We start from the raw sequence: 113,834 nt of genomic DNA, 5'->3' as shown, positions 1-113,834 counted from the left end.
AACGACCGGTGATCAGGCCTCCCATTTCCGCCCAGACGGTGCGAATGGCGCCGGCGGTATAGTCGGCGGCGGGCATGAGCGACAGGTACTTCGTGGTCCGGCAGCCACGAGGCAGTTTGCCGGTGACCTTGACCGTAACGGTGCCGTCCTCATGGAATATCGGCGCCCAATCGAAGTTGTGCCGTGAGCGACAGGGGCCTTCAGGCAGCGCCTTGACCTGATTGTCGATAATCACGGCATTCAGGGCGGGCGTCGCCCAGGCCGTCGTGCCGCGTGCATCGGCCCGAACCTGGAAATGAATCAGGTTGAAATTGGTCAGGTACGCCGAGGGCTCCACCAGGAACGGCGCGTAGTCGTTATCGCCGTTGTCGTCGAACCGGGGCAGGCCGTTGGGGAGGTTGAACACGCTACCGTCAAGGATCAGGTCACCCTCGATGGTGTCGATGCCCATACCCCGCAATTCCGACAAGCTGGACCACAACCGTTCCAGACTGAGGTTGGGGTCACCGGACAGTTTGACGTAGAGATTGCCCTGGAGGGTGCGGCCGACCGGCTCACCATCGGTATAGAAATTGGTTTGCCAATGATAATTGGGCCCAAGAATTTCCAACGCAGCATAGGTGGTCACCAGCTTCATGATGGAGCCGGGACTCATCTGCGCGTCGGCATTGATAAACTGGGGCAGGCCGGGACCATTCAGCGGAACGGCGGCGACGCTCATGGCGTCCTCGGTCTGCATCGCCTTCATCGTGGCGTCAACGATATTTTCTGACCAGGGGGACGGTAAACGGCCCTCTGCATGAACCACTGCCGTCCCAATCAGGACGAGCAGCGACAACGCGACACGCAAGGGGACTACCGGACCACATTTCCGTCGGAAAGCGGCGGATAGCATTTATTTTTTCCTTCTTGGCGAACGTCGAGAACACAGCGCAACAGTCCTTCTAAAATAGCGCAAAATGTAGGGTGGCGCCTATGACCGAATTTTATACATAGCGTTAAGAAGGAGTACTAACTTCATCTTTTGTGGCGATTTGGCGTTGGAATGTAATCAGGGTGCTGCCGGGGCGACATGTACGGTCAGTTTGGCCATGGTTCGAGGGTCTCTAATGCATTGAAATGTCTACTGATCGGAATACTGCCCAGCAGGCAGTTGTTTAAGCTGACGGATTCAGATTTACAGGAAACTACAAAATGGCAAACGCGCTCACATTCAATCTCGAGATCCTGGGTTCCGCGGCCAGTTCAACGCTGACCGCGTGGCGCGGTTGCATGGTCGTCAAACCGGCGCAGCAGCCGGAGAAGCCACTGATCCTATACGACATCGAAGCCTGTCCATATTGCCGCAAGGTGCGCGAGGCACTGACAGCCCTGCACATGGATGCCGACATCCGGCCGCGCCCGAGGGGAGGCCGGCGCTTCCGGTCCGAAGCCAAGCTGGTCGGCGGCAAGCAGCAGTTCCCGCTGCTGGTCGACCAGAGCAATGGCCAGGTTCTGTACGAATCCAAGGTGATCGTCGAATACCTGTTTAGGACCTACGGCAACCGACCGGTACCGGGCTATTACCGTTTCAGGCCCTATCAGCCGGTGTTGGGTAGCCTGGCGTCTGCCCTCCGGGGGCTGAAAGGCTTGCGCGCTTCCCCGGCTCGGGCGCCTGAGAAGCCGCTGCATCTGTGGAGCTTCGAGGGCAGCCCCTATTCCCGACTGGTACGGGAGCGCCTGTGTGAGCTGGAGATTCCCTATCGCCTGCATAACCTGGGCAAGGAACACTGGTCCGAGATCGGCCCGGCGAAGCAACGCATCAAACCGGGACCTTACGTGCCGCGGGAAGGCGGCAAGCGGCACGCGTTCTATCAGCAGCACCAGCGGGTGCAGGTACCTTATCTGGAAGACCCCAATACCGGCGAGGCACTGTTCGAATCGGCGGCTATCCTGGAGTACCTGGATAGGCAGTATGCGACCCGCTAGACACACGATCCGATGACAGTAAACGGCGTATAAACGGGTTGTGGTAGGAACTGTGCTGGCGGTAGCTGTCCCAGCTTACTAGTGATCAGGGAGATACGAACCACGGAGCGAACCCTATGCAGCCCATCACCCGGCGCCGTTTCCTCACGGGCCTGGCCGCCATTGGCCTGGCCTCCAGAGTCCCTCCGCTGTTCGCCCGGGGCGGTGGAGAACCCATCACCCGGCCCATTCCCTCAAGTGGCGAAGCGCTGCCAGTCATCGGTATGGGCACCTGGCGCACATTCAATGTCGGTACCGATCCCGTGCTATTGGATGAACGGGCACGCATCCTCGAGGTCTTCTTTGACCAGGGCGGCTCAGTAGTCGATTCGTCCCCCATGTATGGCTCTGCGGAAGCCGTGATGGGGCAACTGACAGAGCGGCTGGACCGGTACGATGACCTGTTTGCCGCCACCAAGGTCTGGACCAGCGACGGTGATGCCACCCGCGAGGCCGTGGGGCAATCGGAAGATCTTTGGGGTGTCGAGCACTTCGACCTCATGCAGATACACAACCTGCTAGCATGGCAGGAGCATCTGGAGGCGCTCAAGGCCATGAGAGACGAAGGTCGCGTCCGCTACATCGGTATCACCACCTCACACGGCCGTCGCCATGGCGAACTTGAGAGGATTATGGAGAACGAGCCCCTCGATTTCGTGCAGTTGACGTACAACATCGTCGACCGGGAAGCGGAGGAGCGTCTGCTACCCCTGGCGCTGGAGCGCGGCATCGCGGTCATCGCCAACCGCCCCTACCAGGGTGGCCGACTGTTCGGTCGATTCCAATCCGAACCCCTGCCGGATTGGGCCGACGAGGTCGGGGCAAAGAACTGGGCAGAGTTCTTCCTCAAGTTTGTCGTGTCCCACCCGGCTATGACCTGCGCGATACCGGCCACCACGCAGGTCGAGCATATGCGGGAAAACATGGGCGCACTCTACGGCATCCTGCCGGATCAGGAGCAGCGTCAACGCATGGTGGATTATGTCGAGGCGCTCTGATCGATGATGGACGCCTATTGAGTTATCTCCGATGAGCTACGACCTGCGAGACTTCCTGATGTTCACACCGGAGGTCTACCTCCGCCTGTTTGAGCGTCTCAACGATACGCTGGGACCTTGGTTCTGGCCGGTGGTGCTCGCCATCCTGGCTATCCCGGCCATGCTCTGTTGGCGTGCGCTCTGGGTCCGCCGTCTGGCCGTCGTTATGGTATCGCTGGGCTGGGGTGTGACGGCTACACTCTTCATGCATCGCTACTATGCGCCCATCAACTGGCCAGTCAGCTATTTTGCGTGGGCATTTGCGGTCGAAGCCTTAGTGCTCCTCGCCATGGGGTGGGGGACGCCACCACGACCCGTCCGCTTTGGACGGATGTTGGTCAGCGTTGGTCTCTTGCTGGGGATGTCGCTGCTGACCGCCTGGTCCGCAGCGGATTGGGGTGCGATCGCCTTGCCGGGATTGACGCCGGATATGACAGCGCTGGCGACTCTGGTCCTGCTGGCCGGGGTGACACGAACATGGCGGGTGCTCCTGCTGTTCGTCCCGCTGATCTGGTGCCTGTTCAGTGTACTGACCCATTGGGCATTGGGCCTGCTGCTGCCGATGGTCGTTCCCGCCGCCGGAGCCCTGCTGGCGATCGTGCTCGCATTCTGGCCGGGGCCTCGACATTGACCCCGGCGTAGCATTTACACCGCGACGTGCGGAGCGCCTGTGCTTATTCGTCCCACTCCGGCGCAAAGCTCGGATTGGCCACGCGCTCGTTGCGGTTGAGATGGTCGATGGCGTCGATCTCGTCGATGGTGAGTTCGATGTCAAGGGCGGCCAGGTTCTCTTTCTGGTGACTGGGTCGCGTCGAGGATGGAATCGCCACGATGCCCTGGGAGGCCAGCCAGGCAATGGAAACCTGGGCCGGCGTGGCGTTATGGGCGCGACCGATGCGGACCAGGGTTTCATCGTCCATCACGCGACCAACGGCCAGTGGCATGTAGCCGGTAACCTTGATGCCCAATTCCTGCATGTGGCTCACCACCTTGCGATTGCTCAGGAAGGGGTGCACTTCCACCTGGTTGGTCATGATCGGGGTATCGCCAAGGAGGACGCGTGCATTATCCACTTGGTCGTTGGTGAAGTTGGAGAGACCCACAAACCGGGTCAGACCTTCCCGCTGGGCATCACGCAGGGCGCCGAGGTACTCCTCCATCGGGACTTCGTCGTCCGGTGAGGGCCAGTGGATCAGGGTCAGGTCCACGTGGTCGGTTTTTAGCCGTTGCAGGCTGTCCGTAAGGCTGTTCATCAGGTCGCTGGCTCGCAGGTTTTCGAACCAGACCTTGGTGGTGAGGAAAATATCCCGGCGCGGAATGCCGCTGGAGGTAATGCCGTCGCCCACCTGTGATTCGTTTTCGTAGATCTGGGCGGTATCGATATGTCGGTAACCCAGGGACAGGGCACTCCGCACCGCATCCCGGCAAACGTCGCCCTTAAGGCGGTAGGTCCCCATCCCGATGGGTGGCAGGGTATCCAGAGCCATTGTCAGTTCCCCCTCTGCGTAGTCATGGATGTGAAGCAGCACCTCGGCGGACGAGACCGGCTGGCTCAGAACTACACTGCCCCTGGGCGGCTGGCGGACTTGGATTGTAATCCGCAGCGCGCGTCGGCGTCGTATCTGGTGGGCATCCGCTCAGGAGGTTCCCGCTTTTGCGATTGGAAGCCTCGGAATACGCCCTGGTTGCCGGCTGATTGCGGCAGGACGCATTCCGAGTCTTCTACTACGTTGGGGCGAATCGGGTAGTTCTTCAAGTACTTTTTACAAGTACTTTTGCTGCGGTCATCTACGACACGTCATCGTGGGGCAAGCGAGGTCAATATGGCCGGACTCACCGGCGAAATGTCGGATTTCCCCCTATCAACGCCGACAGTGGCTACCTATGCTGTCTTAATCAGAAAAGTGATTAATGCCAAGGAGAACAGACATGCTACAGGCAAAATATGAAAAGCGCGGGCCCGTCCCGCAGGATGTGATCGGGGCTGTGGAGGTCGAAACGCCGGATCCCGGTCCGGGCCAGGCGCTGGTCAAGGTCGTTGCCGCACCGATCAACCCTTCGGATGTCCTGACCCTGACTGGCGAGTACGGCATGCTGCCGTCTCTACCGGCAATTGGGGGCAACGAGGGGGTCGGCAAGCTTGTCGCGCTAGGACCCGATACCGAAGGCCCGGAGCAGGGCCAGTTGGTGTTGCTGCCGGTGGGAGTCGGAACCTGGGCCAGCCATGTTCTGGTCGACGCCCGCAAACTCATACCGCTGCCGGGCGAGGCTGACGCAAAGCAACTGGCGATGATGACGATTAACCCGCCCACGGCGCTGTTGATGCTCAACGAGTTCGTCGATCTGCAGGAAGGCGACTGGGTGATCCAGAACGCGGCCAATTCCGGCGTGGGTGGATACCTGATCCAGTTGGCGAAGATGAAGGGTATCAAGACCGTCAACGTGGTGCGCCGTGAATCCGCCGTCGAGGGTGTGAAAGAGCAGGGCGCCGATGTGGTGCTGGTGGACGGTCCCGACCTGCACAAGCGGGTACGCGAGGCCGTGGGCGAAGGCAAGGTGCGCCTGGCCATCGACGCCGTTGGCGGGGCCGCGACCGACCATATCGCCAATTGCCTTGCCGAGGGTGGCACCCTGGTGAACTACGGCATGATGAGTGGGGAGCCCTGTCAGGTCTCGCCCGCCAACATCGTGTTTCGGGGCGTTACCGTGAAAGGCTTCTGGTTGGCCAAATGGTTCGAAAACGCCTCGCCGGAACAGCAGCGCAACATCTTCGGACAGCTCACCAAGCTGATCGCCACCGGCAAGCTTCAGGCGAAGATCGCGGGCGAGTATGATGTCCTGCAGATCAAGGAGGCGGTCGCTGCCGCGGCCTCCGGTGAGCGCGACGGCAAAATCCTGATCGTTCCCGTGTAGACACGCTGTAAGGCGCCGCCTCCGCAGACCCTCGACTGAATAGGGGAACGGATGATTACCGGTCAATGTCTGTGCGGCGGCGTCCGCTTTGAGTACTCGGGGCGTCTTGGTCCCATCGCCCTGTGCCACTGCAGCCAGTGCAGGAAAGCCCATGGCAGCGCCTTCGGCGCCAGCAGCCCGGTGCAGAAGGTGCATTTCAGTTTCGTCGAAGGCGATCACCTGGTTCGTGAGTTCGAATCCCGTCCGGGCAAGTACAGGGCCTTCTGTGCCCAATGCGGCAGTCCACTCTACAGTCGGGTCGACGCGATACCCGGCATCCTTCGCCTGCGTGTGGGCGTCATCGATGGTCCGGTTAGCCAGTCACCGGCGTACCATGTGTTCGTGGGTTCCAAGTCGGACTGGTACGAGATCACCGACGATTTGCCGCAATACGAGAAGCTGGAACGCACCAACGATCCCCATTAGCAACGGACCCCAGGGAGATTGCGTGACCGGGACTGTCGTTCGCGTCGGAAACCTGCACAAACACTTTCGCTCTGGCGGCGAGACCGTCGCCGTGTTCGACGGGCTGGACCTGATGCTCGAGTCTGGTGCGTCCCTGGCGCTCATGGGCCGCTCCGGTTCGGGCAAGAGCACGCTGCTGAACGTGCTGAGTGGGCTCGAAAACTGGGATCAGGGCGATCTGCAGCTGTTTGGTGAATCCATGAGCGTCGGCGATGCCCGGCGTTGGAGCGATCTACGACGCCAGCGGATTGCCACCGTGTTCCAGGAAGCCAACCTGATGCCCGCCATGACCCTGATAGAAAACGTGCAGCTGCGAGCGGGACTGGCAGGCCGATCTGAGATCGATGCCCAGGGCTGGTTGCAGCGCCTGGGCGTGGGTGACCTGGCTAACCGCTATCCCGACCAGGTCTCCGGTGGTCAGCGGCAACGGGCTGCCCTGGCTATGGCCTTCGCGATGCAACCCGAGCTGCTGCTTGCGGACGAGCCTACCGGAAGCCTGGACAGCCACACCGCTGATGACGTGGCTGATGTGCTGTTCGAGTTCCAGCGCGAGCAGGGCTGTCCGATGATCCTGGCCACCCACGATCCCCGGCTGGCCGAACGCTGTGACCGGATCTTCCGGCTGGGAGGCGAGGCGTGACAAGGGGGATGCTCCTGCGTGCCTTCCTGAGTCACTACCGCCGTCATCCCCTGCAACTGCTTGCCCTGGTCTTGATCATTGTCCTCGCTACCGGCCTTTGGAGCGGTGTCTGGGATCTCACCCGCCAGGCACGCGGCAGTCTGGAGCAGGGTAGTCAGTTGATCTCCGGCTTTGACGAAATCACCCGCGCCGATGGCCAGCCGGTCAACGTTACGGATTTCGTCCGTTTGCGGCGGGTCGGTGTGTGCGTCTTACCCTGGCTCGAAGTCGCCACTGCGGGTAACCGTGGCCAGGTGATTGGTATCGATAGCCTGTCTCTAGGATGCTTTGCCGGCGAGTCACAGTCGTCGGGTAATCTCGAGCGTTTCCAGGGTGAGCCTTTTGTCGATATCCGTGAAGCCTCGCAGCTGGCGGAAGCGGAATCTGCCGATGCCCGTCTGCGTTTGATGGCGCCCCGGGGCCCCCGCGCCTTACCGGAGGGCTACGACGCAATTCCGGCGGAGCGCAGGCTCGATACTGGTGAATTGGCGGACAGTTTCCTGCTCAACCTGGATGCCCTCTGCGTCTTGGTCCTGCTGATTACCGGGCTGCTGGTGCGCAGCGTCTATCTGCTGGGCCTGTCACAACGGCGCGCAGGCTTCCTGCTACTACGGCGCTTCGGGGTCCGCGAGGCGCGTATTCGACGCTATCAGGTCATTGAACTCGGCGTGGTCAGTCTCCTGGCGGCCATTCCGGGCACGTTACTGGGGTTGCTCCTCTCCCGACTGTTTTCCGAAGGCTTCGAACGTGCCCTCGGCGGCCTGTTCGATGTCACCCTGTACAGCCAGTCGTTCACCTGGATGACCCTGGCGCCGGTACTGGTGATGACCGCCCTGGTGCTGGCCTGGTGCCTGATCGCCCCTGGCGATGCAGACGACCCCCATCGCCGGCTACCGATTCGCATCCCCGCCGTTGGCTTGCTCGTCGTGGCTGCCGGATGGCTCGTTCTCGCAGGCTCCCTGGCTCAGGTCTTCGTCGCCCTGGCGCTGCTGTTCCTGTCGGTTGGCGTTCTGACTCCCATACTGCTGTCAGGGGTGCTGGAGACGCGCTCACGACGGACTGATAGACCCCTGCGTCGCTGGACCCTGCGGGAACTGGCGGTGATGCTCCGTCGCCTGGGATTGCCGGTAGTAGCCTTGCAGTTCGCGGCGGCGACCGTACTGGCGATCCAGGCCTTGGTGACCACGTTCGAGACGACATTCTATGACTGGCTCGACCAACGCCTGCAGGGGGATATCTATGTGGAGTGGCCCGTGGCTGAGACCATCGATCGTGTTGCGCCCGAACTCGACAGCCTGGACACCATTGAAACCTGGTACCCGGTGCGCCGCGGTGACGCCCATTCAGCTGCAGATGCAGGGCGACGTATTGATCTGTTGGCGCTGGAACCCACATCGCCTTTGCTTCGTGACTGGGATTTTATCGAGTCGGTAGCCGCGCCCTGGGACGCCCTGGACGACGGCCAGGTGATGGTCAACGAGCAGTTGGCGCGTCGGCTCGAACTAGCGATGGGTGACAGTCTTGGATTTACCATCGCGGGCAAAAAGTACGAGCGTCAGGTTGCCGCCATCTACGCGGATTATGGCCGTCCCAGCGGCGAGATCCTCATTTCAGCGCAGGAATTGCCAGCGGACTTCCGGCCGGCCTTTGTCAGCCTCACTCTCGATTTGCGCTCCAGTGACGCGATCCGTGCAGTGCGCGAGACGTTGCGTAAGGTAATGCCAGGCGTGTCCCTGCAGATCCGCGATAACGCGTCCGTACGCGGCCTGGCTACGCGTGTGTTCGAGCAAACATTCCTGCTCACCCGTGCGATCAGTCTACTGACCCTGGTATTGGCCGGCGTCGCCCTGCTGGTGCTGGGGTGGGTCTTCTTTGGCACTCGCCGCTGGTACTTCCACCTGCTTCGGGTTTGGGGGCTTTCCTCGCGTGCCCTGCGGGTGCGGATCTCGAGTCTTTCTGTCGGATTGACGCTGCTGGCCGCGCTGGCGGCGTTGCCGCTGGGCGTTCTGCTGACTTGGGTGTTGGTGGCCCGCATCAATCCCCTGGCGTTCGGCTGGTCGCTGCCAATGGCGGTGTATCCCGTTTTCTGGCTGCAATTGCTCGCGGTAGCCGTCGGCATCGGACTGGTGATCGCTTGGCTGATCCAGCGACAGCTGTCCGACCAGGCCCCCGAGCCTGTCACCGTGGGGCACGTGGAGGGGGCGGAGCGATGAAAGCATCGGCGTGGTGGTTATGCTGCGGATTGAGTCTGCTGGTGCTGGCGGGTTGTTCCGACGAGGCCTCCGAGCCGCAAAGCTTTGCCGGTCTCGGCGCCTCGCTGGATACCGGCGCCCAGGCGAAGGATTTCGCCCAGCCACGACCAGGCGATCGTATCCACTTGCCCGCCGATCTTGGGCCTCATCCCGGGCACAGGATCGAATGGTGGTACCTGACCGCCAATTTGACCACTGCTGAAGGCGAGCCCGTAGGCTTGCAGTGGACCCAGTTCCGCCAGGCACTGGAGCCCCGTTCGCCCTCCGATGTGCCGCCCCCACCAGAGGACTGGCCCCTGCAGTCGGTCTGGATGGCCCACGCAGCGCTATCGACCGGGGAGCAGCACTTTTTCCACGAGCGGGTGGCGCGCGGCGACATTGGTCATGCGAGTGCCCATGCCCAGCCTTTCGAGGTGTGGCTGGACGACTGGCAATTGCGGGAAACGAATGAGGGTGCCTGGCGATTGCAGGTCCAGGGCAATGACTGGGCCTACGACGTGAGCCTGGAACCCCGGCGACCGGCGGTACGCCATGGAGAAGACGGTTTCAGTGCCAAATCGGCCAGTGGCGAGGGCTCCCTATATTTCAGTTATGTGGACCTGGCGATTGAAGGCACGGTTACGATCGAGGGTGTGCGTCATCAGGTCTCTGGCAGTGGCTGGTTCGATCGCGAGTGGAGCAGCCAATTCCTGCGCTCGGACCAGACCGGCTGGGATTGGATGGCCCTGCAACTGGATTCGGGGGGGCGGATCATGGCGTTCCGCCTGCGCGAGACCGGGCAGGCTTATACGGCTGGCACCTGGATTGGGCCGAATGGGGAGGCCCAATCGCTCAAGTCCCGGGATTTCAGCCTGGACGTGCTGGATCAGCGAGAAACGCCGCGGGGGCCTGTGCCCACAAACTGGCGATTGATCATTCCCGACCATGATGTCGACATTGAGGTTACTACCTGGGATGGGAACTTCTGGAACGAAGGGCTTTATCCATACTGGGAAGGGCCCGTGCGAGTGACCGGAACACATACCGGAAAAGGCTATCTCGAACTAACCGGCTATGATGAACGACAGAGATGAAGAGTGGACCAGGCGCGGTAACGGGCCTGCTTGTTGCTACGCATTCCTTAGAACAATTGCCTTACATCCTAACCTGAGGAGATGCCGTGACCCATATCCTGATTGCCCCCGATTCGTTCAAGGAGAGTCTGTCCGCTGCCGAGGTGGCCGTCGCGATTCGTGAAGGGCTCAGCGAGGCGCTGCCCAATGCGACCTTCACGGAGCTACCCCTGGCGGACGGCGGCGAAGGCACCCTGGAGGCCCTGGTCATCGCGGCCGGTGGACGCTACGAGACCACGGATGTCACCGGACCGGACGGCAATACCCTCAGGGCACGCTTCGGCCTTATTCACGATGACCGCACCGCCGTGATCGAAATGGCCGAAGCAAGTGGTCTCCAGCGCCTGCCCGAGGCGCGGCGCAACCCGATGAAAACCACCTCGCGGGGTACCGGCGAACTGATCCTGGCAGCCCTGGATCTGGGCGTGGAGCAGGTCATCCTAACGCTGGGGGGTAGCGCGACCAATGACGGCGGACTGGGTATGGCCCAGGCGCTGGGGGTCAAGGCACTGGATGCATCGGGCGACCCTGTTGCGCCGGGCGGGCAGGGTTTGCTGGACCTGGCGTCGCTCAATCTCCACGAACTGGATACCCGGGTGCCCGCCACGCGTTTCCGCGTAATCTGCGACGTCAACAACCCGCTGACCGGCCCCGATGGCGCAACCTATGTGTTTGGGCCCCAAAAAGGTGCGACGCCGGAGATGCTGGTCAAGCTGGACCAGGGCATGGAACGCTACGGCGTGTTACTCGAGCAGGTGGTGGGCAGGAAGCTGGCTGATAGGCCTGGAGCCGGTGCTGCCGGCGGGGTAGGGGCCGCGGCCTGCGGATTCCTCGGCGGCCGCCTGGAGCCGGGTATCGATGTAGTCATGGATGCTGTTGGCTTGCGCGACCAACTACGTGACGCCGATCTGGTGGTCACCGGCGAGGGTCGCATCGACGCCCAGACGGCCCGCGGCAAGACCCTGGCAGGCCTGGCGCGGGAAGCGGCCGGGGCCAACGTGCCGGTAATTGCGCTGGCAGGCAGCCTCGGTGACGACTACACCGAGGCATTAGCTTGTGGAATAACGGCAATTTTCGGGGTTACACCGGCGCCGATGCCCCTGGCGGAGGCCCTGGAGCGAACTTCTGACAGTCTGAGGCGTGCTGCCCGCAACATCGGCGCACTGTATGCGGTTCGTCCCGGCGTCGAGTGAGTCAGGGCGCAATCATCTTCATAACGCGGCCATCCGACGAGTCGGTCAGCAACCAGATGGCGCCGTCGGGCCCCTGGGTTACCGCGCGGATGCGGTGATCCATATCCGTCAGCAAGTCCTCTTCCTCTGCGATTTCATTTCCACTGCCGATCCGCAGACGGACAACCTTCTGGAACTTGAGGGCGCCGACGAACAGGTCGCCCTGCCATTCCGGAAACATATCACCGGTATAGAAGGCCATGCCTGAAGGAGCAATGGATGGATCCCAGTAGTGCAGTAGCTGGGCCATGCCCGGTGCCTGGGTGCGGTCGGTTATGGGCAGGCCGCTATAACCGATGCCGTAGGTAATTTCCGGCCAGCCGTAGTTGGTGCCAGCCTCGATGATATTGATTTCGTCGCCTCCACGCGGGCCATGTTCGTGGCTCCAGATTTCCCCGGTCTCAGGATGGCGATCCATACCCTGGATGTTGCGGTTGCCATAGGTGAAGAAGGTATCCCGGGCGTTGGGATCATCCAGGAATGGATTACCCGGCGCGGGTTCGCCTTCGATGGTGATACGGTGCACGCCACCGGCATCGTCACTGAGATCCTGGGCACGATCCTTCTCGCCGCGATCACCGACGGGCACATAGAGGTAGCCCTCCCGGTCGAAGGCCATGCGTCCGGCAAAATGGCGGGTGGTATTGGAGCGTGGCAGGGCTTCGAAGATGACGTCTACTTCACCCAAGGCGCCGTCCTGGTATCGGGCACGGGCTACGCGTGTGGTTACCCCGTCGGCATTCTCGTGGGCGTAGCTGATAAACAGCAGTTGGTTATCGGCAAAATCCGGGTGCAGGATGATATCCATAAGCCCGCCCTGGCCGGCGGCTTTCACGTCGGGTACGCCGCTTACCGGCTGTTCCAGGATCTGGCCGTCGCGCAAGATGCGCAGGCGCCCGGCACGTTCGGTCACCAAGGCGTCGCCGTCGGGCAGGAAGGCAATGGCCCAGGGGTACTCCAGGCCTGTGGCGACGGTCTCGACCGTATAGTCGTGATATTGCGAAGTAAACGTTTCGGCCTGAGCCTGATGAGTGACCAACAGCGAACTGAGAACCACCCCGGTGATCGCGGGCAAAGCCTTCCGGGAAAATCGCGAGCTCAACATCAGTTGCCTCCTGCGGTTGATGGACTTTCGTGGGCGTATCACGCTTTTTTCCGAAGCTTCTTAGATATACCCGGAGCGTATTGGTTCAGATTTTCTTTTCAGTAACGGTTAGCAGGACACTCATAAGTATTTGAAACCGGAGCCGTTGTGTGTGCCATACTCACGGGTAGGCTCGTTTGGGTTCACCCGCTGTACGAGTTTGCGAACACGTTTAAACACTTTCAACACTCTCTAAAACTTTCAGCGTAAGGAGAACGCGATGTCTGATCATCACGTCTACAAGAAGGTTGAAGTGGTGGGTTCCTCCCGCAACAGCATCGACGATGCCATCAACAACGCTATCACCGAATGCAGCAAGAGCATCAAGAATGTGGAATGGTTCGAAGTGGTCGAGACCCGCGGCCATGTGGAAGATGGGAAAGTCGGCCACTACCAGGTGGTCCTTAAAGTCGGGTTCCGGATCGAAGGCAGTTGAAACTGATAGTTCTGGCTGCGGGCGTTAGCACGAGGATGATCATTCAGTGACATCGATCTGGACCACTGTCGTCCTGGCCACCCTGGCTGGGGCGGCCATGCCCGCGGGAGCCCTGCTCGGGCGCATCGAGCACTTGGGCCCCAACTGGCTCGACAACGAACTGCGTCATAGTGTCATCGCCTTCGGTGGCGGTGCGCTACTCTCAGCCGTTGCCCTGGTACTCGTGCCTGAGGCGCTTCCGGCGAGTAACGCCCTGATGATTGCGCTGGCGATGATCCTGGGCGGACTCTTCTTTGGCTACCTGGACGCCATCCTGTCCCGCTCCCGTGGCTCGGTGTCGCAGTTGATTGCGATGCTGGCGGATTTCATTCCCGAGTCCCTGGCGCTGGGCGCCATGTTCGCCATCGACGGTGAGGGGGGTGTACTGCTGGCTATCCTGATCGCACTGCAGAACGTGCCGGAAGGATTCAATGCGTTCCGCGAGATGACGGCCTCGGAAGATCCAGACAAGATCCGGCGTGGTCGCGTTGCCCAGAACATGAGGGGCAAGACGGTATTGCTTCTCTTCTGCTTGCTGGTGCCGCTCGGCCCTGCGGCGGGCTTGGTAGGACATTACTGGCTGGCAGAGCATGATGCGGTGCTCGCGTTCATCATGCTCTTTGCGTCTGGCGGTATCCTCTACCTGGTCTTCCAGGACATCGCTCCCCAGGCCCGATTGGAGAGGCATTGGGCACCCTCACTGGGTGCCGTTGTGGGTTTCCTGTTCGGGGTGCTGGGTCACTTGGCGACGACCTGATCCCCTTCCTTCATCGCACCGGTCTGTACGCGCCACTGGGCGGCATAGCTTCCGTCCCGGTCGATCAGTTCTTCGTGGGTGCCGCGCTCGCGAACCTCGCCATCCTCGATCACCGCAATCTGGTCCGCGTGGACAATCGTCGACAGGCGGTGGGCGATCATGATCACCGTACGGTTGTGGCCGATGCGACGCAGGGAGCGCTGGATAGCGGCCTCGGTTTCGTTGTCCACGGCACTGGTGGCTTCGTCCAGCACCAGGATGGGCGGATCCTTCAGCAGGGCGCGGGCCAGGGACAGCCGCTGGCGCTGGCCGCCGGAGAGGCGCACGCCGCGTTCGCCGACCGGCGTATCCAGGCCGTCCGCCAGGTTCTCGATAAAGGACCAGGCTTCAGCGGTCTTGGCCGCCTCGATGATTTCCGCATCGGTGGCATCCGGCCGGCCATAGGCGATGTTGTCGCGTATGGTCCCCTCGAACAGATAGACGTCCTGGCTGACCAGGCCGATGGCTTCCCGCACGGACTTGAGGCTGACATCCTGGATCGGCTTGCCATCGATCAGGATGCGGCCGCCCTGGACATCGTAGAAGCGCAGTAGCAGTTTGATCAGCGTCGATTTGCCTGAGCCGGTGGCGCCAACCAGGGCCAGGGTATGGCCGGCGGTGATATCCAGGCTGATGCCGCGTACGCCGGACTCACTGTTGGCGTAGCGGAACTGGACGTTCTCGAAGGTCACAGCACCTTGAACGGGCTGGGCAAGGGGCTGGTTTGCCTGGTCGCGCACATGGACCGGCTCGGCGATCAGGTCGAGGATTCGGCGGGTACTGGCCATGGCGCGTTCGAACAGGTCGATAACCTGGGCCATGCCGGTCAGCGGCCACAGCAGACGTTGAGTCAGGAATACCAGTACGCCGTAAGCGCCCACGTTGAGGTCTCCGTTCAGCGCCATCATCCCGCCAACCGTGAAGGTGCCCAGGAAACCGACCAGAACGGCCATGCGAATCAGCGGTATGAAGGCAGAGCTGATGCGGATGGCGTGTTGGTTGGCTGCCACGTAGGCGTCGCTGGACTCGCGCAGGCGCTCAGCCTCACGCTTCTCGGCGGTAAAACTCTTGATGGTGGCAATGCCGCCCAGATTGTTGGCTAGACGGCTCGATAGATCACCCACCTTATCCCGAACGTCCGCGTATAGCGGGCCGGCCTTGCGCTGGAAGTAGAAAGCGCCCCAGATGATGACCGGGATCGGGGTGAAGGCGAGGGCGGCGACGGTTGGCGATATGACGAAGAACACCGCGCCAACGGCGAGGATGGTTACCGCGACCTGGATAATTGCATTGGCGCCACCGTCCAGGAAGCGCTCGAGCTGGTTGACGTCGTCGTTCATGGTCGCGACCAACTGGCCGGAGCTGCGGGATTCGAAGAAATGCATGTCCAGGCGCTGGGCGTGTTCGTAGGCATCCTGGCGCAGGTCGGCCTGCAGTCGCTGGGCCAGGTTACGCCAGGCGACCTGGAACAGGTATTCGAACAGGGATTCGCCAGCCCAGATAAAGAAGGTCAGCACACCCAGTACGACGATTTGTTCTTCAGCCGAGGTAAAGCCAATTGCGGCAACGAAGCTTTCTTCCTTGTTGACCACCACATCGATGGCCACGCCGATCAGCAGCTCGGGGGCAATATCAAACAGCTTGTTGATAATCGAGAAGGTTGTGGCCGCGATGATCTGGCGACGGTAACCCCGGGCGTAGCGAAGCAGACGGCCGAGGGCCTGGAAACTGCTGGTATTGCTGGACATGGATAATCTCCGACTTGGACGCCCTGACCGCCGAAAGGAAGAGATGGGACAAGGCCTGGAAAGGCGCACAGACTAGCGGAAATTGGCTTGGCTTAAAAGAAATAGCTATCAGTTGCAGGTGACAATAAGTGCTTTCGAGAAAGAGAGGCTGTTAGCCCCGTGAGGGGAGCGAGGCCCTCGCTGCCGCTGCCATGGATGGCCGTGCTGGCAGCCTTGACGACCGGAACGTCCCCGTCCCTTCTTTATCGAGGGGCTCCTTTACCTTCCGGTAAATCTCGGGATGGACTCGTAAATAATGAATTCAGGGGTGATCTGGATCGTTCGTCGATTTGTTTCACTAGCGCGCGTGCTTCTGTAGCCACCGATCCAACTGATCGGCAAACGCCTTGCGGTCTGTCTGTGAGAAGCTGGATGGGCCACCGGTGACCTGGCCGGCGTTGCGCAATTCTTCCATAAAGTTGCGCATGGCCAGGCGCTGGCGGATGTTGTCCGGTGTAAACGGTTGACCGCGTGGGCTCAGGGCGGCGGCGCCCTTTTCGATGGCCTCTGCGGCCAGGGGAATATCCTGGGTGACGACCAGATCGCCGCTGCTGAGCTGATCGACGATTTCGCGATCGGCGACGTCGAATCCCCGGGCCACCTGGCGCGTGCGGATGAAGGGCGAGGGCGGTACCCGCACGCTCTGGTTGGCCACGAAGGTTGTGTCCACTTTCCAGCGGTTGGCTGCGCGGCACAGGATTTCGCGGATGGGGACCGGGCAGGCATCGGCGTCGACCCAGATTGGCATAGTCGGTTCTCCTCGATGAATGCCGCTGAGGATACTCCGATTTGCCCACGAGAACACCGTGCGGAGTGAGCAAATTGGCGGGTTTGGTCGTAGCTTAAACCAAGGAGGCGCCCGCTTGGAGGAGAGGCCATGTTTCGTCATTTTCGCGTTCTGTTGCCGGTTCTTGCCTTGCTCTGCCTGTTCAATGCTCCGTTCGCCACAGCGGACGATGCCGCGGCATGGCAGGCGCTGCGGGATGGCGAGGCGGTACTGATCCTGCGTCACGCGCTGGCGCCGGGTGTCGGCGATCCTGACCATTTTGAGGTCAATGACTGTAATACCCAGCGCAACCTGAACGATGTCGGGCGCCAACAGGCTCGGGACTGGGGCGAATTCCTGGAAAGTCACGGCATCAATGAGGCCCAGGTTTTCTCCAGCGCCTGGTGCCGGTGCAAGGAAACCGCCGAACTGATGAATATCGGCGAAGTGGCGATTATGAGTTCGCTCAACTCCTTCTTCGGCGGTCAGGGCGATCGCGCCGCCCAAACCCGGCAGACGGTGAAGAATGTCAACGAACTGCCCTCCGGTCAGCCTATCGTTCTGGTATCGCATCAGGTGAATATCTCTGCATTGGCGGATGCCTATACCCGCTCCGGCGAAGGTGTGATCCTGGCGCTGCCACTCGACGAGGATAATGACGTGCTCGCGCGGGTCATGCCGGAAACGACGCAGTAGGGGAAGGCGCTCCATCGATATTGCGGCTAGGGCGTATTGAAGGGGGCCGGTTCAACATGGACACTGGCGCTCCATTCCGTTCGTAAACCATCAACAACGTCTGTCCCGCTGGGACGGGCAGGGAGACTCATGATTTCCGAACAACCGATTGCACCCGCACAGTGTTCCGTATGCCAGGAAGCTGCCCTGCGCCTGCTCGAGGTTGTCAGCGACGTGCCGTATTGGCGTTGCGGTCGCTGTGAAGCCACGCTCATGGCGCCTGAGCACTGGCTGGACAGGGATGCGGAAAAACAGATCTACGACCTGCACGATAACAACCCGGACGATTCGGGTTACCAGCGTTTCCTGTCAAAGCTTGTGGACCCGATCCTGACCCGGGCGCCTGATGAAGCCCATGGCCTGGATTTCGGCTGTGGCCCAGGGCCTGCGCTGGCCAAGATGTTGGCCGCCAAGGGGATGGAGGTATCGCTCTATGACCCGTTTTACGCGCCGAACCCGGAAACCCTGGCGCGGCGTTACGATTTCATCACCTGTACAGAGGTGATCGAGCATCTGCATAACCCCCACCAGGTCTTCCAGCAACTGGACGCATTGCTCAAGCCCGGCGGCTGGCTGGGTGTGATGACCTGCTTCCAGACGGACGATGCCCGTTTTGCCAACTGGCACTATCGGCGCGACCCGACCCATGTGGTGTTCTACCGCGAGACTACGCTGCAATGGTTGGCCCGTGCCATGGGGTGGGAGCTGGAGGTTCCAGCGAAGGATGTGGCGCTGTTCCACAAGCCGCTGACCCATTGATACTGCCGCAATGGCGTTCCTGGACCCCAGCCATGATTCATGTCTGGGGTTCTTTATTTAAAGAAACGGCTTACAACGACGACGAGCATTCGGACTGCTCACTGGAACAGTAGACCCATGACAACCGATATCGTCACGAACGAAGACAGGGTCGCCACTACCAGGATGCTCGAACACAGGTTCCGGAAGCCGTAACTGCTGCCGATAATCGGATAGACACTCATCATCGGCATGGCGGCCATCAGGATCGCGGCTTTCTGAAGGTCTGGATCGAAGTCCGGCAGTAGCCAGACCAGTAGGACCATCATGAGTGGGTGTACCGTCAGCTTGCCGATGGCCACCATGCCGATCTCGCCGATGTTCCCCCGCACCGAATTGCCTACCAGCGATGCCCCAACCACGAACAGCGCAACCGCTGCTGACGTGCGTCCCAGCATATCCAGGCTCTTGTTGATAACGTCGGGAATACCGAGCCCGGCCGCAGAAATGGCGATACCGCTGACGATGGCGATTACCAGTGGATTGCGTGCGACTCGTGTGGCCATCGAGCGGAGAGCGGTGACAAGGCCTGTCCCATGACGTCGCCCCTCGCTGTATTCGATAGCCATAAGCGCCAGCGGCAGGATAACCACGTTTTCGATCATCACGCACATCGCAAACGCATTGGTCGGTGGATGGTCGAATGTCAGGAGCAAAACGGGATAGCCGAAGAACGCACTGTTGGAAACAGCCATGCCGATGCCCTTGATGCCGCCGCGGGCCAGGGAATCCGAGAGGACGAACTTGCTGAAACTGAGCCCTGTCAGGAACGACAGGATGGAGCCAAGACCATAAACCGTCAGGTAAGACGGATCGACCACCTCGCTGAACTTCATCTGGGTGATCGTGGTGAAGATCAGCGCGGGCAGGGCGAAATACAGCACGAAGCGACCGAGGCCGTGAACACCTTCGGCTGGGAACAGTCGGCTGCGCACTGCAACGTAGCCCAGCGCGATCAGCATGAATATGGGCGCCGTGGTGGACAGAATGCCGAGCAATTGAGCTCCTTTCCGGTGTGTTCCAGCGTTGAGGACAGAAGTATGGCGCCGCAGCCGCAGGCTCAACCACTGGCCGAGTGTACTACTTCACCAAAGATCGTAGGGTTGAGTAAGGTGACTTTAGTTGGTGAAGGGCGCCCACGGACAACAGGGCAACGTGCTTACGGCACGAACCGGAGGAGCTGGCTAGCGCCCCGAGGAGGGGGCGGGGTGTTCCCGCCCATCCATAGCTGCTCTCTGGTCTACTCGAGGCTCACGGAAGGTCAGGCCAGTTTTGGAACTTTTTTCATACCGCGGCGAATGGCCTGTTCCAGGCCGACACTGATCACCTTCCCGCTGAACGGAATGAGATCATCGAAGCGGATGGTGTAGTTGACGACCGTCCTGCCGTTGAGTTCGTCGAACCGGATCCGACCCAAATGATTGCGGATCGGGCTCATGCTGGTCACGGTGTATTCGATCAGCGCGTCCGGTTCGAAGGCGATAACGGTTTCTTCAAGGCTGATGGGACCCATGCCCACCTTGCGTACGGAGCCGACACCGTTGGGGTCTGCCTGATCACTGTCCTTGATCCGCTTGACCGGCGCGCCGAGGATATCGCCTATCTGATTGTGATCGGCAAACAGCTGGAATACCCGCTCCCGTGGAAGGTCGTATTGTTCCTGTATTTCAATGGTATAGCTCGCCATGTGGTGGTCCGTTATTGTTATGGAATGGTCAGACTAAACAGTTTTGCACAGGAACAAAAGTGGCCGGTTTGCCGCAATGATGATCTGGCCTTTTTGACACCGAGCGGCCCACTCAGTGCCGCCGCGTGTGCCGGTAATCTCGGGGCGATATCCCCATCACCTTCTTGAACAGCCGCGAGAAATAGTAGCTGTCCTCATAACCGAGGCTGTCGCTGATGGTCCGGAAGGACAGGTCCGAGTTATCCAGCAACTGACAGGCGCGCTCCACCTTCAGATGCAGGAAGTGCTGGATGGGGGCCACGCCGGTGATCGAGCGGTAACGGGTGGCGAAGTGGGCCGGCGACAGCCCGCTGAGTTCCGCCAAATGTTCCAGGGACAGGCGCTTGTCCAGGTGTTCCTTCATGAAACCGTGGATGCTGTCCAGGTCCAGTGGCTGGCGGTGGGCCAGGGGTTCGGTGCATAGCGTGACGGCTGACAACAGCTGGCGCAGGCGATTGGCGGCATGGATCAGCCCGGCGGGGCGAAAGCCGGTCTGTTGCACTGAAAGCAGGCCGTTGAAATCCACCAGCAGGCGCGGCTGTTGGCCGACATGGCGCACCAGTGCCTGCGCCGAAAAACCCATATGCTCGCAGAATGCCGGCGCCAGTCCACCAGCGAAATGAACCCAGTGCAGGCTCCAGGGTTTTTCGTTATCCGCCGTATACCGATGGCTGGCGCCCCTGGGCAGCAGGAGCAGGTCGCCGGCCTCGATCCGGTAGCTTTCCCCTTCCACGTTCAGGTGCGCCAGGCCGTCGGTGCAGTAGATCAGCAGGTCGTCATCGTGATGCTGGCGGTGCATGTGGTGGCCATAGGCCTGCCGATAGTGGCCGAAGGCCAGGGGGTAGAGATCCCGGGTCAACGGATGGCTGGCAAGCATGGCAATCATCCGGGAGGGGATCACGTAGCGGATGCTGTCCTGTGGCAGCGGCCATTGCGAGGTGCGGGTCATTATCGTTGGCGGCCTTCACGCTGTTCTTGTAGGTAATCGAAAAATAGTCCATCACGGACGAAATTTAGTCAATCTTTCCCGTCAGAATGCTGTGCTAGGATCATTTCAAATGGGCCGTCCAGCTGCCCCGGCGGCATGGTCGGCAACTCCTTGCTTACAAAAACAACTGGGGAATGATCATGAAAAAAGTGCCACTCTTCATCGAAGGCGAGTTCTGCCAGAGCGCCACCAACGACTGGATCGATGTCACCAACCCTGCCACCAACGAAGTGATTGCCCAGGTACCCTGCGCCACAGAAGACGAGATGCAGCGTGCCATCGCCAACGCTGGCGAGGTGTTCAAGAGCTGGAAGGAAACACCGGTTTCCGAGCGGGCGCGCCTGATGATGCGCTACCAGGCGCTGCTGAAGGAACACCACGACGAGATTGCCGAAATCCTGTCCCAGGAAACCGGCAAGACCTTCGAGGATGCCAAGGGCGATGTGTGGCGCGGTATCGAAGTGGTCGAACATGCGGCCAACATTCCGTCCCTGATGATGGGTGAAACTGTCGAGAACGTGGCCCGCGAGATCGATACCTATTCCTACACCCAGCCGCTGGGCGTTTGTGCCGGTATTACGCCGTTCAATTTCCCAGCGATGATCCCGCTGTGGATGTTCCCCATGGCTATTGCGGCCGGTAACACCTTTATCCTCAAGCCGTCCGAGCAGGATCCTCTGACACCGACCCGTCTGGCGGAACTGTTCGAGGAAGCCGGCGCACCCAAGGGCGTGCTGCAGGTGATCCATGGTGCCAAGCCTCAGGTAGACAAGCTGCTGACTGACCCGGCGATCAAGGCGGTCTCTTTCGTCGGTTCCGTGCCGGTTGGCCGCTATATCTATGAAACGGGCACCAGGAACATGAAGCGTGTCCAGAGCTTTGCCGGTGCCAAGAACCATATGGTGATCATGCCGGATGCCGACAAGCAGCAGGTGATCAGTGCTCTTGTGGGCGCCTCCGTTGGGGCGGCAGGTCAGCGCTGCATGGCGATTTCCGTGGCCGTGTTCGTCGGTGAGGCCCAGGAGTGGATTCCGGAATTGAAAGAAGCCATGGCCAAGGTTCGCCCGGGTGCCTGGAATGACTCCGGTGCCAGCTACGGGCCAGTGATCAGCGGCAAGGCCAAGGATCGCATCGAACAGTTGATCGGCCAGGGCGAGCAGGAAGGCGCACGCCTTCTCCTGGATGGCCGTGGGTGCACCGTGGACGGATTGCCGGATGGCAACTGGGTGGGGCCGACACTGTTCGCCGGCGTCAAGCCTGAGATGAGCATCTACAAGGAAGAAATCTTTGGGCCGGTCCTGAGCTGCATGGAGGTGGATTCCCTGGGTGAAGCGATCGATCTGGTCAACCAGAGCCCCTACGGCAACGGAACCTCCCTCTTTACCAGCTCAGGCGGAGCCGCCCGTCGCTTCCAGCACGATATCGACGTGGGCCAGGTCGGGATCAATATTCCCATCCCGGTACCCCTGCCGTTCTTCTCCTTCACCGGCTGGAAGGGCTCGTTCTACGGCGACCAGCATGCCTACGGCAAGCAGGCGGTGAAGTTCTATACCGAAACCAAGACCATCACCGCCCGCTGGTTCTCCAGTGAAGCGGTCTCCGGACCGAACTTCTCCATCCAGATGCGGTAAGGGTGGCCGGTATGGATTTCGCGCTGAACGAAGACCAACTGGCATACCGTGATGCGGCCCGGGCCTTCGCCGAGAAGGCCATGGCGCCCCATGCCGCCGGCTGGGACATCGACCATACGTTTCCGGTGGAGGTGATCCGAGAAGCGGGCGAGCTCGGCTTCTGCGGCATCTACACACCTGAAACCTGCGGTGGCATGGGCCTGTCGCGGCTGGATACCTCGATCATCGTCGAGGAACTGGCCGCCGCCTGTCCGTCCACTGCCGCCTACATCACGATCCATAACATGGCCACCTGGATGGTGGCCCAATTCGGCTCCGAGGCGGTCAAGGATGCCATCGCCCCGCGCATGGCCAGTGGCGAGTACCTGGGGTCTTACTGCCTGACCGAACCGGGCGCGGGCTCGGATGCGGCCAACCTGCAGACCAAGGCGGTCCGGGACGATAACGGCTACCGGCTGACCGGCTCCAAGGTGTTCATCTCCGGCGCCGGTGCGACGCAGATGCTGGTGGTCATGGCACGGACCGGTGTGCCGGACAGCGGCGCCAAGGGCATTTCCGCCTTTGTGGTGCCGGCCAACGCCGAAGGCATTCACTACGGTAAGTCCGAAGAGAAGATGGGGTGGCATAGTCAGCCGACCCGTCAGGTCAGTTTCGATAATGTTTACGTACCGGCAGAAAACCGCCTGGGCGAGGAAGGTGAAGGCTTCCGTATCGCCATGAAAGGCCTGGATGGTGGCCGACTCAACATCGCGACCTGTTCCCTCGGCGGCGCCCAGGCGGCGCTGACCCGCTCCCGGGACTATCTCCACGAGCGCAGTCAGTTTGGTCAGCCATTGGCCGATTTCCAGGCGTTGCAGTTCAAGCTGGCGGACATGGCGACCGATCTGGTCGCGTCACGCCAGATGGTACGGTTGGCGGCCTGGAAACTGGATCACGCCGATCCCGAAGCCCGCCTCTACTGTGCCATGGCCAAGCGCTTCGCCACGGACGCCTGTTTCGACGTCTGTAACCAGGCGCTGCAGCTGCATGGTGGCTACGGTTATATCCGCGAGTATCCGCTGGAGCGTTACCTGCGTGACCTGCGGGTACACCAGATTCTTGAAGGCACCAACGAAATCATGCGACTGATCATCGCGCGCCGGGTCCTTGAGGCCGGCGTTGCGGAGGCAATTCGATAAGGAGCATCTGGTTCACCCAGATGTTCCCAAAAGGAGAATAACGAATGAGCGACCTGATCCAGCTCGAGAACCGCGGCCATGTGGCGATCCTGACCATCGCCAATCCGCCGGCCAATACCTGGACCGAACAGTCCCTGGGCCAACTGACGGAAATCATCGAATCCCTCAATGCCGACCGCAATATCTATGCGTTGGTGATCACCGGCGAGGGTGAGAAGTTCTTCTCCGCCGGCGCCGACCTGAAGATCTTCGCAGATGGCGACGAAGGCCGCGCCAACCGCATGGCCCAGGCTTTTGGCCAGGCTTTTGAAACCCTGAGCGGTTTCCGCGGCGTATCCATCGCAGCGGTCAACGGCTATGCCATGGGCGGTGGTCTGGAATGCGCCATGGCCTGTGATATCCGCATCGCCGAAGAGCACGCCCAGATGGCGTTGCCGGAAGCCGGTGTTGGTTTGCTGCCTTGCGCTGGCGGTACCCAGAACCTGCCGTGGCTGGTGGGCGAGGGCTGGGCCAAACGGATGATCCTTTGCGGCGAACGGGTGAAGGCAGACAAGGCACTGGCCATCGGTCTGGTGGAAGAAGTCGTGCCTGCCGGCCAGTCCCTGGACAAGGCCATCGAACTGGCGGAAGGGGCCTGCAAGCAAAGTCCTTCTTCCATTGCCCGTTGCAAGACGTTGGTCATGAGCGCCCGCGATGGTCGCTCCCACGCAGACGGCTGGCGTATGGAGCGTGAACTGTTCGTCGAGCTGTTCTCGACCGAAGACCAGAGCGAAGGGGTCAATGCGTTTCTGGAAAAGCGCACACCCGAATGGAAGAACCGTTAATCAGGAGCAAGCATGCCTGAACAACCAATCATTTTTGAGGAGAAGGCGGCCGCCGGTGGCAAGCGCATTGGTGTCGCCATTCTCAATCAGCCCAAGGCGCTGAATTCGATTTCGCTGCCCATGATTCGTGATTTGGAGCGTCAGCTCGACGAGTGGGCGAAGGATGATGGTATCGCCGCCGTCTGGCTGGAAGGTGCTGGCGACAAGGCCTTTTGCGCGGGTGGCGACATCGTTGCGCTCTACCGCTCGATGACCGAGGGCAGCGCGGGGCCGGACGAGGGGGTGGCGTTCTTTACCGAGGAATATGCCCTCGACTACCAGATTCACACCTATCCCAAGCCTGTCGTCGCCTGGGGCCATGGTTTCGTCATGGGCGGCGGCGTGGGCCTTCTGGCCGGCGCCTCGCACCGGGTTGTCACCGAAAAATCCCGGGTGGCCATGCCGGAAGTGACCATCGGCCTCTATCCGGATGTGGGCGCAAGCTGGTTCCTGAATCACATGCCCGGGAAGTTGGGTCTCTTCATTGGTGTGACCGGTGTGCACCTCAACGCCGCGGATGCCTGCTACCTGGGTATGGCGGACCGAATGATCCGTAACGATCAGCGGGAGGCTGTTCTTGAGGGCTTGCTGGCTTCGACTGAATTGGCAACCAACGCCCACGCGGGGGTAACCCAGGTGTTGCGGACGTTCGAACGGGAGTCGGTGAGCGCGATGCCGTCGTCTGCCGTGCGGGAACGTCGCGACGCGATCCAGCAGTTGATGGATGCCGACGACCTGGCGACCCAGGTGGAGCGCATCGCCGCCTACGACGGCGATGACGAATGGTTCCAGCGCGCGTCGCAGACCGCGAAAACCGGTTCGCCCACCACCATGGCGATCCTCGAACGGCAGCTCCGTGAAACCCGGCTTGACGGCCTGAGAGCCGTCTTCGACAAGGAGCTGAACCTGTCGATTCGCTGCCTGCAGAAAGGTGAATTTGCCGAAGGCATCCGGGCATTGCTGATCGACAAGGACAAGAACCCTCGCTGGCGCTATCCGTCGCTGCGGGCGATGGATCCGGCGTGGGTGGAGAGCTTCTTCGAGTAGCTTTGTTAGAAAGAGCGATCGGGCACCTTTGGTGCCTCAGAAGCTGAAGCTTCTGCTACATACTCGAGTTTGCCGGGAAGTGTAGCCGACGCTTCAGCTTCGGAGCAGGCCGAAAGGCTGCCTAAAAAATACTCAAAGTACCGGGCAACCAACAAGAACAAGGAGAACGAAAAATGGCCAACATCACCTTTATCGGCCTGGGCAACATGGGCGGCCCTATGGCCCTCAACCTGCTCAAGGCCGGTCACACCGTCACCGTCTTCGACCTGTCCGAAGACGCCATGAAAACCCTGGAAGAGGCCGGCGCCAAGACGGCCCCGAATATCCACGATGCGGCCAAAGGCGCTGAGTGCCTGATCACCATGTTGCCGGCAGGGGAGCACGTCGAGGCGGTCTACCTGGGCGATGATGGTTTGTTGAACAGCCTGCCGTCTTCCACCCTGGTGATCGACTCGTCGACCATCGCACCCGAAACGGCGCGTGTCGTGGCCGAGCGTGCGGTCAAGCAGGACATTGCTTTCCTGGATGCGCCGGTATCCGGCGGTGTCGGTGGTGCCAAAGCGGGTACGCTGACGTTTATCTGCGGTGGCGAAGAAGCGGCCTTCGAGCGCGCCAAACCGATCCTGCAGGACATGGGCAAGAACATCTTCCACGCCGGTCCGCACGGCGCAGGGCAGGTGGCCAAGCTCTGCAACAACATGCTGCTGGCGATCCTGATGAACGGCACTTGCGAAGCTTTGGCCCTGGGCGCGAAGAACGGCCTGGATCCTGCCGTTCTGTCTGAAATCATGCGCCAGAGCTCCGGCGGCAACTGGGCGCTCAACGTCTATAACCCCTGGCCCGGTGTGATGGAAGGCGTACCTGCATCCAACGACTATCAGGGCGGTTTCCTTGTGGATCTGATGAACAAGGACCTGGGGCTGGCTTTCGACAATGCTGTGAAGAACAAGGCGCCCATTCCCATGGGTTCCCTTGCGCGCAACCTCTATGCGCTGCATGGGCAGCAGGGGAACGGTCGACTGGACTTTTCCAGTATCCAGCGTTTCTACCGGGGGGAGTGATGCCATGGTGGGCCGGTATTCCTCGCGCGGGATGCCGGTCTGCGAATTCGAGCCCACATTAACCTGGTTATCTGGACATCCATAACAAGGACCCCATAGAGTAACCGATTGACCGGGACGGCCTATTGCCGTCCGGATGGCAATAGGCCGCAGAGGGAGCCCTGGATGACGGAAACGCCGGATAATAATACTGACGACTACAACGGCAATAACAGTAAGGAACAGAAAGGCAGAAAACTGCTCCGGCAGTTGGCATCCAGCGGTGATCTGGCGACACCTCTATACGGCATCTTTATCCTCGGTGTGCTCTACACCTTATACGTAGCGCACCAGATTATCCTGCCGATTACCCTTGCTGTACTCACCAGTCTCCTGATGGCTCCGGCGGTTCGTGGTGCGCGCCGTCGCTGGCGCATTCCGCGGGGCGTGACGGCGCTTGTTCTGATCCTTGGGCTGCTGGCCGGAATGGCCGGAATCGGCTGGGCCGTCTCCAAACCCGTGATGAAATGGATCGAGAAGGCCCCGGAAAGTATGTCCCGCTTGCTGGTTGGAGGCGGCGGCGGTATTACCGCAAGTCTGGAACAGGTCACCAAATCAGCCCGAAAAGTACAGGAGCAGATGGAAAGCCTCTCGGAAGGCGATGAGCCGACCAAGGTAGTGGTGCAATCCAACTCGTGGCAGCAGACCCTGTTCACTAAAGTCCGTAATGGCTTGACCGGTCTGGCACTGGCGTTGGCCCTAAGCTATTTCCTGTTGGTTAGCGGCGACAGTCTGATACGTAATTTCGTCAGGCAGCTTCCCCGCAATGATCAGCGCATGGTTTTGCGCGTTGTACGTGATTCCCAGAGCCAGATCGCCCAGTACCTGGCCGTGATCAGCACCAGCAACTTCCTGGTTGGCTTGCTGACCGGTTTGATGTGCTGGGCCGTGGGGCTGCCATCGCCGGCGGTTTGGGGGCTGATTGCCGGTCTCGCCCGCTTCGTACCCTATCTTGGCGTGATCGGCACTATTGGCTTACTGGCCGTAATTTCGGCGACCACCCTCGACGAGCTCTGGATGATGGCCGTTGCGCCATTGGGCTACCTGGCGCTCACATCGTTAGTGGGGTTCTTTATCGAGCCCTATATCCACGGCTTCCGTATGTCCATCAATCCTGTGGTGATTTTCCTGTCGATCTTCTTCTGGGGCTGGCTCTGGGGCGCTATCGGTGTGCTCATGGCGGTGCCGCTGATGACTGTTATCCAGGTGGTGCTGCGCCAGATTCCTACCTTAAGGCCGATCTATCGCGTTATCGCACGATAACGCCACGTCCGCTCCGGCAAGCTTATGTCCGGAGCGGACCTTGCTCCCTCCTCTCTCAGCCGCTCCCTCGTCGTTGAGTATGCCCACTTCGGATATTACGACCTTCTTCTGCGCCTGATGGACTATGATTGTGGTTGCCAGATGCCCTAACCTATGTTGTGCACGATGAGCTCGATGGTTGGGCTGCCGGGGTTCCACGGCTGGTTCGCGGTTCTGCGCCGGGTGTTACGTTAGGTCGGCGACGGCAGCGACCAGGCTCGATCGCATCGGACGTACGGGCCGTCCCGCTTCATGAGACCGGAAGGCCTCGGCGTCCCAAATCCATTGGTAACCCCGTTGTGGTTCCGGACAGTAAGCGTGAAGAGGTAGGTGCAGCCTATGCTAGATAAACCCGGCAACTCCAAGCACCGGATGCGTACCATCGGCTTGGTGGACATGCAGTCCGGCGGCGATGTCAGTCGCATTATCACTCGTGGTGTTGGGCATCTTCCCGGCGGCTCGGTACTGGAGAAAATGCGTTATATTCAGGAGCACGGCGACGGTTTCCGCCGTTTGCTACTGTCAGAACCCTACGGCGATCCCTATATGTCGCTGGACCTGATCGTCGAGCCGGCCCACCCCAAGGCACAGGCTGGCTACATCATTATGGAAGCGATGGGGTATCCGTTGTATTCCGGTTCCAATACGATCTGCACGGCGGCTGCCGTATTGCAGAGCGGCATCGTGCCGATGGAAGAAGGTGAGCAGACGCTGGTTCTCGAATCACCCGCCGGTTTGGCGCATGTGACCGCTCACAACCATAACGGGCGCACGCACTCGGTCACGACACGTTGCGAGCCTGCCTATGTTGCGGCGCGCAACGAGGTGGTGGATGTCCCGCACTACGGCAAGGTGCGTTACGACCTGGTCTGGAGTGGCGCCTATTTTGTCCTGGTGGACGCGACCGAGCAGGGTTTTAAGATAACCGCGGATGAGATGCCGGCCATGGCTGCGTTCGGCCATGCCCTGGTTACCGCGGCCCGCCCCCAGGTGACCCAGGAACATCCGGAGCTGGGCGCGGTGGGGCCGCTGCCCTTTGCGCACTTCATGGGCCCGGTGGATAAAGTGGACGACAACGGCTTCCGTTCGAGGTCGGCCACCTACGTGCACCCCGGCGTAATCTGCCGCAGTCCGACGGGCACCGGGACATCGGCGCGGATGGCGCTGATGTATGAAGATGGCGAGATCAAGGACGGCCAGTGGCTGGAAACCGTCTCCCCCCGGGGCAGTTCGTTTGTCGGCACGGTTCTCGGCCCCGATACGGTTGCCGGATACCGGGCGATGAACAGCACGATCACCGGCAAGGCCTGGACTCTCGCACGTTCTGAGATCGTAGTGGATCTGGATGATCCGCTGGTGGATGCTACCGATCTTGAGGATGTCCTGGATACCGAGCCGGGTTAGCCCGCCCAGCCTGCCTGAAAACGGGGCCCCGGTCAGGTTATGGGCCCCAGATTCCTCCCGCCTCTGCGCGAGCCTGATGGTGGCGCACGTCTTGCACCATTCCCCTCCATGCAGATCTCGTTGGCCGGCAAGCCCCTGCTTTGCCGGCATTGATGCGCCATTACGGTGCGCGTGACTCAGAAAGGGGATAGGTTATGGATAAAGAAATGATGACTGCCAAGATCCTGGAGGCGAAATCTACCAAGGGCATGACCTGGGAGGCGTTGGCCAGCGCGATTGGCCTGTCGCCGGTATTCACGACCTCAGCCTGCTTTGGTTCCAACAGCATGACGGAGGACAAGGCCATGGCCGTGTGCGAGACCCTTGGGCTTGATAAAGAGGTCGCCGATGCGTTGCAGGACTGTCCATACAAGAGCTGGGACTGGAGCGTGCCGCAGGACCCGTTGATCTATCGTTTCTATGAAGTCACCGGGGTGTATGGCGATACCCTGAAGGCGTTGATTCACGAGAAATTTGGCGACGGCATCATGAGCGCGATCGATTTCACCATGGCGGTGGATAAAGAAGAGAATCCGGCGGGGGATCGGGTGGTGGTGACCATGAGTGGAAAGTTCTTGCCTTACAAGAAATGGTGAGGCGGAGACCACTTGTTTCGGCTTGAGGTTTGCTATTGGATGAGTCGGAGCGTGGCGTCGACAGATTGATGCGGTTCGCTTTTTGCCCACGACACCCTACGGTTGCTTCGTAGGGTGCCGGTGAGCATGCGAACCGCTCCACCGTGGTATGGGATCAATAGTCTGCCGTATAGGTCAGCGTGTAGGTCCGTCCACGACCCTTGTAATCGAACATTTCTTCCGGCCCGTAGGAGGAATAGAAGATCACCGAGCGCTGGCCCCAGATGGTGGAGTAGTCTTCGTCCAGCAGATTGCTGATACCGAGTGACAGGCGGCCGAAGGGCAATTCGCGCGTTCCAGTGAGATCGAACAGGGTGTAGCCGTCGATCTGCTGGCCGGCATCGTCATCCAGGGGGATCACGCGTGTGCCTTGCAGGCGCGCCTGGTTGAGTCGGTCCTGCCAGCCGACATGCCCGGTCACCTTGGAGAGGCTGGCGGCGGTCACTGCTCGGTCTTGCCAGTCGCCGTCCACCTTCTGTTGGGATCGTGTCAGATGGGTGGTACCGCCCACCTCCCAGTACTCGGCAAACCGGTAGACTGCGCTGGCCTCGACGCCGTAGTCACGGGTTTTCTGTTCGTTTACCTGAACGGAGAGGGTGTCACGGTCATAGCTTAGCGCCTTGTCCGACCAGGCGTAGTAGAGTGCCACCTGGGCATCCCAGGCCTCGCTGGAATTGCGCCAGCCCAGCTCCACCTGATCCGTCTTGATGGCCTGGAGCGGCGAGTCCTCGACGTTAACGCTATCGACCAACACCGCTTCTCCTCCTGTCATAGCGTATTTGCCCTGGCCGTAGAATTTCGCCGGGTCCGGCAGTTCGAAGCCTTGGCTGTAGTTGGCCCAGACCTGCTGGCCGCCCCCAAGGTCGTAGACGGTTCCCAGGTTGAACAGGGCCTCTTCGTAGTCGTTCTTGCCGCCCGGCACCGCCTCGGCGCTGCCGATAAGGCCCTGAGAAGCCATTACCTGATAGTCGCTGTCGACGAAGTCATCGACTTCGACCCAGGTGCGCTCGTAGCGTACGCCACCGCTTATCCGCCAATTGGCCGTCAGTTCTTTCTCCGCCTGGAAGTAAGGTGCGAAGGTATCGATGGTGATGCCTGGATAACGTCCAACCCTGTCGGCTTCCTGCGCCACCAGACCACCGGTTTCCGCAGCGGTGTCGAAGTCGAACAGCATTTGCGTGGCGTCGAAGGTCTCATGAGAATAGTCGGCACCGTAGCTGAACCGCCATGTGTCCTGCTCGCGCTCCAGCAGCAGCTTCATACCGCTGAGATCGGTATTCTGTTTGGAAGCGGAGTAGTAGGAGCCGGTCCGGATCGCGCCGCTGTCATTGAGCTTCACGTACGGGAACGGATGGAAGCTGAATTCTTCGCTACGGGTATAGGCCTGCGCGTAGAAGGTGTGCCCCAGTACATCGAAGGCCTGGTAGTTCAGGTTGACCTGGTAGCGCTCGGTAGCGGGCTCCTGGTCGAAATCCACACCGTCGCGAATGGCAAAGGCATTGCGATCGACGCCGGTCACCGCATCGAAATCCTCACCCAGGTACAGCCCCCGATCGCCATCGTACCGTGAGTCGTAATACTGAGCCGTAATGTCCAGGCGCTGGTCGGAAGTCAGTTCGATGCCGAGATTCCCGGTGACATCCACCGACCGGTTGTATTGCAGGTCGGTCTGGGTGATATCTGGTTTGATCTGGTCGCCGTCCGCATCGAACTGGCCACCCTTCTTTTCGAGCGCCACGCCCAGCCGACCCTGGATGCGGTCGGTGCCGCCGCTGACAGACTGCGCCACCCGCGTGTCCAGGTCGTCGCTGTCGTTGAAGCCACTGGTTGCCCCCACCTGTGACGTAAAGTGCGGACCACCGCTTTCGCCCTTCCTGGTGATGATGTTGATGATGCCACCGGTGCTGCCACCGCCATAAAGGGAGGTGGCGCCGGAGAGCACTTCGATACGCTCGATATTGAACGGATCGATGCTGTCGAACTGGCGGCTGACCGAGCGCGACGAATTCAGGGAAACACCGTCGATCATTACCAGCACACTGCGACCACGCATATTCTGGCCGTAGTTGGTGCGCCCCTGCGGCCCGACGTCGAGGCCGGGGATGAGCTGCCCCAGGGCCTGCTTCAGGGTCTTGCCGGCCTGCACCTGTTCGACAAGCTGTTCCTGCTCGACGACCCATACGGTACCCGGCACCTCACTGATTTGGGTGGGGGTACGGGTGCCGACGACTACCAGTTCATCCAGTTTTGCTGCACCTGACTCCATCGCTTCGACCGGCGGAAGCGTGCTCATGAGCGATAGGCCCAGGACGGCCTTAATACCCCTGGACAGCGGATGACGGGAACCGAAATTCATCTGTAACTCCTCGTGGCATCACAAAATTGGGAAAACCGTGCGCTGTTGTTGTAGGTGTTATCCGAAATGCGACGGGTGGGGCATGGTAATCAAGGAGATAGTGATTATCAATAACTCTGGCTTTGGATTTCTACTTGTAAATAAGAATTGTTCGCATATAGTGTATGGCTATGTGATCGATTAATGGCTGTGCGTCAGGCACGCCGGCATCGACCCATTCAACGTCGAGAGGGGGGGATAGGGATGAAGCTCCAGTCGCACACAGCTCTGGTAATGATGGACGAGGCGGAACCTCGGGATATGGAGATCATGGAGGGGTTGAAGCTGGCGGGAATTGCGTTGGGGATCGCTGTACTCGCAGGCTTGTTATCCGCCGGAAGTGCCCTTATCGGCTGAAGGGAAACGTTCTGGTTCGCCTAAGAATCAACAATGGCACCCAGGGCGATGCGCCGCGCAACGCCCTGGATGTTCTGGCTCAGGTCCGAATCCGGCCAGCCAGCCGGTTGGCTTCCTTCGCCATGGCTTCCAGTTTGGGAACGGTGGCAAGGTTCTCCTGCGCCGCCCGGCTCATAGCTTCAGAGATATCCGCCACGCCTGAGACATTGCGGTTGATATCCTCGCAGACACTGGTCTGCTCTTCGGCTGCGGTTGCTACCTGGGTAGTCGCATCGTTGACCTGCGACATACGCGCCTGGATGTCGCCCAGGCTGTGGCGTACCGTACTTACCGCTTCACTGCTCTCCTGACCGACGATCTCGCTGGCCTTCATGAATTCCACCGCATCCTGCGAGCCACTTCGGATCGTCTCGATGATCCGGTCGATATCGACGGTGGCTTCCTGTGTCTTGGAGGCGAGGTTGCGTACTTCATCGGCCACTACAGCGAATCCGCGTCCCGCTTCACCGGCGCGTGCCGCTTCGATGGCGGCGTTCAGGGCCAGCAGGTTGGTCTGGTCGGCGATCTCGCGGATGACTTCCATCACCTTGCTAACCTTCTGGCTGTCTCCGGCGAGGCGCGAGACTGTTTCGCTCGAACTGCGAATCTGCGAAACCAGCCGCTCCATGCTGTCGACGGCGGACTGAATTTGTCCGTCTGCTGTATTCGTCTGCCTTGAGGTTTCCTGCACTTCGCTAGCCACGGTCGCCGCGTGACGTGCCACATCCTGCGCCGTTGCAGACATCTCGTTCATGGCCGTGGCGATCTGGTCGATACGCTGGTGTGCATCGTCGGCGCGATTGGAGACCTGATCCGCGTTGTCGCGGATGGTGATCCGGGTGGCATCGAGCTGGTTTGCATTGTCCGAAAGCTGTTCGCTGGTGGTCACAAGGAACTGGTGAAGCTTGCGTGCAGCGTCGGCCAGGCGGCCAAGTTCGTCCTGGCGCCTGAGGGTCACCGCTTCGCTTGCGTCGCCGTCGCCTAATTGCTGGATATTCTGGATCAGGGACTGGGTCGGCCTTATCACGGATTTGATCAGCACAACCACGCAGGCGATGGTTCCTGCCAGGATTATCAGCATCAATATAGTACCTAACGATGTCGCCTTGCTGGTGACTTCGCTGTTCAAGGTGTCAAGTTGCTGCCATGCGTCGGCGCGGATTTGGGCCGCGGCCTGCTCGATCAGCTCACTTGGTTCGCGGTCGATTCCCCGCACAGCCTCGTCTCCGGCCTGGTGATCGAGTCCAGCATCGACGAAGGATTCGAAGCCTTCGCGATAGGCCTCGCCCATCTGGCGATGGGAGTTACGGAAGCGTTCGAGCAGGGCTTTGGCTTCCGGCTCTTCGATACGGGGGATCAACGCATCCAGGGATTGCTGGATCGTCTTTTCCTGCTGTTGGAAACGCGCCCAATACTTGTTGCGGTCTTCGTTATCGGTACCGCGCAGAAGGACATTCTTCCATTCCTGAACCTGCGTCTTGAAGGCACTCAGGATATCTTGCGCTTCCATTGCCTGGCCCAGGTCCTCAGTGCTGAGGCGGGCATAGTCTTCCTTGACCTGGAGGGAGTAGTTGAAGTAGGTGCCGGCGACGGCGGCAACTACCAGATTCACCCCAATAATGATCGTTAGCACCCGATTAAGAATGCTCCGGGTATACCACTGCATCGACTATCCTCACAACGTGTCAAGGGGTACCCAGGGAGGGCACCTACTACGAGGCAGGATAATATGAAAACCAGGTTACAGATTTATGACAATGTATCGATTTTGTTCGCACAAGAACCGGTTGCCTATGCGAACTTTTTGGCGCGGCCTCTTGGCTGATCGGCAGCGCTACGGCCGGGACTGAGGCGGCAAGCGGCGAGGCGTTCGCAGGTCTGACTGGATTCCATATGACGGGCGAATTCGCCAATATAGTCGGCGACCACGCCCGGTTGGCTCAGTGGCAACCAGTGCCCGCGCTGAATTTCACGCTGGTAGAGGGCGGGCACCCAGTCTTCCAATCCTTCGAACAACTGGCTACCCACATAACGGTCGTCCGTGGGCACGATCAGCTGGACCGGGCAGCGGGCATAGCGGACTCGCGGGAATAGCAGGTGCTGGAATATATTCGCGCGATAGAGGCGAATGCCGTCGCGACCGTCCTGGCCCTGGTAGGGATTGGCCTCGACATTGGCGATGCCCTCGCTGGATTTGAGATAACCACTCCAGCGTGCCCCGAGGAGTCGATTCCACAGCATCGGCGCCAGCCAGGGCAAGTGGAAGGCGCCAATGTACCAGGAGCTGGCCAACTGACCGGCAAGCTGACGGAAGTGGCGCGGGCTGGGATGCCGCAGACGTGTACGCAGCCAATGGCCTATATGATCCAGACACGGGCCGGAAATCGTGGTGTAGGACAGGATTCGCGATTGTATTGGACCGCCAGTGACCGATTCCCAGCTCTGGATCGAGCCCCAGTCGTGCCCGACAAGATGGAATGTGCGATCCGGGAGTACTGCGTTGACGACGGCTTCGAGGTCAGTGGCCAGCAGCGACATTCGATAGTCCCGGGAGTGCACCGGGCGATCAGAGAGCCCGGCGCCGCGCACGTCGTAGGTGACCACGAACCAGTCCCCAGCCAAACGCTCGGCAACGGCTTTCCATACCTGTTGGTTATCCGGGTAGCCGTGCACGAGTACGATGGCGCTGTTTGCCGGATTACCGCGAGTACTCACGTTAAGTTGGACGCCGTGGCTCTGGATATGTTGCTGTGTAGGCATGGAAAGCTCCTCGACTGCGCAGGGGATCGAACGCCGAAAGATCCACCTTAGCCATGTCGAGCAGCCTTGGGCATGGCCACACAGGCCGTACGGTTGATTGGCAGGGCCACCTTCACAGTAGGTCCTGAGGATAGGGAATAGTTGAGAGCGATGGATAACGCCAGCCAGACCAGCACCCGCCAATCCCCGAAACAGGCGCCCGTCATCCTGTTCGATGGCACCTGCGCGTTCTGCAATTTCTGGAGTCGCTTCGTGCTGGAGTACGACCACCAACGGCATTTCCGCCTCGGCCGGCTGCAATCGGACCAGGGGCGTCAGCTATGCGAGCATCATGGCTTATCGCCGGATGCCATGGATAGTGTGGTCCTGATCGACGGTGGGCAGGCATACCTGCGTAGTGCGGCCATGGTCCGGATCCTCGCCCGGTTACCGCGTCCCTGGCGCTGGCTCGCACTCATCCGCTGGCTGCCTCTTAAACTCCGCGACGGGGTGTACGACTTTATTGGCCGTCACCGTTACCAATGGTTTGGCCGCTACGATCATTGCCCGATGCCAAAGCCGGAGCAACGGGACCGGTTTATCGATTAGAAGCGTTAACGGTGCTTCAGCGCCACAGCTCCCGCAAGGGCGTATCCGGCTGGAACCGGTGCTGGAGTTGCGCCTGAAGCAGTTCTGCTGTGGCCAGGGCATCGGTCAGGGCATGGTGCGGGGCGTAGTAGGGCAGGCCGTAGCGGGTACGGCTGTCGGCCAGCCGGATCGATTCCGGTTTGCGGCCGCGCACGCGATCCCAGAATCCCGGGCGTTTCTGGCGATGCCAGCGTGCTTCGAGTTCCATGGTATCGATGGTCGGGAACTCGATACCTTCCTCCAGGCGCCAGCGAAAGGCGGCGTCGAGGAATTCCCGCTCGATAGTCCGGTAATGGACCACCACAATCCGACCGGCGAGGGCCTCCAGCAGTTCGCCGATGATATCGTTGAGGTCCGGCGCCTGGCGGATCTCCGAATGGGTTATCCCGTGAAAGGTTACCGATTCCCGGTGCAGCGGTAGCACCGGGCGGACAACCCAGTGCTTTGCCTGTCGGCAGTAGATGCGATGACTGTCCATGGGCACCAAACCGATGCTGACGATCGAGTGGGTTCCCGAATCCAATCCTGTCGTCTCGAAGTCCATGGCTACCATCGGCACTTCAGCCATGGGCGTTTCTCCCGAGGGCAGGGCTTGTTCGTAGTAGGCTTTCAACTGGGGATGTCTGGCGCTGCTGGCCAGTTCTGCAAAACGAGCCGGCCAATCCAACGCATTAGTTTGTGGCGAGGCCATGGGGGGTCGAACCATTGATTGTCTCCGCTCAGCCAATCCTGCCGCCGCCACTGGCGTGGTACCGGTGGCGAAGGAATTTCTGGGCGTTGCTGATAACCTGGAAGGCATCCTTCAAATTACGCCGCTCGAAGGAAGAAAGGTGCTCCGGATTGATGTTGTTGTCCGGTTCGCGCCCTTGCTCGATATCCTGGGACTGGTGACGGATGCGCACGATAGAGATGAACTCCAGGGCGTCCCTCAGATTGCCTGCCACACCATCGGCGAGCAGTTGGGTTTCGCTGATCGCACGCAGACGATTGAAGGTATTCTGGGCGCGGGATCCGCAGGCCAACGAGTGGACACGGATCAGGTCGGATAGTGGCGCGGTACCCCGGCGTTTGAGATTGATGGAGTTGCGGTGCATGCCGTCGCTCTCCATGACGAAATCCCGGAAGAAGCCCAGTGGTGGCGTGCGATTCAGCGCCGCGTGGGCCAGGTAGGCGAGGAACCGGGGATTATTCTGCGCCTTTTCCGCCACCAGCGTCTTGAGCTGTTCAGTGAACTCGGTGTGCCCGGCAATGCCGTCCAGGTCGAAGAAGATGGCACTGTTGAGCAGAGCCTTGGCGCTGGGGTTCTCGATCCAGTCGGTGAAGTAGTCTTTCCACACCCGTAGGGGCTGCCGCCACTGGTCGTTGGTGGCCATAATGCCGCCGGTGCAGTAGGCGTAGCCACACTCGGCCAGGCCGTCGCTGACGAACTTGGCCAGCTCCCTGAAGTAGGCGTCGTGCTGATCCGGGTCGAAGCTGTCGTCCAGTACCAGGGCGTTGTCCTGATCGGTGACGATCAACTGCTCGTCCCGGGCCATGGAACCCAGGGCCATAAGGCAATAGGGAATGGGCGGTGGTCCCAGCTTCTCCTCGGCCAGCTCCAGCAGCCGCTGCGAGAAGGCCCGGCCGATGCCCGCCATGGCACTGCCGATCATGTGGGAATTGGCGTCCTCGTTGACCATTCGCACGAAGGTGGCGCGCGCGTCCCGGGTCAAGCGCTTGAGGCCGCGCACGTCCTGCTGGTGGTGGATGTTGCTGACCAGATAGAGACCACTCTGGGATTCGTACTTGACGATATCCGACAGCGCCAGCACGCCGATGGGGCGATGACGGTCCAGTACCGGGAGATGATGAACGTTGTGACGCAGCATGGCCAGCATCGCCTCGAACACGTAGAGATCCGCCTGGATGTAGACGAGATCCGGCGACATGATCTCGCTAACCGGGGTATCCAGTGGCAAGCCTGCTGCCAGGGCGCGGGTGCGAAGATCACGGTCGGTGATAATGCCTGCCACGATGGGGCTGTCGCCGGGTTTCCAGTCCTGATCTATGCGCACACCGGGATGGGTCAGCACCAGCGCTGAGACGCCTTCCTCGGTCATCAGTTGCGCGGCCTCCTGGATCGTCGCCGAGGCCGACGCAGTCACTGGCTCGCGGGACAGCAGTTTGCGCACCCGCGACGTCATCAATGGGTTGGATTTTTCCTGGCGCTCGACGACCGCGCGGAGTCGCGACCGATCTTCGATCTCGACGAAATCGGCGAAATGTTCGTCGCTCTCCCAGAGTTCCTGGAAAATTTCGTCCGGGATCAGGTAGACCAGGGTGTCCTCGATCGCGGTAGCTGGGAAGCGCACTTTCTTGTGCATCATCAGTCCCATCTGACCGAAGATGTCGCCTTCGCTCAAACGATTGTAGAGTTCGCCGTTACGCCGGTAGACTTCCACCGCGCCGCTGCGGATGAAATACAGATCCCCGATTGGCTGGCCGAAGGTGAGGATGGTTGATCCGGCCCGGTAATAGGCGACTTCCACCTGGGTGGCGAGCCGGTTGAGGGTTTCTTCGGGCAAGTCGTCAAACGGTGCGAAGCGTTTGACGTGATCCCTGATCTCGATTTGCTCGACTTCCATCGGTCCCTGGTCCCCAAGTTGCGGTATGCCGTTATTCTGGCAAAATTTCCGGTGATCACTCAAAAGTTTCCGGTAATCAATTAAAAAGGCGTTTTCGTCAGGAGGCTTCCTGTTCGCCCAGTCGCGTATTGGATTGCCAGGTTTCCCATCGACAGGTCCCACACGTGTCTTCCGTTCCCAAGCCCCACAATCCCCTGGCCCTGGTCTATCAGGACGACGACCTGCTGGCGGTGCACAAGCCGGCGGGCCTGCTGGTTCACCGGAGTCCCATCGACCGCCACGAAACGGAATTCGCCCTACAGTATGCCCGCGCGCTGAATGGCGGCCGGCATGTCTACCCGGTTCATCGCCTGGACCGGCCCACTTCCGGACTGCTGCTGTTCGCGCGCAAGCCGGAGGTGGCAAAGGTACTGGGCGAGCAGATGATGGCCCACCGGGTGCGCAAGACCTATCTCGCGATCGTCCGCGGCTGGCCGCAGGAGCAGGGGCGTATCGACCATGCCCTGCGGGAGGAGCCGGATGACCGGCGACTGAAAGGGCAGACGATGATCGCCCGGGAGGCGGTGACGGAGTACGTGCGACTGGGAACCACCGAGATCCCCTACGCGGTGGAAGGCTACCCGACCAGCCGCTACGCGCTGATGGAACTCGCTCCCGTGACTGGACGCCGGCATCAGTTGCGTCGGCACATGAAGCACATCAGTCATCCCATCATCGGCGACGCCAACCACGGACGGGGCAGGCACAATCGCTTTTTTGCCGAGCATTTCGGGGAGGCGCGGCTGTTCCTTGCTTCCGTTGGTATGCGTTTCTCCCACCCGGTGACTGACGAACCCCTAAACCTGACGGCAAAACCGGAAGCGGGGTTCGGGATCGTCGCCGAGCAGCTTGGTTGGGGCGAACTATTAAGGTGCCGGTTCGGACCCTGAAAAAATCGTCATTGCCGGCACTGTTCGCGCGGCGGACCGCCCGCTATGGTTAGGGAAACGATAATTCTGTCAGAGGTGAAGACAGTTGCAGTCGCCCCGTGACCCATCAGTTGCACCCGATCAACCGGTTCTCGTCGGTCCACTATTACGTCGGGCCAGTACCGAACGTCTGGTGCTTTGGCTGGTGGCTACGCGCCCGCTGGAGATGGCACTGCGTTTGTACCAGGGCGAGGGCGGCGAGCCGTTCTGGAACCGACGCTTGTCTGAAGCAGATTACCGGTTGATCCAGGTTGGCGAGCGGGCCTTTATCCATTTCCTCGACATTAAGCCCGATCGGCACCTGCCCGAAGAGACGCTGATCGGGTACGACCTTCTCGTTGATGGAAAGGGCATCGGCGACTGGGCGCCGCACCTGCTCTACGATGGCCAGCATCGCCCCGCGCTAGTCGTTCGCTCCAGGGTGACGCATCTCCTGCATGGTTCCTGCCGGCGCCCGCACCATCCTTCCCGTGATGGTATGGCGCGGGCTGACCGGTGGCTCTCCGAGCGCTGGCAATCGGCAACGGACAGGCCCTCGCTGATGCTCCTGACTGGCGACCAGATCTACGCCGACGACGTGGCCGGGCCGACGCTACGGGCGATTCATGGCGTTATCCGGCACCTGGGGCTTTTTCAGGAGGACCTCAGCGAAGCCTGTGTCGGCGATAGCCGCGAGTTGCTGCAGGATCGCGATACCTATTACGGCCGCGAACACATGCTGCCCGAGACCCATTACAACGAGGCACTGATCGAACGCTTTTTCGGGGGCGTGCGTAAGCCAATCTTCTCCACGGCCAACGCCAAGAACCATACGGTCTCCCTGGCGGAGGTGCTGGCGATGTACATGCTCGTCTGGTCGCCGGTACCCTGGCGCTTTGCCGACCTTCCCGAGCCGGAGTTGGATGCCGAGCACCAGACTATCTATCGCCAGGAACAAGAGGTGATCGATCGCTTTGTGGCTGAATTGCCTTCGGCCGCCCGGTTATTGGCCCAAGTCCCGACCTACATGATCTTCGACGATCATGACGTGACCGATGACTGGAACCTATCCGCACTCTGGGAGGAAACCGTCTACGGCCATCCGTTTTCCCGCCGGATTATCGGCAACGCCCTGATTGCTTACCTGTTGTGCCAGGCCTGGGGTAATGCACCGGACTCGTTGGCGGAACTGATGGACGACACGGCGCGGTTGTTTCGCTCCCGGCATGCCGAGGATGAAGGTGGAAAGCTGGATGCCGATACGCAGGATGCCCTCGTCAGTCGTTTGGTGCGTTTCGATCGATGGGGATTCGTACTGGATACCCGGCCGCGGATTATCGTGCTCGATACCCGCACCCGGCGTTGGCGTAGCGAGGTGCGACGGCGTAAGCCTTCTGGCTTGATGGATTGGGAGGCACTGACCGAGTTCCAGCAGGATATCCTGCACCAATCTGCCGCGATCATCGTATCACCGACGCCGGTGTTCGGGGTCAAGCTGATCGAGGGCATCCAGGCCGTGTTCTCCTGGTTCGGAAAGCCGCTGGTGGTGGATGCGGAAAACTGGATGGCGCACCGCGGCGCGGCTAACGTCATCCTCAATATCTTCGGGCATGCACGTACGCCGCAGAACTTCGTGCTGCTCTCCGGCGACGTCCATTATTCCTTCGTCTACGACGTGCGGCTGCGTCACAAGCCGGGCCCCAAGATTTGGCAGATCACCAGCAGCGGGCTCAAGAACGAGTTTCCCCACAAGCTGCTTAGCCTGCTGGATCGTCTCAACCGCTGGCTCTACGCCCCTTGGTCGCCGCTCAACTGGTTTACCAAGCGCCGGCGCATGCGGGTGTCGCCCTGGTACCCGGAAAATAGGGACGCCGGAGAGCGTCTGTGGAACGGAGCAGGTATGGGGTATGTCCAATTCGATGATGAGGGCCGACCCGTGCAGATCGCCCAACTTAACGCGACTGATACCGATACCCTCTTCCGCCGGGAAGATCCGGAAGAGCACGACAATTATCGGGCTGTTGGTCGAGGGCATCTGCGGAAGGGGAGGCGCCAGGATGAATCCACAACGACTGTGCAAAAGCGCTAGTTTTGCCTCCGGCGTGATATTCGCTGCCGCACTTGCCGGTTGTCAGAGTGCGCCGCGTCACTTCGACGGGACGGTAGGCTATACCTTCTCCAAAGATGGGGATCGGCAGATCGTGACCTATACAGACGAGGCGAATCACGACTGGAGCGAATTGGAGGCCCGCGCGCTGGCCGCCTGCGCTACCGAAACCGGACTGCCAGCGTCGAGGTTACAGCTGGCCCACCTTGATCGATCGGAATTCGCCCGCAACGTGCCTGTTCCTGTCGCCTATCCGTCAGGCGTGATCATCGCCCAGCCCAGTGCCGGCGGAGGCCGCATCGGTAGCGTTCGGGAAGCACCCATGACGTTTACCCAGACCGAAACGGTTACTCGTCGACTGGATTTTCGCCGCGTTACCGCAACCTGTCAGGCAGGCTGATCGGCAAGGATTTTCTTGAGGAAATCCCGGGTGCGCGGGTCCTGGGGGTTGGAGAAGAATTCCGACGGCGGCCCCTGTTCCACGATCCGGCCACCATCGATAAAGATCACTCGGTCCGCCACGTCGCGGGCGAAACTCATCTCGTGGGTCACCACCAGCATGGTCTGGCGTTCGCGGGCCAGCTGTTTCATCAGCGCCAGCACCTCGTCCACCCATTCCGGGTCCAGGGACGAGGTAGGTTCGTCGAACAGGATGACCTCGGCCCCGGTAGCCATGGCGCGGCCAATGCCCACCCGCTGCTGCTGGCCACCCGACAAGGCCGCGGGATAGGATTCGGCCTTTTCCTCCATACCGATTCGCTTGAGGATTTCCCGCGCCTTGTCATGGGCCTTCTGCTTGGGCCAGCGGTCCACCACGATCAGCCGTTCGGCGATATTGTCCAGAGCGCTCTTGTTGGCGAACAGGGCATAGTTCTGGAACACGAAGGCCGTGCGGCGACGCAGTTCCAGGATGTCTTTCTTGCTTGCCTTGCAGAAATCCACGGTCAGGTCGCCGACGGTTATCTCCCCCTCGGTGGGCTGCTCGAGAAAGTTGACGCACCGCAGCAGGGTGGACTTGCCGGTACCGGAAGGGCCAATGATCACCACGATCTCGCCCTGCTCAATGTCCAGGTCGATGCCGTTGAGCACGTACTGGTCCTTGAATTTCTTGCGCAGTCCCTTGAGCTTGATCATCGGCTATAGGCCTTGTTGAGTCGGAATTCCAGGTAACGCTGAAGCCAGGCCAGCGCCTCGACGACGATCCAGTACATCACCGCCGCAACGATAAACGCCTCGAAATAGAGGAAGCTGCCGGCCGCTTCCTTTTGGGTGGCGCCCATCAGTTCGGTGACCCCTAGAGTGAAGGCCAGGGACGTCGCCTTGATCATGTCGATGAAGTAGTTCATCAGCGTCGGTACGGCGATGCGGGTAGCCTGGGGCAGGATAATCCGCCGCATCAACTGGGCGTTGGTCATACCGATGGACAGTGCGGCCTCGGTCTGGCTGCGATCCACGCCGACGATGGCAGCACGGATGGATTCCGCCATATAGGCGGAAAAGTGCATCGTTAGCCCCATGATGGTGGCGGTGATGCCGTCGATGGCTGTCAGCGAACTGAAGATCTGCGGTAGCCCGTAGTAGAACAGGAATAGCTGCACCAGCAGCGGCGTTCCGCGAAAGAAGGAGATGAACAGGATGGTGAAGCGGTTGAGGACCGGGATCTTCAGAACCCTGACCACGGCCAGCAGGCAGGCGAGCACCAACGCCAGGATCATACCCAGCGTGGCCATTTCCAGGGTCAGGGGGAGATACTGGAGCAGGATGGGGACCAGCTCCAGCATATAGGTGACGTCGAGAACCTGCATGGAGAAATCCCGGTTCAGGGTTGTGTGATATCGGTCCCGAACCAGGATTCGGAAATTTTCTTCAATGTGCCGTCTTTATGCAGTTTGTCGATAGCCGCGTCGAACTTGTCGCGCAGCGCACGTCCTTCTTCGGTATCCGGGAACGGGTAGGCGTTGCGGATCGTGGAGAAGGTTGGGCCGGCCAGTTCCAGTGGTAGTGGTTTATCCTTGATGATCTGGCTGGCGCTGATCCGGTCCATCACGAACGCATCTACACGCCCAAGGGCCGTGTCCTGCTCCAGATTGCTCTCGTAGGTGCGGATGTCGATTTCGTCGGCGTAGGGCAGCTCGCGCAGCAAGGCCTCGAAGTTTGAGCCGAGATTCACCGCCACCGTCTTGCCCTTGAGGTCCTCGACGCTTTCGATTTCGTCGTTGCCTTGTTTGGTCACCACCTGAGCCCCGTCATAGACGTAGGGTTGGGTGAAAACGTACTTCGCCTGGCGATCCTCGGTAATGGTGATCTGGTTGGCGACCGTATCGATGCGGCCGGACTCAAGCATACCAAACAGGCCGGAGAAAGCGGCGGTGTGATAGTTCACTTCCCGTCCCAGCTCTTTTGCGATGGCGTTCATCACATCGACTTCGAACCCCTTGAGTTGGTCCTTCTCGACAAACGTGAACGGGAAATAGCGGCCGGACATACCCACATCCAGTGGGTCGCTGTTGTCCTGGGCCAGGGCCAGCGGGCTGATAGCCATTGATAAGGCCGTGATCACACTCAATAGCAGGGCTTTCATAGTCGTCTCCCTTCGATGGACGGAACGCCCGGCCCGGAACGGTTGTCCCGGTTAGTGTCCCGTTTGGTTAATGCGTTGACCTGTGTACCAAACAAGCCGGGCTCTAGAGCGCCTTGAACCAGAATTGCATGGGCTTTTCGGTTTCTTTGCTGCCTCCTATATCCGTCCAGGCATAGTGTGTTTCAAGGCCTGCGATCGGTTGGTAGCCCCGGTGATGCCAGAACCGGTCCAGCGACTCGTAGTCCTTGGGCCGGGCGGGATGGTCGTCCGGACGTACTACCGCGCAAAATACAGCATAGCGATAGCCCTGTTGGCGCGCATGTTCCTCGCGGCGATCAAAGAAGGCGACACCGATCCCTTTGCCCCGGTAGTCGGGCAGCAGGACGGACTCGCCGTAGTAGAAAATATCGTCCGGATCCCAGCCGGCATCAACGAACGGCTGGCGGAAGGCGTCGGTTTCGTCGGCCATGGGGATTGCCGTCGAGGCCCCGACGATAGCCTTATCCTCCTGCGCAATGATGCAGATCGAGTCCGGAGATGTGGCATAGGTCCGCAGGTAGTCCCGCTCATAGGCCTGACTACCGTCGTAAAGGTAGGGGAAATCCCGGAACACGTTCATGCGCAGGTCCGCCAAGGCATCGAGATGGGACAGCAGGTCCTTTCCCTGCAGTTTTTCGAGGGAAACGGGCATGGTGTTTCCTTTTGGTATCTGATTGGATTGAAGACGGTGACCGGACTTGTCGCGGCGGACTCAGAGCGCAGATTGCCGGAGCTGGTCGTCATACGACAGCAGTGTAGCGATAGGGACCGGTTTGCTGAACAGGTAACCCTGCAGGAGATCGCAGCCCTGTTCGGTCAGCCATTGGCGCTGTTCCTCGGTTTCCACCCCTTCAGCCACTACTCGCATACCCAAACCGCGGGCCAGGCCCAGAATGGAGAGGGTGATCGCACAGTCATCCGCATCGCCGGGGATTTCGCGAATAAACGAGCGGTCTATCTTGAGCTTGGAGAAGGGCAGGTGCTTGAGTCGTGACAACGACGAATAGCCGGTGCCGAAGTCGTCGATAGACAGTCGTGAGCCGAGGTTGACCAGCTCGTTCAGCGTCGCCTGCAGGCTCTTCGAATCGCCCTTGATGGCATCCTCGGTCACCTCGAACTCCAGCTGGTCACCGCTCAGGCCGTATTCATCCAGTATGTCCTGGATGCGCAGGGGCAGGCGGGCGTCCATTACCTGCTCGGAGGACAGGTTGATGGCGGTTGTGGACATCACGATGCCTTGGCGCTTGGCTTCGCTCCTATCCTTGCAGACCCGGCGCAATACCGACATGCCCAGGTCCTGCATCAGCCCGGCATTGCGGGCCACGTCGAGGAACTCGATCGGTGACATCCAGCCGCGCACCGGATGGTTCCAGCGCACCAGCGCCTCGTTGCTGACGATCTCGCCGTTATGCGGTTCGACGATAGGCTGGTAGTACACCTCAAGCTGGTTGTGCTGGATGGCGTGGCGCAGCTCGCTCTCCAATACGAAGCGTGAGCGGGCGGTAGAATGGATGTCGGGGCGGAACGCCTGCATCTGCGCCCGGCCGCTCTCCTTGGCGTGGTACATGGCCGCTTCGCCGCTACGTAGCAGCGACTCACAATCCCTGCCGTCCTCCGGATAGCGGCAGATACCGATGCTGGCCGTCATGCGCAGGGTCTGGTCGTCGATCGTCATCGGGTCGCTGATGCAGTGCTGGATCTGCTGGATCAGGTCACCCAGATGATGGTGCTGCTCGTGATCGCGAACCAGCATGGCGAATTCGTCGCCGCCGATTCGGGCCAGTTTGTCACGACCCGGCAGGTAAAGGCCGCGCAGGCGGTTGGCGATTTCGGCAATCACCCGGTTTCCGCCGGCGGCACCCATACCGTCGTTGATCGCTTTGAGCCGGTCCAGGTCGATCCAGATCATGGTGAAGCCATCGTTCTCGCGTTGGCGCATCTTCTGGATCAGATTCTGCAGCCGCTCGCGGAATGATTGCAGGTTCGGAAGGCCTGTCAGGCTGTCGTAGTGGGTAACGTAGTCGAGCTGTTGCTGCGAGCGTATCCACGCTTCATGGGTATTGATCAGGCTGACGGTGTCGGCGATTGCGGTCGCGAAGGAAATCTCCGGCAGAGTCCAAGTCCTTCGTCTCAGGGACTCCAGGCAGATAGCGCCGCTTAGCCGTCCACCATCGAATACGGGGGCATCAAGCAAGGAGTGGATGCCCATCGGCTGGAAATAGGATTCGTTGAAACGGGTGGTCCGGGGGTCGTGCAGGGCATCACCAGCGTCGATTACCCGCGCGGTGGCGAGGGCCTTGAAGTAGGCGGGGTTGTCCGCCTTGACCAGGGAAAGCGGTCGATAGTCGTGCCCCTTATCGAGCAGGTACAGGACTTCGCTATCGATGCGGTCCTGCCCGACATTCATTTGCCAAATGCCGACCCGGTCTACCTGCAGCAGGCGACCCGCCAGGGCACTTAGCGACGCCAGTTTCCTGCTGCGGTTCTCGTTGATAAAGTCAGGGTTATGACTCAGTTTCAGCAGGGCTTCGTGAAACTCGATAAACGTCTTGTTCTGGGACATGAGTGGTCGTTACAGCCCGTTCAATCACCGTTGGCAAAAAAAGCACACACGAATCTGTCCAATACGTGGAAAGTCGCCCCGGGAAGACTCTGGATGTACTCTGAAGTGTCGTTGTTTAGGGCGCATCCGGAGGCTTCGTACGTCTTAATAATGGCAACGCTTGCCATGCCTGTCCAACACATGGGTTGGGGCAGGGTGATGCAATGTCCAACGGGGCGGTGAATCAGGATGCTGAATAGGAGACGAAAATGACCTGGCATCAGCAGGAAATAAGACTCAAACCCCGGTCCAGGGGCTTTCACCTGGTGACGGGGGAAGTCCTCGAACAGCTACCGAAATTGGCAGACATCCGCATTGGTCTGCTGCATCTGTTCATTCAGCACACCTCCGCTTCCCTGGCCGTGAACGAGAATGCCGACCCGGATGTGCGTGGCGATCTCGAACGTCACTTCAACGTGATGGTGCCGGAAAACGCGCCCCACTATGAGCACACGTTGGAAGGCCCGGACGACATGCCCGCCCATATCAAGAGCGTGCTGATCGGGCCGTCGCTGTCATTGCCCATTCGCGACGGTCAGCCTGTGCTCGGGACCTGGCAGGGGATTTTTCTGTGTGAGCACAGGGATCACGGCGGTGGCCGGCGAATCGTTGCGACGATCCAGGGTGAGTAGCCAGGAGATCTAGAAACGATATTCCACCAAGAGCGAGCCAAAGCTGTTGCGTGGATCCTCGCTCGAAGCAAGTCCGTCCTTGTCCACCGAGTCGGAGGATAACCACAGGGTCAGGTGCGCGCCCCAAGTGGGCGCCAGGTAGTGCAGGCCAAGGATGAGCTGGGCCGTATTGGTTTCCGGGTCGATGGTGTTGTTCTCTGTCCAGGGATTATCGTCCACCAGCAGGTTGCCACGGGTAGCCATCGACCAGGGCATGGAGGTTGCACGTAATACTGCCGATCCGAAAAAGTAATATTGGGAGGGAGCCCGGAGGGTGGCGTCGTAATCCATGCCTCGGCCTATGGGGTCGGGAATGTAGGTGAAACCACCGGGCGTGTCGCCAAACCGCAACTCGAGCCCAGCCTGGGCAAAGGTCATCAGGTTACCCGCCGCGACGTCCCCGGCAACGCTCAGGTCGATCCAGTCCGCATCGAACAGCTTGTACTTGGCGCTGTAATAGAGGTTCAGCAGTGGCTCGGTATCCAGTTGGTTATCCCATCCTTCCGGATTGTCACCGCCAAGGATTGCGTGGGCGCCACGTTGCACCTCTTTCGCACCGGCTTGTTCACCGACGATCCCAAACAGCCACTGGAAACCAAAGAAGCGTTCATTGTCGAACGTATAGAAGCTGTTGGACCAGGCCAGCCCGCCCGCATAAGGCACATCGTTAAGGATAAGGTCCTCGTCCTCGATGGCTGCTGGCGTCTGGATGCTCTGGCCGAATACCCAGGTCTCGCGGTAGGTCAGCCCCGGTGATTCCGGCAAGAAAGGGACGGCGAGAAATTTGCCGAAAGCCAGCGTTCCACCGGTGTCTTCCAGCCTGGCAAAGGTTCTCGAATTGTGATGCACGGCCAGGCCATTGGTGAACTGGTTGTCCGACCCGACAATGATGTCGTTGGCAAATTCGAGTTGTAGGGAGGCTGGTTGGACGGGCTGGGCATTGGCGATGGTTGCCGCGAACGGCGCAATACAGGCGGCTAGTCTGGAAACTGTCTTCAACGTCTTTCCCTGAGTTTACTGGCTGGGTTTAGCTTAAGTCCCTGCTGTTACAAATAAAAATATGGAACGCAAAGAATAGTCTTGAGTGGCTTTCCAAATATCGACCCAACGCGATTATCAGGCCGAACGCCGCCCGTCGACTCGAAGATAAAACAGTTGTTTACAAATCCGGCCTATAAAAGCTTTTCGATTCAACCATACTGACGGCACAACGATGACAAAAATTAATCGAAGAAATAAGCGGTGCGGTACAACCTATGATGCGGTGGTTGATCCTGGCATTTCTCTACCTTGCCTTTAGTATGCAGGTGGTCGCCGACCCCCTGATCCTGTCGCCGTTTACCCAGAAGGAATCGCTGGCCCCGCATACCGACTATTGGGCGGAGGGGTCGGACGAGATTACCCTGCAGGAGGTCCTGCAATTGCAGGATTCGGCCTGGACGTCCAACCCGCGTGAAGACGATATCAATCTCGGGTACCAGGACAACGCCTACTGGTTCCGGGTGACGGTGGAAAACCCCCAGTTGATCACCATGAACAACCTGCTCGAGATTGCTTATCCTGTGCTCGATCACGTGGATATCTATCGTGTCAGCGCTGGGCAAGTAGGGCAGTCATGGTCCCTTGGAGACAAGCAGCCGTTCTATGCCAGGCCGGTCCAGCACCGCAATTTCCTGGTGCCGATGTCTTTCCCGCCTCAGGGCGAGGTCACGCTTTACCTGAGGGTAGACACCGCCAGTTCCCTGCAACTGCCGATGACGCTCTGGGAGCGGGAAGCCTTCTTCGCCCTTGAGCAGCCGCGGCTGCTACTGGAAGGGATCTATTACGGCATTATCCTGGTCATGGTGCTCTACAACCTGTTTGTTTTCCTGGCAGTGGGAGAGCGCAGTTTCCTCTACTACGTGGGGTACATCACCGCGATGCCCCTGTTTCTCGCCAGCCTTCATGGTATGGCCTTTCAATATCTGTGGCCTGAAGCGACCTGGTGGAATGACCAGGCGATCATCTTCTTCCTCAACCTCACGGTGGCGTTCGGCGGTATCTTCGCGATGCGTTTCCTGACCGTGCTACCCCACGTACACCCGCGATTGGCCTGGGCCACGGTTGTGGTCGTTGCGCTTTCCGGCCTGTTTGCGCTGGCGGCGTTGATCGTGCCCTACAGCGTGATGATTCTACCCACAATTGTCCTGGCCGCTATTGGTTGCACCGGCATGTTGGTTCTGGGCACGGTCCGTTGGCTCAAGAAGGATATTGCCGCCCGTTACTTCGGTGTAGCCTGGTTCTTCATGTTGTTTGGCGGCATCCTGCTGGCGTTGAACAAGTTCACGGTCTTGCCGCATAACCTCTTCACCGAAAACGCCACCCAGGTGGGCTCGGCGTTGGGCGTAATCCTGCTTTCCATCGCCCTGGCCGATCGCCTGAACAAGGAGAAGCGCCGGGCGTTCGAGGCCCAGGAGCAGCTCTACCGGGAGGAGCGCAAGGCGCGTCTGGCCCAGGAGAAAAGCCTACAGGTGCAGCAGGAGGCCAACGCCTTGCTGGAAGAGCGCGTACAGGAACGCACCAGGGACCTGGAAAACCTCAACGAGCAGCTGATGGAACTTAGCGCTACCGATGCGCTCACCGGCCTTAAGAACCGCGGACACTTCGACAGGGCCTTCCAGTCCGCCTGCGTAAGGGCTTACCGCTTTGGTCAGCCACTGTCCCTCATGATCGTGGATATCGATCACTTCAAGCAGTTCAACGATACCTATGGTCACCTGGTGGGAGATGACTGCCTGCAAATGGTGGCCCAGGGCATCCGCCAGTTTGTCACCCGCCCGCAGGATCTGGCCGCCCGTTATGGTGGCGAAGAATTTGTCGTAGTGCTACCAGACACGCCGGAAGACGGTGCCGTGCGGGTTGCTGAAAAGATCCGCGAGAGTATTGAGACTACGGATTTTCAGGTCTCCGACGATCTGATCCGGCTTACCGTGAGCGTCGGTGTGTGCACTCTGGTGCCCAACCGTGCCGATGCGGCCAAACAGATCTTCCGCCAGGCAGACGAGGCCCTATACGAAGCCAAGGGCAGCGGCCGTAACAAGGTGTCTGTATTCGACGCCAATGGAAGTGCCCAACTGCATCTCGTATAGCGCGCCGCTCACTGCAGACTCACAGGCCCTGTATAGTGCGCCACGGCTTTGCCTGCTCGAGCTCGAAGGCCAACTCCAGCAAATCCCGTTCGCGACCTCGCCGTGCCGACAGGTGGATGCCCACGGGAAGGTTGTCCGGGGTTTTCCCCATGGGTAGTGAGATTGCCGGAGCGCCCGCGGCGTTGGCCAGTGGGGTGAAACTGACATAGTCGATCAGGCGCTGGAACAGGAGCTCGAATGGCTGCTCGGTACCCAGGTGGCCCAGCGGCGGGGTGGTATGGGCCACGACCGGTGACAGCACGGTATCGACGCCGAGTCGCTCGAGCTCCCGTGAGTAGAGGGTTTGGGATTGACGCAGCCGCCAGAGTGTTGCCGGCAAGTGATGGAAACGCGCGGTAAAACGATTGCTCAAGCCGCGGGTGAGGGCATCCACACGGCCCGGGTCGAATCCGCGGCCCAGGAAGGAGCGGCCGCCTTTGCGCATCATGAAGGCCAGGAAGGCCCAGTAATGGGCAAAGTCCTCGGCGAATTGCCGCGGGACCGGCACCTCCATCGGGATGATGGCGTGTCCCAGGTCTTCGAGCAGGCCTGCAGTGGACTCCACCGTTTCCCGCGTGATCGCATCCGTGCCTTTTCCGGTGATGGAATCGACGACGAGTCCAATCCGCAGCCGACGTTTGCCGGGGCCGAGCACCTCGCCCATGGCGGGCAGTTTGGGATTGTGAATGTAGCGCTCCGCTTCGCTGAAGAAACGAGCCGTATCCCGGACCGAACGAGTGACCACGCCTTCGCTGATGATATTGATCGGCAGGACACGGCCCGCCTCATTCTCCACCAGCCGGCCCCGGCTGGGCTTGAGTCCGACCAGCCCGCAGCATGCGGCGGGGATACGGATCGACCCACCGCCGTCGTTGGCGTGGGCGATAGGCACGACGCCAGCGGCCACCAGGGCCGCCGAACCTCCGGATGAGGCGCCGCAGGAAAAGGCGGGATTCCAGGGGTTACGGGTCGGCGCCCCATGGGCCGGTTCAGTGGAGGCATTGAAGCCGAACTCGGGCAGGGCACTCTTGCCCAAGGGGATCATGCCCTGCGCCAGAAGCTGGCGGGCAAAGGGCGATGTTGTTTTTTTCAATTCTCCGGACGTTGCCAGGGAGCCGTGCAAGGTCGGTTGGCCGACGACATCGGTATTGTCCTTGATAAGCGTCGGCACACCCGAAAAGGGGCCTTGGCCCGGCCGTGATGCTGCGCGGAAGGCGCCTTCGAAATCCGTATGGGCCAGACCGTGGAGAACCGGTTCGACTTTGCGCGCGCGCTCGATCGCCGCAGCAATAACCTCGCGGGAACTCAGCTTGCCCTGGCGGATCAATGTTGCAAGGGCCGTGGCGTCATGGTCGGACAGGGCATCGTTGGAGAAAGCGTGTACCGGCGCTAATCTTTCCTGGGCGGTCATGGGTGTCCGTTATTGTCGAGTCATGCGCCTACGTTACCTCAACGCTGAACATGACTGAATGTCATATCGGGAAATGCAGCACAGGCCACGAATGAACATAGATGGTTGTCCGTGCCGGATGAACGGCCTAAGCTGCTCCGCTGCCAAGAAAACGAGGAACTTTTTCCGACATGGGTTCGGTTGAATTACTGGTCAGGTATTTCCTGGGTATCTACTTCCTGATGATCGGGCTGCATTACACCAGCCGTAGCCTGGGGCTCTACGACCGCATGCGTTTTTCCCATATCCACTACGGCGCCCGGGGAAGTGGTACCTGGTGGCACCGTCACGTATTCAATATCTTCCGGGCCAGTATCCTCGGGGTCTGTGTCGTGCGGATATTTGTCGATATCGATCGCTGGCTCGGGGTGTTCGAATTCCTGTACCAACCGCCGGTCCTGGCTGCGGGCGCCATTATGTTGCTGGCCTCCTTCTCGCTGATCGATTACGTGCAGGCCTATATGCACGAAGATTGGCGTTCCGGTATCGACAATGCGAATCGCGGGCACCTGATCACCTCGGGACCTTTCAGCCGTTCGCGCAACCCGTTGTTCCTGGGGATCATCCTCGGCCAGCTGGGCTTCTTCCTGGCGCTGCCCAGTGTATTCTCCCTGGTATGCCTGGGCGTTGGAGTTCTGGTTATCCTGCGCCAGGCCCTAGCCGAGGAAAAGGCGCTGGGCGTAGTCTTCGGTGAGGAATATATGGACTATCTCAAGCGGGTCCCCAGGTGGTTCTGAGCGACACCGCACCGTAGTGTGTTTGTTTCAATGATCCAGCCGCGCCGCATCATATTCAGTCGCAAGGGCTTCGATTCCAGTTCCGGCGGGTGCCCGAGCCCCATCCTTCCCGATGGCCGGTTGCTGTCGCTGCCGATTCCGGACGAGCGGTCGCGGGTGCCCTTTGCGGACATCACCCATCAGGGTATCGCCCTGGGCGACCACGTTCCGATGCTAACTCGCCAACGCCTCCAGGCGCAGAGCGGCGCCCATATCGATCCGGACCTCAATGCCGCAGCCTTACCGCGTTTGCCCGGCTGGCGGCCGATTTTCGGTCAGAGCGGAGCGGCCCAGGGGCATCTCAAGAACCAGGGGGTCGAGGTTGGAGACCTGTTCGTCTTCTTCGGGTTGTTCCGGCCAGTGATCGAGACTGCGTACGGTTGGCGCTTCGATCCGACCCAGGCTGCAAAACATGTCATCTGGGGCTGGCTGCAGATCGGCGATATCCTTGGTGTCGACACGCTTGATGACGCCGCCTTGCCCTGGGCCCGCTACCATCCGCATTTTCGTTGGCGGAACGATCCTAGCAACACCCTCTACCTAGCCTCTGACTCACTGGCTCTGGGAGAATTGCCATCGGGCCTGCCCGGCGCGGGCTGGTTCGAGCGGCATTGCGCATCGCTGCAGCTGACTGATCGCCGCGCCAATCGGCCAGGGGTATGGGCCCTGCCGCGCTGGTGCTTCCCCCGTGGGGGCCAGGTACCGCTGACCTATCACGCCAAAGCCGACCGTTGGCAACGGGAAACCCACCGCGTCATCCTGCAGGCGGTCGCGCGCGGACAGGAATTCGTTATGGATACGCGGCACTATCCCGAAGCGTTGCCCTGGATTCGCTGCATCATCAGTTCCAATGCGGGTGCCGTCCCCTGGTCCTGAGGGGGCGACCCCTTTATCGAACACACTATCCGCCAGTGAATAATGACGGCTTCGGTATGTACCTATACGCAGGCTACACAGGTTTCATTAGCGTGCCGTGATGACCTTTAATCGATCACGTCGATGACGACCTCCCCTGCGACCTACCGGCTCGATCCCGCGCAGGTCCGTGCCGAGTTCCTCCGGCTGCTGCCCATCTCGTTATTCGTGGTGGCATTCGGTGCTGCCTTCGGTTTGGCGGCGGTGCAGAAAGGGATCGTTCCGCTGGAAGGGACGCTGATGAGCGTGCTGGTCTTTGCCGGCGCCTCGCAGTTCGCGGCTCTTGAACTTTGGGGCGACCAGGTGGCCCTGCTGCCGCTGATTGCCATCACCTTCGCCATCAATTCCCGCCACCTGCTGATGGGCGCTTCGCTCTATCCCATGCTGCGTCAGATGCCGACCGCACAGCGCTATGGCATTTTGCTGGTGCTCACCGACGCCAATTGGGCTGTCGCCGCCCAGGACTACCAGAACGGCCGGCGTAATCTCGAGGTTATCCTTGGTGGCGGTGTCGTGCTCTGGATGGCCTGGCTGATCGGTACGTTGTTGGGTGTCTATTTCGGCGGGTTGCTGCAGGATCCCAAAAGTCTGGGTCTAGATATGGTGCTGGGCTGTTTCCTGCTGTCCATGGCCCTGGGCGGGCGCAAGAATCCGCGGGTCATCGTGGCCTGGATCGTAGCCGGCACGGCGGCGATGATGGCCTACTGGTGGCTGCCGCCCCATACCCATGTGGTGGTCGGTGCGCTTGCCGGCGGTGCAGTCGGCTTCTTCTGGCTGGAGCACAAGTCCGATGAGCATTGAGACCACTCACCTCGGGGTTATCCTGATCATCGCCATTATGGCCCTGGTGACACTGGCCACCCGCTGGGGCGGGCCTTTCCTGATGTCCTTCGTCACCATCAATCCGCGAGTGGAGAGTTTCATCAATACCATGGCGAGCTCGGTGCTGATCGCCATCCTGACCCCAATGGCCTTTACCGGGGACCTCGGGGCCAAACTGGCGCTGGCGACCACCGCTATCCTGATGCTGGTGCTGCACAAGCCGCTGCCGGCCATCGCCGGCGGTATCCTCGCGGCGGCCGCCACGCGTTATTTTCTCTAGTCTTCCGCAACGCGAAGCCCGTCTTTTCATGGAGTTGTAACTTCAGTTTCCACCTGGATGATGTGGTGGGTATCTGGCGTTAGCGTCCGCGAGTCTGGCCGGTGTTAGCATGACGCATCACACTATTGGCAAAAATGGATGTCCAAGCGATGTCGTCTTCCCGCGCTGGGGCGTTTATCCCTCCGATCCTTCTGGCGATCTTCGTCTGCGCTGCGGCGGTCCTGACACCCGGACACAATGCGGCTGGGTTAGTGGGGCGAGTTACATTGGCGCCTTGGGATGGCTCGGGCGCAATGGTGGACTGGGGCGTGCTGGATCGGCTGATGGAGCGGGCACCACTTACGGTTTCCGGGGACCTCATTGTCGATGCCCGGACCGCTGCCGCGTTGGAGGCGAGTGCAGAGGGTATGGCGTCGCCCATACCTGCCGAAACCCGGGCTCGTATTCGTTTCCTGCTGCAGCAAGGACTACCGTCCGAGGCGGGAGCTGAGCTGGCGGAGTTCCTGTTCCGTTATACCGATTACCGCGAAGCGCGCCGTCGGTTCTCCTCTCCGCTGACCCTGACCGAGCTTGAATATCTTCAGGCAGCCCACTTCGGGCGTTCGAACGCCCGTGCGCTGTTCCATCAGCAGAACGCCATGCAGCGGGCCATGGGTGGAGGCGGTTCAAGCGCGGCGTCTTTAGGGCAGGGTACAAGGTGAGTCAGGGACGTTTACTCGCCACGGATAGCCTCCTGGCCGCAAGTGCGGGTGTACTGCTGGCGTTGCCGTACAACCACAGCGAGCTGTTCCTGTTGAGCTGGGCGGGTTTCGTACCCTTGTTGTTTGCCTTGCGGGGCAAACGCCTGGCCGAGGCCTACCTATTGGGACTGATCTGTGGACTGGCGCTCTATGGTGTCGGCGCCTGGTGGATCGTCGGTTTTATCGGGCAGCTCTGGGCGCCTGGCCCGTTCGTAACCTTTCTGCTCTCCGCTCTCTTCTGGTTGTACAGCGCACAGCTGCCGGCGTTCTTGGCACTGGTGTTCCAGTGGCTCAGGCGCCGGACCGGTTGGTCGGACCTCCTGCTGTTCCCAATGCTCGTCGCCTTGTTCTTCGGCCATTTCCCGATGCTCTTCCACGCCCAGCTTGGCGAAAGCCAGAGTCTGTTCCTGACCGCCCTGCAGGCGGTATCCCTGACCGGCGTACTTGGTTTGGATGCGCTGATCGCGCTGGTCAACGTTTTGCTATTCCGCTGGTTGGCCGGGCAGGTTCCGGCCCAGCGCGACCGGATCGGCTGGGCGGCGGCGGTGCTGCCATTGGCTTGGCTAGCGTATGGCTTGGTTAGTCTCGGTTTATGGGACGCCCGTCTGGCGGAGTGGCCGACCCGCCGTGTCGGATTTGTGCAGGAAAACGTACCGGCAGGCGTGGATCAGCGGCCGCCGGCGGCCGGCTATAGCTCGAGCTACCCGCGCGCGCTTGCCCTGTCGGAACAACTTGCCGACGCGGGTGCCGGGCTGGTGGTCTGGCCCGAGGCCCGGTTCAATTCCTATTTCCATGAACCGCGCGTTGCCGAGGCCTTCCGCCGGTCGGCCAACCGGATGCAGGCGGCGTTGCTGTTCCAGGCGATGGAGCGGGAAAATCACGCCCACAGCCGCTCGGAGTTCAACACGGCGGTGCTTATCGATGACGAGGGGCGTGACCAGGGCCATTACCGCAAGACCAAGCGGGTCGCCTTTGGCGAGTACTTGCCGCTCCTTGGGGTGTTCCCGGAAGCCCGGCGCTGGGTGCGGGGAGAGTTGGGGGATTTTTTCAGCCATGTATCGGCCGGGGAAGGGCCGGCCCGGTTTCCGCTCAAGGGCATGCAGGTGGTTCCGCTGATCTGCTACGAGGCGATGTTTCCCTACTTTGTGGCCGATGCGGCCCGTGGTGGTGGCCCCGGCGAGTTGCTGGTCACGGTATCCAACAACGCCTGGTTCGGCCCCACGCAGCAGCCTTTTCAACATCTCAATGCCTCGGTGCTTCGTGCCGTGGAAAATCGGACGCCGCTGTTGCATGTGATGAACAACGGCCCCTCGGCGGTCGTATTGCCCAATGGCCAGCGCCTGTTCCAGTCTGCCTACGGTGAAGAGGCCGGTTACTGGGTCGATATCCCGGTGGCGGCGTCCGGGGTAGACAGTCTATTCACCCGGTTCCCCTGGCTTTTCCGTAGCGTGCTGTATGGCGCGCTGCTTGCGACCCTGTTCAGGGCGGGCTGGCTTGTTCCGGCGCGCCGAGCAACGCCGACGGCACCCGCTTCCTGAGTTGTTCCTGCTGCACCTGTTTCTGTTCTGGTGACAGTTTCCCGTCGGTCTGGATACGCATGCTTTGCAGGGTATAGCGCATCAGGGCTTCTTCCTCGCCGTACAACGAATCGCTGAGTTCGTCGCCGAGATAAGTCCGACGCAGGCGGCTGAGTTGCTCGAAATCGGCTTCAACGTTCTGTAGCGCGCCGTGGTGACCGAAGGTGTCCGCCACTTCCCGATAGGCATTGCTATAGCGATAGAAACGTTCAGCCATGGCAGCGGCCTGTTGTCCCGCTTCACCATCCAGCCCCCCTGCGATCAGAGTCTTGAGCTCTTCGAAACGGGTTTCGTCTACGGGTGTTTTCGGTTGCATGAATGCAGCTTCCAGCACTGTTCTGACTTGCCGGTCGACCAGGATCTGGCCGTCGTCATCGAGCTTGATGCGACTCAGGGCCGTGGCGATGTCGTCCAGCTTGAAAACGGGGTCCTGTTCTGTCTGGGAGACGTGCCGCTCAGAGGAAGGAGCCGGCAGCTCGATGTATTTACTTGGTAAATGAGTGGTGACACCTGCCGTAGGTTTGGGCGACACGCCGCCGGTTTCGGACGGCTTTTCAAGTTGCGGTGATTGCGTACCTTGCGGTGAGGTTTGGGTTTGAAGTGGAGTGGCGTTCTCCGGCGTGGTTGCTTTCAAACCAATGAAGGTCGCCGCCATCAGCAGGGCCAATGGGACCGCTATGGCCAGACTAAACTTGAAGGTCCGCTGTCGTTGATCGCGTCTGAGCTTTACTTCGGTACGCTTTGCGTTGCTTTGGAACTTTGTATTGAAGCGGAGCATAGCCGTTCCTCAGGCAACAGCTTCGCGGATCTGGCTAATAGTCGTGCCAGTCCAGTTCTTCATGGCCCGGCGCAGGCTTGAGGCACAGGAAAAACCGGTGATCTCGGAGACATCCTCGACACTTAGCCGGGAAAACCGCAGCTGGTGGGACGCGATCTCCATTCTGACCTCATGCAGGATCCGCCGGAAAGATGCGTTCTCTCCGGCCAGGCGACGGGTCAGGCTGCGGGGCGTCATGCTGAGTTGGGTGGCGACCTGTTCGAGGTTGATGTCCGGTTTGAAGTGGGCGCGGATATGCCAACGGACGCGGTCTGCAAAGGTTACGTGTGCCGGCATCCGGCTGAGCTCCCGTTCGCACTGGCGCACGAGGCGCTCGAATGTCCTCAGTCGCAGCAACCGAAAACGCTTGAAGGCGAAATCGATCTGACCGGAGATGCTGGATTCGTCACAGTCGAAGGTGATCGACGTGCAGGGGAGCGAATCGTAGAGCGACGTATCCTCGGGCTTGGGGGTGGTGAGGCGGACATGGATCGATGGATCGTCCACAGATTTGTTGCCGCACATATCCCAGATACGCAGGCTTACTGCGAGCCGGAATTCGTGAATGAATTGCCTGACCATAGGGTCACGGTCGTCGGCGGTCGGGTAGTCGAGCGGTTCCACCACCCGGTTGTCAGCATCCAGGTAAGCATTGGGTTGTGAGGCAACCATAGTGTAGAAGGGCTGGGCCGTAACCATGTAGCGTTTGAAAGCTTCGGCGGCGTCCTTGAGGCTCGGGCTGCAGTATACCGCAAAGCCGACCGGCCCCCAGAAGCACCAGTCAAAGCGCATGCCAACATGGACACCGACTGCAGGTAGCGGACACAGCCGGATGCCATTGCGTATCAACGCATGGATCTGGTTGTAGCTAATATAGACTTCCTGCATATCGAAGGTGGCTGGGGAAATACCCGTGCCCTTGAGAAGTTCCTCCTGCCTCGCGCCCAGGCTGCAGAATGCTTCTATAAAACCGAGAGGGTGGCGATGAAGGGGAATGAGCTTGGCATCGAAATCCATTGAAGCCTCCCTGGCTGCTCATGTCTTGTTGTTATTGGCAAGCGCATAACAGCCGTGCCCCACAGGAACACGGCCGTTCTGGTTGAGACGGGTTCGGCAGTGATGCCGGATCCGGAAGAGATCTCTTACAGTCCCTTGCGCTCGACGTCCCAGTCACTCAAACCACACACTTCGCAGGGGCCGGTAAACAGGTCCGCAGCATCGGCGTCGCCTGTCAGCTGGTAGAGCCACCAGGCCGTGGTGATGCCCCTGAAGTCACCCATATTACCAACCGGCTCGAAGTGACTGGCTCCCCTGAGCGTAGCCCAGAATACGGGAACATCAACACGGCGGTAGACCGGCGCCTGGTTCAGCGTAGGGCCGGCCAGGGTATCGACGGAGCCGGAAAGCAACAGCATCGGCGCGGTCTGCTGGTATTGGGAGGAAGTTTCGTGACCCAGGCCAAGGATATAGGGCTGCACCGGCGCTGTAGCGGTAATGCGGTTGTCGCGGGCAGCCATGATGGTTCCGCCGCCGCCTTGAGAGTGGCCGGATGCTCCCACATTGGAAAAGTCGAGCTGGTCGGCATAGCTGGTCCCTTGCAGGTAGTCCAGGCAGTCCAGCATCTCTTCACCGGAGCCGGCGTTGGAGGTATTGGCAGCAGCCACAACGAATCCCCAGGAGGCCCAGTGCCGCAGGCCGCTGCCGTAGGTCGATGGCGACGCGCCGGTGCCGTTGCCCCAAAGGATGACCGGATGGTCGTCCTGCAGGCTGATCGGACGATAGATGGTGCAGGAGAAGCCACCGGACTGGCTGGTCGTCGCAAACGGCCCATCCTCGGCATAGGCGGCAAGGGAATCGCCGCCCGGTGTCATCGCGAGGGCTCCGGTAGACAGGAGAATGCTTCCTACAGCGGCAGCAGCATTGGCAACCCACGTTGTTTTAAGGACTTGCAGTTTCATTGTTGTTCCTTCCCTGATGTCATTCGAGAGTTTTTGGCGTTGTTTTCGTCTCGCTACCAATACACCGAACAAGACACCTGCGATTCTAGGGAGCAGGTTTACGGCCCGGCTATGACGGGAAAGGCGGAATTGCGGGGGAGTTGGAAGGTCAGGTTGCGTATAAAAAATATACAGCGAATGGGGCGCTCGTTTTACGGGTAAGGCGTGCAAACCGGAAAGAGAGCGGCCGCTCCAGCGGGAAGCGATCGAATACCGTCGCCTCCGCTGTCCGTGAGAGTCGGACGCTAGCTAGCCCGTGCCGCGGGCGGCCTTGATAACGTCATAGGCGTGGCTGATTTCCCGGGTCTTCTCTTCGGCCATTTCCCGCATACTCTCCGGCAGGCCCCGGCCGGCCAGCTTGTCGGGGTGATTCTGGCTCATCAGCTTGCGGTAGGCCTTCTTGATTTCAGCATCGCTGGCGGATTCGGAAACCCCCAGTACCTTGTAGGCGTCCGCCAATTGCTGGCCTGTGCTTGGGCCGCCGCTAGCTGCACCGCCGCGGGCGCCACGCAGCATGGCTTCGAGCTGTTCAACCTGGGCCTCGGGGATGCCCAGTTTACGGGCGATGCGCAACAGCATCTGGTGCTCGGCTGGATGGACCTCACCGTCGGCCGCCACCGCTGAGACCTGCACCTGCAGGAACATCTGGAGCAGCGCCCTCTGGCCGCGGGTAACGCGGAGCAGTTGCTCCAATTCACCCTCCAGATCGAAGTCCGCTGCCTTACCGCGCTGGAACGCCGCCTTGGCAGTCTCACGCTGGGCATCGGACAGGCGCAGGCGGCTGAACAGGGTTTCGGCCACCTGGATCTCGTCCCGAGTGACCACACCGTCGGCCTTGCAGAGCGCGCCCATCACCGAAAAGGTGCTTTCCAGGAACTGGGACTGGACCTGAAAGAGGCCCTGGCGTAATTTGCGGGTGAGTGCCTTGGCGAGAAAATAGCCGGCCACAGCGCCGATGAGCAGGCCGGGGAAGCGTCCGAAGCTGTAGCCGATCAGGCCACCAAAAATGATTGCGAGAAACATGCCGCGAATCCTATCGTGTTTTTTGCTATGACGGGCGTTACGATACGTTTATGTGCAGTTGATACCCAGTCGATAAGCAGTTGATACATAGCGGCTAAAACGCCGGCAGAACATGGGTCAGGGAAGAAAATGTTGAACAGAGTGCTTGTATTATCGGCCTTGGCGTTTGTGCCGTTCCAACTCTGCGCCGAAGTGTACCAGTGGACCGATGCCGAGGGGCGTGTTCATTTCGGAGATCGGCCACCGCAGGAGGCGAAGGCTCGGGAATTGCGTATCCAGCAGCCCCGGAAGCTGAATTCCGATGGCGAGGATCACGCGGCCCGCATGGAGCAACTCGACAACTTCTTCCAGCGCCGCCAGGAAGAGCGGGAGAAAGAAGCGCAGGCACTGGCGGAACAGAAAACCCGCGAAGCCGAGCGCCAACAGGCGTGCCAGCAGATGCTCGCCGAGCTTAAGCACATGGAGCGGGTTTCCCTCTTCTATGAGCTGAATGAAGAGGGGGAGAGAGTGTTTCTCGACGACGAAACCGGGGACCGCGTCCGGCGTGAGTACCGCGAGAAGTACGAGAAGCATTGCGGTTAGCAAATCGTTCCGATGAGAGAACGGAATGACCCAGCCGTATCGATCCGGCTGGGTCCCGACGAACGGCCCGATCAGGATTCCGGAAACGCTGTCCAACCCTCCAGCCAGCTCTTATCCGCAATCGGGTTGATGGCGCCCTGGTAAATGGCGGATTCGTCGAAGAACTCGCTCTGCGGTGGCGCCACCGCCTGCATCTGGCGTGAAGTCATGATCGGCTGGAAGTTGGGCGAGCTGACGTTTCGTGCGGCAGCCAGCATCGCACTTTCCACCCGGAAATTATTATTGTTCTGCGACGAGCGGATCCAGGCCTTCTCGTCGAAGCCGTAGTCGTCATTGGTATCGCCCTGCTCATCGGCGCTCTGGCCCAGGTTGCCGGTGCTGGCGACGATGTTGCCTGAAAACTCCAGGGTGCCCGCTCCGATCAGTGCCGAGACTTCATCACGCAGATCGATGGCCTCGATGCCGTAGCTGTCGATGATCATGTTGTGGAAGTGGCCGCCGGAACCCTCACGAACCACCATGCCCCGGTGCTTCTTGGCAGACAGACCGCCGCCTACCATCGTGACGTTGTAGAAGGTGGGCTCGGAACGCGGACGCGCATTGTGATCGTCGCCGTTGTTGTCGCCTTCGAAACCATTGTCGCCATCATCCGGATGGTGCTGGATCACGGCAAACTGGACGCGTCCGGTCCAGCCCCAGTCCCAGTCCAGGCCGTCGTCGCCGGCACCGGTGATAACGATGTTCTTCAGGTCTACCTGACCACCGAACATCTCGATACCGTCGTCCAGGGCGCGGTGCACCTGGACATTCTCGATAATCGTATTTTGGCCGCAACCGGCCAGTGTCAGGCCATTGAGTTCATTGTCCTTGTAGACTTCGAAACCGGCGAATTCGATGCGAGTGAACTGCATCACGCCGCAGCTGTCCTGACGGTCTGTGCCACCGAATTGACCGCGGGCGTCGCCTTCCGGTACGCCTTCGATAGCCGCATTGGGCTGGTTGACCGGGGCCTTGCCTAGCAGGGCGACGCCGCCCCAGTCGCCACGCTTGCGCTGACCTTCGTTCTGGGCGCTGGTGAAGATAACGGGGCTGTCTGCACTACCGCGGGAAAAAAGCTTGCTGTCGCGGGTGACGATCAATGCCGAGCCTCGCTCGCCCTGGATCGTGACACCATTCTCGATGGTAAGGCTGGCGCCGTGTTCGACGTAGATGGTCTTTTCCAGTACGTAGGTCTTGCCAGCCTCCCAGGTGGTGTCGGCTACGATGTCCTGACCGATCCGCACGGTCTTGTTCTCGAACGCCGTAAAACCAACGATGACGGCCGCCGCAGTCACGACCGGGAATGCCCAGGCGGCGGTTTTGAAACCGCGGCTGCGAGGCGACCTGGGCTGCTTTTCTCGGGGCTCGTAACGCTGGCTCCGGGGCTTTGCCATCAGCGGTTCGCCGTTATCCGCCTCGCGGATTTCCTTCACCAGTGCCTTGAGTTCATCGGAACCGCCGGCTTCGATCCGGCTGAGGATGTCCTCACGGTACTCGACATCCCGCAACAGGTTGTTCAGGTGGATGAACTGGACACCAGGACACTGTCCCTGGTCGGCACCCCGTTTGAGGCGCCAGAGCATTTCGACGAGAAGAGAAGCGTTCGCAGACATTATCAGAGCCCTTATCGATTATTGAGCCCTGCAACAACAGAAACCGACCTTCGCCGGACAAGCGTTCCCGGTACGAGGGCGCAGTATCTTGTTAAGAAAGGGCTTTTAGGGAATAGACATTCCTGAAAAGGGCATTGAAGCGAAGGCAGATGACCAAACGGTTACAGTGTGATTTCCCTCACAAAAATTTACGTTCTTGCCGTATTTGGATACATGTCACCCGGCGCCGCCGAGGCCTCAATCGGTCGCGTGTTCCTCGAGGTAGCGCTCGATATCGAAGATATGGACATCCACGGCGGAGAGTTCGCGCAGGGATTCGGCGAGGCGCACCAGGTATTCCCGGTTGGGACCGCTCGGGCCGGTTGCCGAGGCGATCTGCAGGGCTATATCGCGCTCATGGGCGGGACCGAGGAAGGCCGTATTCTCTGGCGTGGCAATATAGACGAGTCCTTCAGTCTCATCGCCGTCGTCAAAGGTAAGGGTGGTGCTGAATCGGAGATAGCCATTCTTCTCCCGGATATCCAGGTGGTCGAACACATCCGGTGAGATCAGGTAGCCCATCCCGCGGCACAGGGCGCCGGGGTTCTCGATCAGCGTGACCACCCGTCCGGGTGCTTCGACCGTTCCGCGGTGGTCGTGGGACCCTTGCCAGAAACGCCGCTCCCAATTGCGGATGGAGGCGGGCTTGCGCTCCAGGTAAGGGAAGTCCGCTTTGAAAATTAGCGAGCCATAGCCGAACAGCCATACGGATTCGCGACCGTCGAAGCGATGGCGTTGGCGGTTGATATCGATCGTATTTGCAGACACGGGTATTTGCCGACTTGGACGAGAATGGTTGAATGATCTTCCTCCGTATCAAGCATAACATTGAGGGGATGGGGAAAGAATGGGCGGCCCTGTACCCGCGGTTTGGGGAGTCGAAACCTACTGGATGTCGTGTGTGCTGCCGGATTTCGAGACACGTCCTTCGCTATTCAACGCCGAACCCACCGTGACTGTCTCGATATCGAACTCGCAGCGTATGGCCAGCCGCTGCCGATCGTAGTTTACAGATAGGTGGGCTGGGCCTGAGGGAAGGGTGTCGACGATAGCCTTGATATCGCCACGTTGGCGTAAGGCTGCCAGGCCGGCGTTGAATTGCTCCATACGGCGGCCATTGCCAGCCACACGACGGGAGAGCAGCAGGTGGAGGTTGGCCGAGTGAACCACCCGGGGGTGTATCGCCAGGCTTTCAGTTTGTTCCGGGCTGAACTGCCGGGCCAACAGGTCCCGGCCGACGATGGGATCCATGGGAAACAGGTCAATACGGCCGGCCAGCAGTTTGCGGAAATTGATCTCGTCCGAGGTGGCTACCTCAAGCTTGGCGAGGCCGCTTTCCTTGACCTTTTGGATTACGTCGCCGTAGACATAGTTCTGGGTCAGTCCGATCCTCAGGCCTTTGAGGTCGTTGGCCGTTTGCCAGTTGAAGGCCCGACCCTGGCGGTAGAAGAAGACATAGTCGAACGGTAGCAAGGCGTCGCTGAAATAAAACTCCCTGAAGCGCTCCCGGCTACAGGACCAGGCAGCCGAGCCGTCCCATTGTCCATCGCGGGCGAGTACGTAGGAACGGGACCAGGGAAAGAAGCCCCAGAGGACTGAAAGATCGCTCTCGGCAAAAGCCGCCTCGACAATCTGGCTGACGATGCCATAGGGCGGGTCGGGCTCGAGGTAGGGCCCCCAATCCCCATTGGTCAGGCGCACCGGCCCGCTTGCAAAGGCAAGACTGGCGGCGGCCAACAGAAGTAGCCCGATCAGACACGCCCCGGCACTGGGGCCAGTTCGATGGCTCATGCGTGGTTATTGCATCCCTGCAGCCATTTAAAGGTTGAACAGCCAAACGTCGATTAGGCTAACAGCAGATCAGGGGTGACGCACCTGGCGGCGTGCCATCCTTACATTATTTAACGTTTCGCGGCTCACACTTTGCCGTCGAGGGATTCGAACTCGCAGTCGGCGGGCGCCGGCTCATCCTCGTAGAGCTCTATCGGATAGGGGATATCGCTGGCGGCGTCGTCGAGAATCGCGTCGATGCGGCCACGTTGGCGGATAGCTGCCAGGCCCTGGTTGAAACGTTCCATGCGCACAGCGTTGCCGGGCACCCGCTTCGAGAGCATCAGGTGCAATTGGGTCGCATAGACGACCCGCGGATGGACCGCCAGCTTTTCCACATCCTGCGGTGAGAAATGACGGGCCAACAGGCGGCGCCCGACCACAACATCGATTGGGAACAGGTCGATCCGGCCGGCCAGTAGCTTGCGGAAATTGATCTCGTCAGAGGTCGCAACTTCCACCTTGATCAGGCTATCAGCGATTGCCTTCTGCAGGGCTTTTCCAGTCGAAGGCTCGTTCACGCCGGTAGAAGAAGGCGAGCTTGACGGGAATGATGGGGTCGCTGAAGTAGAAATAGGGTGCCCGCTCGGCCGTACAAGCCCAGGCTGCGGAGCCATCCCAGATGCCCTTTTGCGCGAGGGCGTACGACCGTGCCCACGGGAAGAATCCCCAGTGTACGGCCGTATCTGATTCCGCAAAGGCTTCTTCGATAATCTCGGCGATGATGCCATGCGGTGCTTCGCGCTTGAGATAGGGTGCCCAGTCGCCGTTGGTCAGGCGGACAGTTCCGGTTGCCATAACCGGGCTGAAGAACAGGGTTAGACTGGCCATCAGGGTCAGGCCCAGCAGGGTGCGAAGTGGTGTGGCTTTGCACAGAACCCGACGGTGCGGCATCAATGAATGCATAGGAAAGAACGTAACTCACGGTTAGCGTCCCTGGTAGCCTCGATGATGCATCCTGCCTTATTTAAGCTAGCAGGTGCGGCGCGGATTGGCACTGTAGCTTTTTAAATGATTGCACTGTTTAACGATTTTAGTGTTGATGGGTAGCGATGTGCTTGCTTCCCGAGCAGGGCGGTTGGCGGTATGCTCAATATCGGTACAACCGTGAGTGAACCGCTATGGGCGATATCCTTCCCTTCAAACGACCGGAAAAGAAGAAACCCCGCAAGGGGCTTTGTCAACATGACGTCCACAAGTGGGTGGTCTGCAAGGACAAGGAGTTCGACGTCAAAGCTGGCAAGCTGGTGACTGTTTATCGGTGCGAGCGCTGTGGCAAGCAGAAGGTCAAGTCACATTAGATCGGTGTCTCCGGCTATGCGGCTTTTTTTTATCCCGGCGCCGTTCAGTCTTCCCCTCTACGTTATCGGACGTCAGCCGGTGCGGCAGACACTGCTTCTGGTTGGCAAACACAGAGCCGTTTCGTGACACTTGATCATTTTTACCGGCGGCATAGACTTGAGGGACACCACCACAAGAATAACTAAAGGTTCTTCCGTGCATTTGCTGACCGGCTTCGGCCTCGGTTGCCTGTGTCTGCTGAGCGTCGTGATCCTGCGCGATTTCCGGCATTCTTGGATCGGCCGTGTCTTCCTGCTCATTGTCCTCACGTCCGTCGCGTTCCTGCTCGATCCGCTGGTCGATCCCCAATGGCGTTGGATTACCTCGGATATCCAGACCGCATTGCCGGGGCTTTTCTGGCTACTGTGCGAGCTCACCTTCGCCCGTCGGCCAAAACTGATAAGCATCTGGGGGGCAATGGCGGTCTATAGCTTTATTGCGCCTGCCGTCGCACGGCCATTCGTGGGCCCTGACGACCCGTTCGCCCCAGGCGTTTTCCTGGGTTGGAGCCTGGGACGCTACTTCGAATATGCCATCATGCTACGGGGCTTCTGGCATGTGGTGTCCCACTGGCGGGATGATCTGGTGGAGGCACGCCGCCGGGCGCGGTTGTTCATCCTGTTAGTGGTGGGTGGTGCCGTGGGCTGGGCAGCGGTGACGCTCAATATGGGGTGGTCCGATGAGCTTATGCCAGGGCTCGTTACGGCAATCGCAGCCTTTCTTGCGGCGTCTTTCCTGATCCAGGGGCGCCAGGGAGTGCTGGAGGTGACCGAGGCGGAAAGCATGCCTGCAGCCAATCCGCCTTCCCGGCCCTGTGTCGAGCAGGGCGCCGATGCCCTGCAGCTGGCGCGGACCATGGAGCAGGGGTACTACCGCACTGAGCGACTAACCCTGGCCATGCTCTCTCAGGCAACGGAGATTCCGGAATACCGCCTGCGACGGGTCATCAACCAGACCCTCGGTTACCGCAACTTCAACGACTACATCAACCAGTTGCGCATCGCCGATGCCTCCCGCCGTCTGCTGCGCGAGCCGGAAACGCCTATCCTCAATATTTCCCTCGATGTGGGTTACCGCACCCTCAGCTCATTTAACCGGGCGTTCAGGGAAATCACTGCTATGACCCCGACCGAGTACCGGCAGGCGGGCGGCAAGGTACCCGCAGACAACTGATCAGATCCTGGAATTTCATCTTTTGCACATCGATTCCAGGGTTCCGGCATAGGCCTTATAGCGCCTGCCTCCCAAGGGATTTCAGGAATTGCACAGTGGCTTGAGGGATCTGCATGCTGCTTTCGCTCGCGGCTTCCCTGACCGCTTCCTAAGTTGGACATATCCGGACCCCCGGTATAACCACAAGAACAGGGAGTGGATAACAATGATAAGAGAGAAAGCGTTTCAAGCCGGTATGGCATTCAGTGCGTTGCTTCTGGTCGTGAGTCTGGCTGGCTGCGGCGGCAGCTCCGATAGCGACGACGATCCAGACACTTCATCCCAGTTTCCCATCGGGGCGATCATGCTGGCCTCGGATAACCTGACCCAGAATGCCAAGGAAGCCTTCATCAACGCCGAATCCGGCGCGGTGATCGTGTTCCCCGAAGGTCGCTTCGATATGGCTGATACCCTGACCTTCGACGCGGATTCCGATGGTGACGGCACGCCGGTGAACAACATCACCATCATGGGCTACGGCATGGACAAGACGATCCTCGACTTCTCCGGCTCGGCGGGTGGTGACGGCATTTTCGTCCAGAACGGCAGCAATATCACCATCAAGGACATCGGTGTCTACGAGGCCGCGAACAATGCCATCAAGCTCAAGGACACCGACGGCATCCATATTCAGTCCGTCGCCACGGTATGGGAGGGCGAATTGGACGAAAACAACGGTGCCTACGGCCTCTACCCAGTGGAGTGCCAGAACATCCTGATCGAGGATTCCTACGTGCGCGGCTCAGCGGACGCCGGGGTCTACGTGGGGCAGTCCAGCAACATCGTCGTGCGGCGTAACGAGGCGGTAGAGAACGTCGCAGGTATCGAAATCGAGAACTCCACCAACGCCGATGTCTACGACAATGTTGCCACCGGTAACACGGGCGGGATCCTGGTGTTCGACCTACCGATCGGCAACGGGCTGTATGGCTCCACGGTGCGGGTCTTCGACAATGAAGTCACCGACAACAACACCGAGAACTTTGCCAACGCCAGTGCCAATCCCGCGGGGGTGCATATCGTGCCGCCGGGCACCGGTGTGATCGTGCTGTCGACCAGCGATGTGGAGATCTACAACAACACCATCAGCGGTCATAAAACGACTTCGGTGGCGATCAGTTCCTACTACCTCGCGGATGATCAGCTCAGTTATGCAAATCCGACCTATGCGCCGGTGATCGATGACGGTTGGAAGCCTGTACCCCGCAATATCCACGTCCATGACAACGCCATTTCGGAATCCAGTACTGCACCTGAGGGGGCGTTTATTCAAGACATCATCAACGGCTATTTGGTGACCCATAGCGCCTTTCCCGCCGTGCTTTACGACGGTCTGGGCGAGTTGCTGGCCAACGCCGGTGTAGATCCGAATACGACCGGAGCACCTTTCGGCCCGGCGGACATGATCTGCGCGGAGAGCAATGGAAACGTGAGCTATGGCCAGGTCTATGGCACCGATCCCACTGATCCGACCAACTTCGGCGGCTCGATGACACCCCAGCCACGGCTGTTCTTCGAGGCCACGCAGAGCAGTCTGCTGAGTTGTGGCACGCCCTTAGCCCGGTTACCGGCCTCCTCCGCCACGATCAATGGCACGGCCTACGGTTGTGGTTCGAGCGAAACCGGTGATCCCAGCGCGGCGTCCTGCGCGCTTTGATTTTCCCCGCATCAACATGCCTCCGCTGCCAATCCAGCGGAGGCGGCCGAGGAGTCGAATTCCATGATTTTTAACAAGACCGGTCGAAGTGCATTGGGTGTGTTGGGTTGCACATTGCTGTTGGCGGCCTGTGGCGGTGGCGGCGGTTCAGGTGACGACGACACCGCTGAACCGACCAGTCCTTCAAAGGAAAGCGGCGTTTGCGGCGAGCTGGGCGGCGCTATCAACCAGGCCGCGCTCAATACGGCGGACTGTAAGTACCTCAGCAGCTACCGTCTGTTTGCCGATGCGGAAGACCCCACGGCGAACCCAAACGCCACGGGTATCCCTTACGACCTGACTACGCCGCTGTTTACAGATTATTCCAGCAAGTATCGCTTCGTCTTCATGCCGGAGGGCTCGCAGGCGACATACAGCGCTAACGAGGCGTTCGAGTTCCCGGTGGGGACGGTGATCAGCAAGACTTTCTCGATCCCGGCGGATACGGCCTTCCGCGGACCGGAGAACGAAACCCTGGTCGAAACCCGTCTGCTGATTCATCGCGAGAGCGGCTGGGTGGCCTTACCTTATATCTGGAATGACGATTTTACCGATGCCGAGTTGCAGGTGGCCGGTGGTACGGTGAACGTTTCCACTGTGCATAACGGCAGCCAGATCGACCTGGCCTACCAGGTGCCGGACAAGAACCAGTGCAAGCAATGCCATCAATATAACGATGGAGCCACCAACGGTATCGTGCCGATCGGTCCCAAAGCACGATTGCTGAACCGGAACCTCGACTACACCTCGGGGGCCGAAAACCAGCTTGCGCATTGGCAGCAAGCCGGCATCCTGAAGGGCGTGCCGGCGGATCTGAATACCATCGATACGATTCCCGCCTACAACGACATTGACGCGACCTTGCTAGCGGGTAAGTCCGATACGGAGTTGATGGCGCTGGCCAAGGGCTACATGGATGTCAATTGCGCCCATTGCCACCGGCCGGAAGGGGGTGCCAGCAATACCGGTCTGCACCTGGAGTACTGGCGCGACTATGCCAGCGAACCAACCAAGCACGGCGTTTGCAAGAAACCGGTGGCCTACGGCGGCGGTAGCCTGAGCTATGATGTGGTGCCGGGCGATGCGGCCACTTCGATTCTGCATTTCCGAATGGCCAGTAACGAGCCGGGGGACAAGATGCCCGAGATCGGGCGCACGATTGTCCATGACGAAGGGTTGGCACTGATCGAAGCCTGGATTAACAGCCTCGATTCGCTGTCCTGTCCTGCGCCTTGATGGAGGCTCGGGGAGGCTTTATGCCTCCCCTGTCACCTCTCCAGCACCATGAGAGCCTGGCCAGCGTCGATTTGTTGTCCTTCGGAGCGACTGATCGCCAGAATCTTCCCCGCAACCGGGGCCGCAACCTCGATTTCCATCTTCATGGATTCCAGGATGGCGACGGTCTGGCCTTCTTCGACGGTGTCTCCCTCCGCCACCGACAGCTGCCAGAGACTGCCCGCGACCGGTGACTCAACCGGGATGCCATCCGGTAACCCATCGCCCTCATGCTCGGCGAGATCCTGCTGGGATTCGAAGTTGATCTGACCGCTGGCGACCCAGCGTTCCAGCTCTTCGTCGAATGCCGCATTGCGCTGTGTCGTGAAGGTTTCGATATCGTTTGCGTTCTTTTCGAGGAACGCCTGGTAGTCGTTGAGGCTGAAGGTGGTTTCCTCGACTTTCAGCGGGTAGTCGCCCTTGGGAAAATCCCGGCGGATCTGCACGAGTTCGTCTGCGCTGACTTCGTAGAAGCGAATCTGGTCGAAGAACCGCAGCAGGTATGGCTCTTCGAACGCCGCGGTCTTGCGGTAACGGTTCCACATCTGCAATGTGCGCCCGACAAACTGGTAACCGCCGGGACCTTCCATGCCATAGACGCACAGGTAGGAACCGCCGATGCCCACGGAATTCTCTGCCGTCCAGGTCCGGGCCGGATTGTACTTGGTGGTCACCAGCCGGTGCCGGGGGTCGTAAGGCGTGGCGACCGGCGCGCCGAGGTAGACATCCCCCAGACCCATCACAACATAGCTGGCCTCGAACAGGACGCGCTTGACCTCATCGATACTGTCGAGCCCGTTGATGCGGCGAATGAATTCGATATTGCTCGGGCACCAGGGCGCGTCCTTGCGCACCGACTGCATGTACTTCTCGATCGCCAGTCGACACGCCTCGTCGTCCCAGGACAGAGGCAGGTGAACGATACGGGACGGCACTTCCAGGTCTTTCTGTTGCTGCAGATGTTCTTCCGCTGCTTCCAGCAGGTCCAGTAGTTGCGTTCTGGGAAGTACCATCGGATCGAAATGGACCTGGAGCGAGCGGATGCCCGGGGTCAGTTCGAGGATGCCGTCCAGTTTCTGGTCTTCCAGCCAGAGCATCAGGGTATGGGCTCGGAAGCGAAGCCGCAGGTCCAGTTCCAGCGGGCCGTACTCGATCAGCAGGTATCGGTCGCCGGCCGGTCGATAGACGACCTCGACACCGGCCTGCTCGCCACTGAGTCTTTTTAGAACGGGGGTGTCGGGCCGGAACGTATCCACCGTGCGATCTGAAACCGTGAATTCGGCCACGCCCCTGTCCTGGGCCAGTGCCAGTGTGTCGGCCTCCTCGAGGCTGACGGGCTGGAAGCGAATGAGATCGCCGGCCTTGAGCTGGCCCAGTTTCCACAGGTCGGCTTTGATCGTAGTGACAGGGCATACGAAGCCGCCCAGTGACGGTCCGTCCGGGCCCAGGATAACAGGCATGTCGCCAGTAAAATCCACGGTGCCGACGGCGTAGGCGTTGTCGTGAATGTTGGAGGGGTGCATGCCGGCCTCGCCGCCATCCCGGCGGGCCCATTGCGGCTTGGGCCCGACCAGGCGAATACCGGTCCGACTGGAGTTGTAGTGCACCTGCCAGTCGGTGCCGAAGAAGGTCTCTATGTCCTCTTCGGTGAAGAAATCCGGAGCGCCGTGGGGACCATAGGTCACCCTCAGGGTCCAGTGATCGCTTAAAGCCGGACGGATGGACTGGGGCAGGGCGGTTTCGTTGCCCACGGTCATTCCGGACTTGATATGGAGCACGTCCCCGGACCGTAGCGCTCGGCCACCATGCCCGCCAAATTGGCCCAGGGTAAAGGTGCTGCGCGAGCCCAGGTAAGGCTCACACTGGATGCCGCCGGCAATAGCGAGATAGGCCCGGGCACCCTGTCCCCGTACCTTACCCAGTTTGAGCGTTTGACCAGCGTTGACCGATAGCGGACGGAAGCGGGCTGCGGGTTCGCCATCTAGGGTGGCATCCATATCGGCGCCGGTCAGCGCGATTACTGTGGGCGTGTTGAACCGCAATATCGGACCGTTGAGGGTCAGTTCTAGACCTGCAGCGGTGTCGTCGTTGCCCAGGAGGCGGTTGGCCAGGCGGAAACTGAGGCTATCGAATGGCCCCGAAGGTGGTACGCCCACCGGCCAGTAACCGGTGCGACCCGGGTAGTCCTGCACCGTGGTCAGGGTTCCCGCCGAGAGCACATCGAAGGTCGTTGGCTGGAAGCGGAAATCGTTGAGGTAACGGGTGGTCATCCGGCCTTCGGCAAAGACCGGGTCCGCGAGGATATCCCTGACGTAATCCCGGTTGGTCTCGATGCCCTCGATCACCGTTCCGGCGAGGGCATCGTCCAGCGCGTGCAGCGCACGTTCGCGATCCTGCTGGTGAACGATCACTTTCGCCAGCATCGGGTCAAACAAAGGCGGTACTTCGATGCCTGCTTCAATCCAGTGGTCGATCCGGCCGTTCTCTAGGGTTGGAAAGCGAACGGTTGTCAGCAGGCCGGCACAGGGCTGGAAGTCCTTGTTGGCATCCTCGGCATAGAGGCGCACCTGTATAGCATGGCCCTGCGGTACCGTTTCCTTTTCCAGGTCTTCCAGGGCAGGAAGGTCACCCGAAGCCAACTGAAGCATCCACGCCACCAGATCCACGCCGAATACCTGCTCGGTAACCCCATGTTCCACCTGTAAGCGGGTGTTCACTTCCAGGAAGTAGAACGCGTTGGTGGCCTGGTCGACGATAAACTCGACGGTGCCCGCGTTGCGATAGTCGACGGCCGCCATCAATCGCGAGGCGGTGTCGTGCAGGGTGTGACGGACATCGTCGGGGAGGTTCGGCGCCGGGGTTTCCTCGATCACCTTCTGGTGGCGCCGCTGGGCAGAGCAGTCCCGCTCACCGATAGCGATGGCTTCGCCGCGGCCGTCACCGAAAACCTGAACTTCGATATGGCGCGCCTTGTCGATGTACTTTTCGAGAAATACCCCGTCATTCGAGAAGTTGTTGGCGCTCAGACGCTTCACGCTGTCCCAGGCCTGGTGCAGACTGGCGTCGTCGTGGCAGATCTGCATGCCGATGCCGCCGCCGCCGGCTGTGCTCTTGAGCATGACCGGAAAGCCAATCGTGCGGGCAGCTTCCTGTGCCGATGCAACATCGTCCAGCAACCCCGTGCCGGGCAGCAGTGGTACCTGTGCATCTTCGGCCAGTTGCCGGGCGGTGTGCTTGAGACCGAAGTCCCGCATTTGTTGCGCGGTGGGTCCGATAAAGGCAATGCCCGCGGCTTCGCAACGTTCGACGAAGGCCGGGTTCTCGCTGAGGAAACCGTAGCCGGGATGGACCGCGTCGACCTTGGCGTGTTCCATGATCGCCAGCAGCTTGTCCTGATCCAGGTAGGTCTGGCTGGCGTTACCCGGCCCGAGGGAATACGCCTCGTCGGCCTGGCGCACGTGGAGTGAATCGGCATCGACCTCGGCATAGACGGCGACGCTGGTGATGCCGAGGGTTTTCAGGGTCCGGATGATGCGGGTGGCAATGGCCCCGCGGTTGGCAATCAATACCTTGGTGAACATGGTGGTGATCCTGAGCTGACGGGTCGTCCCGTCTTCACGTTCTGTCCGGCAGGGTCGTCCCCGCGGTGATCCTGTCGATGGGCAGGACCGATGTGAGCCTTCGCTTACTGCGACCAGACCGCCACTTCAATGGGCGTCGGGTTATAGCCGTTGCACGGGTTGTTGAGCTGGGGGCAATTGGAAATCAGCACGGTGATGTCCATCTTGGCTTCCAGTTCGACGTATTTGCCGGCCCCGGAGATACCGTCCTCGAACGTCAGCCCGCCTTCGGCGGTGACCGGCACGTTCATGAAAAAATTGATGTTGTGCGTGATATCCCGTTTGCTCAGGCCGAATTCCTCGTGGCGGTTGATCGCCAGCATCCAGCTGTCCCGACAGGAATGCATGCAACGTTTGTCCAGGGCATAGCGGACCGTATTGCTTTCGCTGGCACAGGCGCCGCCCAGGGTGTCGTGCCGACCGCAGGTGTCCGCAACGATTTCAAGCATGGGGTTGCCCCGGTTGGACATGAGCAGGGTCCCGGCGGTGAGATAGACGTTGCCGTTCTCGCGAACCGTATCCACCGCGCTGTAGCGCTCTGCCGGGTCATCGGCGTTGTAGAACAGGGTATCGGCGGCTTGGTTACCCTCGAGGTCGAGGATGCGAAAGGTGTCTCCGGCCCGAATCTTGTGGATGAAGTAATCGCCGGCGGGGATCACCTGCCGGAAATGGGCAGCGAGCATCTGACGTTGGCTTTCACGGATCATTTTTTTGCTCCCTTATGGATTCTGGTACGCCACGGTCGGACTGATGGCCGGGTCCAGGTAGTAAAGCCGGGTGTTCTCCAGGGCGCGGCGGTTTTCCGGGCGGAAGTTCAGGCAGTAGTCGTCTTCGGTCATCGCCGGTCCTGTCAGGAATTCCACCTTGACGGGATGGCGCGGGTAAGCACTTGCGGGATTAAGTGGGTGCGGGCAGGTGTGCATCAGCACCAGCGTGTCCATGTCGAAACGCAGGACGACCTGGGCGCCGGGTTTGGATGCGGACGGGTCATAGGCGAGGTTGCCTGCCTCGTCGGTGTAGACCTTGCTGAAAAGGTTCAGGTTGGCCGCCATGTCCCGCTCTGTCAGGCCATATTTGGCCAGTTCGGTGAGGAAGCTGGCTTCGCCGCTGAGGAACCAGCCATTGCGGAACGCCTGATAGCTGTGCTCGCCGTACTTTTTCAGGCAGGCGTCGGCGCTCAGGTTGCCGCAGACGGTGTCGTGCCAACCAAAGCTGTCCTCGATGACGGAGGCAAAGCAGCGGCCCATATCCGAATAGAGGCAGTTGCCTCGGGTCAGCTTGAAGGTGTGCTGGCCCTTTAGGGTATCCGGCGCGTTATAACGCTCCAGCAGGTTTTCCGGGTTATAGAACAACAGGGCGGCATTGGCACCGCCTTCAAGGTCGGTCAGCCGCAGTCGTGTGCCGCGCCGCATGCGGAAGGACCAGTGATGGCCCCCGGGCATGGTGTAGTCGTAGATCAGCGTTTCACTCATTACGCATCTCCTTGTTTGGGCTAGTCGTTCAGGACCCGGGCGGTGGAGTCCACACGGTCCGCGATGGTGTCCAGGGCTTGGGGCTCGTCACGGCCGACCGGTAGGTCGTAGGTGATGCGCGCTCCATAGGCATTGGGTGCCTGGGGATCGAGACGGTCCTTATCGAACACCCAAAGCCGGGTGCCGAGGTAGAAGCCTTCGTCCAGGTCGTGGGTGATCATGAATACCGTGAGTTGCTGCTCTCGCCAGAGCTTGAGTACCAGCTTGTGCATATCCCGCCGGATACCGGGGTCCAGCGCTCCGAACGGTTCGTCGAGGAGCAGGATGCGCGGCTTTTTCATCAGTGCCTGGGCCAGGGCGAGGCGTTGCTGCATGCCGCCGGACAACTCATGGGGGTATTTATCCAGCGCGTGGCCCAGGCCGACTTCCTCTAGCATCTGGCGGGCCTCGTTCTGCAGCGCCATACGCTGGCGGCCGAAGGTATGACCCAGGAAGCGGCTGGCTTCCAGTTCGCCGGCCAGCATCACATTGCGCAGCGCCGTCAGGTGCGGCAGCACGGAGTAACGCTGGAAGACGATGCCGCGGGTTTCGTCCGGTTCCGCCGCAATGGGTTTGCCATCCAGCAGCAGTTCGCCGCGGGTGGGCGATTCGGTGCCCAGCAGCATCTTGAGGAAAGTGGTCTTGCCGCAGCCGGAAGCACCGACAATGGTGACGAATTCGCCAGTCCTGACGGATGCATTCAATCGCTCGAGCACCACGTCGGGCCCGTATTCCTTCCACAGGTTCTTCAGTTCGATAATGGCCATGGTGTCCTCCCTCACGATGCCCGGCCGTGGAACCAGGGGTAGCGCCATCGCGAATACCGGTTGAGCAGGAAGTCGATGACGAAGGCGAGCAGCGTAATCCAGAGCACGTAGGGCAGGATCACGTCCATCGCCAGGTAACGTCGTACCAGGAAGATCCGGTAGCCCAGGCCGTCGGTTGCGGCGATGGCTTCGGCGGCGATCAGGAACAGCCAGGCGGAACCCAGCGACAGGCGCACGGCGCTGATCAGTCGCGGCATGATCTGCGGCCACACCAGGCGGACGATGATCTGCCAGGTGTTGGCGCCGAGGGTCTGCATCTTGATGATCTGTTCCTCGGGGATCTCCATGGTCCGCAATTGGAGATCGCGGATGATGAAGGGCGTGATGCCTATGAAGATCAGCATGACCTTAGCCAGCTCTTCGAGCCCGAAGGCGATAAAGAGGACGGGCAGGATGGCCATGGGCGGCACCAACGATATGCCTGTAATCAGCGGCGAGAAGCCGGCCCGGAACAGCGGAATGGCGCCATTGGCGATGCCGAATACGAGCCCCGCCAGTGCCGCCAGCCCGACGCCGATCGCAAGGCGCTGCAGGCTTGCGGCCGTATCGGTCCAGAGCACGTAGTCCCCGGTGCGCTTGCTGGGCTCGAACGCCATGCGTTGCATGGCTTCCACCATGGCTGTACTCGAGGGCAGCAGCTTATCGTTGGGGTTTTCCTCCAGGCGTGCGTTCGAGGCCGCCGTGTAGATCACGGCGATGACCAGGAACGGCAGCAGGCCCAGGGCCCAGCGGGACACGATGCCCGGCTGTTGGTTGATCAGCTTCTTCATGGATCGGTTTCCGGCTTCGGTTCAGGCCCGGTCGCCGTGCGACCGGGGTGACACGGGCAGGCCGCAGGCTATAGCGCGCCGTCGGCTGCCATCTGCATGTAGTCCGGAATGAAGCGGAGCTGGGTATTGCCGCTATTGCCGTAGGTGCCAGTCGGGGTTTCCACGCCAATGAAGGTTGCATCGGGCGCACCTTCACCCAGCAGGCCGTGTTCGAAGGAGAACTCTGCCACTTTCTGCATGGTTTCCTGCAGTTCCGGGCTGTTGACGAATTCCACCGCCTTGGCCGGGTCGTAGAACATGCGGGTGCTGTCCAGTTGGCTATCGTAGCCTTCCAGATCAGTGCCAGAGGCGTCCGCCAGTTCCTTGCGCACCTGGACCGCGTCCTCGCCTTCGCCCTGCATGGCCGTCATGACTTCGTACCAGGCACCGGTCAGCGCCTTGCCCAGTTTGGGGTTGGCTTCCAGTACATCGGTATTGACCACCATCAGGTCGATGATTTCGCCGGGAATGCGCGAGGAGTCGAACACCAGGTGGCTGTCGGGCATGCTGGTGATTTCACTCAGTAGGGGGTTCCAGGTGGCGACGGCGGTGACGTCGTCACTGGTGTACGCGGAGACCATGTCGGCGTCGGACGTGTTGACCACGGTGATATCGCGCTCGCTCATGCCAACGGTTTCGAGGGCGCGGGCCAGCATGTAGTGGGAGACGGAGAGTTCGACCAGGTTGACCCGCTGGCCTTCGATATCGCTCAGGCTATCCTTGCCCTTGAGGACGACGCCGTCGTTCCCGTTGGAGAAATCGCCGACGATCAGTGCGGTCGAGTCAACGCCACCTGCAGCAGGAATGGTGAGGGCGTCCATGTTGGTCATCACGCAGGCGTCGTATTGGCCGGCCGTGTACTGGTTGATGGATTCGATATAGTCGTTGATCTGCACGACATTGATGTCGATGTCGTACTTATCCGCCCATTTATCGATGATGCCGGCATTCTCGGCATAGCCCCAGGGCATCCAGCCGACGTAGATCGACCAGCAGACGTTGAATGAATCCCGGGCAAAGGTGACGGGGGCAAAGGTCAGGGATAAGAGCAGGGCAGTTGTTATGTACAGCTTACGGGTCATCGTGACCTCCTTGGCAAGCGGGTGTCGAGTGATTCGTAAAGCATCGAGAGGAATCAAATGGCGAGTACCATCGATTGTCCTCCCGGGCTTTTGTCCCGCCGTGTAACCTTGCAAGAAGGTCGACCGCTCTCGGACCAGGCATCGGCTTGTGACCGACCGGAACCCTAGCTGTCTATTGGTGTTCAGGTTGTCGTGAATCTGGAAGGCCGTGGGCCTTCGAAATGGCGACCCGCCATTTGATTCCTCAACTGGGAGTCAGCAAAGCCGGTGCCATTTTCCGTAGGCGTCTATTTCTATTAGGGTTTGCTCCTCTGGACGTCCCGCCGAGCAAACCCGTGCCTGGCCTCGCTGCACCAATCGGGTGCATATGCCAGGGTGTTTGTCGCCGATGGTGCGTTCGGGCAGCGGCGCATGCCCAAGCGAGATTTGGGTGTACCTTTGCTGCCTTCGTTCTATGCTGATGAGTCAAGTCATCGATCGCCACGGCGGCATGAAATTCACTTCTCCTCTGGGGGCTTGGGCATGCAACTCGTCATCGGCAACAAGAACTACTCCTCCTGGTCACTGCGTCCCTGGCTGCTGATGTCGGCCTTTGGTCTCCAGTTCGAGGAGATCCAGGAATCCCTGCAGAAAGAAAATATCCAGAATCGACTGAGGCGTTACTCGCCCACCTGCCGCGTGCCGGTATTGATCGATGGCGGCGTAACGGTGTGGGATTCCCTCGCGATCTGCGAATACGTTTCCGAAGCCTACCTTGAGGGGCAGGGCTGGCCAGCTGACCGATGGGCGCGGGCCCAGGCCCGTGCAATCTGTACCGAAATGCATGCCGGCTTTTCCGCTATTCGGAGCGAGATGCCTATGAACTGCCGGGCGAGACGGCAGGTGGAGCTGAGCGAGGTGGCGAGAAAGGAGGTGGCCCGAATCGACGCCATTTGGACCGAATACAGTACGCAATACGGTGAACTGGGCCCCTGGTTGTTCGGCTCTTTCTCCATAGCCGACTGTTTCTTTGCGCCCGTGGCGTTCCGTTTTCTGACCTACGGTGTCGAACTCTCCGATGGAGCGCAGCAGTATGCCGCGCGTCTGCGCGATCATGACAGCATGCGTCGATGGCGCTCTGCCGCACTGGAAGAAAAAGAGGTGCTGCCGGAAGAAGAAGTTGGCGTCGATCTGAACTGATCCTCAGTCATGGCTTCGGTGTAGGCATGGGGCTTGCAGATTTTTGCTGACTACAAAGGAACGAAACCGTCCCTAACCAGCCCATGGAGGACGCATGGCTTACTCAGCAACTGTATCCGGAGAACGGTTTAGCTTTCCGGATCTGCGTACCCTAATGGCGCGCGCCACGCCTTTGCGTTCAGGTGATCAGCTGGCGGGGCTTGCCGCCGCCTCGGCTACTGAGCGGGTGGCCGCGCAGATAGCCCTGGCGGACTTGCCCCTGAAGCAATTCCTCAACGAAGCCGTGATCCCCTACGAGACCGACGAAGTCACCCGGCTGATCGTCGATACCCACGATGCCAAAGCGTTTACGGCTGTGGCCGGCCTCACCGTTGGCGAGTTACGGGACTGGCTGCTGGGGGATACCGCCACACCGGACGTATTGGCTTCGCTCGCGCCCGGCCTGACGCCGGAGATGGTCGCTGCGGTCTCCAAATTGATGCGCAACCAGGACCTCATCGCCGTCGCGCAGAAATGCCACGTGGTCACTCGCTTCCGCAATACCGTCGGTGCGCCGGGTCATCTCTCGGTGAGGCTGCAGCCCAACCATCCGACCGACGACGTCACAGGTATCGCCGCCTCGATCCTCGATGGTCTGATGTATGGCTGTGGCGACGCGGTGATCGGTATCAACCCGGTGTCGGATAACGTGGATACGATGGTCCATCAGCTCGAACTGATCGACGACCTGCGCCAGCGCTTCGATATCCCCACCCAGAGCTGCGTCCTGGCGCATGTGACCACTGCGTTGGAAGCCATGGAGCGCCGGGCGCCAGTGGACCTGGTATTTCAGTCGATTGCGGGTTCTGAAGCGGCTAACGAAAGCTTCGGTATCTCGCTGTCGTTGCTGGACGAGGCGCACCAGGCGGCGCTCGCGATGAAGCGCTACACCCTGGGCGACAATGTCATGTATTTCGAAACCGGGCAGGGCAGCGCGTTATCGGCGGATGCCCACCAGGGCATTGATCAGCAGACCATGGAGACCCGAGCCTACGCGGTTGCGCGGCGTTTCCGGCCGTTGCTGGTGAATACGGTGGTGGGTTTTATCGGCCCGGAATACCTGTTTGACGGACGCCAGATCACCCGGGCGGGGCTGGAGGACCATTTCTGTGGCAAGTTGCTGGGCGTGCCGATGGGCGTGGACGTGTGCTACACCAATCACGCCGAAGCGGACCAGGACGACATGGACAACCTGCTGACCCTGCTGGGCGTCGCCGGCGTGAATTTCGTGATGGGCGTGCCGGGCGCCGACGACATCATGCTCAATTACCAGAGCACCAGCTTCCACGACGCGCTCTATGTCCGACAGGTGCTGGGTAAGCGGCCGGCACCCGAATTCGATGCCTGGTTGCAGAAGATGGCCATCCTGGATACCCATGGCCGCGTCAGGCCCCAGTTGGATAGGGCGCCAAGGGCACTGCTGCAATTCCCCGATTCAGCGGAGGATGCCCATGTTGCCGGATGAACCCTGGCGCAGGTTGCGCCGCTTCACCAATGCCCGTATCGGTATGGGCCGGGCTGGAAATGGGCTACCGACGAAGCATCTGCTGGACTTCCGCGTCGCGCATGCCATGGCAAGGGACTCGGTTCACAGCGCACTGGATTTCGACGCCCTCGAGCAAGCCCTGACATCACGGATCGCACATTGCCCGCAGATTATCCGGATCGCCTCCCGCGTGACGGATCGAGCCGAATACCTGCAACGCCCCGACCTCGGGCGCCGCGTGGTCGAGGCGGATATCGTCAAACTCGAGACGGGTGAGTGGGATATTGTCTTCGTGATTGCGGATGGCCTCTCCGCCGAGGCCGTCAGTCGCAACGCGCCGGACCTGTTGGCGGAGACGCTGCCCCAGCTTTCATCCCTGCGCGTGGGGCCTTTGGTTCTTGCCGGCCAGGGCCGGGTCGGTATCGGAGATGAGATCGGCGAGCGCCTTGGTGCACGTATGGTGGTTATGCTGATCGGCGAGCGGCCGGGCTTGTCCAGTCCCGCAAGCCTTGGTGCCTACATCACCTGGCAACCCAGGCTCGGTCGCCAGAACAGCGAGCGTAATTGCATCTCCAATATCCATGCGGACGGCCTGGTGCCCCCGGTCGCCGCAGTGCGTCTGGTTTCCCTGATTCGCGGTGCCATGAAGATGGAGCTGACCGGAGTGGGTCTCAAGGATCGTGGGCAGTTGATAGAAGGCGAAGCGCCCGACTGAAGATTTACGGCGATGTGGCCTGCGGGCATTCGATGTCGCGGGCTTCGGAGAATTGTGCCCGGATGGCGTCACGCATTCGTTCAGGATCGGCGTATTCCGGGGGCAGTGGTGCCAGGAGGTAGATCGCATCGCCCTTGTCGAGGTCCGCCTGGTCGAACGACGGCGCGTTGGCCTGCTCAACCACGACCGGACTCAAGACCCTGATCTGCAGATCGGGAGCGAGAGCCTCCAATGCTGCAACCGTGCCGGAGCGGTATTCGCTGTGGAATGTGCCTGTCAGGTGTAGAACCTGATGCCCTGGGTGCTCTTTCAACGCCTGAGCGATCCGGGAAGCCATGGTGTTGTCCCTGAGTAACTGGGCCTTGTAACGGTTTTCCAGTTGGTTCGATGCGTTCCCGCCATGCCCGCCCAGGGCGCCAAAGAACCGTTCCCGATAGGCAGGGTCGCTGTAGAACGGATCTTCCGGCAGCAACGCCTGCATCTTCGGAGGAAATGCCTCAAGTGCACTTGTACCCTGGCGCCCGACACAGCGAACCATATCGGCTGGCGCATTGGCTGCGATAACCGGCTCACCCAGATCCGCTGCGAACGCCACCAGGGGCCGATAGGACGCCTTGTAATTGTCCCAGGCTTCGGCGTCCTCGATCATTTCCGCTTCCCCAAGTTCACCGCCCAGGTATCGGTCCAGTTGAGGCTGGTGGACCACGTTGAACTGCTCGAGGGACAGTATCTGGCTCGGGTGATGTTGGTAGAGTGCTACCTGCATCCGGGCCTGGAGCAGATGCGCTCCATTATGGCCATGCAATTCACCGATGACCACGACATCCACGTCCTGCCAGCGTTCCGCCAGGGCCTCGACGGAAATGCCCCGGCCGGTTTCCGAGTCGATGATGTGCGTGTTGAGAATCGAATGCAGGGGAAGCAGCGTCCGCGCTTTTGGTTGTTCCTCGGTTGCCACCGATGCGCAGCCGGATAGGAGGGCGACCGAAAGGGAACTGGCGATAGCGGCTCGAAACGACAACGGAGTCTCCTGCGAAGATAAGACAGGGGTGTACTTATGATAGCTGCCGGCGACCAGAATGAAACATGAGGACACCAATTCCGCCTCGAACTGTCTTACCACTGACCTGTATCAATCTGGCCAGGGCGGCCTATAGTTAGACTAGGTCAGCCTACTGTGAGGTAAGACCATGCCTGAACGAAAAGAATTCCTCGAAGCGCTCCGCAGTGAACTGAGGGAGCGGATCAACCGTTACACCGCCCACCAGCACCGCGACGACGGCCCGCTTGAGGCCGATTTCGCCGAACAGGCGATCCAGCGCCAGAACGACGAAGTGGTGGACAGCCTCGATTTGGAAGCCCGTTCCGAACTCAAGCAGGTGGAACGTGCCTTGGCCCGCATCGCCGAAGATGAGGGCGATATCTGCGAGGTCTGCGGCGAGTTCATCAATCCCGAACGTCTTAAGGTGCTGCCGCAGACTACCGTCTGTGTTGGTTGTGCCGACCAGCGATCCAGTTGAGATCGGCTGCCTGAAGAACAGCATGTGTGCATGAATGCTTGACCCTGCAGTGGTTACAGGGTTTAGAAAGAACGCAGTTTCTTTCCGGGCGTCGTATTTCCACGACGAACTGTTTATCACGAACAGGAGCCGCAAGCATGGCGCACAGTCATTCCCATCAACAGGGGCATTCTCATGGGCACGCCCACGGCCATCACGCGCACGGTCACTCCCATGGAACCCCGAACAGCCGGGCGTTCGCGATCGGCATCGCGCTAAATGTGATTTTCGTGGTGGTGGAAGCCGTGTATGGGGTGCTGGCGGACTCCATGGCGCTATTGGCAGACGCCGGACATAACCTGAGTGATGTGTTGGGTCTGATGTTGGCGTGGGGTGCGGCCTGGCTCGCACAACGCCAGGCCACCAAGTGGCGCACCTATGGCTTGAAGAAAACCACGATCCTGGCTGCGCTCCTGAATGCGCTGGTACTGATGTTTGCCATCGGCGGCATAGCCTGGGAATCCATCCGACGCTTTGCAAACCCTGCGGAGGTGGCCGGTACCACCGTTATCGTGGTTGCCCTTGTTGGTGTGGTCATCAATACGGCCACCATGATGCTGTTCATGAGGGGCCAGAAGGAAGACCTGAACATCCGTGGCGCCTTCCTGCACATGGCCGCCGACGCCGGTATCTCTCTCGGAGTAGCGGTAGCCGGCGGCTTGATTCTCTGGACCGGCCTGCAATGGATCGACCCTGTTGTCAGCCTTGCCATCGTGGTTGTGATCCTGATCGGTACCTGGGGCCTGTTACGGGAATCGCTCAACCTCAGCCTGGACGCGGTGCCCTCTGGGATCGACCCTGATCAGGTGCGCGAAATGCTGGTTGATCTGCCAGGCGTAGAAGATGTCCATCACGTCCATATCTGGGGTATGAGCACCACGGAAAACGCTCTCACGGCCCACTTGGTCAAGCCCGATCCGCACTCGGACGATGCGCTGCTGGAAACCCTCGAAGGCAGGTTGCGCAAGGAATTCAATATCAGCCATGTCACCATCCAGTGGGAGCGGAACATGCGCGGGTGCCCCATGCCGGACCATTGCTGACGCGGAACTATCCCACTGGGAATTCCGTCTTTGCATAGCGCACGTGGGATTTGCTGCGCATGGTGAGGATGTAGCCGAGTGTGAGTGGGCCGACGCGGCCAATCAACATGACCAGCATAATGATGATCTGGCCGGCTGCGTTGAGCTCTCCTGTTGCGCCCCCTGAGAGTCCCACCGTGCCGAACGCGGAAACCGCCTCGAATGCGAGGTCGAGAAAGCCGTAGTCGGTCGTTATCGTCAGTCCGAAGACGCCGAGAAAAATGGTTGCCATGGCCAGTGTCGTGATCGCTAAGGCCTTGATCACGGCTTCACGGGTGATTGACCGCTTGAAGATGGACGGATTGAGATTGCCCTTCAGGAAAGAACGTGTGGCCACGATCAGGATGACGAACGTGGTGAGCTTGATGCCGCTGGAGGTGGAATTGGGCGCACCGCCAATAAACATCAGCAGCAGGAACAGGACGCAGGTCCCCTGGGTCAGCGCACTGATGTCCAGGGTATTGAAGCCGGCTGTACGTGGTGTGGTGCTCTGGAACCAGGCCGCCAGCAGCTTGTCGCCAAAGGCATTCATGGCGCCCAGGGTTTCGGGATTGCCGTACTCCAGCAACAGGAAGATCGCGGTGGCTGCGATATTGAGAATGACGGTGGTGACCAGGATCAACTTGGAGTAGACCGACAGGGCGGTGAAACTACGCTTCTCCAGCACCTCCTTCACCACGATATAGCCCAATCCGCCCACCAGGAAGAGGGCGCTGACCGTCAACGAGATGCCGGGGCTTGAGACATAGGCCATCAAACTGTCCGGGGATAACCCGAAGCCAGCATTGTTGAACGCCGATATAGCGTAGAACAGCGCGTGATAGAGGCCGTCCAGCCAGCCCTTTTCCGGGACGAAGAAGCAGGCCAGCACTGCAAGGCCGATGGCTTCACTGATCAGTGCAAATAACGCAATGTGGGCCCCGGCTTTGCGGGTCGTCTTGATCGAAATCTCGTTCAGGGCTTCCTGGGCGACCAATTGCTGTTTCAGGCCCAGGCGGAAGCCCAGGGCGACTGCGGTAAGCACAGCGAAAGTCATTAGCCCCAGCCCGCCGAACTGGATCAGTGTCAGGATGACCAACTGCCCGAACAGTGTGAACTGGCTACCGGTATCGACGACCACCAGGCCTGTTACTGTGACGGCTGACGTTGCGGTAAAGGCGGCTTCCAACCAGGTGATCGGTACATGGGTGGCCCAGGGTGTTTTCAGCAGACAGCTACCGACGACAATCAGGACCAGGAAACCCTCGATCAACAGCCTTGGTGGGCTGGTGCGACGAGGGCCTGATCGGGAAGACCGCGGATGCCTGGGGAATAGCGCCGGCCGCCAGTAACTCATATGCGATCGGCGAGTTTTCGGAATTCGGTGAGGGTGCCGGCGAGCACGATTTGGTCGCCCTTGTGGAGGACAAAGTCGTCCGCGGGATTGATCGTCGTTTCAGCGCCGCGTTTAACTACCAGCAGCGTGACTTCGGCTTCGGTTTCCCGGGCCAGCTCCTGCAGGGCCGTATCATGAAGTTGATCGGTGGCGAAGATCTCGACGACAAACTCATCGTCCCCGAGGCCGATGTAGTTGTTGACCATGGGGTAGTTGAGTTCCTGGGCGACCCGCACGCCCATCTCGAATTCAGGCCCGATCACCCGGGTGGCGCCGATCTTGTCGAGGATGCGGTGATGCTGGCTGGTGATCGCCTTGGCCCATACCTTCTTGATACCCATATCGAGCAATTGCATCGTCGCCAGGATAGCGGCCTCGAAGTCATTGTCGATCGCGACCACCCCGACGTCGTATTGCCCCACATCCAACTCCTTCAGGGCATTCTCGTCAGTCACGTCGGCAATCACGGCGTGGGTGATCGATTCTGCCAGTCGGTCGATGCGGCTTTCGTCGGTGTCTACCCCGAGTACATCGTGTCCCAGTCGGGTCAGTTCCTTGGCGATAGTCTCGCCGAAAACGCCCAGTCCAATCACCACGAATTGTTGCCGTTCTATCATGAGGTGTCCTTCGTCCTTGGCTAGCGATACCTTTTTTCCGGCATGTTAGCAGAGTGCTCTCCTGCGATAGACAACCTGATGAAATTGTGAGCTATAGTTAACTCATGCAGGATAGATGTACTGAAAAGGATATCTTGATGTTCCGCGCGTTGTTGCTCGTTTCGCTATATGTTGCGACTGGATCGCAAGCCTCTGCTGAGTTATACAAATGGATCGATGAGAAAGGTGTTGTGCACTTTTCTGATTCTGTTCCTGAGGAGTACAGAGCATCGGTTGAGCAAGTTCAAGTCGATACAAGTCAACCGTCTGCCGAAGAAAGACAAGAAGCGAAAGCTATTGTTGAGCGTGCCGAACGGGCGGCGGATGATGTGAGGCGCTTGCGCCTGGAAACTGAGGAAAGTCATGCCCCTGAATCACTAGCGGAGCGGAAAGGTGGCGGGAAAACTCAAGAGCCCCCGGTTATCGCTCCAAAGCCAGGCCAGGCGAGACTCACCCGCGCGGAGAGAATGGCAATTTATAGGGCAAAAATGGAGGAATACCGCAAAAGTCAGGATTGTTTCGCCAAATATCAAACGCTGGGTGGAGGCACCAGAGGCTACGCCTTTAACGAGTGTAAGTCTGTTCCGCAGCCGCGCATCACTGATTACGAATAACTAGAGCCTTGTGTTTCTTAGGCCGCGTCGTTACTTCTTCTTGCGCCAAGACTCCCTGCAAAATCATCTGAAAAATACTTAGCTTGATCGACCGTAATACGACAAGAAACATTTGTTCTTGATGGCATGCGGGCGGCGGGTGCAATGTAATTTTTTTGCTTGGTACTGTCGTCTGAACCTGAGGCGATGGCTTCGCGTATTACTTTCCTGGACAGACTCCGCGCTCGGACAACCGGATCTGCCTTACCCACTGAACAGGAGGTCACACATGGCTAAGGTCCTTGTACTTTATTACTCCTCGTACGGCCATATCGAAACCATGGCCAAGGCGATCGCTACCGGCGTGCGTAACGCCGACATGGAAGCCGATATCAAGCGTGTGCCGGAAACCGTGCCGGAAGATGTTGCTAAGGATGCGGGATTCAAGCTGGATCAGGAAGCCCCGATTGCCAAGGTGGAGGACCTGGCGAACTACGATGCCATCGTGATCGGCACGCCCACCCGGTTCGGTCGGGTCAGCAGTCAGATGGCGGCGTTCCTGGACCAGGCCGGCGGCCTCTGGGCCAAGGGGGCGATGGTCGGGAAGGTCGGTAGCGCTTTCACGTCGACAGCCAGCCAGCACGGCGGGCAGGAAACCACGCTGTTCTCCGTGATCACCAACCTGTTGCACTTCGGCATGATTATCGTGGGCCTGCCCTACAGCCATAAAGGTCAGGCGACCCTGGATGAGATCGTCGGCGGTGCGCCCTATGGTTCGACGACCATTGCCGGTTCGGATGGTTCTAGAGAGCCCAGTGAGATAGAACTGGAAGGCGCCCGCCACCAGGGCGAATTGGTCGCCAGGACCACAGCGCGGCTTTTCGACTAGGCTGTCTATTTCTCCTGACGTTTGTCTCCCTAGGCCCACCGTCCGGTGGGCCTTTCTTTTGGTTTATCGCGTATTAGTGTGACGGGGAGAGCCGGGAGTACTCCGCATGTGTCGTAAGACTATGGGCACCTTCGGCGCCTCAGAAGCTGAAGCATCTGCTACATGCTCGAGTGATCTGGAAAATGTAGCCGACGCTTTAGAGGGTGTTGCAAAAGTAGCCGTATCTCCAAAGTACCGGCATAAACTCCCTCTCCCCTCGCGGGAGAGGGCCGGGGAGAGGGGGCAGCGCCGTCAGGCGCCCATCGTTGCCAGAGCCGACTTCGAGCGAGGCTTTCGCCTCGTCCCCCCCTCTCTCCAAACCTCCGCTCCGCGCCCCAGCCCGTCGTCGGAGGCTCCGGGCGTTCCGGCGGGCGAAGCGCTGCTTCGCTACTTCCGCCTACACCCCGCCAGGGGAGAGAGGCTTCAAGCCGCAAGCTTTTGCAACACCCTCTTTAGCTTCGGAGCAGTCCGGTGGGCTGCCCCATTCCCGGCACGCGTTCCGTTATACGGATTCCCGCTAAAGTGCGGTGAACATCTCTTTTTACAGCTTGCATCTTGAAATTTAATCAAGTGATTATACGATGGCGTAATCAATTGATTAAATCGCCGCGTCACGCCGGAGAGATGCGTTATGAGCCTTTCAAACAGAGTTTTTGCCGGGGTTTGGGGCCGGACCCGGGGTATGGGTATCACGATTCCCATACTGGCCCTCTTTATCGCAGGCTGCAGCTCGTCAACAGGCGCTGACAGCGAGGAGGAAAAGCCCCGGGTCGTGGATGCCGCCACCGTCTTGCCAGCCAATGGTTCCTCTGAGATCACGCTATCGGGCCGCGTGAAGGCTGCTGAGCAGACCGAACTCAGCTTCGAGATCTCCGGCAAGATAGAACGCCTGACTGTGGATGTGGGCGATAATGTCGAGGCCGGGGAAACGCTGGCGGTGCTTGAAGACGCTCGTTATCAGCTGGAGTACGACCGCGCCGTTGCCACTGAGCAGGAAGCGAAAGCTGCGCTGGATGAAGCCCGGCTTGCCTACAATCGCCAGAACAGTTTGCGGGAGAAGGGCTATACCAGCCAGTCGCAGCTGGACAGTGCCGAAGCGTCCCTGGAGTCAGCGCGTTCCCGTTATGAATCGGCGGTGGCATCCCGGCGTCTCGCGGCGCGGGATTTGCGCCTGACCGAATTGAAGGCCCCCTTTTCCGGGTCGATCAGTCAGCGGCACGTGGAACCCGCCGAGCGAGTCAGTCCAAACCAGGCCGTGCTCGATGTCATTTCCGACCGTGACGGTTTCGAAGTGGAAACCAGCGTTGCCGAGAACCTCGTAGGTCACCTCAACGCCAAGTCCCTGCATACCATTACCATCCCCGCCCTGGGCGGCGAGCCGGTACCGGCCTCCATCAAGCATATTGGTACCCAGCCGCAATCGTCGAACAACTATCCGATCATCCTGGCTCTGGAAGAACCTGTTGGCGGCCTGCGCTCGGGGATGACCGCCCAGGTTCATCTGGATATTGCGGCAGGCGATATGCAGACCCTTGAGGAGGGAGACTCGGCGGTCAGGGTGCCGCTTACGGCGTTGGTCTACGACACCCGCGAACAGGCCCACGTCCTGCGTCTGGATGAGGACAATCGGCTGGAACGAATTGAGTTGGACGTGCTGGCCGTCAGCGAGCAGATCGCCGCGGTGGCCGGGGCTTTGTCTCCGGGTGATCGCATCGTAGCCCGTGGCGCGGAGTTCGTCTCGGAAGGGCAGAAGGTGTCCGTTATGGGGCAGGGCCCCGAACGCTATAACTGAGGTGGCCATGAATCTCTCGCAACTGGCCTTCCGTTACCGTCCCGTGGTCCTGCTGGCTACGGTAACCGCCATCATCTACGGCGCTTTCAGTTATTTCGCGTTACCCACACGGGAAGACCCGAAGATCACCATCCGTGAGGCGGTGATCACCACGGAGTATCCGGGACTGCCCGCCGAGCAGGTGGAGCAGAACATCACCAAGCCGCTGGAGGCTAGCGTGCGCTCGGTCGGCGAGGTCGAGGAGATTCGTTCGACCTCCATGCGCGGTCGATCCCTGATTCACGTCGTGATCCACGACCGCTACTTCAACCTCGACCAGATCTGGGACGAGGTGCGCGAACAGATCGATGCCGCCCGTGCCGACCTGCCCGAGGGCACGGGGGAACCCCGCCTCAACGACGATTTCGGTGACGTCGCCGTGGTTACCGCGGCATTGATGTCGGATGACTTCACTCAGGCCGAACAGCTGGAGATGGCCGAGCACATCCGAACGTCGCTCTACGCCATCGAAGGCACGCAGAAAGTGGAGTTGCTGGGCGTGCAGCCCCAGCGCATCTTCATCGACCTGCCGGAATCGCGCATGGCGGAACTGGGGTTGTCGCCCAACGGGCTCGCGTCGCAGCTGCAATCCCGCAATGTGATGCCGCCGGCAGGCGTGATCGAATCCGGCGAACAGCGTTTCGCCTTGCAGGTCTCCGGTGAATATCCCGATATCGAGACGCTGCGCAATGCTGAGATCCGGCTGCCCGACGGCGGCACGATTCGCCTGGGCGACCTGGGCCGGGTCGAACGTGGCTACGTGGACCCTGTGGAACGCCCCGCGTACTTCAACGGCAAGCAGGCTATCGTGTTCGCCATCGCCATGCTCGATGGATACAGCGTGCTGGATTACGGCCACGCGGTAAAAGGCACGCTTAACGATGTGCGTGAGAATCTGCCCGCCGGTTACCAGCTCAAGATCATGACTTTCCAGGCCGACCAGGTGGGCAACGCGGTCTACGGCGTCACCTCGAGCGTCATCCAGACACTGGTGATCGTGCTGGCGGTCGTGATCCTGTTCCTGGGGATGCGTACGGGGTTGATCGTCGGCTCCATCATTCCCACGGTGATGTTGGTCACCCTGGCGGTCATGGGGTTCATGGATATGACCCTGCAGCGGATGAGCCTCGCGACGCTGGTGATCGCGCTCGGCCTGCTCGTAGACAATGCCATCGTCGTCGCCGAGGACTTCAAGACACGGCTCGAAGGCGGTTCGACACGGGATGAGGCCCTGCGTGATACCTGCAGGGAACTGGCCATGCCCCTGTTGTCATCGACACTGACGACGATCCTGGTGTTCCTGCCGCTGATGCTGGCGGAGCATGTGTCCGGTGAATACACCCGATCGATTTCCATCGTCATCGCCATCACGCTGCTGACCTCCTGGGTGTTGTCGCTCACGGTAACGCCTATCCTCTGCCATCACTTTCTCAAGGTGCCGGAAGGCGTGGGGGCGAATAGCTCAGACGAGCATACGTCCACCAATAAGCTGTCGGATAGGCTGTTCCGTTTTATGGCGTCCCGCTATGAACGCCTGTTGCGGCGGGTGCTGCGTCATCGGCCGATTTTCCTAGGAGTAATGATCCTGGCGCTGGTAGGCGGTGTGGCGTTGATGCAGGTGATTCCGAAAAAATTCTTCCCGGATTCGGATCGCAACCAGGTGCTGGTCTACGTAGATTTTCCATCCGATATTGCGCCTTCGGAGGCCGACCGCAAGGTGCAGGCGATCAGCGCTGCGCTGAGTGAAGACTCGGAACTGGAGGGCGAAGTCTCCAGCGTAGCGGCCTATGCCGGTTTTGGCGGACCGCGCTTCGTACTCTCGCTGACCCCGATCGACCCGGCGCCGAACAAGGGTTTCCTGGTGCTGAACGTGAAAGACCGGGACAACGTGGACCACGTCATTCGATCGACCCGTACGTTAATGGGGCAGTATTTTCCGGAGGTTTCCGCACAGGTCAGCAAGATGTTCCTGGGCCCCTCGGACAGCAGTCTGCTGGAAGTGCAGGTCAAGGGACCGGACCGATCGGTATTGTTCGACACAGCTCAGGAAATCGAACGGGTATTCAGGGATGTTCCCGGTGCGCTGGATGTACGTCAAAGCTGGGAGGCCCGAATTCCGTCAGTCATGGTCGAGGTGGACCAGGCACAGGCCCGTAATGCCGGAGTGAGTTCCGAGGACATTGCCCGTTCGTTGCGGGGCGCCATCGACGGCTATCACCTGAGCAATTTCCGTGAGGGTGACGACATCATTCCCATCATGCTGCGCTACGAAGCCGGCGACCGCTCCAGCCTGCAGCGGCTCAAGTCGCTGACCGTCTACCCGCTCGAGAATTCGGGGCAGGGCGTGCCGCTGAATCAGGTCGCCAATGTGGAGCTGGGTAACGGCTACTACCGTATCGATCGCGAAGACCTGGTACGCGCCATCACCATCGAAGCCCGCAACACGCAGATGACGGCGGAAGACATGGTTCCGCGGGTCCAAGCCGACCTGGACAGGATAGAAGCGAAACTGCCGCCCGGTCACTGGATCGAATACGACGGTGTGGTCAAGCAGTCAGCGGAAGGTCAGGCGGCGTTGCAGGCCAACTTGCCCATCTGTCTGGGTATGATCTTTATTCTCCTGGTCGCCCAGTTCAATTCGTTCAAGCGGCCGCTGCTGATCGTCGCCACTATCCCGCTGATCATCACCGGGGTTGCCGTAGGGCTGTTGGTGATGCATGCCAACTTCGGCTTTATGGTGTTGCTGGGGATCTACAGCCTGGCCGGAATCATCGTCAACAATGCTATCGTGCTGATCGACCGCATCGACATCGACCGCCAAACGCCGGGTATCGCTATGGACGAGGCGGTAATACGCGCCTCTGTACGCCGCCTGCGACCGATCCTGATGGCGGCGACCACCACGATACTGGGCTTCCTGCCGTTGATCATCGGGCGTGACGCATTGTTCTACGGTATGGCCAGTGCCATGGCGTTCGGGTTGGCGTTGGGCACGGTCATGAGTCTGGGCGTGGTGCCGGTGCTCTACACCTACTTCTTCGCGCGTGAATCTGGGACACTGGCCGCTATCGATCCCTCGCAACCGGAGCCGAAGTCTTGAAGGAATCCGCCAGACTCGAGGATGAAACCTCTGGCAAGCTGATCCTGGCAGGCATTGACCTGTTCGGTGAACATGGCTTCAAGGGCACCACGACACGAATGATCGCCGAGTCCGCGAATTCGAACATCGGGTCGATTGCCTATTATTTCGGCAACAAACGTGGACTGTATCTCGCGACCGCCCGTCATATCGCCAAGCGCTTGCGTCAGACGTTCGAGTTGGACACTTCGGGTGATACCCACGAGCACCTGAAAACGCTGGGCCGTGAGCAGGCCCGGGAAACGTTGGAACAACTGGTGCGCCGCATGGTCCGGTTGTTTGTTCAAGAGGAGGAGGCCCGTCGCTGGCTGATGCTCATCATGCGCGAGCAGGCCAACCCCAGCGAGGCGTTCGATATCCTCTACAAGGAAGCCTTCGAAATCGCCCACGTCACGATCACTACGCTGGTCGCCATCCTTATGGAACGTGATCCGGCAGATAACCGCGTGATCCTCGAAACCCACACTCTGGTGGGGCAGATCGTGTTCTTCCTGGTAGGGCGCACGCCGCTACTGCGACGTCTGGATAGTGGGGATTCGTTCCCACCGGAGATCGCCAATATGGCCGAAGAGGTGGTAGTGTCGCATCTGGCCGGGCTGGAACGCAGATAGGGCGCGGCTTCACCACACCCTATCTACCCGCGTAGGATGCGGTGAGCTCTGCGAACCGCATCATCTCTCTATAAACTTACAACCTCTCTTCCGACTCATTCCCCAACTGGCCGCGATCTCGCCGCAACCGCGCAAGAACCGCCGCGCCATCATGTTTGCCGGTATCGATACCAGCGTCCCGGAGCTTTCTCTCGAGGTTTCCATGGGCTTCGTCCTGCTCCAGTTCCCGCAAGCTCTCGTGAATATCGGTAAAGCGGGTTTGCCGTTCCCTGATCCGTTTCCCCGACTCCGCCAGGTCTCCGATATGGGCATGCAGCCCCACCGTGCGACTGCCCAACTGGTCCAGGACCCGCTCCGCATTGTGATTGGCGCGGGCCAGGCTCAGTTCACGCTTGTAGTGCTGGAGCTTGCGGCCAGCCTGCTGCAGGTGTTTGCGCAGCATCTTTTCCTGGCCGCCCAGGTGATCGGCGTGCCGCTTTTGCTCGGCCAGCAGGTTCTCATCTTCGGCAATACGCTCGGCCAGTTCGAGGGCCAGCGCATCCTCGCCTTTATCGATTGCCTGGCGAGCCTGAGCCTCTCGCTGGGCGATCGTGGTTTCCAGTTGCTGGTTGCTGCGGGTGAGTTGCCTGGCTTCGGCCATCAAACCGGCCAGCTCCCGCTTGGCGTTGACCATCGATTGCTCTGTATCGCGCAGTTCCTGCGCCATGATGCGCAACGCGTTGGCGTCCACCAGTTTTTCCATCGGCTCGTGAGCCGAGGCACGGAACAGGGTGCCGACTTTTCTCCAGATCGTCATGGCGATTACTCCCCGTATTCTTTCAGGATCTGCTGGGCCCGCGCCTCGGAAATCCGGTTATGGATACGTTTGCTCTCGTGCTCGTCACGCAGGGTCTTGGACAGGGTGATGGTGGTGCTCACCAGAAACAGGGCGCAAATGGCCATGTAGCCTTTGACCAGCAGGTCGATGGGGGTGAACACGATCCCGACGCCGGTCGCCACAAGGGCTATTGCGAAGGATACCTTGACGAAAAACAGCCAGCCGGTGGAGTTACTGCTCAGTTCGCTATCCATTGTTGCCTCCAGTGCATTTTTCTTCTGTGGACGGGCTGGCGGACCTCTCTACCGTCAGTCTGCAGCCCTGACGCGGTGTGCGTCGTTGCTGGACGCCACTTTGGAAGGATCGGTCAGTATGCTCCAGTGAAACCCAAAAAGTAGCAGGTATCTGGCTGGCAGGTATTACCTGGCAATACTTTCCGGCGTAGAGTAAGGCTTTTCGACGCGGCGGAGCACCCGATGGCCCAGACCACAGCGATAGTCGATACCCTGAAAAAGGCCTTGAGAGAGCAAGGTTTGACGTACCAGCAAGTCGCCGAAGGGCTCGGGCTTTCCGAGGCCAGCGTCAAGCGTCTGTTCGCGGAGAAGCAGTTCTCCCTTCGACGGCTCGACCAGGTGTGTGCGTTGATGGGGCTGGAGATCAGCGACCTGGTGCGCCGCCTGGAACCGGAAGCGCGCATCGATGAGCTTTCCCTGGAGCAGGAGCGAGAGCTGGTTTCCGATATCGAGCTGCTGCTGGTCTCGATCTGCGCCCTTAATCGCTGGCATTTCGAGCAGATCCTGGACGCCTACGTGCTCAGCGAACACACGGTGATCGGCAAACTGGCTCAGCTCGATCGCATGGGGCTCATCGAACTGCTGCCCGGAAATCGCATCAAGCCCTTGATCACCCATGATTTCCACTGGCAGAGAAACGGACCGATCCAGGCGTTTTTCGAAGACCAGGTCCAGGGCGACTTCCTCGAGTGCCGCTTCAACCGCCCGGGTGAGCTGCGGCTGTTCATGAATGGCATGCTGTCACCACTATCCAATGACACCATGCAGCAGAAACTGCGGCGCCTGGCCCTGGATTTTCGCCACTGCCATCAGGAGGACCTTGCCCTGCCGCTCGACCAGCGTTTCGGTATGAGTATGATCCTGGCGATCCGGCCCTGGGAGATTCAGGCTTTCCAGGCCTACCGTCGCGATACCACGCGAAAGGTCTACCCGGGCCACCGCTGATTACGATGCTGTCAGGGAGATTGCCGGCGTTCGCCGATTGGCTAAGCTGAGAGGATCACGAATGAGGGAGTGTTCGCCATGAGCAAGAAAGCAGGGACAGCCAAACCCGATAAACAGACCATCGGTAACCGGGATGACCTGGCCCGGGAACCGATCTTCCGTCTACCGCCGTATACCGTCCACAATATTTTCGTCGGCCTCTCGGAGATCCAGGACTGGGGGCTGAAGTTACTCAACATCCCGTCCCTCTGGCGTATCACCGAGGGGGAAGGCGTCAAGGTCGCGATACTCGATACCGGGGTCTCCCTGAATCACCCCGACCTGACCGGCTCCATTCCCGCCGACAGCTTCAAGGATTTCACCGACAGCCCGCACGGTATCGCTGACCAGCAAGGGCACGGCACCCACTGCGCGGGTATCGTCGCAGCGCGCAAGAACAGCCGTGGCGTAGTGGGTGTGGCGCCCAAGGCCGAACTTTTGATCGGCAAGGTGCTGGGGGACGATGGCTCGGGTATCGGCGAAAACATCGCTGCCGGAGTGAACTGGGCCGTGGAGCAGGGTGCCGATATTATCTCCATGAGCCTCGGCGCCCAGGTGGATATCCCGATCATCCATGATGCGATCAAGACAGGGGTTGAGAAAGGGGCTTTCTTCATATGCGCGGCCGGCAATGACAGCCTCAATTTCGTGGACTACCCAGGGGCCTACAAGGAAACCATCGCGGTGGGTTCGATCAACCGGCGATGCCAGCTTTCCAGCTTCTCTTCGGTGGGTGAAGAGGTTACGGTTGTGGCGCCTGGCGAAGACGTTCTGTCCACCTATCCTCCGAATGCATACGTCAAACTCAGCGGTACCTCCATGGCGACGCCGTTCGTGGCCGGCGTTGTGGCCCTTATGCTCTCCAAGCACCGCAAGTTCGGCGGTGAAACACCGCTCGACACTCAGGCCGATGTGGAAAAGCACCTGTCCATGATGGCCATCGATCTGGGGGCGCCGGGTTTCGATCCGCAGTTTGGCTGGGGACTGATCAACCCTGGGAGCCTGGTGACCAAGTTGAAGGCTGGCGGCGAAATACCGTGCTGAAGGGGGCTGCTCTCCTTATAGCGCCGGGTTCCTGATACAGTCCAGACTTTTAGAGATCAGGAACCCGTTTGCATGAAGTTCGCTTTCCTTTCCGGCCTGTTGCTTCTCGCAGTACCTTTTGTTGCCCCCCAGGGCCTGGCGGAAACGCTCGATTGCAGCGCGCCCGCAACTACTGTCGAAATGAATCGCTGCAAGGCGCAAGAGGTGGAGACGGCAGATGCGATGCTGGATAAGTACCTGCGAGCCAGCCTTGACCGCTACAAGGATAATGGCCAGCTCGCCGAGCGCATCGAGTCTTCCCAGTCCGCCTGGGAAACCTATCGGGATGCCCATTGCGGCGCCGTTTACGAGAAGTGGAGCGGCGGCACCATCCGCGGGCTGATGGGGGGCGAATGCCGGTTGCGCCTGACCCGTGAGCGAACCCACGAACTCTGGCGATCCTGGCTCACCTACGGCGATTCCACCCCGCCTGATTTGCCCGATCCGAGCAAGTCTGCCCCCGGTTTCGAAATCAGTCTGAGCGAAGCTCAGCTTGGCCAGGTCGGCGAGAAGATCTTCCAGAACGAATGCGCCGGCAAGACGGAATGTCTCGTCCACTGGAATCGGGGCGAGGCCTTCCCGTCCGTGGGTATAGGCCACTTCATCTGGTATCCCGAGGGTGTGGATGGACGCTTTGTGGAAAGCTTTCCCGATCTCGTCGCCTTCATGCGGAGCCAGTCGGTGGCGTTGCCGGGTTGGCTCGCGCAACTGGATCCGCTCGACGCACCCTGGCCGGATCGCGACGCGTTCCTGTCGGCCCGGGACAGCGAGCGCGTCGTATCCCTCAGACAGTTCCTGAATGCCAACAAGCCGGTCCAGGCCCAGTTCATGTTTGAGAGGGCTCAGGCATCGATGGCGCGTGTCGTCGAGGCTGCACCGGAGTCCGAGCGCAATCAGATCCATCAAAACCTCAAGGCGCTGACCACTACACCCGGTGGAGTCTATGCGCTGATCGACTACGTCAATTTCAAGGGCGAAGGGCTGGCCGACACCGAAAGGTACAACGGAGAGGGTTGGGGCCTGTTGCAGGTCCTGCGGGCAATGGACGATGTAAACGCAGAGGCGGAGCTGGATCAGTTTCGACAGGCTGCAGCAAAGGTACTCACCCGTCGTGCGGAAAACGCACCGAAGCCGATCGAGAAGGAGAAGTGGCTGCCAGGTTGGCTAAAGCGGCTGGAAACCTATCGGGACTGATCGCAACGTTTTCTTGTTTGCTGGTCTTCATCGCTTACGACTATTCGCTTAAGTCATTCCATCTCAGGGCATGCGAGTATCTGTACAGGACAACTGGATACGACCTGCGGAGAGAAGAACCGATGATGAAAGTGATTGCCTTCGGTGAGGCACTGATCGACATGCTTGCGCTGTCAGGCGAAGGGCAGCGTCGTTTCCTGGAGCAGCCCGGCGGCGCTCCGGCGAATGTCGCCGTGGGCGTGGCCAAGTTGGGCGGTCAGGCACGGTTCGTCGGGCAGGTGGGAGAGGACATGTTTGGCGATACCCTGGTGCGCGCTATGGAGCACTACGGGGTAGATACCTCAGCCTTGCGACGGACCGCGGATGCACTTACGGCATTGGCGTTCGTCAGCCTGGATGACAAGGGCGAGCGCAGCTTCGCATTCTATCGCCACGGCAGTGCCGATCTGCTCTACCGGGCGGAGCACTGTCCGGCAGACCTCTTCAGTCGACCGGTTATTTTCCATAGCGGTTCAAACACGTTGACCGAGCCGGACATCCATATCACAACCCTGGCCATGATGCAGAAGGCCAGGGAGGCGGATTGCCTGGTCAGCTTCGATGTGAACTATCGCCACAATCTTTGGACTGCCGGCGCCAACGCGCGCGAGCCGATCTGGGATGCCATGGCTGCGGCAGACATCGTCAAGCTCAGTCGTGAAGAATTGGATGCGCTCTACGGCAACGAGGACAAGCTCGTTCGCCAACTATTGGAAACAGGCGTGCGCCTGATACTGGTCACCGATGGCGGCAATCCACTCAATGTCCACTGGTCTGGCGGAAGTACCCAGTTGAAGCCAACCAACGCCGACGTGACCGACAGCACAGCAGCCGGTGATGCATTCGTCGCGGGCCTGTTATACCAGCTGGCGAAGCAGGAGATTGGACCGGAAACCCTCGACCGCTGGATCGAGGACGAAGCCAGCCTCGGGCGAGCGCTGGATTTTGCCTGCAAGTGCGGCGCCGTGGCGGTTTCCCGGTATGGGGCGTTTGATGCGCTGCCGTACCAGGAAGAGGTGAGGTAGTTCACGCAGGTGGACGGTGGATCCGAAATAGGCACCGGCCCGGTCGCCGTGCGACTACCGGCGCCCAGTGCCTGCTCGCTTAATCGATAGCCTGTGCTGGCCCAAAGAACTCGAAATGCTGATCCCGATCGGCCACGCCACGGGCTTTCAGCAGTTGGCGCACGTGCCGCAGCATCGGTGTGGGGCCGCAGAAGTAGTAGCTTGCAGGGGTATCCCCAACCAGTTCTTCCAGTAACGCAGCATCCACGATACCTGAACTTTGGCAACGTCCAACGGCGAGATCATCGGCTCCCGGGTCGCTGAACCGAACATGCAATGCAAGGTTGTCATAGCGCCGATTGAGTGTTTCCAACTCCTCCGCAAACGGCTGAACTGCACCGTCTATGGCAGCCTGAATGAATACGATGGGGCGGTCTGCCGGTGATTCGTCAAGAGCGACCTGAAGCATAGACATCAGTGGGGTGATGCCGACGCCACCCGCGATGAAGACGAGAGGCTTCTCCGGCTCCTGTGGCAGGGTTAGCGTGAACTCACCACTGGGCGGCGCGACTTCGACACTCTCACCCACCTTCAGCTTCTCATGCAGGTAACCGGAGACAACGCCGTCCGGCGTGCCTTCGACACTTCCTCGCTCGTGCTTGACGCTGATGCGGAACCAGGGTTCGCCCGGCATGTTGGACAGGCTGTAATTGCGCATGGTGGTCGAGCCGTCCGGCAGGGGAATGCGTACGGTTATGTATTGCCCGGCCTGGTGCAAGGCCAGCTCGGTGCCATCTGCAGGACACAGGTAGAACGACTCGATGTTCTCGCTGCAGCGCTCGCGCTTCTCGACGACGAACGTCTTGAACCCCTGCCAGCCGTATGTGTCCTCCTGCTGCTGGAAGACTTCCCCCTCACGCTGGATAAATATATCGGCCAACACACCATAGGCTTCCGCCCAGGCGTCGATGATGTCGTCGGTGGCAGCCTCACCGAGCACCTCGCGAATCGATGCCAACAGGTTCTCGCCAACGATAGGGTAATGCTCGGGCCTGATGCCCAGCGAAACATGCTTCTGCGCGATCTGTTCGACCGCATCACCCAACGCAGCCGGGTTATCGATGTGCTGGGCATAGGCGCAGATCGCCCCGGCCAGCGCGCGTTGCTGTGTGCCCGCCTTTTGGTGTGCGGGGTTGAAGAAGGGTTTGACCTCAGGGTTTTGCTGGAACATTCGCTGGTAGAAGTGGCGGGTCAGCGTTTCTCCATGTTCCTGCAGGACAGGAATGGTTTGTTTGACGATGGCGACGGTATCCTGTCTTAGCACAGTGGCCTCCTCGGCTATGCTGCTATTTAAAGATGCATAAATAATGAATGTTTATGGGCATGCTATTTCCCGTCGCTTGCGAGGTCAACTACCAAGCATTTCTCAGGTCAAGCCCATGAAGCCTTGGTTGGAGCCACAGTCACGCTATTTTGGAGGTGCAGTCACACTATTACAAAACGAAACGTTATGGTTTCGAAAACTTACAGGTTTAAGAATGTAGCCACCCTAAACTCTCCCTGACCAAAAAACACTCAGGTAAAAGGAATTACCGTGGAAGAGCGTTTGCATCGGCAGTGCGGGGACGAGCGTCCCTTGCCGCCTCCCATCCCCAGCTTCGAATCACTTTGTCAGCAGAACTATCCCGCCGAATGGCGTGTACTGACAGTCCTAATGTGGATCGTATTCGCGACCTGCGTATGCTCGACGCTCAGCTACCAGACCTGGCAGGCCGAAAAGGCACGGGCCATCCTGGCGAGTCACCCGGAGGTCGTGGCAATCGTTACCCGCGTCACGTCCAGTGTGGATGACGGTAAGTACCGTAAGTACTCCGTGGAGTTGGATGTGCCAGTGGATGGAAGAATGCGTACGGTCTCGTTGAAAATCCCCGAAACCACTTATGACTTCTATTACGCTGAGCAGCGACGCATCCCGATAGTCTATGCCGGCCCCGAAGAGTACAACCTGAGAACCTATTACGAGCGGCGTATCGACCCCCTGGCCGACTGGCCCAATACAGCAATTGGTTTCCTGATCGCCTTCCTGGTTATCTACTACATGCGACACTTTGCATTGAAATCGATTTGCAGCCGATCCGGTGAGTAAATACAACCTGTCCAATTTCGGTCATACACTAATGACTTGGCGAAATCGCTGTTTATGACAGCAAGAGCGTTAGTGTGACATAAGTTCCGCTGGTTACTTTTTGTAAAAGGGTAATGTCGTAAAAGGGTAATGGCGAAGTGTAACGCAGAGATAAATAGAGGGCGTTTTATATAAGTTCGGATTTTTGTGTGCAGATAAACATGAAGGATATATCGGGGCAGGTTTTTATTTATTTATGAACCCGCCCCTTTTTTATCGTTCAAACGTGCCGGTGAGTGATGCAAGCCCTCAATGTGAGGTTAGGGCTTTATTCGGTCCCCGTGATCCACTCGCTTATGCGGCGATGTGCGATCTACCGGCGAGAACCTTCAACCTGCTTTTCCCGGTTTTCCAATCAGTTGCAGCCTTCGGCGGGAGAGCGGGTCGTCTTCCAATACCCCAGGTTTGACCTAAGGTACGTATTACTTAATCGAACTTCCAGAACGGTCTGCTCAGACGCTCTTCTGCCTGCTCGCGGGTGTAACCCACATCCAGAAGCAAACGCTCGTCCATACGGCTTACCAGAAACGCGAAGTCTCTTTTCTTTCTCCACTTACTGAAAACACCTGCGACTCTTTTCATAGTACATCTCCACTGCTTGGGTTTAACTTTTGAGTTCAACTCAGTGTGAAGTTATGGTAAGTCCAGCTATGTTTTTTATAAATACAAGGAAACACCTATCCCGCCGAAACTAAACAGGTATTGGCGCAAAATGCGCATAAGTAGAAGGTCAATTCGCTAATATATTGCTTGGTGGGTTTCAATTCGTAGAAACACGAAGGGCGTTATCAGGACGAAGAAGCCGCCATCGACGATCGATGACGGCCCGGAAGGCATCCCTGCGGCTTCATCCCTTTAGATCACGCTTACCATCACCGTGCTGGACGGCTGGCTCTCAAGCCCGTCGGTGTCCAGGGTGGACACGTAGAACTCGTAAGTCCCGGGCCTGAATCCCGAGAGCGAGAAACTGGTCTCGCTGGCACTATGGATGGTGATGGTGGTGTAACGACTTTGATCCTTGAGTTTGTAGTAGATCCTGTAGCCATCGATATCTCCCATATACAGCTTGGAACCGTCGGCGCGTGTGGCAGGCGCGTTCCAGTACAACTTCGTATATTCCGCCCGTCGTGTTGCCGTACTGCTACTACGTTCTGCGTCGGTGGGGCTGCGTCTGGTGACGTAATCCGTAGATCGGCTGGTGGTTAGTGATCGGGAATCAGCCTGGGCGGCGGGAATGGCAAGACCTGCAATTTGTGTGGAGCAAAGGGCTACCGTGAACAGTAAGGCGCGTCGCGCCACTGAAGGGCTATTGTGTTTCATGATATGCCTTGTCGTATCTTCTTAAGCCCACTGGCGTAGGCTTCTTTTATTTAGGAGGTACAACGAGACCTGACTCTCATCCTCAGCGGTTACAGCCGGAGCTATTATGCTGAGCAAAAAATATTGAACAAGTGTCCGCTTTCTAGGGACACGTGCCCAGTGGCGAATTCGCCATCAAAAAATGCTTGATGCGCCGTTCGGCATAATTGGATTCCCCGGCCAGCCTGGTCGGTTCATACTGCCGATCCAATTATCCACGATAAAGATGACATGTACATTTACGGCGACAGATTCTCTGGCAATTGCTACAAACTGGTCCTGATTTCCGCGCTGCTCGATATCGAATACCAGTGGGTGGATGTCGATATCCTCAAGGATGAGACCCGCACAGACACCTTTCGGGCAATGAATCCCAACACCAAGATTCCTGTCGTGCGCCTGGATAACGGCGAGTACCTGTGGGAATCCAACGCTATCCTCAACTATCTGGCGGCTGGCTCCTGCTACCTGCCGGAAGATCGACTTGCACTTGCCCGCGTACAGCAATGGCAGTTCTTCGAGCAATACAGCCACGAGCCCTATATTGCGGTAGCCCGCTATATCCAGCGTTACCTGGGAATGCCTGAGGAGCGTCTTGCTGACTACGCAGCCACCCGGGCACCCGGTTATAAGGCGCTGGGCATCATGGAGCAGCAACTTGCCTGCTCTCCGTTCCTGGCGGGCGAGTCGATGACGGCCGCCGACATCTCGCTCTACGCCTACACTCACGTGGCGCATGAAGGCGGCTTCGATCTCGAGCCCTACAGCGGTATCCGGGAGTGGTTACAGCGAATCGAGGATCAGCCAGGTTACGTGGCTATAGGGCATCCCTGAAGGATCGGGATCGCCATGCCTCGACAGCCATCTTTTTGTCCAAGCGCTCAACCGATGGCCATCGTCGGAAGTTAACGGATTTCAGCCGGATGTCTGGACAGCGGCAAAGCTCTTGGCCAAAAGTCTGCCTGATAAACGAAAGTGTAGCTTACCGATGCAGTCATTCCTGCTGATACCAAAGCCGAATTCTTGCCCGGTATGTGGATAGTGGAGAAGTGCCCGCCTCCCTAGGATGCCCAATAAAGGCATCTTAAGGAGGTTCCACAATGTCATCCGGTTTTGCCAGGAAACGCATATCCGAGGAAAGCGAGGCACATACCCCACCTGAACGGCGCCGTATCGACCGGCGTAAACTGGTCGGCCTTTTCATGGGGCCGATCCTGATGATCGCGGTCATCATGCTGCCCACGGCATTGACAGCGCCCCAGCAGAACCTCCTGGCCGTAATCCTGGTCACGGTGACCTACTGGGTGTTCCAGCCGCTGCCCATCCCGGTGACGTCGTTGCTGGGACTTGCCTTGGCAGTCGTGTTGGACGTGGCGTCCGCTTCGCAGGTCTTCGGCGCCTTTTCCTCGCCGACGCTGTTCCTGCTGATCGGGGGCTTCATTATTACGCGCTCCATGTCCAAGTACGGCCTGGGGCACCGCATCGCCCTGAAGGTTCTTAGTATTCCGGGCATAGGCAATTCCACGGTGCGCATCGTCGTGGCCTTCGGTGCGATGGCAGCCCTACTGTCCGGCTTCATCGACAACGGCGCCGTTGCCGCAATGCTATTGCCTATCGCCCTCGGTCTGGTGAAGACCTTTTCCGATGATATCGAACGTGGGGGCGCTCCGTCGGCTGAGGGCAAGCCGCTCTACCTGAGTAGCGCCTTGCTGTTGATGACGGCATACGGGGCCACCCTGGGCGCGTTGATGACGCCGTTCGGCGACGCATCGAACATGGTCGGGCGTCACTTCATCGAGACCCGGTTCGATACCCACATTTCGGTGATGGAGTGGATGGCCCTGGGCGTACCCATCGTACTGGCACTCTTCGCGCTTCTCTGCGTGGCCGTGCTGTTCATCAATCCGCCGGAGCTGCGTCGCATCCCCAACGCCAAGGCGCAGATCTTGCGAAGCCGGCGCAAGCTTGGCCGCATGTCCCAGGGCGAGATCAATACTGCGATTGCTTTTGGCGCCGCTATCACTTTGTGGCTGCTACCGCCGATCCTGAGTGTCGTAGTCGGTAGCGAATCGCCAGTCTACATATTCGTCGAGAAGCGTCTGTCGCCACCCGTTGTGGCCCTGCTCGGTGCGATTCTGCTGTTCCTGCTACCGATCAGTCGCAAGGAAGGCTTTACGCTGCGCTGGCAGGACACAGCCGCCATGGACTGGGGCCCGCTGATCCTGGTGGGGTCCGCGCTCGCGCTGGGTACGCTCATGGCTGAGACCGGACTCGCTCAAGTACTTGGTGAGGCAGTCGCCGAGCGCATCCAGGGTGTCGGCCCGATCTGGGTCTGCGTTTTCGCAGCGGTGATCGCCATCTCCATGTCCGAGCTCACCAGCAACCTGGTCAGTATCAGTGTGCTGGTGCCCATCATTCCCACGCTGGCGGTCGCAGGCGGCGGCGATCCACAGGAGGCCGCACTGGTAGCGACCTTCGCGGCGATCTACGGCTTCATGCTGCCGATTTCCACATCCGCCAACGCCATCGTCTATAGCTCGGGCGAAATCCCGTTCAAGCGAATGATCAAGACCGGTCTGCTGGTGGATCTCTCCGGCGTCGTCGTGGTGGTGACCGGCGTATTGGTCATCGTTCGTTTCTTCGGTGTGCTCTAGACACCGCGAGTGCATCGCCGATGGGTATGGTCGGTTTCAGGCAATGACTGTCGGTTCCATGCAAAAAGAGGGGAAAGCGCAATGAGTAGCAAACCAGAGACACGCTCCGCTGTGCGTACAGCGGATAAACCCAAGGATAAATCCGGCAAGGCCGAAGGAGAGGAAAACATGAGCAGCGCAACATCAGGTTCCGTCGGAGACAGCTCCGGCCAGAAGAACTACGCCGAGGTAACGCCTGAGGAGGAAAGCCAATCGGGCGAAAAACAGTCGGCCAAACCCGGCTTTGCCGCGACGACGTCGGTAGCAGCCGAGGCCGAGCAGGGCGACGGCCCTGCAGCAGCCAGTGCAAGTAGCTCTGCCGTTGGAGATACCCCCAGCACGAGCACCGTCTCCGTCGTAGTGGGCAAGGACTATGCCGCCGCGGCCTGTGATGTGGGGGTGGCTGTCGTTGGGCCCAATTCCGCATCAGCTGCCAGTCAAATTGGCGCGGTCGCGGCTGCGCCGGATGCCGCAGCGGCCACTTGCAATGCGGCCAACGGTAGTCGGGTGGCCATCCGTAGTAGCGAATCGGTGAAGCCGGACACGAGCGACGATAGCTAGCCTGTTCCGGCTCGATGCATCCTCCCCGTGGGCTGCATGCCCGCGGAGGATCCCTGCAGGACCGGCCTGCACATCAAAACGGAAAACACTAGCCAAGAAAAGGAGGTAAGACCATGAGTCCTACACCGGAAAATCAGCAACTCAACGCCATCCAGGATGGTATTTCGGAAATCAAGGCGGCGCTGGCAAGCGAACGCAGCTTCAGCATCCTGGACGTTCTGCGGGATGAAGTCAGTGGCCTGTCGCACCAGCTGGAATCTGTCCGTGACGACATCCGGGATCTGCGGAACCTGATGTCCCAGCAGTCCCAGCCTGCAGACTAGAGGCAGTAGGGGCCGCCTGCAGGCGGCCTCTCCATTTCGGTCAAGGAGGTCATCGTCATGAACGATTCACGGTTGATATCCACGCTTGCTGTTCGTTGGCGTACTCGCAGACGTTTATTGGCGGCCCTGTTCGTCGTGCCGTTTATTCTGCTGGCGGGAACCCTGTTCTTTTCTTTGGCAGAACAGTGGTCGTTCGCCGACGCGTTCTACTTCAGCGTTATCACCCTAACGACAGTGGGCTACGGCGATTTGGTCCCAACCACGGAATTGACCCGATCCGTAACCGCGATCTTTGTATTGTGTGGAGTAACGACCTTTGGTCTCTTCCTGCGTTGGATCGTCAGGCATGCCCTGGAGCCGGCCTCTGGTTCAGGTCCGGGCGCGCGGTTTGTCTTGAACGACCATCATTTAGCCAGACAGCTCAGCCTGCCGAGTGAGGGCGGCGTTGTCGTCCTGGCGGTGCGCCCAGGCGGGCGGGCGTTCGAAACAGGCTTGCGTAGTTATGACGTGGTGTTGTCAGTGGAGGACAAGCCGATTGCGTATCCCGATGATCTGGTAAGTGCACTTTCACGGCAGGGCATTGGGCGTCTTGATCGGTTTACTGTCATGCGTGGCAACGAACTGCGGGAGCTGGTCGTCAGGCCTGCAGTATGGAGGTGAATCTTGAGCTAGCACTTAGCGTGTTTAACAATTGAAATTAAGGTTCATTGCTAGCGATATGATTTATAAAAACAAAGATAATTGTAATATTTATATTATGTTGATTAAAGCTGTATAAAGTCTGCTTTTTTAAAGCAATTAATTAACATTGGCAAGTATAAAATACATATAAGTAAACATCGATTAACCGTAAGAATTAAAATGTAGTAAAAGTCTTAAGGCTGTGACAATAAAAGATGCCTATATTAATCAGTTCAGAGTTAATTGACGCGTATTCGTAGGGAGTTACGTGTCGATTTGCATCTGTCGACGACCATAGTGTAACGAAGATCAATAATCTAATTACCGTAACTAATTCACACTCACAGTATTTGTGTTTAGATTTTCATCCGTACTGATAGGGGCTCTGAAAATAGTTCTTGCCTTATTAGCGATGCAAGCTCAAAAATCACACGGAATGAGCATGATGGATATACGCATCTTATTGGTGGACCCATTACCACTTATACGTAGAGGGCTAGCAATTATATTGTCCGCTGAACCGGGTTTCGTGATTGTCGGTGAAGCTGAAGACGCCTCACAGGCGGTAGCCAAGGCACGCCGCCTGCGACCGGAGATCATCCTGTGCGAATTCGAGCTGCCCGGCGGCGACGCGACCCATATCTGTGCCACCGTCGCCAGCGAAGGTCTGGCCACTCGCGTCCTGATCCTGTCTACGGATTGCCAGGGACATGTGGTTAGTCAAGCCGTATCAGCGGGCGTTGCAGGTTATCTTAGCAAGCATGATCCCACTGAACGCATTGTATCGGCCATTCGTCGCGTGGCGGCCGGTCAGCCGGTCTTTTCAGACGAGGCCCAGACAGGGATACAGCTTTACCTGCAGTTGCAGATGCGATCGCCCGAAGCATCCCGTTACGATCTTTCGTCAAGGCCTTTGCTGACCGATCGAGAGCTACAGGTGCTGCGATGCATCGCCGACGGCGTCTCGGTCGCGGATACGGGAAGGCGCCTGGCGGCCAGCCTTTCCACGATCAAGAATCACCGTCAGAGCATCTTTGTCAAACTGAATGTGCCGAATGCACCGGCGGCGGTCTATGAGGCGATGCACAGAGGGCTGATACAGTAGATGCACCGGGCCTGCAAACGCACGTGGTGGAATAGGGCGGGTGCTCAGTCCAGCGAAGTGGGAGCCCCTGTCAGCCTCGACTGCAGGTATTCCCGGCTAAGCGTCGGTGCTGCCAGACTGCGGGCGCCGACGCAGAGCGCACCGCAGGCGGCTCCGAGCTTCATGCAGGTTGCAAGTGGCTGTCGATCCAGGTAGCCGTAGAGAAAACCGCTAAAAAAGGCGTCGCCGGCACCGTTGGTGTCCTCGATGTTCGGGGCCGGGAAGGCGGGCTGTTCGATCCATTGTCCGTGACTATCGATTAACGTCGCGCCGCAACTGCCGTGGGTGCAGACCACCAGAGACTTCCCCTTGTGAATCTGCTGTTGCATGAAGTGTCGATAGTCCGGGAGCTTGTCGCTGGAAAGGAAGACAACCTCGGCGGCATCGACAAATGGCTGGTGGTGGCTGTTTTTCCCGTCATAGTCGTGGAGGTCGGTCCATATGGGTTTGCCTGCTGCACGCGCAAGCTCCAGCGCAGGTCGGGCGTAGGCCAGGATATTGATCACGGCCAACTCTGAATGCGCCAGTGCAGTACGAACGTCACGCCAATCAATGGCGTCCGGCTCGGTTGACGGATTGACGAAGAGCGATATGCGATCGCCATTGGCATCCATGAGGTTAACGTGCTGCTCCGTGCCGGCGTCCGTCTCTTCCGCGAGCAGAGTGATATTTCGGTGCTGCAGGGCGTCCCGGATGAACTGGCCCTCCGCATCCCGTCCAAGCAACGTATGCAGCGTGACCGGGATATCCAGCGCCGCCAGGTTCAGGGCTTTGCCAGCGCCCGTGCTACCCAGGCTGCGATAGCCTGCCCGGGGCCAAATGGTCTGGGGAGTGGGTTCGGGGAATGTGTCCAACTGGATGATGGTATCGACGGAGGCGCCGCCGATCACGGTTATGCCCATGCGCAAGGAATATTCCTCCAAGACTGAGTTGGCCTTCCAAAAAACTGAAACCTTACGCGGGTAGGCTGACTTTGGGATCCTCCGGTATACTCAGCCGCCATTCGACGGTGTTCGGATGAAGAAAGCTTAATTCATGCCAGGGTTGAGATTCTCGCCGGGAGCCAGACTTTTCCTGTGGCAAGCCGAAAATCAGGCCGATCTTTGGTTATATAGGGCTTATCTATAGGTCATTTAAGCATAATCAATTTCGTCATCCGTCGGGTTGCGGTTACCTTAGCAACTCCAGACGACTTTCCAGCAACGTAAATTCCAGACAATCTAAGGAGAAATCTGAATGGGCGTGATCAACAGCGAGATCAAACCGTTTAACGCAACCGCTTACAAAGCGGGCGAGTTTGTAGAAATTTCTGATGCCGACGTGAAAGGCAAGTGGGCTGTCTTCTTCTTCTATCCGGCCGACTTCACCTTCGTTTGCCCGACTGAGCTTGGCGACGTCGCTGACAAGTACGAAGAGCTGCAGAAGCTGGGTGTGGAAGTGTTCTCCGTGTCTACCGACACCCACTTCACCCACAAGGCGTGGCACGACAGCTCTGAAACGATCGGCAAGATCCAGTACTACATGGTCGGCGACCAGACTGGCACCATCACCAACAACTTTGGTGTGATGCGCGAAGGTCAGGGCCTGGCAGACCGTGCCACCTTCCTGATCGATCCGGACGGTGTTATCCAGGCAATGGAAATTACTGCTGAAGGCATCGGCCGTGATGCAGACGATCTGCTGCGCAAGGTCAAGGCTGCCCAGTATGTTCGTAACCATCCGGGCGAAGTTTGCCCTGCCAAGTGGAAAGAAGGCGAAGAGACCCTGTCTCCGTCTCTGGACCTGGTCGGCAAGATCTAAGTTTCCCCGCAAGGTGAAGCTGAACGAAAGGCCCGCTCTGCGGGCCTTTCTTTTATCTGCAGCATTGAACGATCGGCTTATATAGCAAGTGGCTATTAAACGTTTAAGGCTAATTAATTTGAGCCTTAAAGAGTTCATCCTTATCTTTACTTATAACTTATTCGTTAAACCACTCGGTTTTTAAGTCACTCAGTTTCGCGTTTATGCAAGGGGAATACGACATGTTGGATGCCAATATCAAGGAGCAGTTGAAAGCTTACATGGACAAGCTGCAGCAGCCGATCGAGCTGGTAGCAGCCTATGACGATGGCAAGAAATCCCAGGAGCTTAAACAGCTATTGGAAGAGATCGAGCCGATGTCTTCGAAGATAAGCCTGCGCACCGAAGAGTCGCCGGACGTTCGTCGACCATCTTTCGCCATCAATCGTATCGGCACCGATATTGGTGTTCGTTTCGCCGGTATTCCCATGGGCCACGAGTTCACTTCGCTGGTATTGGCCCTGTTGCAGGTCGGTGGTCATCCATCCAAGGCCGCCCAGGAAACGATCGAGCAGATCAAGGAACTGGACGGTGAATTCGAGTTCGAAACCTATTTCTCCCTGTCTTGCCAGAACTGCCCGGACGTGGTCCAGGCCCTGAACCTGATGAGCGTGCTGAACCCGAAGATCAAGCACACCGCCATCGACGGTGCCCTGTTCCAGGATGAGGTCGAGCAGCGCGAAGTGATGGCGGTTCCCAGTGTCTACCTGAACGGCGAGCCCTGGGGGCAGGGCCGCATGACGCTGGAAGAGATCGTCGCGAGGCTGGACACCAAGTCCGACGAGAAAGAAGCCGAGAAGATCAACCACAAGGATGCCTTTGAAGTGCTGGTCATCGGTGGTGGTCCGGCAGGTTCCTCTGCGGCGATCTACGCTGCGCGTAAGGGTATCTCCACTGGTATTGCGGCTGAGCGCTTTGGTGGCCAGGTTGCGGACACCATGGGTATCGAAAACCTGATTTCCGTTCCCTACACCGAAGGTCCGAAGCTGGTTGCGGCGATGGAGCAGCACGTCAAAGAGTATGACGTGGACATCATGAACATGCAGCGCGCCGAGAAGCTGATTCCTGCAGCTCGCAAAGGCGGCCTGCACGAAGTTCGTCTGGCAAACGGCGCGTCCTTGAAAGCACGCAGCGTGGTCCTCTCGACGGGTGCCCGCTGGCGTCAACTGGGTGTACCGGGTGAGGAAGAGTACCGTAACAAGGGCGTTGCCTACTGCCCGCACTGTGACGGTCCGCTGTTCAAGGGCAAGCGCGTAGCGGTGATTGGTGGCGGTAACTCCGGTGTTGAAGCTGCTATCGACCTGGCGGGTATCGTCGGGCACGTGACGCTGATCGAGTTCGGGGCTGAGATGCGTGCGGACGATGTTCTGCAGAAGAAATTGCGCAGCCTGAAGAACGTCGAAATCATCACCTCAGGCCAGACCACCGAAATTACCGGTGAGGGCGGTAAGGTGAATGGTTTGACCTACACCGACCGCAACACGGGCGAAAGCCACCATGTTGCGCTGGAAGGTGTGTTCGTCCAGATCGGCCTGGTGCCGAACACTGAATGGTTGAAGGGCGATATCGAGCTGAGCCAGCACGGCGAGATCATCGTCAACGAGCGCGCAGAGACCTCGATCCCGGGTATCTTCGCGGCCGGCGATGCGACCACCGTACCTTACAAGCAGATCGTGATCTCTATGGGTGAAGGCTCAAAGGCCGCCCTGAGCGCATTCGACTTCCTTATCCGCAACTCCCTCCCTGAGGACGAAGAGCAAGCGGCTTAAGACGGCCCGAGGGTCAACGAAACCCACCATCCGCTCGCCGGGTGGTGGGTTTTTTATTTAAGCCATCACGCTGGCGTGATGGCTTACTGGTTGCTGTCCTGTTCGACATTCGAGGGATTGACGCTACCTTCAAGCTCCGCCTCAAAGGCATTGATGAAGGCGTTCCGGAGCACATTGATGATCGCGGCGAGAGTCTCGGTGTCCGGCGAATCGATCTGTCCCTCGATCGGGATGCGGGTGGCGAACTGGTCTTTCGGCTGGTTTTCCAGTAGTTCGGCAACAGCGCCAACCAATCCTTCCCATACCACCTGGAACAGGTTGTCGCCCTGCTTCTCCACGTCTTCGCGCCATTCGAATATGTCGATGTCGCGCAGCAATGGTTTGACATACCCGGTAATCCGCCCATCCTCAGCGGCCAGCTCCATCACCAGGTCCAGGCTGCCCGCCTCGATGTCGACAGGCGCATAGGCGGCAATCAGGGGGTCGATCGCGCTGATTTCCAGATTCGTCAGTTTACCGTTGAAGTTGAAATGCGCCTGTTCCCGGTAGGGATCCATCTGCATGGAGACGGTGAGATCGCCTTGCTGCATAGCCTTGGCTTGCAGGCTGAGGCTTGCCGCCAGGGAATCGGATAGCTCGCGGCTGTTGGTCAGGTTTGTCAGTGTTGCTTCGATCCCGGTCAGGTAGGCATCTACCGGCGGTGAAGCATCCGGCTTTCGAAAGTGGAACTCACCGTCGTGGAACTCAATCCGATCGAGCCTCAAGGGGAACAGGTCTCGTAGTACCTGCCGCCAGTCGGCTTCCTCGCCGGTTTGCTGGCTGGAATCCTCTTCGTCCTCAACCACGATGTTAAGCAGCGGCTTGCGAAACACGGCTTCGCCAACCAGTTTGCCGCGAAGCAGGGCGGATGTGAGCAGGGACAGATCCACGCGGTTGGCTGTGAACAGGGGTGCGAACACCTCGCCGGTGGCCTTGTTGATCTCGATGTCGTGGATAACGTACGCGCCACGCCATAGGGCCAGGTCGATATCCCCAACCTGACCACTATAACCCTCGGCGTCATCCAGGGTCTGGTTGACGTAACGCTGGAGCACTTCGGGCAGTGCCACCCGGGCAGCTACGACGACAATGACAAGCGCGAGCAGAACCCAGGCCAGCTTGCGTTTACGGTGTTGCATCGATCTCTGAGGTATCCCTACCGGTTTGCACGATGTGCGGGTGTTTGACTCAGGTTTCCGACGGCCAGTTTGAGGTAACCGGTTATCGATTGTTCGTCGGCACGTGGCGTTCCATTGAGCCGGGCGCCGGATAGCTCCCTTTCAGGCGCGATTCAGGCGCTATCACCAACGGTATTACCGGCTCCGGCGCCCGCACCGTTATCTTTTTTCCCTTCGTTTTCAAGATCGTCGGGTCTGCCAATGGCGAAGCCCTGGACATAATCGACGCCGATTTCCTTCAGCTTGTCGAAGACTGCCTGTGTCTCGACGAACTCGGCGATGGTCTTCTTGCCCATGATATGTCCGATCTCGTTCATGGAGCGCACCATCGCCTCGTCCATCGGATCTTCGACGATCTTGCGCACGAACTCGCCGTCTATCTTGAGGAAGTCGACCGGTAGCTGGCGCAGGTAATGATACGAGGCGAAACCGCTGCCGAAGTCGTCCAGCGAGAACAGGAAGCCCTGCTTCCTGAATTCGTTGGCCAGCTCGATCGTTTTCGTCAGGTTGCGGATGG

The 113,834-nt window shown here is 59.5% G+C and carries 108 protein-coding genes and 1 riboswitch (2 of these 109 cut by a window edge); of the genes, 62 read left to right on the top strand and 46 right to left on the bottom strand.

The features are described 5' to 3' along the window. Positions 1–895 carry the 5' portion of a D-alanyl-D-alanine carboxypeptidase/D-alanyl-D-alanine endopeptidase gene (gene dacB / locus RE428_RS17040; protein ID WP_004583142.1) on the bottom strand. 635 nt of this gene lie to the left of the window's left edge, so the window shows 895 of its 1,530 coding nt (coding positions 1–895); its start codon is at positions 893–895; the stop codon falls past the left edge of the window. A gap of 299 nt (positions 896–1,194) precedes the next feature. Here dacB and RE428_RS17035 point away from each other — a divergent pair, with 299 nt between their 5' ends. The 3 genes from RE428_RS17035 (at position 1,195) to RE428_RS17025 (ending at position 3,675) form a co-directional block, all read left to right on the top strand. After that, on the top strand, positions 1,195–1,968 hold the full coding sequence (locus RE428_RS17035; protein WP_004583141.1) for a glutathione S-transferase N-terminal domain-containing protein: 774 nt from the start codon (positions 1,195–1,197) through the stop codon (positions 1,966–1,968). A 116-nt stretch (positions 1,969–2,084) separates the two neighbouring features. Further along, the gene (locus RE428_RS17030) at positions 2,085–3,005 is read left to right on the top strand and encodes an aldo/keto reductase (protein ID WP_004583140.1); all 921 of its coding nucleotides are present in this window, start codon (positions 2,085–2,087) and stop codon (positions 3,003–3,005) included. A gap of 31 nt (positions 3,006–3,036) precedes the next feature. Beyond that, positions 3,037–3,675, top strand: coding sequence for a hypothetical protein (locus RE428_RS17025; RefSeq protein WP_004583139.1), 639 nt, complete (start codon positions 3,037–3,039; stop codon positions 3,673–3,675). Between the two features lie 43 nt (positions 3,676–3,718). On the opposite strand, the gene dkgB is transcribed toward RE428_RS17025, so the two are convergent. After that, positions 3,719–4,531 (bottom strand): 2,5-didehydrogluconate reductase DkgB, encoded by an 813-nt coding sequence (gene dkgB, locus RE428_RS17020; RefSeq protein ID WP_004583138.1) that lies wholly within the window; start codon positions 4,529–4,531, stop codon positions 3,719–3,721. 442 nt (positions 4,532–4,973) lie between these two features. Here dkgB and RE428_RS17015 point away from each other — a divergent pair, with 442 nt between their 5' ends. From RE428_RS17015 to RE428_RS16990, 6 genes are all read left to right on the top strand, one after another. Beyond that, the gene (locus RE428_RS17015) at positions 4,974–5,957 is read left to right on the top strand and encodes a zinc-dependent alcohol dehydrogenase family protein (protein WP_004583137.1); all 984 of its coding nucleotides are present in this window, start codon (positions 4,974–4,976) and stop codon (positions 5,955–5,957) included. A 51-nt stretch (positions 5,958–6,008) separates the two neighbouring features. Next, positions 6,009–6,422, top strand: coding sequence for a GFA family protein (locus RE428_RS17010; protein ID WP_004583136.1), 414 nt, complete (start codon positions 6,009–6,011; stop codon positions 6,420–6,422). Between the two features lie 22 nt (positions 6,423–6,444). Continuing rightward, positions 6,445–7,101: an ABC transporter ATP-binding protein gene (locus RE428_RS17005; protein WP_004583135.1), complete on the top strand. Its 657-nt coding sequence runs from the start codon at positions 6,445–6,447 to the stop codon at positions 7,099–7,101. Continuing rightward, the gene (locus RE428_RS17000) at positions 7,098–9,353 is read left to right on the top strand and encodes an FtsX-like permease family protein (protein WP_227500307.1); all 2,256 of its coding nucleotides are present in this window, start codon (positions 7,098–7,100) and stop codon (positions 9,351–9,353) included. Before RE428_RS17005 ends, RE428_RS17000 begins: the two co-directional genes overlap by 4 nt. Continuing rightward, positions 9,350–10,465, top strand: a complete 1,116-nt coding sequence (locus tag RE428_RS16995) for a lipocalin-like domain-containing protein (protein WP_004583133.1) — start codon at positions 9,350–9,352, stop codon at positions 10,463–10,465. The genes RE428_RS17000 and RE428_RS16995 overlap by 4 nt, the downstream gene beginning before the upstream one ends. Positions 10,466–10,551: 86 nt before the next feature. After that, on the top strand, positions 10,552–11,697 hold the full coding sequence (locus RE428_RS16990; protein ID WP_004583132.1) for a glycerate kinase: 1,146 nt from the start codon (positions 10,552–10,554) through the stop codon (positions 11,695–11,697). Between the two features lies 1 nt (position 11,698). Here the strand turns inward: RE428_RS16990 and RE428_RS16985 are convergent, their stop codons facing one another. Next, a complete protein-coding gene (locus RE428_RS16985; RefSeq protein WP_004583131.1) occupies positions 11,699–12,841 on the bottom strand; it encodes a PQQ-dependent sugar dehydrogenase in 1,143 nt (380 codons plus the stop codon). A gap of 259 nt (positions 12,842–13,100) precedes the next feature. On the opposite strand from RE428_RS16985, the gene RE428_RS16980 reads away from it, so the two are divergent. Together RE428_RS16980 and RE428_RS16975 are read left to right on the top strand one after the other, a co-directional pair. Further along, a complete protein-coding gene (locus RE428_RS16980; RefSeq protein ID WP_004583130.1) occupies positions 13,101–13,316 on the top strand; it encodes a dodecin in 216 nt (71 codons plus the stop codon). Between the two features lie 46 nt (positions 13,317–13,362). Then, entirely contained in the window at positions 13,363–14,112 is a 750-nt protein-coding gene (locus RE428_RS16975) for a ZIP family metal transporter (RefSeq protein WP_004583129.1), read from the top strand. Here RE428_RS16975 and RE428_RS16970 read toward each other — a convergent pair. Both RE428_RS16970 and RE428_RS16965 read right to left on the bottom strand, forming a co-directional pair. Then, the gene (locus RE428_RS16970; protein WP_004583128.1) at positions 14,094–15,899 is read right to left on the bottom strand and encodes an ABC transporter ATP-binding protein; all 1,806 of its coding nucleotides are present in this window, start codon (positions 15,897–15,899) and stop codon (positions 14,094–14,096) included. The genes RE428_RS16975 and RE428_RS16970 overlap by 19 nt on opposite strands. A 337-nt stretch (positions 15,900–16,236) precedes the next feature. Then, on the bottom strand, positions 16,237–16,686 hold the full coding sequence (locus RE428_RS16965; RefSeq protein WP_004583127.1) for a YaiI/YqxD family protein: 450 nt from the start codon (positions 16,684–16,686) through the stop codon (positions 16,237–16,239). 129 nt (positions 16,687–16,815) lie between these two features. Between RE428_RS16965 and RE428_RS16960 the strand changes: the two genes are divergently transcribed. Then, positions 16,816–17,400 carry a histidine phosphatase family protein gene (locus tag RE428_RS16960; RefSeq protein WP_004583126.1) on the top strand — a complete coding sequence of 195 codons (585 nt, stop codon included), beginning with the start codon at positions 16,816–16,818 and terminating at the stop codon, positions 17,398–17,400. A 129-nt stretch (positions 17,401–17,529) separates the two neighbouring features. Next, positions 17,530–18,198, top strand: coding sequence for a class I SAM-dependent methyltransferase (locus RE428_RS16955; RefSeq protein WP_004583125.1), 669 nt, complete (start codon positions 17,530–17,532; stop codon positions 18,196–18,198). A gap of 98 nt (positions 18,199–18,296) precedes the next feature. Here RE428_RS16955 and RE428_RS16950 read toward each other — a convergent pair whose 3' ends face one another. The 3 genes from RE428_RS16950 to RE428_RS16940 form a co-directional block, all read right to left on the bottom strand. Continuing rightward, positions 18,297–19,235: an AEC family transporter gene (locus RE428_RS16950; protein WP_004583124.1), complete on the bottom strand. Its 939-nt coding sequence runs from the start codon at positions 19,233–19,235 to the stop codon at positions 18,297–18,299. Positions 19,236–19,498: 263 nt separating this feature from the next. Continuing rightward, entirely contained in the window at positions 19,499–19,924 is a 426-nt protein-coding gene (locus RE428_RS16945) for an SRPBCC family protein (RefSeq protein WP_004583123.1), read from the bottom strand. Positions 19,925–20,036: 112 nt separating this feature from the next. After that, complete coding sequence (locus RE428_RS16940; RefSeq protein WP_004583122.1) at positions 20,037–20,912, bottom strand: AraC family transcriptional regulator; 876 nt, start codon at positions 20,910–20,912, stop codon at positions 20,037–20,039. Between the two features lie 179 nt (positions 20,913–21,091). Between RE428_RS16940 and RE428_RS16935 the strand changes: the two genes are divergently transcribed. The 8 genes from RE428_RS16935 (at position 21,092) to cynS (ending at position 30,111) form a co-directional block, all read left to right on the top strand. Next, positions 21,092–22,582 carry a CoA-acylating methylmalonate-semialdehyde dehydrogenase gene (locus RE428_RS16935; RefSeq protein ID WP_004583121.1) on the top strand — a complete coding sequence of 497 codons (1,491 nt, stop codon included), beginning with the start codon at positions 21,092–21,094 and terminating at the stop codon, positions 22,580–22,582. An 11-nt stretch (positions 22,583–22,593) separates the two neighbouring features. Next, positions 22,594–23,760, top strand: a complete 1,167-nt coding sequence (locus RE428_RS16930; RefSeq protein WP_004583120.1) for an acyl-CoA dehydrogenase family protein — start codon at positions 22,594–22,596, stop codon at positions 23,758–23,760. A gap of 44 nt (positions 23,761–23,804) precedes the next feature. After that, complete coding sequence (locus RE428_RS16925) at positions 23,805–24,584, top strand: enoyl-CoA hydratase (RefSeq protein ID WP_004583119.1); 780 nt, start codon at positions 23,805–23,807, stop codon at positions 24,582–24,584. 12 nt (positions 24,585–24,596) lie between these two features. Beyond that, entirely contained in the window at positions 24,597–25,670 is a 1,074-nt protein-coding gene (locus RE428_RS16920; RefSeq protein WP_004583118.1) for an enoyl-CoA hydratase/isomerase family protein, read from the top strand. A gap of 173 nt (positions 25,671–25,843) precedes the next feature. After that, positions 25,844–26,731, top strand: coding sequence for a 3-hydroxyisobutyrate dehydrogenase (gene mmsB, locus RE428_RS16915; RefSeq protein WP_004583117.1), 888 nt, complete (start codon positions 25,844–25,846; stop codon positions 26,729–26,731). A gap of 165 nt (positions 26,732–26,896) precedes the next feature. Next, the gene (locus tag RE428_RS16910; RefSeq protein ID WP_004583116.1) at positions 26,897–28,033 is read left to right on the top strand and encodes an AI-2E family transporter; all 1,137 of its coding nucleotides are present in this window, start codon (positions 26,897–26,899) and stop codon (positions 28,031–28,033) included. 378 nt (positions 28,034–28,411) lie between these two features. Then, positions 28,412–29,476 carry a proline racemase family protein gene (locus RE428_RS16905; RefSeq protein WP_004583115.1) on the top strand — a complete coding sequence of 355 codons (1,065 nt, stop codon included), beginning with the start codon at positions 28,412–28,414 and terminating at the stop codon, positions 29,474–29,476. Positions 29,477–29,670: 194 nt separating this feature from the next. After that, the gene (gene cynS / locus RE428_RS16900; RefSeq protein ID WP_004583114.1) at positions 29,671–30,111 is read left to right on the top strand and encodes a cyanase; all 441 of its coding nucleotides are present in this window, start codon (positions 29,671–29,673) and stop codon (positions 30,109–30,111) included. A 154-nt stretch (positions 30,112–30,265) separates the two neighbouring features. Here the strand turns inward: cynS and RE428_RS16895 are convergent, their stop codons facing one another. Next, positions 30,266–32,506 (bottom strand): TonB-dependent receptor, encoded by a 2,241-nt coding sequence (locus tag RE428_RS16895; protein WP_004583113.1) that lies wholly within the window; start codon positions 32,504–32,506, stop codon positions 30,266–30,268. Between the two features lie 243 nt (positions 32,507–32,749). Between RE428_RS16895 and RE428_RS16890 the strand changes: the two genes are divergently transcribed. Continuing rightward, positions 32,750–32,902, top strand: coding sequence for a hypothetical protein (locus RE428_RS16890; protein ID WP_154660785.1), 153 nt, complete (start codon positions 32,750–32,752; stop codon positions 32,900–32,902). Between the two features lie 79 nt (positions 32,903–32,981). Here the strand turns inward: RE428_RS16890 and RE428_RS16885 are convergent, their stop codons facing one another. Both RE428_RS16885 and RE428_RS16880 read right to left on the bottom strand, forming a co-directional pair. Beyond that, entirely contained in the window at positions 32,982–34,607 is a 1,626-nt protein-coding gene (locus RE428_RS16885) for a methyl-accepting chemotaxis protein (RefSeq protein ID WP_004583112.1), read from the bottom strand. Between the two features lie 125 nt (positions 34,608–34,732). Further along, on the bottom strand, positions 34,733–35,701 hold the full coding sequence (locus RE428_RS16880; protein ID WP_004583111.1) for an alpha/beta fold hydrolase: 969 nt from the start codon (positions 35,699–35,701) through the stop codon (positions 34,733–34,735). 150 nt (positions 35,702–35,851) lie between these two features. Here RE428_RS16880 and RE428_RS16875 point away from each other — a divergent pair, with 150 nt between their 5' ends. Beyond that, entirely contained in the window at positions 35,852–36,289 is a 438-nt protein-coding gene (locus RE428_RS16875; RefSeq protein WP_004583110.1) for a thiol-disulfide oxidoreductase DCC family protein, read from the top strand. Positions 36,290–36,305: 16 nt separating this feature from the next. Here the strand turns inward: RE428_RS16875 and RE428_RS16870 are convergent, their stop codons facing one another. Beyond that, positions 36,306–37,034, bottom strand: coding sequence for a 3'-5' exonuclease (locus RE428_RS16870; RefSeq protein ID WP_051079886.1), 729 nt, complete (start codon positions 37,032–37,034; stop codon positions 36,306–36,308). A gap of 13 nt (positions 37,035–37,047) precedes the next feature. Next, complete coding sequence (locus tag RE428_RS16865) at positions 37,048–38,952, bottom strand: putative nucleotidyltransferase substrate binding domain-containing protein (RefSeq protein ID WP_004583108.1); 1,905 nt, start codon at positions 38,950–38,952, stop codon at positions 37,048–37,050. A 164-nt stretch (positions 38,953–39,116) separates the two neighbouring features. Between RE428_RS16865 and RE428_RS16860 the strand changes: the two genes are divergently transcribed. The 3 genes from RE428_RS16860 to RE428_RS16850 all read left to right on the top strand — a co-directional run bounded on the left by RE428_RS16860 (position 39,117) and on the right by RE428_RS16850 (position 42,406). Further along, positions 39,117–39,881 (top strand): pseudouridine synthase, encoded by a 765-nt coding sequence (locus RE428_RS16860; RefSeq protein ID WP_004583107.1) that lies wholly within the window; start codon positions 39,117–39,119, stop codon positions 39,879–39,881. A gap of 85 nt (positions 39,882–39,966) precedes the next feature. Further along, positions 39,967–41,988 carry a metallophosphoesterase family protein gene (locus tag RE428_RS16855; protein ID WP_004583106.1) on the top strand — a complete coding sequence of 674 codons (2,022 nt, stop codon included), beginning with the start codon at positions 39,967–39,969 and terminating at the stop codon, positions 41,986–41,988. Beyond that, positions 41,957–42,406 (top strand): hypothetical protein, encoded by a 450-nt coding sequence (locus RE428_RS16850; RefSeq protein ID WP_004583105.1) that lies wholly within the window; start codon positions 41,957–41,959, stop codon positions 42,404–42,406. The genes RE428_RS16855 and RE428_RS16850 overlap by 32 nt, the downstream gene beginning before the upstream one ends. Here the strand turns inward: RE428_RS16850 and RE428_RS16845 are convergent. The 5 genes from RE428_RS16845 to RE428_RS16825 all read right to left on the bottom strand — a co-directional run bounded on the left by RE428_RS16845 (position 42,394) and on the right by RE428_RS16825 (position 47,189). Continuing rightward, complete coding sequence (locus RE428_RS16845; RefSeq protein WP_004583104.1) at positions 42,394–43,140, bottom strand: amino acid ABC transporter ATP-binding protein; 747 nt, start codon at positions 43,138–43,140, stop codon at positions 42,394–42,396. The genes RE428_RS16850 and RE428_RS16845 overlap by 13 nt on opposite strands. Continuing rightward, positions 43,137–43,811: an amino acid ABC transporter permease gene (locus RE428_RS16840; protein WP_004583103.1), complete on the bottom strand. Its 675-nt coding sequence runs from the start codon at positions 43,809–43,811 to the stop codon at positions 43,137–43,139. The genes RE428_RS16845 and RE428_RS16840 overlap by 4 nt, the downstream gene beginning before the upstream one ends. A gap of 14 nt (positions 43,812–43,825) precedes the next feature. Continuing rightward, a complete protein-coding gene (locus RE428_RS16835; protein ID WP_004583102.1) occupies positions 43,826–44,587 on the bottom strand; it encodes an amino acid ABC transporter substrate-binding protein in 762 nt (253 codons plus the stop codon). Between the two features lie 103 nt (positions 44,588–44,690). Beyond that, positions 44,691–45,278 carry a GNAT family N-acetyltransferase gene (locus RE428_RS16830; RefSeq protein WP_004583101.1) on the bottom strand — a complete coding sequence of 196 codons (588 nt, stop codon included), beginning with the start codon at positions 45,276–45,278 and terminating at the stop codon, positions 44,691–44,693. Between the two features lie 60 nt (positions 45,279–45,338). Then, a complete protein-coding gene (locus RE428_RS16825; protein WP_004583100.1) occupies positions 45,339–47,189 on the bottom strand; it encodes a putative bifunctional diguanylate cyclase/phosphodiesterase in 1,851 nt (616 codons plus the stop codon). A gap of 248 nt (positions 47,190–47,437) precedes the next feature. On the opposite strand from RE428_RS16825, the gene RE428_RS16820 reads away from it, so the two are divergent. Continuing rightward, entirely contained in the window at positions 47,438–47,860 is a 423-nt protein-coding gene (locus RE428_RS16820; protein ID WP_004583099.1) for a secondary thiamine-phosphate synthase enzyme YjbQ, read from the top strand. A 9-nt stretch (positions 47,861–47,869) separates the two neighbouring features. Here RE428_RS16820 and RE428_RS16815 read toward each other — a convergent pair whose 3' ends face one another. Further along, complete coding sequence (locus RE428_RS16815) at positions 47,870–48,898, bottom strand: lipid A deacylase LpxR family protein (RefSeq protein ID WP_004583098.1); 1,029 nt, start codon at positions 48,896–48,898, stop codon at positions 47,870–47,872. Positions 48,899–49,155: 257 nt separating this feature from the next. Between RE428_RS16815 and RE428_RS16810 the strand changes: the two genes are divergently transcribed. Further along, complete coding sequence (locus RE428_RS16810; protein ID WP_004583097.1) at positions 49,156–51,027, top strand: sensor domain-containing diguanylate cyclase; 1,872 nt, start codon at positions 49,156–49,158, stop codon at positions 51,025–51,027. A gap of 19 nt (positions 51,028–51,046) precedes the next feature. Here the strand turns inward: RE428_RS16810 and RE428_RS16805 are convergent, their stop codons facing one another. Further along, complete coding sequence (locus RE428_RS16805) at positions 51,047–52,477, bottom strand: amidase (protein ID WP_004583096.1); 1,431 nt, start codon at positions 52,475–52,477, stop codon at positions 51,047–51,049. A 170-nt stretch (positions 52,478–52,647) separates the two neighbouring features. Here RE428_RS16805 and RE428_RS16800 point away from each other — a divergent pair, with 170 nt between their 5' ends. The 6 genes from RE428_RS16800 to lnt all read left to right on the top strand — a co-directional run bounded on the left by RE428_RS16800 (position 52,648) and on the right by lnt (position 57,587). After that, positions 52,648–53,253 carry a methyltransferase family protein gene (locus RE428_RS16800; protein ID WP_004583095.1) on the top strand — a complete coding sequence of 202 codons (606 nt, stop codon included), beginning with the start codon at positions 52,648–52,650 and terminating at the stop codon, positions 53,251–53,253. A gap of 30 nt (positions 53,254–53,283) precedes the next feature. Beyond that, positions 53,284–54,168, top strand: coding sequence for an Nmad3 family putative nucleotide modification protein (locus tag RE428_RS16795; RefSeq protein ID WP_004583094.1), 885 nt, complete (start codon positions 53,284–53,286; stop codon positions 54,166–54,168). 123 nt (positions 54,169–54,291) lie between these two features. Then, positions 54,292–55,008, top strand: a complete 717-nt coding sequence (locus RE428_RS16790) for an AzlC family ABC transporter permease (protein WP_004583093.1) — start codon at positions 54,292–54,294, stop codon at positions 55,006–55,008. After that, positions 54,998–55,309 carry an AzlD family protein gene (locus RE428_RS16785; protein WP_004583092.1) on the top strand — a complete coding sequence of 104 codons (312 nt, stop codon included), beginning with the start codon at positions 54,998–55,000 and terminating at the stop codon, positions 55,307–55,309. Before RE428_RS16790 ends, RE428_RS16785 begins: the two co-directional genes overlap by 11 nt. A gap of 149 nt (positions 55,310–55,458) precedes the next feature. Then, entirely contained in the window at positions 55,459–56,010 is a 552-nt protein-coding gene (locus RE428_RS16780; protein ID WP_169334092.1) for a hypothetical protein, read from the top strand. After that, positions 56,007–57,587 carry an apolipoprotein N-acyltransferase gene (lnt, locus tag RE428_RS16775; RefSeq protein WP_004583090.1) on the top strand — a complete coding sequence of 527 codons (1,581 nt, stop codon included), beginning with the start codon at positions 56,007–56,009 and terminating at the stop codon, positions 57,585–57,587. The genes RE428_RS16780 and lnt overlap by 4 nt, the downstream gene beginning before the upstream one ends. On the opposite strand, the gene RE428_RS16770 is transcribed toward lnt, so the two are convergent. From RE428_RS16770 to djlA, 4 genes are all read right to left on the bottom strand, one after another. Beyond that, a complete protein-coding gene (locus RE428_RS16770) occupies positions 57,529–58,404 on the bottom strand; it encodes a lipase secretion chaperone (protein WP_004583089.1) in 876 nt (291 codons plus the stop codon). The genes lnt and RE428_RS16770 overlap by 59 nt on opposite strands. Positions 58,405–58,413: 9 nt before the next feature. Beyond that, on the bottom strand, positions 58,414–59,460 hold the full coding sequence (locus tag RE428_RS16765) for a helix-turn-helix transcriptional regulator (RefSeq protein WP_004583088.1): 1,047 nt from the start codon (positions 59,458–59,460) through the stop codon (positions 58,414–58,416). A 125-nt stretch (positions 59,461–59,585) separates the two neighbouring features. Continuing rightward, positions 59,586–60,401, bottom strand: a complete 816-nt coding sequence (locus RE428_RS16760; RefSeq protein ID WP_051079885.1) for a poly(ethylene terephthalate) hydrolase family protein — start codon at positions 60,399–60,401, stop codon at positions 59,586–59,588. 288 nt (positions 60,402–60,689) lie between these two features. Continuing rightward, positions 60,690–61,463 (bottom strand): co-chaperone DjlA, encoded by a 774-nt coding sequence (gene djlA / locus RE428_RS16755; protein ID WP_004583086.1) that lies wholly within the window; start codon positions 61,461–61,463, stop codon positions 60,690–60,692. 129 nt (positions 61,464–61,592) lie between these two features. On the opposite strand from djlA, the gene RE428_RS16750 reads away from it, so the two are divergent. After that, positions 61,593–62,045: a DUF4124 domain-containing protein gene (locus tag RE428_RS16750; RefSeq protein WP_004583085.1), complete on the top strand. Its 453-nt coding sequence runs from the start codon at positions 61,593–61,595 to the stop codon at positions 62,043–62,045. A 71-nt stretch (positions 62,046–62,116) separates the two neighbouring features. On the opposite strand, the gene RE428_RS16745 is transcribed toward RE428_RS16750, so the two are convergent. The 5 genes from RE428_RS16745 to RE428_RS16725 form a co-directional block, all read right to left on the bottom strand. Then, the gene (locus RE428_RS16745; protein ID WP_004583084.1) at positions 62,117–63,697 is read right to left on the bottom strand and encodes a hypothetical protein; all 1,581 of its coding nucleotides are present in this window, start codon (positions 63,695–63,697) and stop codon (positions 62,117–62,119) included. Between the two features lie 237 nt (positions 63,698–63,934). Further along, positions 63,935–64,504: a gamma-glutamylcyclotransferase gene (locus RE428_RS16740; RefSeq protein WP_004583083.1), complete on the bottom strand. Its 570-nt coding sequence runs from the start codon at positions 64,502–64,504 to the stop codon at positions 63,935–63,937. Positions 64,505–64,621: 117 nt separating this feature from the next. After that, a complete protein-coding gene (locus tag RE428_RS16735) occupies positions 64,622–65,527 on the bottom strand; it encodes a substrate-binding periplasmic protein (protein WP_004583082.1) in 906 nt (301 codons plus the stop codon). 125 nt (positions 65,528–65,652) lie between these two features. Beyond that, positions 65,653–66,027 (bottom strand): type 2 periplasmic-binding domain-containing protein, encoded by a 375-nt coding sequence (locus RE428_RS16730; protein ID WP_051079884.1) that lies wholly within the window; start codon positions 66,025–66,027, stop codon positions 65,653–65,655. Positions 66,028–66,040: 13 nt separating this feature from the next. Further along, positions 66,041–66,472, bottom strand: a complete 432-nt coding sequence (locus RE428_RS16725) for a type 2 periplasmic-binding domain-containing protein (protein ID WP_051079883.1) — start codon at positions 66,470–66,472, stop codon at positions 66,041–66,043. Positions 66,473–66,687: 215 nt separating this feature from the next. Here RE428_RS16725 and RE428_RS16720 point away from each other — a divergent pair, with 215 nt between their 5' ends. The 4 genes from RE428_RS16720 to RE428_RS16705 all read left to right on the top strand — a co-directional run bounded on the left by RE428_RS16720 (position 66,688) and on the right by RE428_RS16705 (position 71,051). Continuing rightward, positions 66,688–66,867, top strand: coding sequence for a hypothetical protein (locus RE428_RS16720; protein ID WP_004583081.1), 180 nt, complete (start codon positions 66,688–66,690; stop codon positions 66,865–66,867). Positions 66,868–67,063: 196 nt separating this feature from the next. Beyond that, on the top strand, positions 67,064–68,080 hold the full coding sequence (locus RE428_RS16715) for a helix-turn-helix transcriptional regulator (protein WP_115840366.1): 1,017 nt from the start codon (positions 67,064–67,066) through the stop codon (positions 68,078–68,080). 205 nt (positions 68,081–68,285) lie between these two features. Continuing rightward, positions 68,286–69,776 (top strand): parallel beta-helix domain-containing protein, encoded by a 1,491-nt coding sequence (locus RE428_RS16710; RefSeq protein ID WP_081614668.1) that lies wholly within the window; start codon positions 68,286–68,288, stop codon positions 69,774–69,776. A gap of 63 nt (positions 69,777–69,839) precedes the next feature. Continuing rightward, positions 69,840–71,051, top strand: coding sequence for an SO2930 family diheme c-type cytochrome (locus tag RE428_RS16705; protein ID WP_081614667.1), 1,212 nt, complete (start codon positions 69,840–69,842; stop codon positions 71,049–71,051). A 32-nt stretch (positions 71,052–71,083) separates the two neighbouring features. Here the strand turns inward: RE428_RS16705 and uca are convergent, their stop codons facing one another. From uca to RE428_RS16675, 6 genes are all read right to left on the bottom strand, one after another. Next, the gene (uca, locus tag RE428_RS16700) at positions 71,084–74,671 is read right to left on the bottom strand and encodes an urea carboxylase (RefSeq protein ID WP_004583079.1); all 3,588 of its coding nucleotides are present in this window, start codon (positions 74,669–74,671) and stop codon (positions 71,084–71,086) included. A gap of 104 nt (positions 74,672–74,775) precedes the next feature. Then, positions 74,776–75,417: an urea amidolyase associated protein UAAP2 gene (locus RE428_RS16695; protein WP_004583078.1), complete on the bottom strand. Its 642-nt coding sequence runs from the start codon at positions 75,415–75,417 to the stop codon at positions 74,776–74,778. 12 nt (positions 75,418–75,429) lie between these two features. Beyond that, on the bottom strand, positions 75,430–76,182 hold the full coding sequence (locus RE428_RS16690) for an urea amidolyase associated protein UAAP1 (RefSeq protein WP_004583077.1): 753 nt from the start codon (positions 76,180–76,182) through the stop codon (positions 75,430–75,432). 20 nt (positions 76,183–76,202) lie between these two features. Beyond that, positions 76,203–76,988: an ABC transporter ATP-binding protein gene (locus tag RE428_RS16685; protein WP_004583076.1), complete on the bottom strand. Its 786-nt coding sequence runs from the start codon at positions 76,986–76,988 to the stop codon at positions 76,203–76,205. An 11-nt stretch (positions 76,989–76,999) separates the two neighbouring features. Beyond that, entirely contained in the window at positions 77,000–77,818 is an 819-nt protein-coding gene (locus RE428_RS16680) for an ABC transporter permease (protein ID WP_004583075.1), read from the bottom strand. A 68-nt stretch (positions 77,819–77,886) separates the two neighbouring features. Further along, complete coding sequence (locus tag RE428_RS16675) at positions 77,887–78,939, bottom strand: putative urea ABC transporter substrate-binding protein (protein ID WP_004583074.1); 1,053 nt, start codon at positions 78,937–78,939, stop codon at positions 77,887–77,889. Between the two features lie 77 nt (positions 78,940–79,016). After that, positions 79,017–79,118, bottom strand: a riboswitch (guanidine-I (ykkC/yxkD leader). A gap of 343 nt (positions 79,119–79,461) precedes the next feature. Here RE428_RS16675 and RE428_RS16670 point away from each other — a divergent pair. From RE428_RS16670 to eutC, 3 genes are all read left to right on the top strand, one after another. Further along, a complete protein-coding gene (locus RE428_RS16670) occupies positions 79,462–80,118 on the top strand; it encodes a glutathione S-transferase family protein (protein ID WP_004583073.1) in 657 nt (218 codons plus the stop codon). A 94-nt stretch (positions 80,119–80,212) separates the two neighbouring features. Continuing rightward, entirely contained in the window at positions 80,213–81,622 is a 1,410-nt protein-coding gene (locus RE428_RS16665; RefSeq protein WP_040883790.1) for an ethanolamine ammonia-lyase subunit EutB, read from the top strand. Further along, a complete protein-coding gene (eutC, locus tag RE428_RS16660; RefSeq protein WP_004583071.1) occupies positions 81,609–82,358 on the top strand; it encodes an ethanolamine ammonia-lyase subunit EutC in 750 nt (249 codons plus the stop codon). Before RE428_RS16665 ends, eutC begins: the two co-directional genes overlap by 14 nt. 4 nt (positions 82,359–82,362) lie before the next feature. On the opposite strand, the gene RE428_RS16655 is transcribed toward eutC, so the two are convergent. Continuing rightward, positions 82,363–83,379: a ChaN family lipoprotein gene (locus RE428_RS16655; protein ID WP_004583070.1), complete on the bottom strand. Its 1,017-nt coding sequence runs from the start codon at positions 83,377–83,379 to the stop codon at positions 82,363–82,365. Between the two features lie 169 nt (positions 83,380–83,548). On the opposite strand from RE428_RS16655, the gene RE428_RS16650 reads away from it, so the two are divergent. Further along, entirely contained in the window at positions 83,549–83,878 is a 330-nt protein-coding gene (locus RE428_RS16650) for a TraR/DksA family transcriptional regulator (RefSeq protein ID WP_004583069.1), read from the top strand. 137 nt (positions 83,879–84,015) lie between these two features. Then, entirely contained in the window at positions 84,016–84,960 is a 945-nt protein-coding gene (locus tag RE428_RS16645) for a cation diffusion facilitator family transporter (RefSeq protein WP_004583068.1), read from the top strand. A gap of 7 nt (positions 84,961–84,967) precedes the next feature. Here the strand turns inward: RE428_RS16645 and RE428_RS16640 are convergent, their stop codons facing one another. Continuing rightward, positions 84,968–86,251 (bottom strand): TrkH family potassium uptake protein, encoded by a 1,284-nt coding sequence (locus RE428_RS16640; RefSeq protein WP_004583067.1) that lies wholly within the window; start codon positions 86,249–86,251, stop codon positions 84,968–84,970. Between the two features lie 80 nt (positions 86,252–86,331). Next, positions 86,332–86,991, bottom strand: coding sequence for a potassium channel family protein (locus RE428_RS16635; RefSeq protein WP_004583066.1), 660 nt, complete (start codon positions 86,989–86,991; stop codon positions 86,332–86,334). A gap of 137 nt (positions 86,992–87,128) precedes the next feature. Here RE428_RS16635 and RE428_RS16630 point away from each other — a divergent pair, with 137 nt between their 5' ends. The 5 genes from RE428_RS16630 to RE428_RS16610 all read left to right on the top strand — a co-directional run bounded on the left by RE428_RS16630 (position 87,129) and on the right by RE428_RS16610 (position 94,132). Continuing rightward, positions 87,129–87,644, top strand: a complete 516-nt coding sequence (locus RE428_RS16630) for a DUF4124 domain-containing protein (protein ID WP_004583065.1) — start codon at positions 87,129–87,131, stop codon at positions 87,642–87,644. A 268-nt stretch (positions 87,645–87,912) separates the two neighbouring features. Next, on the top strand, positions 87,913–88,512 hold the full coding sequence (wrbA, locus tag RE428_RS16625) for an NAD(P)H:quinone oxidoreductase (RefSeq protein WP_004583064.1): 600 nt from the start codon (positions 87,913–87,915) through the stop codon (positions 88,510–88,512). Between the two features lie 670 nt (positions 88,513–89,182). Continuing rightward, positions 89,183–90,343 carry an efflux RND transporter periplasmic adaptor subunit gene (locus RE428_RS16620; RefSeq protein WP_205624682.1) on the top strand — a complete coding sequence of 387 codons (1,161 nt, stop codon included), beginning with the start codon at positions 89,183–89,185 and terminating at the stop codon, positions 90,341–90,343. A gap of 7 nt (positions 90,344–90,350) precedes the next feature. Continuing rightward, on the top strand, positions 90,351–93,482 hold the full coding sequence (locus tag RE428_RS16615) for an efflux RND transporter permease subunit (protein WP_004583062.1): 3,132 nt from the start codon (positions 90,351–90,353) through the stop codon (positions 93,480–93,482). Continuing rightward, the gene (locus RE428_RS16610) at positions 93,479–94,132 is read left to right on the top strand and encodes a CerR family C-terminal domain-containing protein (protein WP_004583061.1); all 654 of its coding nucleotides are present in this window, start codon (positions 93,479–93,481) and stop codon (positions 94,130–94,132) included. The genes RE428_RS16615 and RE428_RS16610 overlap by 4 nt, the downstream gene beginning before the upstream one ends. 76 nt (positions 94,133–94,208) lie before the next feature. Here the strand turns inward: RE428_RS16610 and RE428_RS16605 are convergent, their stop codons facing one another. Both RE428_RS16605 and RE428_RS16600 read right to left on the bottom strand, forming a co-directional pair. Further along, positions 94,209–94,928, bottom strand: coding sequence for a PspA/IM30 family protein (locus RE428_RS16605; RefSeq protein ID WP_004583060.1), 720 nt, complete (start codon positions 94,926–94,928; stop codon positions 94,209–94,211). Between the two features lie 5 nt (positions 94,929–94,933). Beyond that, entirely contained in the window at positions 94,934–95,203 is a 270-nt protein-coding gene (locus tag RE428_RS16600; protein WP_004583059.1) for a YiaA/YiaB family inner membrane protein, read from the bottom strand. 222 nt (positions 95,204–95,425) lie between these two features. On the opposite strand from RE428_RS16600, the gene RE428_RS16595 reads away from it, so the two are divergent. The 4 genes from RE428_RS16595 (at position 95,426) to RE428_RS16580 (ending at position 99,567) form a co-directional block, all read left to right on the top strand. Further along, positions 95,426–96,187 carry a helix-turn-helix domain-containing protein gene (locus RE428_RS16595; protein WP_004583058.1) on the top strand — a complete coding sequence of 254 codons (762 nt, stop codon included), beginning with the start codon at positions 95,426–95,428 and terminating at the stop codon, positions 96,185–96,187. A gap of 78 nt (positions 96,188–96,265) precedes the next feature. Further along, positions 96,266–97,270, top strand: coding sequence for a S8 family peptidase (locus RE428_RS16590; RefSeq protein WP_004583057.1), 1,005 nt, complete (start codon positions 96,266–96,268; stop codon positions 97,268–97,270). Positions 97,271–97,342: 72 nt separating this feature from the next. Next, the gene (locus RE428_RS16585; RefSeq protein ID WP_004583056.1) at positions 97,343–98,503 is read left to right on the top strand and encodes a lysozyme inhibitor LprI family protein; all 1,161 of its coding nucleotides are present in this window, start codon (positions 97,343–97,345) and stop codon (positions 98,501–98,503) included. Positions 98,504–98,625: 122 nt separating this feature from the next. Beyond that, on the top strand, positions 98,626–99,567 hold the full coding sequence (locus RE428_RS16580; protein WP_004583055.1) for a carbohydrate kinase family protein: 942 nt from the start codon (positions 98,626–98,628) through the stop codon (positions 99,565–99,567). Between the two features lie 79 nt (positions 99,568–99,646). Here the strand turns inward: RE428_RS16580 and hmpA are convergent, their stop codons facing one another. Beyond that, positions 99,647–100,870 (bottom strand): NO-inducible flavohemoprotein, encoded by a 1,224-nt coding sequence (gene hmpA, locus RE428_RS16575; protein WP_004583054.1) that lies wholly within the window; start codon positions 100,868–100,870, stop codon positions 99,647–99,649. Between the two features lie 270 nt (positions 100,871–101,140). Here hmpA and RE428_RS16570 point away from each other — a divergent pair, with 270 nt between their 5' ends. After that, positions 101,141–101,692: a hypothetical protein gene (locus tag RE428_RS16570; protein WP_004583053.1), complete on the top strand. Its 552-nt coding sequence runs from the start codon at positions 101,141–101,143 to the stop codon at positions 101,690–101,692. A gap of 465 nt (positions 101,693–102,157) precedes the next feature. Here the strand turns inward: RE428_RS16570 and RE428_RS16565 are convergent, their stop codons facing one another. Both RE428_RS16565 and RE428_RS16560 read right to left on the bottom strand, forming a co-directional pair. Next, positions 102,158–102,313, bottom strand: coding sequence for a DUF1127 domain-containing protein (locus RE428_RS16565; protein WP_004583052.1), 156 nt, complete (start codon positions 102,311–102,313; stop codon positions 102,158–102,160). Positions 102,314–102,586: 273 nt separating this feature from the next. Further along, positions 102,587–103,051 (bottom strand): fibronectin type III domain-containing protein, encoded by a 465-nt coding sequence (locus tag RE428_RS16560; protein WP_115840365.1) that lies wholly within the window; start codon positions 103,049–103,051, stop codon positions 102,587–102,589. A 270-nt stretch (positions 103,052–103,321) separates the two neighbouring features. Here RE428_RS16560 and RE428_RS16555 point away from each other — a divergent pair, with 270 nt between their 5' ends. From RE428_RS16555 to RE428_RS16530, 6 genes are all read left to right on the top strand, one after another. Continuing rightward, on the top strand, positions 103,322–103,924 hold the full coding sequence (locus RE428_RS16555; RefSeq protein WP_004583050.1) for a glutathione S-transferase family protein: 603 nt from the start codon (positions 103,322–103,324) through the stop codon (positions 103,922–103,924). 266 nt (positions 103,925–104,190) lie between these two features. Next, the gene (locus tag RE428_RS16550; protein ID WP_004583049.1) at positions 104,191–105,744 is read left to right on the top strand and encodes an SLC13 family permease; all 1,554 of its coding nucleotides are present in this window, start codon (positions 104,191–104,193) and stop codon (positions 105,742–105,744) included. Positions 105,745–105,825: 81 nt separating this feature from the next. After that, a complete protein-coding gene (locus RE428_RS16545) occupies positions 105,826–106,344 on the top strand; it encodes a hypothetical protein (protein ID WP_004583048.1) in 519 nt (172 codons plus the stop codon). A 113-nt stretch (positions 106,345–106,457) separates the two neighbouring features. Then, entirely contained in the window at positions 106,458–106,667 is a 210-nt protein-coding gene (locus RE428_RS16540) for a hypothetical protein (protein WP_004583047.1), read from the top strand. A gap of 57 nt (positions 106,668–106,724) precedes the next feature. Further along, positions 106,725–107,327 (top strand): ion channel, encoded by a 603-nt coding sequence (locus RE428_RS16535; RefSeq protein WP_004583046.1) that lies wholly within the window; start codon positions 106,725–106,727, stop codon positions 107,325–107,327. A 433-nt stretch (positions 107,328–107,760) separates the two neighbouring features. Then, entirely contained in the window at positions 107,761–108,453 is a 693-nt protein-coding gene (locus RE428_RS16530; protein WP_081614665.1) for a response regulator, read from the top strand. Between the two features lie 44 nt (positions 108,454–108,497). On the opposite strand, the gene RE428_RS16525 is transcribed toward RE428_RS16530, so the two are convergent. After that, a complete protein-coding gene (locus RE428_RS16525; protein ID WP_004583044.1) occupies positions 108,498–109,394 on the bottom strand; it encodes a carbohydrate kinase family protein in 897 nt (298 codons plus the stop codon). 334 nt (positions 109,395–109,728) lie between these two features. On the opposite strand from RE428_RS16525, the gene ahpC reads away from it, so the two are divergent. Together ahpC and ahpF are read left to right on the top strand one after the other, a co-directional pair. Continuing rightward, positions 109,729–110,292: an alkyl hydroperoxide reductase subunit C gene (ahpC, locus tag RE428_RS16520; protein WP_004583043.1), complete on the top strand. Its 564-nt coding sequence runs from the start codon at positions 109,729–109,731 to the stop codon at positions 110,290–110,292. 221 nt (positions 110,293–110,513) lie between these two features. Next, positions 110,514–112,100 (top strand): alkyl hydroperoxide reductase subunit F, encoded by a 1,587-nt coding sequence (gene ahpF, locus RE428_RS16515; RefSeq protein ID WP_004583042.1) that lies wholly within the window; start codon positions 110,514–110,516, stop codon positions 112,098–112,100. Between the two features lie 83 nt (positions 112,101–112,183). On the opposite strand, the gene RE428_RS16510 is transcribed toward ahpF, so the two are convergent. Continuing rightward, the gene (locus tag RE428_RS16510; RefSeq protein WP_004583041.1) at positions 112,184–113,278 is read right to left on the bottom strand and encodes a DUF748 domain-containing protein; all 1,095 of its coding nucleotides are present in this window, start codon (positions 113,276–113,278) and stop codon (positions 112,184–112,186) included. Positions 113,279–113,430: 152 nt separating this feature from the next. Beyond that, positions 113,431–113,834, bottom strand: partial view of an EAL domain-containing protein gene (locus RE428_RS16505; RefSeq protein ID WP_004583040.1) — the 3' portion only. 4,411 nt of this gene lie beyond the right edge of the window; the window shows 404 of its 4,815 coding nt (coding positions 4,412–4,815); its start codon lies beyond the right edge, outside the window; it ends in the stop codon at positions 113,431–113,433.

The sequence above is a fragment of the Marinobacter nanhaiticus D15-8W genome, assembly GCF_036511935.1.
GTDB classification, from domain to species: Bacteria; Pseudomonadota; Gammaproteobacteria; order Pseudomonadales; family Oleiphilaceae; genus Marinobacter_A; species Marinobacter_A nanhaiticus.
The sequence above is the reverse complement of the archived record's forward strand: the minus strand, read 5'-3'. Positions and strand labels throughout refer to the sequence as shown.

What these genes read in the sequence shown, in the direction of transcription:
- RE428_RS16830 (WP_004583101.1), bottom strand. Translation starts at nt 45,278, where the DNA reads ATGCCCGTTTCCCTCGAAAAACTGCAGGGAAAGGACCTGCTGTCCCAT.
- RE428_RS16670 (WP_004583073.1), top strand. Translation starts at nt 79,462, where the DNA reads ATGCAACTCGTCATCGGCAACAAGAACTACTCCTCCTGGTCACTGCGT.
- RE428_RS16885 (WP_004583112.1), bottom strand. Translation starts at nt 34,607, where the DNA reads ATGCAGTGGTATACCCGGAGCATTCTTAATCGGGTGCTAACGATCATT.
- RE428_RS16805 (WP_004583096.1), bottom strand. Translation starts at nt 52,477, where the DNA reads ATGACCGCCCAGGAAAGATTAGCGCCGGTACACGCTTTCTCCAACGAT.
- RE428_RS16580 (WP_004583055.1), top strand. Translation starts at nt 98,626, where the DNA reads ATGATGAAAGTGATTGCCTTCGGTGAGGCACTGATCGACATGCTTGCG.
- djlA (WP_004583086.1), bottom strand. Translation starts at nt 61,463, where the DNA reads ATGTTTCTCGCAATCATTTTTGGTGGCCTGATCGGCTACAGCTTCGGA.
- RE428_RS16895 (WP_004583113.1), bottom strand. Translation starts at nt 32,506, where the DNA reads ATGAATTTCGGTTCCCGTCATCCGCTGTCCAGGGGTATTAAGGCCGTC.
- wrbA (WP_004583064.1), top strand. Translation starts at nt 87,913, where the DNA reads ATGGCTAAGGTCCTTGTACTTTATTACTCCTCGTACGGCCATATCGAA.
- RE428_RS16615 (WP_004583062.1), top strand. Translation starts at nt 90,351, where the DNA reads ATGAATCTCTCGCAACTGGCCTTCCGTTACCGTCCCGTGGTCCTGCTG.
- RE428_RS16785 (WP_004583092.1), top strand. Translation starts at nt 54,998, where the DNA reads ATGAGCATTGAGACCACTCACCTCGGGGTTATCCTGATCATCGCCATT.
- uca (WP_004583079.1), bottom strand. Translation starts at nt 74,671, where the DNA reads ATGTTCACCAAGGTATTGATTGCCAACCGCGGGGCCATTGCCACCCGC.
- RE428_RS16685 (WP_004583076.1), bottom strand. Translation starts at nt 76,988, where the DNA reads ATGGCCATTATCGAACTGAAGAACCTGTGGAAGGAATACGGGCCCGAC.
- RE428_RS16780 (WP_169334092.1), top strand. Translation starts at nt 55,459, where the DNA reads ATGTCGTCTTCCCGCGCTGGGGCGTTTATCCCTCCGATCCTTCTGGCG.
- mmsB (WP_004583117.1), top strand. Translation starts at nt 25,844, where the DNA reads ATGGCCAACATCACCTTTATCGGCCTGGGCAACATGGGCGGCCCTATG.
- RE428_RS16940 (WP_004583122.1), bottom strand. Translation starts at nt 20,912, where the DNA reads ATGACCCGCACCTCGCAATGGCCGCTGCCACAGGACAGCATCCGCTAC.
- RE428_RS17030 (WP_004583140.1), top strand. Translation starts at nt 2,085, where the DNA reads ATGCAGCCCATCACCCGGCGCCGTTTCCTCACGGGCCTGGCCGCCATT.
- RE428_RS16910 (WP_004583116.1), top strand. Translation starts at nt 26,897, where the DNA reads ATGACGGAAACGCCGGATAATAATACTGACGACTACAACGGCAATAAC.
- RE428_RS16620 (WP_205624682.1), top strand. Translation starts at nt 89,183, where the DNA reads ATGAGCCTTTCAAACAGAGTTTTTGCCGGGGTTTGGGGCCGGACCCGG.
- RE428_RS16795 (WP_004583094.1), top strand. Translation starts at nt 53,284, where the DNA reads ATGATCCAGCCGCGCCGCATCATATTCAGTCGCAAGGGCTTCGATTCC.
- RE428_RS16665 (WP_040883790.1), top strand. Translation starts at nt 80,213, where the DNA reads ATGGCTTACTCAGCAACTGTATCCGGAGAACGGTTTAGCTTTCCGGAT.
- RE428_RS16635 (WP_004583066.1), bottom strand. Translation starts at nt 86,991, where the DNA reads ATGATAGAACGGCAACAATTCGTGGTGATTGGACTGGGCGTTTTCGGC.
- RE428_RS16970 (WP_004583128.1), bottom strand. Translation starts at nt 15,899, where the DNA reads ATGTCCAGCAATACCAGCAGTTTCCAGGCCCTCGGCCGTCTGCTTCGC.
- ahpF (WP_004583042.1), top strand. Translation starts at nt 110,514, where the DNA reads ATGTTGGATGCCAATATCAAGGAGCAGTTGAAAGCTTACATGGACAAG.
- RE428_RS16770 (WP_004583089.1), bottom strand. Translation starts at nt 58,404, where the DNA reads ATGCTCCGCTTCAATACAAAGTTCCAAAGCAACGCAAAGCGTACCGAA.
- RE428_RS16800 (WP_004583095.1), top strand. Translation starts at nt 52,648, where the DNA reads ATGGGTTCGGTTGAATTACTGGTCAGGTATTTCCTGGGTATCTACTTC.
- RE428_RS16710 (WP_081614668.1), top strand. Translation starts at nt 68,286, where the DNA reads ATGATAAGAGAGAAAGCGTTTCAAGCCGGTATGGCATTCAGTGCGTTG.
- RE428_RS16935 (WP_004583121.1), top strand. Translation starts at nt 21,092, where the DNA reads ATGAAAAAAGTGCCACTCTTCATCGAAGGCGAGTTCTGCCAGAGCGCC.
- RE428_RS16565 (WP_004583052.1), bottom strand. Translation starts at nt 102,313, where the DNA reads ATGAAAAGAGTCGCAGGTGTTTTCAGTAAGTGGAGAAAGAAAAGAGAC.
- RE428_RS16735 (WP_004583082.1), bottom strand. Translation starts at nt 65,527, where the DNA reads ATGAGCCATCGAACTGGCCCCAGTGCCGGGGCGTGTCTGATCGGGCTA.
- RE428_RS16525 (WP_004583044.1), bottom strand. Translation starts at nt 109,394, where the DNA reads ATGGGCATAACCGTGATCGGCGGCGCCTCCGTCGATACCATCATCCAG.
- RE428_RS16925 (WP_004583119.1), top strand. Translation starts at nt 23,805, where the DNA reads ATGAGCGACCTGATCCAGCTCGAGAACCGCGGCCATGTGGCGATCCTG.
- RE428_RS17035 (WP_004583141.1), top strand. Translation starts at nt 1,195, where the DNA reads ATGGCAAACGCGCTCACATTCAATCTCGAGATCCTGGGTTCCGCGGCC.
- RE428_RS16945 (WP_004583123.1), bottom strand. Translation starts at nt 19,924, where the DNA reads ATGGCGAGCTATACCATTGAAATACAGGAACAATACGACCTTCCACGG.
- RE428_RS16675 (WP_004583074.1), bottom strand. Translation starts at nt 78,939, where the DNA reads ATGACCCGTAAGCTGTACATAACAACTGCCCTGCTCTTATCCCTGACC.
- RE428_RS16920 (WP_004583118.1), top strand. Translation starts at nt 24,597, where the DNA reads ATGCCTGAACAACCAATCATTTTTGAGGAGAAGGCGGCCGCCGGTGGC.
- RE428_RS16645 (WP_004583068.1), top strand. Translation starts at nt 84,016, where the DNA reads ATGGCGCACAGTCATTCCCATCAACAGGGGCATTCTCATGGGCACGCC.
- RE428_RS17010 (WP_004583136.1), top strand. Translation starts at nt 6,009, where the DNA reads ATGATTACCGGTCAATGTCTGTGCGGCGGCGTCCGCTTTGAGTACTCG.
- RE428_RS16550 (WP_004583049.1), top strand. Translation starts at nt 104,191, where the DNA reads ATGTCATCCGGTTTTGCCAGGAAACGCATATCCGAGGAAAGCGAGGCA.
- RE428_RS16790 (WP_004583093.1), top strand. Translation starts at nt 54,292, where the DNA reads ATGACGACCTCCCCTGCGACCTACCGGCTCGATCCCGCGCAGGTCCGT.
- RE428_RS16865 (WP_004583108.1), bottom strand. Translation starts at nt 38,952, where the DNA reads ATGGAAGTCGAGCAAATCGAGATCAGGGATCACGTCAAACGCTTCGCA.
- RE428_RS16850 (WP_004583105.1), top strand. Translation starts at nt 41,957, where the DNA reads ATGAATCCACAACGACTGTGCAAAAGCGCTAGTTTTGCCTCCGGCGTG.
- RE428_RS16960 (WP_004583126.1), top strand. Translation starts at nt 16,816, where the DNA reads ATGTTTCGTCATTTTCGCGTTCTGTTGCCGGTTCTTGCCTTGCTCTGC.
- RE428_RS16995 (WP_004583133.1), top strand. Translation starts at nt 9,350, where the DNA reads ATGAAAGCATCGGCGTGGTGGTTATGCTGCGGATTGAGTCTGCTGGTG.
- RE428_RS16820 (WP_004583099.1), top strand. Translation starts at nt 47,438, where the DNA reads ATGACCTGGCATCAGCAGGAAATAAGACTCAAACCCCGGTCCAGGGGC.
- RE428_RS16835 (WP_004583102.1), bottom strand. Translation starts at nt 44,587, where the DNA reads ATGAAAGCCCTGCTATTGAGTGTGATCACGGCCTTATCAATGGCTATC.
- RE428_RS16760 (WP_051079885.1), bottom strand. Translation starts at nt 60,401, where the DNA reads ATGAAACTGCAAGTCCTTAAAACAACGTGGGTTGCCAATGCTGCTGCC.
- RE428_RS16695 (WP_004583078.1), bottom strand. Translation starts at nt 75,417, where the DNA reads ATGATCCGTGAAAGCCAACGTCAGATGCTCGCTGCCCATTTCCGGCAG.
- RE428_RS16965 (WP_004583127.1), bottom strand. Translation starts at nt 16,686, where the DNA reads ATGCCAATCTGGGTCGACGCCGATGCCTGCCCGGTCCCCATCCGCGAA.
- RE428_RS16510 (WP_004583041.1), bottom strand. Translation starts at nt 113,278, where the DNA reads ATGCAACACCGTAAACGCAAGCTGGCCTGGGTTCTGCTCGCGCTTGTC.
- RE428_RS16840 (WP_004583103.1), bottom strand. Translation starts at nt 43,811, where the DNA reads ATGCAGGTTCTCGACGTCACCTATATGCTGGAGCTGGTCCCCATCCTG.
- RE428_RS16650 (WP_004583069.1), top strand. Translation starts at nt 83,549, where the DNA reads ATGCCTGAACGAAAAGAATTCCTCGAAGCGCTCCGCAGTGAACTGAGG.
- RE428_RS16595 (WP_004583058.1), top strand. Translation starts at nt 95,426, where the DNA reads ATGGCCCAGACCACAGCGATAGTCGATACCCTGAAAAAGGCCTTGAGA.
- RE428_RS16980 (WP_004583130.1), top strand. Translation starts at nt 13,101, where the DNA reads ATGTCTGATCATCACGTCTACAAGAAGGTTGAAGTGGTGGGTTCCTCC.
- RE428_RS16555 (WP_004583050.1), top strand. Translation starts at nt 103,322, where the DNA reads ATGTACATTTACGGCGACAGATTCTCTGGCAATTGCTACAAACTGGTC.
- RE428_RS16725 (WP_051079883.1), bottom strand. Translation starts at nt 66,472, where the DNA reads ATGCATTCATTGATGCCGCACCGTCGGGTTCTGTGCAAAGCCACACCA.
- RE428_RS16690 (WP_004583077.1), bottom strand. Translation starts at nt 76,182, where the DNA reads ATGAGTGAAACGCTGATCTACGACTACACCATGCCCGGGGGCCATCAC.
- RE428_RS16890 (WP_154660785.1), top strand. Translation starts at nt 32,750, where the DNA reads ATGAAGCTCCAGTCGCACACAGCTCTGGTAATGATGGACGAGGCGGAA.
- RE428_RS16720 (WP_004583081.1), top strand. Translation starts at nt 66,688, where the DNA reads ATGGGCGATATCCTTCCCTTCAAACGACCGGAAAAGAAGAAACCCCGC.
- RE428_RS16605 (WP_004583060.1), bottom strand. Translation starts at nt 94,928, where the DNA reads ATGACGATCTGGAGAAAAGTCGGCACCCTGTTCCGTGCCTCGGCTCAC.
- RE428_RS16765 (WP_004583088.1), bottom strand. Translation starts at nt 59,460, where the DNA reads ATGGATTTCGATGCCAAGCTCATTCCCCTTCATCGCCACCCTCTCGGT.
- RE428_RS16870 (WP_051079886.1), bottom strand. Translation starts at nt 37,034, where the DNA reads ATGGTTCGACCCCCCATGGCCTCGCCACAAACTAATGCGTTGGATTGG.
- RE428_RS16540 (WP_004583047.1), top strand. Translation starts at nt 106,458, where the DNA reads ATGAGTCCTACACCGGAAAATCAGCAACTCAACGCCATCCAGGATGGT.
- RE428_RS16530 (WP_081614665.1), top strand. Translation starts at nt 107,761, where the DNA reads ATGCAAGCTCAAAAATCACACGGAATGAGCATGATGGATATACGCATC.
- RE428_RS16745 (WP_004583084.1), bottom strand. Translation starts at nt 63,697, where the DNA reads ATGTCTGCGAACGCTTCTCTTCTCGTCGAAATGCTCTGGCGCCTCAAA.
- RE428_RS16810 (WP_004583097.1), top strand. Translation starts at nt 49,156, where the DNA reads ATGATGCGGTGGTTGATCCTGGCATTTCTCTACCTTGCCTTTAGTATG.
- RE428_RS16985 (WP_004583131.1), bottom strand. Translation starts at nt 12,841, where the DNA reads ATGTTGAGCTCGCGATTTTCCCGGAAGGCTTTGCCCGCGATCACCGGG.
- eutC (WP_004583071.1), top strand. Translation starts at nt 81,609, where the DNA reads ATGTTGCCGGATGAACCCTGGCGCAGGTTGCGCCGCTTCACCAATGCC.
- RE428_RS16930 (WP_004583120.1), top strand. Translation starts at nt 22,594, where the DNA reads ATGGATTTCGCGCTGAACGAAGACCAACTGGCATACCGTGATGCGGCC.
- RE428_RS16705 (WP_081614667.1), top strand. Translation starts at nt 69,840, where the DNA reads ATGATTTTTAACAAGACCGGTCGAAGTGCATTGGGTGTGTTGGGTTGC.
- RE428_RS17015 (WP_004583137.1), top strand. Translation starts at nt 4,974, where the DNA reads ATGCTACAGGCAAAATATGAAAAGCGCGGGCCCGTCCCGCAGGATGTG.
- RE428_RS17025 (WP_004583139.1), top strand. Translation starts at nt 3,037, where the DNA reads ATGAGCTACGACCTGCGAGACTTCCTGATGTTCACACCGGAGGTCTAC.
- RE428_RS16630 (WP_004583065.1), top strand. Translation starts at nt 87,129, where the DNA reads ATGTTCCGCGCGTTGTTGCTCGTTTCGCTATATGTTGCGACTGGATCG.
- ahpC (WP_004583043.1), top strand. Translation starts at nt 109,729, where the DNA reads ATGGGCGTGATCAACAGCGAGATCAAACCGTTTAACGCAACCGCTTAC.
- RE428_RS16905 (WP_004583115.1), top strand. Translation starts at nt 28,412, where the DNA reads ATGCTAGATAAACCCGGCAACTCCAAGCACCGGATGCGTACCATCGGC.
- RE428_RS16600 (WP_004583059.1), bottom strand. Translation starts at nt 95,203, where the DNA reads ATGGATAGCGAACTGAGCAGTAACTCCACCGGCTGGCTGTTTTTCGTC.
- RE428_RS16880 (WP_004583111.1), bottom strand. Translation starts at nt 35,701, where the DNA reads ATGCCTACACAGCAACATATCCAGAGCCACGGCGTCCAACTTAACGTG.
- RE428_RS16680 (WP_004583075.1), bottom strand. Translation starts at nt 77,818, where the DNA reads ATGAAGAAGCTGATCAACCAACAGCCGGGCATCGTGTCCCGCTGGGCC.
- dkgB (WP_004583138.1), bottom strand. Translation starts at nt 4,531, where the DNA reads ATGGCTCTGGATACCCTGCCACCCATCGGGATGGGGACCTACCGCCTT.
- RE428_RS16560 (WP_115840365.1), bottom strand. Translation starts at nt 103,051, where the DNA reads ATGAAACACAATAGCCCTTCAGTGGCGCGACGCGCCTTACTGTTCACG.
- RE428_RS16590 (WP_004583057.1), top strand. Translation starts at nt 96,266, where the DNA reads ATGAGCAAGAAAGCAGGGACAGCCAAACCCGATAAACAGACCATCGGT.
- RE428_RS16535 (WP_004583046.1), top strand. Translation starts at nt 106,725, where the DNA reads ATGAACGATTCACGGTTGATATCCACGCTTGCTGTTCGTTGGCGTACT.
- RE428_RS16545 (WP_004583048.1), top strand. Translation starts at nt 105,826, where the DNA reads ATGAGTAGCAAACCAGAGACACGCTCCGCTGTGCGTACAGCGGATAAA.
- RE428_RS16875 (WP_004583110.1), top strand. Translation starts at nt 35,852, where the DNA reads ATGGATAACGCCAGCCAGACCAGCACCCGCCAATCCCCGAAACAGGCG.
- RE428_RS16825 (WP_004583100.1), bottom strand. Translation starts at nt 47,189, where the DNA reads ATGTCCCAGAACAAGACGTTTATCGAGTTTCACGAAGCCCTGCTGAAA.
- RE428_RS16845 (WP_004583104.1), bottom strand. Translation starts at nt 43,140, where the DNA reads ATGATCAAGCTCAAGGGACTGCGCAAGAAATTCAAGGACCAGTACGTG.
- RE428_RS16955 (WP_004583125.1), top strand. Translation starts at nt 17,530, where the DNA reads ATGATTTCCGAACAACCGATTGCACCCGCACAGTGTTCCGTATGCCAG.
- RE428_RS16750 (WP_004583085.1), top strand. Translation starts at nt 61,593, where the DNA reads ATGTTGAACAGAGTGCTTGTATTATCGGCCTTGGCGTTTGTGCCGTTC.
- RE428_RS16585 (WP_004583056.1), top strand. Translation starts at nt 97,343, where the DNA reads ATGAAGTTCGCTTTCCTTTCCGGCCTGTTGCTTCTCGCAGTACCTTTT.
- cynS (WP_004583114.1), top strand. Translation starts at nt 29,671, where the DNA reads ATGGATAAAGAAATGATGACTGCCAAGATCCTGGAGGCGAAATCTACC.